Annotated in this window: 89 protein-coding genes and 1 pseudogene; 61 read left to right on the top strand and 29 right to left on the bottom strand. The window is 67.9% G+C overall.

Features of this window, described 5'->3' with window-relative positions:
• Positions 1–251 precede the first annotated feature (251 nt).
• Positions 252–554 (top strand): annotated as a pseudogene (locus WS45_RS36490) (FRG domain-containing protein); the annotation flags it as partial.
• Between the two features lie 51 nt (positions 555–605).
• Here WS45_RS36490 and WS45_RS35930 read toward each other — a convergent pair.
• A complete protein-coding gene (locus tag WS45_RS35930) occupies positions 606–776 on the bottom strand; it encodes a hypothetical protein (RefSeq protein WP_257140237.1) in 171 nt (56 codons plus the stop codon).
• Positions 777–1552: 776 nt separating this feature from the next.
• On the opposite strand from WS45_RS35930, the gene WS45_RS32820 reads away from it, so the two are divergent.
• The 3 genes from WS45_RS32820 (at position 1553) to WS45_RS01290 (ending at position 4466) form a co-directional block, all read left to right on the top strand.
• Positions 1553–2608, top strand: a complete 1056-nt coding sequence (locus WS45_RS32820; RefSeq protein ID WP_441294162.1) for a protein kinase domain-containing protein — start codon at positions 1553–1555, stop codon at positions 2606–2608.
• On the top strand, positions 2601–3065 hold the full coding sequence (locus WS45_RS34620; protein ID WP_156436986.1) for a hypothetical protein: 465 nt from the start codon (positions 2601–2603) through the stop codon (positions 3063–3065). Before WS45_RS32820 ends, WS45_RS34620 begins: the two co-directional genes overlap by 8 nt.
• Before the next feature lie 189 nt (positions 3066–3254).
• On the top strand, positions 3255–4466 hold the full coding sequence (locus tag WS45_RS01290) for an MFS transporter (RefSeq protein WP_059697740.1): 1212 nt from the start codon (positions 3255–3257) through the stop codon (positions 4464–4466).
• Positions 4467–4589: 123 nt separating this feature from the next.
• Here the strand turns inward: WS45_RS01290 and WS45_RS01285 are convergent, their stop codons facing one another.
• From WS45_RS01285 to cobA, 7 genes are all read right to left on the bottom strand, one after another.
• On the bottom strand, positions 4590–5288 hold the full coding sequence (locus WS45_RS01285) for a fumarylacetoacetate hydrolase family protein (RefSeq protein WP_059697738.1): 699 nt from the start codon (positions 5286–5288) through the stop codon (positions 4590–4592).
• A gap of 129 nt (positions 5289–5417) precedes the next feature.
• Entirely contained in the window at positions 5418–6359 is a 942-nt protein-coding gene (locus tag WS45_RS01280) for a helix-turn-helix transcriptional regulator (RefSeq protein ID WP_059537533.1), read from the bottom strand.
• A gap of 126 nt (positions 6360–6485) precedes the next feature.
• Complete coding sequence (locus tag WS45_RS01275; RefSeq protein WP_059697737.1) at positions 6486–7271, bottom strand: YkgJ family cysteine cluster protein; 786 nt, start codon at positions 7269–7271, stop codon at positions 6486–6488.
• A 32-nt stretch (positions 7272–7303) separates the two neighbouring features.
• On the bottom strand, positions 7304–7903 hold the full coding sequence (locus WS45_RS01270) for a uracil-DNA glycosylase family protein (RefSeq protein ID WP_059697735.1): 600 nt from the start codon (positions 7901–7903) through the stop codon (positions 7304–7306).
• Between the two features lie 145 nt (positions 7904–8048).
• Positions 8049–9092 (bottom strand): CmpA/NrtA family ABC transporter substrate-binding protein, encoded by a 1044-nt coding sequence (locus WS45_RS01265; protein WP_059697748.1) that lies wholly within the window; start codon positions 9090–9092, stop codon positions 8049–8051.
• A 5-nt stretch (positions 9093–9097) separates the two neighbouring features.
• Positions 9098–9694, bottom strand: a complete 597-nt coding sequence (locus WS45_RS01260; RefSeq protein WP_059537542.1) for an ANTAR domain-containing response regulator — start codon at positions 9692–9694, stop codon at positions 9098–9100.
• 156 nt (positions 9695–9850) lie between these two features.
• Positions 9851–10612 (bottom strand): uroporphyrinogen-III C-methyltransferase, encoded by a 762-nt coding sequence (gene cobA, locus WS45_RS01255; protein ID WP_059697746.1) that lies wholly within the window; start codon positions 10610–10612, stop codon positions 9851–9853.
• Between cobA and WS45_RS34615 the strand changes: the two genes are divergently transcribed.
• The 8 genes from WS45_RS34615 (at position 10611) to WS45_RS01215 (ending at position 24714) form a co-directional block, all read left to right on the top strand.
• Positions 10611–11285: a hypothetical protein gene (locus WS45_RS34615; protein WP_156436984.1), complete on the top strand. Its 675-nt coding sequence runs from the start codon at positions 10611–10613 to the stop codon at positions 11283–11285. The genes cobA and WS45_RS34615 overlap by 2 nt on opposite strands.
• Position 11286: 1 nt before the next feature.
• Entirely contained in the window at positions 11287–12612 is a 1326-nt protein-coding gene (locus tag WS45_RS01245) for an MFS transporter (protein WP_059691257.1), read from the top strand.
• A gap of 21 nt (positions 12613–12633) precedes the next feature.
• Positions 12634–15207 (top strand): nitrite reductase large subunit NirB, encoded by a 2574-nt coding sequence (gene nirB / locus WS45_RS01240; RefSeq protein ID WP_059697733.1) that lies wholly within the window; start codon positions 12634–12636, stop codon positions 15205–15207.
• A 38-nt stretch (positions 15208–15245) separates the two neighbouring features.
• Positions 15246–15593, top strand: a complete 348-nt coding sequence (nirD, locus tag WS45_RS01235; RefSeq protein ID WP_059697731.1) for a nitrite reductase small subunit NirD — start codon at positions 15246–15248, stop codon at positions 15591–15593.
• A gap of 17 nt (positions 15594–15610) precedes the next feature.
• Positions 15611–19801 (top strand): bifunctional nitrate reductase/sulfite reductase flavoprotein subunit alpha, encoded by a 4191-nt coding sequence (locus WS45_RS01230; RefSeq protein ID WP_059697729.1) that lies wholly within the window; start codon positions 15611–15613, stop codon positions 19799–19801.
• A gap of 228 nt (positions 19802–20029) precedes the next feature.
• A complete protein-coding gene (locus WS45_RS01225) occupies positions 20030–20464 on the top strand; it encodes a hypothetical protein (RefSeq protein ID WP_059697727.1) in 435 nt (144 codons plus the stop codon).
• A gap of 393 nt (positions 20465–20857) precedes the next feature.
• On the top strand, positions 20858–23452 hold the full coding sequence (gene mprF, locus WS45_RS01220) for a bifunctional lysylphosphatidylglycerol flippase/synthetase MprF (RefSeq protein WP_059537564.1): 2595 nt from the start codon (positions 20858–20860) through the stop codon (positions 23450–23452).
• A complete protein-coding gene (locus WS45_RS01215; protein WP_059697726.1) occupies positions 23449–24714 on the top strand; it encodes a virulence factor family protein in 1266 nt (421 codons plus the stop codon). The genes mprF and WS45_RS01215 overlap by 4 nt, the downstream gene beginning before the upstream one ends.
• A gap of 70 nt (positions 24715–24784) precedes the next feature.
• Here the strand turns inward: WS45_RS01215 and WS45_RS01210 are convergent, their stop codons facing one another.
• The 3 genes from WS45_RS01210 to WS45_RS01200 all read right to left on the bottom strand — a co-directional run bounded on the left by WS45_RS01210 (position 24785) and on the right by WS45_RS01200 (position 28625).
• Entirely contained in the window at positions 24785–25231 is a 447-nt protein-coding gene (locus WS45_RS01210) for a DUF934 domain-containing protein (protein ID WP_059691251.1), read from the bottom strand.
• Positions 25228–27012 carry a nitrite/sulfite reductase gene (locus WS45_RS01205; protein WP_059697724.1) on the bottom strand — a complete coding sequence of 595 codons (1785 nt, stop codon included), beginning with the start codon at positions 27010–27012 and terminating at the stop codon, positions 25228–25230. Before WS45_RS01205 ends, WS45_RS01210 begins: the two co-directional genes overlap by 4 nt.
• A gap of 179 nt (positions 27013–27191) precedes the next feature.
• Positions 27192–28625, bottom strand: coding sequence for an aminotransferase-like domain-containing protein (locus WS45_RS01200; protein ID WP_059537792.1), 1434 nt, complete (start codon positions 28623–28625; stop codon positions 27192–27194).
• 348 nt (positions 28626–28973) lie between these two features.
• Here WS45_RS01200 and WS45_RS01195 point away from each other — a divergent pair, with 348 nt between their 5' ends.
• Positions 28974–30098 (top strand): extracellular solute-binding protein, encoded by a 1125-nt coding sequence (locus WS45_RS01195; protein ID WP_059697722.1) that lies wholly within the window; start codon positions 28974–28976, stop codon positions 30096–30098.
• Positions 30095–31870, top strand: a complete 1776-nt coding sequence (locus WS45_RS01190) for a GGDEF domain-containing protein (RefSeq protein ID WP_059697719.1) — start codon at positions 30095–30097, stop codon at positions 31868–31870. The genes WS45_RS01195 and WS45_RS01190 overlap by 4 nt, the downstream gene beginning before the upstream one ends.
• 91 nt (positions 31871–31961) lie before the next feature.
• On the opposite strand, the gene WS45_RS01185 is transcribed toward WS45_RS01190, so the two are convergent.
• The 3 genes from WS45_RS01185 to WS45_RS01175 form a co-directional block, all read right to left on the bottom strand.
• Complete coding sequence (locus tag WS45_RS01185; RefSeq protein WP_059537592.1) at positions 31962–32261, bottom strand: DUF4148 domain-containing protein; 300 nt, start codon at positions 32259–32261, stop codon at positions 31962–31964.
• 247 nt (positions 32262–32508) lie between these two features.
• Complete coding sequence (locus tag WS45_RS01180) at positions 32509–32769, bottom strand: hypothetical protein (protein ID WP_006760082.1); 261 nt, start codon at positions 32767–32769, stop codon at positions 32509–32511.
• Positions 32770–32846: 77 nt separating this feature from the next.
• The gene (locus tag WS45_RS01175) at positions 32847–33695 is read right to left on the bottom strand and encodes a sulfite exporter TauE/SafE family protein (RefSeq protein WP_059697717.1); all 849 of its coding nucleotides are present in this window, start codon (positions 33693–33695) and stop codon (positions 32847–32849) included.
• A 190-nt stretch (positions 33696–33885) separates the two neighbouring features.
• Between WS45_RS01175 and WS45_RS01170 the strand changes: the two genes are divergently transcribed.
• Positions 33886–34782: a LysR family transcriptional regulator gene (locus WS45_RS01170; RefSeq protein ID WP_059537600.1), complete on the top strand. Its 897-nt coding sequence runs from the start codon at positions 33886–33888 to the stop codon at positions 34780–34782.
• A 131-nt stretch (positions 34783–34913) separates the two neighbouring features.
• Positions 34914–35546 carry a LysE family translocator gene (locus WS45_RS01165; protein ID WP_059697716.1) on the top strand — a complete coding sequence of 211 codons (633 nt, stop codon included), beginning with the start codon at positions 34914–34916 and terminating at the stop codon, positions 35544–35546.
• Positions 35547–35756: 210 nt separating this feature from the next.
• Here the strand turns inward: WS45_RS01165 and WS45_RS01160 are convergent, their stop codons facing one another.
• Complete coding sequence (locus WS45_RS01160; RefSeq protein WP_059697714.1) at positions 35757–37442, bottom strand: purple acid phosphatase family protein; 1686 nt, start codon at positions 37440–37442, stop codon at positions 35757–35759.
• A 296-nt stretch (positions 37443–37738) separates the two neighbouring features.
• On the opposite strand from WS45_RS01160, the gene WS45_RS01155 reads away from it, so the two are divergent.
• The 6 genes from WS45_RS01155 (at position 37739) to WS45_RS01130 (ending at position 42347) form a co-directional block, all read left to right on the top strand.
• Positions 37739–38038: a YXWGXW repeat-containing protein gene (locus WS45_RS01155; RefSeq protein WP_059537612.1), complete on the top strand. Its 300-nt coding sequence runs from the start codon at positions 37739–37741 to the stop codon at positions 38036–38038.
• A gap of 221 nt (positions 38039–38259) precedes the next feature.
• Positions 38260–39003 carry an RNA polymerase sigma factor gene (locus tag WS45_RS01150; RefSeq protein ID WP_082721801.1) on the top strand — a complete coding sequence of 248 codons (744 nt, stop codon included), beginning with the start codon at positions 38260–38262 and terminating at the stop codon, positions 39001–39003.
• Positions 39000–39419 carry a hypothetical protein gene (locus tag WS45_RS01145; RefSeq protein WP_059697711.1) on the top strand — a complete coding sequence of 140 codons (420 nt, stop codon included), beginning with the start codon at positions 39000–39002 and terminating at the stop codon, positions 39417–39419. The genes WS45_RS01150 and WS45_RS01145 overlap by 4 nt, the downstream gene beginning before the upstream one ends.
• On the top strand, positions 39416–39919 hold the full coding sequence (locus tag WS45_RS01140) for a periplasmic heavy metal sensor (protein WP_059691241.1): 504 nt from the start codon (positions 39416–39418) through the stop codon (positions 39917–39919). Before WS45_RS01145 ends, WS45_RS01140 begins: the two co-directional genes overlap by 4 nt.
• A 144-nt stretch (positions 39920–40063) precedes the next feature.
• Positions 40064–40909, top strand: a complete 846-nt coding sequence (locus WS45_RS01135; RefSeq protein WP_059697709.1) for a GNAT family N-acetyltransferase — start codon at positions 40064–40066, stop codon at positions 40907–40909.
• A gap of 442 nt (positions 40910–41351) precedes the next feature.
• Positions 41352–42347 carry a hypothetical protein gene (locus tag WS45_RS01130; protein WP_059697707.1) on the top strand — a complete coding sequence of 332 codons (996 nt, stop codon included), beginning with the start codon at positions 41352–41354 and terminating at the stop codon, positions 42345–42347.
• Between the two features lie 225 nt (positions 42348–42572).
• On the opposite strand, the gene WS45_RS01125 is transcribed toward WS45_RS01130, so the two are convergent.
• From WS45_RS01125 to WS45_RS01115, 3 genes are all read right to left on the bottom strand, one after another.
• Positions 42573–43625: an alpha/beta fold hydrolase gene (locus WS45_RS01125; RefSeq protein WP_059697705.1), complete on the bottom strand. Its 1053-nt coding sequence runs from the start codon at positions 43623–43625 to the stop codon at positions 42573–42575.
• Between the two features lie 371 nt (positions 43626–43996).
• Positions 43997–44968, bottom strand: a complete 972-nt coding sequence (locus WS45_RS01120) for an aldo/keto reductase (protein ID WP_257140238.1) — start codon at positions 44966–44968, stop codon at positions 43997–43999.
• A gap of 107 nt (positions 44969–45075) precedes the next feature.
• Complete coding sequence (locus WS45_RS01115; RefSeq protein ID WP_059697701.1) at positions 45076–46053, bottom strand: oxidoreductase; 978 nt, start codon at positions 46051–46053, stop codon at positions 45076–45078.
• Positions 46054–46205: 152 nt separating this feature from the next.
• Here WS45_RS01115 and WS45_RS01110 point away from each other — a divergent pair, with 152 nt between their 5' ends.
• The 4 genes from WS45_RS01110 (at position 46206) to WS45_RS01095 (ending at position 50194) form a co-directional block, all read left to right on the top strand.
• Positions 46206–47087 (top strand): AraC family transcriptional regulator, encoded by an 882-nt coding sequence (locus WS45_RS01110; RefSeq protein WP_059697744.1) that lies wholly within the window; start codon positions 46206–46208, stop codon positions 47085–47087.
• A gap of 262 nt (positions 47088–47349) precedes the next feature.
• Complete coding sequence (locus WS45_RS01105; RefSeq protein ID WP_059697700.1) at positions 47350–48744, top strand: DUF1800 domain-containing protein; 1395 nt, start codon at positions 47350–47352, stop codon at positions 48742–48744.
• Between the two features lie 2 nt (positions 48745–48746).
• Entirely contained in the window at positions 48747–49910 is a 1164-nt protein-coding gene (locus WS45_RS01100; RefSeq protein WP_059691360.1) for a DUF1501 domain-containing protein, read from the top strand.
• Positions 49911–49975: 65 nt separating this feature from the next.
• Entirely contained in the window at positions 49976–50194 is a 219-nt protein-coding gene (locus WS45_RS01095) for a YXWGXW repeat-containing protein (protein ID WP_059537645.1), read from the top strand.
• A 21-nt stretch (positions 50195–50215) separates the two neighbouring features.
• Here WS45_RS01095 and WS45_RS01090 read toward each other — a convergent pair whose 3' ends face one another.
• Positions 50216–51409 carry a tyrosine-type recombinase/integrase gene (locus WS45_RS01090; protein WP_059697698.1) on the bottom strand — a complete coding sequence of 398 codons (1194 nt, stop codon included), beginning with the start codon at positions 51407–51409 and terminating at the stop codon, positions 50216–50218.
• A gap of 307 nt (positions 51410–51716) precedes the next feature.
• Complete coding sequence (locus WS45_RS01085) at positions 51717–52892, bottom strand: helix-turn-helix transcriptional regulator (RefSeq protein ID WP_059697696.1); 1176 nt, start codon at positions 52890–52892, stop codon at positions 51717–51719.
• Positions 52893–53133: 241 nt separating this feature from the next.
• On the opposite strand from WS45_RS01085, the gene WS45_RS01080 reads away from it, so the two are divergent.
• On the top strand, positions 53134–53514 hold the full coding sequence (locus WS45_RS01080; RefSeq protein ID WP_059691357.1) for a DUF4377 domain-containing protein: 381 nt from the start codon (positions 53134–53136) through the stop codon (positions 53512–53514).
• A gap of 29 nt (positions 53515–53543) precedes the next feature.
• On the opposite strand, the gene WS45_RS01075 is transcribed toward WS45_RS01080, so the two are convergent.
• The gene (locus tag WS45_RS01075) at positions 53544–54932 is read right to left on the bottom strand and encodes a DHA2 family efflux MFS transporter permease subunit (RefSeq protein ID WP_059697694.1); all 1389 of its coding nucleotides are present in this window, start codon (positions 54930–54932) and stop codon (positions 53544–53546) included.
• 282 nt (positions 54933–55214) lie between these two features.
• Positions 55215–55565, bottom strand: a complete 351-nt coding sequence (locus tag WS45_RS01070) for a VOC family protein (protein WP_057925050.1) — start codon at positions 55563–55565, stop codon at positions 55215–55217.
• 258 nt (positions 55566–55823) lie between these two features.
• On the opposite strand from WS45_RS01070, the gene WS45_RS01065 reads away from it, so the two are divergent.
• From WS45_RS01065 to WS45_RS01020, 9 genes are all read left to right on the top strand, one after another.
• On the top strand, positions 55824–56963 hold the full coding sequence (locus tag WS45_RS01065; RefSeq protein WP_059537661.1) for an LLM class flavin-dependent oxidoreductase: 1140 nt from the start codon (positions 55824–55826) through the stop codon (positions 56961–56963).
• A 171-nt stretch (positions 56964–57134) separates the two neighbouring features.
• Positions 57135–58328 carry an acyl-CoA dehydrogenase family protein gene (locus tag WS45_RS01060; protein ID WP_059697692.1) on the top strand — a complete coding sequence of 398 codons (1194 nt, stop codon included), beginning with the start codon at positions 57135–57137 and terminating at the stop codon, positions 58326–58328.
• A gap of 10 nt (positions 58329–58338) precedes the next feature.
• Positions 58339–60096: an FAD-dependent oxidoreductase gene (locus WS45_RS01055; RefSeq protein WP_059697690.1), complete on the top strand. Its 1758-nt coding sequence runs from the start codon at positions 58339–58341 to the stop codon at positions 60094–60096.
• On the top strand, positions 60096–60614 hold the full coding sequence (locus WS45_RS01050) for a flavin reductase family protein (RefSeq protein ID WP_059951051.1): 519 nt from the start codon (positions 60096–60098) through the stop codon (positions 60612–60614). The genes WS45_RS01055 and WS45_RS01050 overlap by 1 nt, the downstream gene beginning before the upstream one ends.
• 37 nt (positions 60615–60651) lie before the next feature.
• Complete coding sequence (locus WS45_RS01045) at positions 60652–60843, top strand: hypothetical protein (protein ID WP_059697688.1); 192 nt, start codon at positions 60652–60654, stop codon at positions 60841–60843.
• Positions 60844–60853: 10 nt separating this feature from the next.
• Positions 60854–61903 (top strand): ferredoxin--NADP reductase, encoded by a 1050-nt coding sequence (locus WS45_RS01040; protein WP_059697742.1) that lies wholly within the window; start codon positions 60854–60856, stop codon positions 61901–61903.
• Between the two features lie 46 nt (positions 61904–61949).
• Complete coding sequence (locus WS45_RS01035) at positions 61950–63536, top strand: FadD3 family acyl-CoA ligase (RefSeq protein ID WP_059697686.1); 1587 nt, start codon at positions 61950–61952, stop codon at positions 63534–63536.
• Between the two features lie 37 nt (positions 63537–63573).
• On the top strand, positions 63574–64347 hold the full coding sequence (locus WS45_RS01030; RefSeq protein WP_059691351.1) for an SDR family NAD(P)-dependent oxidoreductase: 774 nt from the start codon (positions 63574–63576) through the stop codon (positions 64345–64347).
• 832 nt (positions 64348–65179) lie between these two features.
• Positions 65180–65803, top strand: coding sequence for a hypothetical protein (locus tag WS45_RS01020; protein ID WP_373557217.1), 624 nt, complete (start codon positions 65180–65182; stop codon positions 65801–65803).
• A gap of 10 nt (positions 65804–65813) precedes the next feature.
• Here WS45_RS01020 and WS45_RS01015 read toward each other — a convergent pair whose 3' ends face one another.
• Complete coding sequence (locus WS45_RS01015) at positions 65814–67400, bottom strand: hypothetical protein (protein ID WP_059697682.1); 1587 nt, start codon at positions 67398–67400, stop codon at positions 65814–65816.
• Positions 67401–67954: 554 nt separating this feature from the next.
• On the opposite strand from WS45_RS01015, the gene WS45_RS01010 reads away from it, so the two are divergent.
• From WS45_RS01010 to WS45_RS00905, 22 genes are all read left to right on the top strand, one after another.
• Positions 67955–68851 carry a VOC family protein gene (locus WS45_RS01010; protein WP_059697680.1) on the top strand — a complete coding sequence of 299 codons (897 nt, stop codon included), beginning with the start codon at positions 67955–67957 and terminating at the stop codon, positions 68849–68851.
• A 9-nt stretch (positions 68852–68860) separates the two neighbouring features.
• Positions 68861–69754, top strand: a complete 894-nt coding sequence (locus WS45_RS01005) for a CoA transferase subunit A (RefSeq protein WP_059537693.1) — start codon at positions 68861–68863, stop codon at positions 69752–69754.
• Positions 69755–69764: 10 nt separating this feature from the next.
• The gene (locus tag WS45_RS01000; protein ID WP_059691346.1) at positions 69765–70562 is read left to right on the top strand and encodes a CoA-transferase subunit beta; all 798 of its coding nucleotides are present in this window, start codon (positions 69765–69767) and stop codon (positions 70560–70562) included.
• Between the two features lie 8 nt (positions 70563–70570).
• A complete protein-coding gene (locus WS45_RS00995; protein WP_059691345.1) occupies positions 70571–71497 on the top strand; it encodes an enoyl-CoA hydratase in 927 nt (308 codons plus the stop codon).
• Positions 71494–72582 carry an NAD(P)H-dependent flavin oxidoreductase gene (locus WS45_RS00990; RefSeq protein ID WP_059697678.1) on the top strand — a complete coding sequence of 363 codons (1089 nt, stop codon included), beginning with the start codon at positions 71494–71496 and terminating at the stop codon, positions 72580–72582. Before WS45_RS00995 ends, WS45_RS00990 begins: the two co-directional genes overlap by 4 nt.
• A 25-nt stretch (positions 72583–72607) precedes the next feature.
• A complete protein-coding gene (locus tag WS45_RS00985; protein WP_059537705.1) occupies positions 72608–73417 on the top strand; it encodes an enoyl-CoA hydratase family protein in 810 nt (269 codons plus the stop codon).
• Positions 73414–74583 (top strand): acyl-CoA dehydrogenase family protein, encoded by a 1170-nt coding sequence (locus WS45_RS00980; protein ID WP_059691343.1) that lies wholly within the window; start codon positions 73414–73416, stop codon positions 74581–74583. The genes WS45_RS00985 and WS45_RS00980 overlap by 4 nt, the downstream gene beginning before the upstream one ends.
• Before the next feature lie 35 nt (positions 74584–74618).
• Complete coding sequence (locus WS45_RS00975; protein ID WP_059697676.1) at positions 74619–75689, top strand: acyl-CoA dehydrogenase family protein; 1071 nt, start codon at positions 74619–74621, stop codon at positions 75687–75689.
• The gene (locus WS45_RS00970; protein WP_059697674.1) at positions 75686–76837 is read left to right on the top strand and encodes an acetyl-CoA C-acetyltransferase; all 1152 of its coding nucleotides are present in this window, start codon (positions 75686–75688) and stop codon (positions 76835–76837) included. Before WS45_RS00975 ends, WS45_RS00970 begins: the two co-directional genes overlap by 4 nt.
• Positions 76838–76878: 41 nt before the next feature.
• A complete protein-coding gene (locus tag WS45_RS00965; protein WP_059697673.1) occupies positions 76879–77757 on the top strand; it encodes an SDR family oxidoreductase in 879 nt (292 codons plus the stop codon).
• Positions 77758–77760: 3 nt separating this feature from the next.
• Positions 77761–79002: an acyl-CoA dehydrogenase family protein gene (locus tag WS45_RS00960; protein ID WP_059697670.1), complete on the top strand. Its 1242-nt coding sequence runs from the start codon at positions 77761–77763 to the stop codon at positions 79000–79002.
• A complete protein-coding gene (locus WS45_RS00955; protein ID WP_059697668.1) occupies positions 78999–80198 on the top strand; it encodes an acyl-CoA dehydrogenase family protein in 1200 nt (399 codons plus the stop codon). The genes WS45_RS00960 and WS45_RS00955 overlap by 4 nt, the downstream gene beginning before the upstream one ends.
• Positions 80195–80995 (top strand): SDR family oxidoreductase, encoded by an 801-nt coding sequence (locus WS45_RS00950; RefSeq protein ID WP_059697666.1) that lies wholly within the window; start codon positions 80195–80197, stop codon positions 80993–80995. Before WS45_RS00955 ends, WS45_RS00950 begins: the two co-directional genes overlap by 4 nt.
• On the top strand, positions 80995–81480 hold the full coding sequence (locus WS45_RS00945; RefSeq protein WP_059537737.1) for a MaoC family dehydratase: 486 nt from the start codon (positions 80995–80997) through the stop codon (positions 81478–81480). The genes WS45_RS00950 and WS45_RS00945 overlap by 1 nt, the downstream gene beginning before the upstream one ends.
• Positions 81481–81497: 17 nt before the next feature.
• A complete protein-coding gene (locus tag WS45_RS00940) occupies positions 81498–82703 on the top strand; it encodes an acetyl-CoA C-acyltransferase (RefSeq protein ID WP_059697664.1) in 1206 nt (401 codons plus the stop codon).
• Between the two features lie 178 nt (positions 82704–82881).
• On the top strand, positions 82882–83841 hold the full coding sequence (locus WS45_RS00935; protein WP_059697662.1) for a WD40/YVTN/BNR-like repeat-containing protein: 960 nt from the start codon (positions 82882–82884) through the stop codon (positions 83839–83841).
• A 106-nt stretch (positions 83842–83947) separates the two neighbouring features.
• Entirely contained in the window at positions 83948–86419 is a 2472-nt protein-coding gene (locus tag WS45_RS00930; RefSeq protein ID WP_059697660.1) for an efflux RND transporter permease subunit, read from the top strand.
• Between the two features lie 69 nt (positions 86420–86488).
• Entirely contained in the window at positions 86489–87568 is a 1080-nt protein-coding gene (locus WS45_RS00925) for a Rieske 2Fe-2S domain-containing protein (RefSeq protein ID WP_059697658.1), read from the top strand.
• Between the two features lie 290 nt (positions 87569–87858).
• On the top strand, positions 87859–88062 hold the full coding sequence (locus WS45_RS00920; RefSeq protein WP_006751843.1) for a cold-shock protein: 204 nt from the start codon (positions 87859–87861) through the stop codon (positions 88060–88062).
• Positions 88063–88524: 462 nt separating this feature from the next.
• On the top strand, positions 88525–88788 hold the full coding sequence (infA, locus tag WS45_RS00915; RefSeq protein WP_011355053.1) for a translation initiation factor IF-1: 264 nt from the start codon (positions 88525–88527) through the stop codon (positions 88786–88788).
• Between the two features lie 413 nt (positions 88789–89201).
• Positions 89202–90467 (top strand): alkaline phosphatase family protein, encoded by a 1266-nt coding sequence (locus WS45_RS00910; RefSeq protein ID WP_059697656.1) that lies wholly within the window; start codon positions 89202–89204, stop codon positions 90465–90467.
• Positions 90464–90712: a hypothetical protein gene (locus WS45_RS00905; protein WP_059691331.1), complete on the top strand. Its 249-nt coding sequence runs from the start codon at positions 90464–90466 to the stop codon at positions 90710–90712. The genes WS45_RS00910 and WS45_RS00905 overlap by 4 nt, the downstream gene beginning before the upstream one ends.
• 99 nt (positions 90713–90811) lie before the next feature.
• Here the strand turns inward: WS45_RS00905 and dmpG are convergent, their stop codons facing one another.
• The 6 genes from dmpG to WS45_RS00875 all read right to left on the bottom strand — a co-directional run bounded on the left by dmpG (position 90812) and on the right by WS45_RS00875 (position 97572).
• Positions 90812–91843: a 4-hydroxy-2-oxovalerate aldolase gene (dmpG, locus tag WS45_RS00900; RefSeq protein ID WP_059697654.1), complete on the bottom strand. Its 1032-nt coding sequence runs from the start codon at positions 91841–91843 to the stop codon at positions 90812–90814.
• Between the two features lie 16 nt (positions 91844–91859).
• On the bottom strand, positions 91860–92759 hold the full coding sequence (locus WS45_RS00895) for an acetaldehyde dehydrogenase (acetylating) (RefSeq protein ID WP_059697652.1): 900 nt from the start codon (positions 92757–92759) through the stop codon (positions 91860–91862).
• Between the two features lie 13 nt (positions 92760–92772).
• Positions 92773–93555, bottom strand: a complete 783-nt coding sequence (gene dmpE / locus WS45_RS00890) for a 2-oxopent-4-enoate hydratase (RefSeq protein ID WP_059697650.1) — start codon at positions 93553–93555, stop codon at positions 92773–92775.
• 98 nt (positions 93556–93653) lie between these two features.
• Positions 93654–95036 carry a DUF1329 domain-containing protein gene (locus WS45_RS00885; RefSeq protein ID WP_059537769.1) on the bottom strand — a complete coding sequence of 461 codons (1383 nt, stop codon included), beginning with the start codon at positions 95034–95036 and terminating at the stop codon, positions 93654–93656.
• Positions 95037–95077: 41 nt separating this feature from the next.
• Positions 95078–96643, bottom strand: a complete 1566-nt coding sequence (locus tag WS45_RS00880; protein ID WP_059697648.1) for a DUF1302 domain-containing protein — start codon at positions 96641–96643, stop codon at positions 95078–95080.
• A 149-nt stretch (positions 96644–96792) separates the two neighbouring features.
• A complete protein-coding gene (locus tag WS45_RS00875) occupies positions 96793–97572 on the bottom strand; it encodes an SDR family oxidoreductase (protein ID WP_059537777.1) in 780 nt (259 codons plus the stop codon).
• Between the two features lie 138 nt (positions 97573–97710).
• Between WS45_RS00875 and WS45_RS00870 the strand changes: the two genes are divergently transcribed.
• The 3 genes from WS45_RS00870 to WS45_RS00860 form a co-directional block, all read left to right on the top strand.
• Positions 97711–98556: an alpha/beta fold hydrolase gene (locus WS45_RS00870; RefSeq protein WP_059697645.1), complete on the top strand. Its 846-nt coding sequence runs from the start codon at positions 97711–97713 to the stop codon at positions 98554–98556.
• A gap of 62 nt (positions 98557–98618) precedes the next feature.
• Positions 98619–99407, top strand: coding sequence for an SDR family NAD(P)-dependent oxidoreductase (locus WS45_RS00865; RefSeq protein ID WP_059537782.1), 789 nt, complete (start codon positions 98619–98621; stop codon positions 99405–99407).
• Between the two features lie 38 nt (positions 99408–99445).
• Positions 99446–99762: electron transfer flavoprotein subunit beta/FixA family protein (locus WS45_RS00860; protein ID WP_441294161.1), on the top strand; the 317-nt coding region annotated here is incomplete at its 3' end.

Genomic DNA, 99762 nt, shown 5'->3' with positions numbered 1-99762 from the left:
TGCGACTGGGGGCGGGAATCATGCCGGGCCTGGCTGGCCAAAGCCCCAATTATCGGGGCGTAAAGATAGTAACGGGGGTTAGTAGTCGATAACCCCGTTGTTTTTTTACACGACGCAACGAGATCGCGCGCGATGTATTCCTCTGCATGGCAAGCCACATCCCATGCAATCCGCCGGTGTCCGGAAAGTGATTGCCGCAGGGCGATTCGTTCAGGGCTATTATCTTGCTGTTTTCATCTGAAAGGGCGGCCATGGAGAATGATCCACCTGAAGAGATTTCATCGATGACTATCAAGTCGATACACGATCTCATTTCCTATACGGACACCATAGGCGCCGCGTACGGGCCGGTCGTATACCGAGGGCAATCTGTACGAGGCAACTTGCTGCCAACCATTGCGCGAGCCAATCCCCACGAGAATACAACCGACGAGGAACGAGCGCTTATCGAACAGATGCAACGTGTCGGAGTAACGCGCATTCCCGCCCACGTCACCCGTACTATCGATCTGCTTGTACTCGCGCAACACTTCGGGATGAAGACGCGACTACTTGATTGGACAACAAATCCTCTCGCAGCGCTTTGGTTCGCGTGCGCAGGGAATTCAAAGGGCAAGCGTCGCGGGGACCGTTACGTGTATCTTCTCGACGCCAAAGACCGCTTTGTGCCCGAGACGCCTGACTTTGATCCATTCGATATAGACGCGACTAAATTGATTGAACCTCGGCTGAGTAACGATCGAATCGTTGCGCAGCACGGGTGCTTCACCGTCCATCGATACTCGAAGCGATCTCAATGCTTCGTTCCGCTTGAACGGCAAAGCTTGGCGATCAAGCAACTCAGTGAATTTGTAATTCCATCAAGGTACATCGATTCCATTCTGGCTTCGTTGGATCGGGTCGGTATAAATCAGAGCACACTGTTCCCAGACCTTGAGGGGTTGTGTCGGTACTTAACGTGGCGGCACGAGTCCCGCGAATTCTTGTGATCTGCACGCCGCGTTCGGGGGAGGTTTCCGCATGGATTATGATGCGTCATCAAACATCAAAGCGCTCCGGGCGGGAGACTCGATATACAACGTATACTCGGATGATTGCGATAATCGCGAGAACGTAAGTGAATAGTCTGCAATACGGTGGACGTCCGATAACGTGCTGCACGTATCGCTGTCATTGGATAACGATCACACATCCTACCGGATACGACACATGCAGGTGCTGCCGTGGGTTGCGTGCTCATGTGACCGGGAAAAAGTTGCTTTGGCTGCCCGAGTTTTCCAGTGGGCCGGACGGGACCGCTCGAAGTTTGCCATCCGGCCAGTTGTCGCCGGCGATGGCGAGAGACGGCTACCGGCCATAACGTGACGCTCGCGGGCTTGCGGATTGAACCGCTGGAACGACCGGTCTACACTGCGGATTCAACCCGTCGATGCAACGAATTGATGAAAGCGCTCAGCCGGTGTATCAAAGTCTAGTGTCTTTCGAGCCCACCATAATTCGCCGATGTGCGTCGTTCTTAAAAAGCGCAGAAATCGCGTTACTCTTTTTGGATATGAATTCAGAATTACTAAAACTATTTGGCCTTGAAACGCTACAGGATCGATACATTTGCACAGAAAAAGCGCTTGGCGGGCAGAGTTCGCGAGCGTATTTTGGCAGAGATCTAAATACCAATAGCGATATTTTTGTAAAGTTTCTCCTTTTTCCGAGATCAACATCGGAAATTGCGCGATTTAAACACGAGATTTTTGTGCTTGAAATGTTTCGGGAAAACAGGATTGCCAAAGTTCCTCGACTCATAGGTCATGGCACTCTGTATGATGGCGAGATTTTTTACTTGATCACAGAGAAGATTGATGGAATAACACTGGAAGACTGGCTTGCGGGAAATATCTCAACCGCCAATTTCGATGAGAGATTGGAAGTATTTCATCGCGTAACGTCGTCGCTATCGACAACCGGCAATTTGTTTTCACATCGAGATTTTCATCCCGGGAATATAATTCTTTTGCCGGAGAAGCCCGACTGGCACTCCACTGCTCCCGAATCCAACGCAGTTATTTTGGACTGGGGGCATGCATACAATCAGATGATGGCCCAGTACGATGATAGTCCTGATTTCGTTATTGATCTGTACAATCGAGTCCCCAAAGAGATAATTGGATCATTTTATAGTTTGCCTCCCGATGTCTTTTCCCCATGGAACGAGGAAGTCTATCATCCAGGAAAACATGACGCCTGGTCATTGGGCCTAATGCTCTACAAGATATTAACTGGGGGCGATGCCTTAAATTTTATTGGAATAGGCGACTACGTTCATAGTTTGCATGAGGGGAAACTCGAGAAAACCCTTCGAGAACGTGTGAATGTTATCGCAAACTTAAGCGACCCACGACATAAACTGCTGGCCGCTGTATTTGAAAGGCTGACGCGTATTACCCCCACACATCGCATGGATGCCGCTACCGCAGGGAGAATTTTATGGGATATTAGAATTGAGAATTTTTTACCAGAAAATGAAAGCGAGTTGAACGTCTATATTGACGATCCCCATAATTACACCCCCACCGGCGGGTGGAAATTCTCGAATTTTCCAGACTATGACTAATGGCTCGGCAATACTGTACAGGGGATTTGACTGTCGTTTTGATGATGGAGAATTTGAGAATATATTCATCAAAACACCTCGCACGCCCAAGGCAACTAACGCGAAAATCCATCAGTTGGCGGACGAATGGTTTTTCCGTTCGTTCGGAGTACGGGGGCGAAGTGCTGCAATACTTTGCAGCACGGACGCCAAGCAGGCATTGCGCTACAGAGGTGATGGTGGAACGCTAGCAACCATCACTCCTATAGGAAATTATAGGGTCATATATAGTTTGGGCGTTCATGATTTTCTTGACTATTTTGTAGACGGAGTCGTCGCTAGCGAAACGACGGTGAAAAATTGGCTCGAATCAAAAAATTACGCGTGCCTAGATAATCTGAATTACATTCCGCCAGGCCATGCGGGAGAGGTGATGCTTCATTGTGAGAAATATATATTGAAAAATATCGAAATTTAAATAAGAGACACAAGGTCGCGCGAATTGTCGTCAGAAACACTAGATCAGGGGGCCGTTCCCCCTTAGGAGCGGCCGTTGAGTTCGAGCGGCCTCGAACGACCGTAATGGGTAGACAAGCGACATCCACGGAAATCCACAAGCTCCTTTTCCATCGCACACGACCACGCGCCACGCGCCCGCAGGCCCCACTTGCAACCGAACCTCCCGATCGCGTCCGACCGGACTACTCCTCGACCCGCGACGCTGATCCTGCTATGCGCGTTCTCGGTGCTGCCGTTGAGCCTGTTCCTGCCGTCACTGCCCGCGATCGCGCTTGACCTGCGCGCCGACTACGCACTCGTCGCACTGTCTCTCGGCGGCTACGCAGCAGTCGCCGCGTCGCTCGAGTTCGTGATGGGACCGCTGTCGGACCGATTCGGGCGGCGGCCGATCATCCTGACGAACCTCGGCATTTTCACGCTCGGGTCGCTGGGCTGCGCAATGGCGTCCGACATCCGCGCGTTCCTCGCGTGTCGGCTGATGCAGGCGGCGATCACGTCGGTCTATCCGGTGTCGATGGCGACGCTGCGCGACACCGCCGGCGGGGCGCGCGCGGCGAGCCGGATCGGCTATGCCGCGATGGCGGCCGCGTTCGCGCCGATGATCGGGCCGACGCTCGGCGGCGTGCTCGATCAGACGGTCGGCTGGCGCGCGAGCTTCTGGCTGCTCGGTGCGGGCGGTATCGTGCTGCTCGGCTGGTGCGCGTTCGATCTCGCGGAGACGCATACGAAGCGCGCCGCGACGCTCGCCCAGCAGCTTCGCGCATATCCTGCGCTGTTCCGGGCGCGCCGCTTCTGGGCCTATGCGCTTTGCATGGCGTTTTCGACCGGCGCGTTCTACGCGTTCCTGGCCGGCGCGCCGCTCGCCGCGCAGGCCGTGTTCCGCATCCCGCCGGCGGAAATCGGCTTCTACATGGGGGCGATCACGGCCGGCTTCGTGTGTGGCAGCTTTCTGGCCGCGCGTCACGCGCATCGCTATCCGCTCGCCACGGCGATTCTGTGCGGCCGCGTGGTCGCGTGCATGGGGCCGGCGATTGCGCTCGCGCTGTTTTTCGGAGGGGCGACGCATGCGATCGCATGGTTCGGGCCGTGCGTGCGGATCGGCATTGGCAACGGGCTGTCGAATCCGGGCGCGCATGCGGGTGCGATGTCGGTGCGGCCGGAACTGGCCGGTAGCGCATCGGGGTTGGCCGGGGCGATGACGATCACGGGCGGGGCGGCGCTATCGTCGCTGACGGGCGCTGTGCTTACCGTCGGCAACGCCGGTTATGCGCCGCTGGTCATGATGCTGCTGTCCGCGGCGATCGCGCTGGCGGCCGCGGTGTGCATACGAATTTTCGACGCACGCGAACGGGGTGCGTAATCGATGTGACACGAACGGGGCATGTCGATCCGGCGCGATGCGATCGCCGCCCGGATCGGCAGGGAGCGACACGACGCGACGTCCGTCGGACGAACGCCACGTCACATGCCCCCGCACGCTGCGTTACGGCTTCGCCCCCATCACGAACTCGAACGTCGCGACGCCGTCGACGCCGCCCGTCACGCGGTCGCCCGGCTGCAGCGCGCCGACGCCGGCCGGCGTGCCGGTGAAGATCAGGTCGCCGGCCTTCAGCTCGACCGAGCGCGACACGTACGCGATCACGTCCGGCACGGCCCAGATCATGTCGCCGAGATCGCCTTGCTGGCGCGTTTCGCCGTTGACCGCGAGCCAGATCCGGCCGCTGGCCGGATGGCCGGTCGCGGTCGCCGCGCGCAGCGCGGTCACGGGACCGGACGCATCGAAGCCCTTCGCCCAGTCCCACGGGCGGCTCAGCTTTTTCGCCTCGGCTTGCAGGTCGCGGCGCGTGAGGTCGACGCCGACGCCGTAACCCCACACATGCGACAGCGCCTCGGCCGGGTCGATCGACCGGCCGTCCTTGCCGATCGCGACGACCAGCTCGATTTCGTGATGGAGGTCGCCGGTCAGCGGCGGATACGGGACGGTGCCGGCGGCCGGGACGATCGCGTCGGCCGGTTTCATGAAGAAGAACGGCGGTTCGCGGTCGGGATCGGCGCCCATTTCGCGCGCGTGGTCGGCGTAGTTGCGGCCGACACAGAACACGCGGCGCACCGGAAAGCGCGCGGACGACTGTTCGACTTCGACGGAAGGACGCTCGGAAGCGTCGATGACGTATGCGGACATCGGATGGCCTCGTTCGATGGAAAGACGGATGCCGTCGCCCGCGCAATCCACCACGGGCCGGCATGCATGGAACGATACCCGACGCATGCGCGCCCGGATGCGACGCAACTGCGCTTTAACCGGACAAATCTACGCGTCGCCGGCCACCGGCGCGTCGTCGGCGGCCGGCAGCGCGGCGTTCGCGTCGCGGTACGCCTTCGGCGACACGCCGACCCGCGCGCGGAAGCGCCGCGCGAAATACCCTTCGTCACGGAAACCGACGGAACGCGCGATGTCCGCGATGCGCCGGCTCGTATGCGCGAGCAGCGATTGCGCGAGCGCGATCCGGCGCTCGGTCACGAGATCGGTGAAGGTGCTGCCGGTTTCCTTGCGCACCAGATGCGCGAGGTAGTTCGGCGACAGGAAGGCGGCCTCGGCGGTGGCCGCGAGCGTCAGGTCCTCGCGGGTCAGGTTCGCGCGCACGTGGCGCAGCACGCGCGCGAGCGCGTCGCGCCGGCCCGCGCGCTGGGCGCCGCGCTGCGCGAGCTTGTCGAGCGCGCCCGCGTACTGCGTGCAGACGAGCCCGATCAGTTGCAGCAGGTAGCCGCGCAGCAACGTGGTCGAGCCGAAGGTGCGCACGCGGTCGGCATCGAGCATGCACAGCGCGAGGCGGCGCGCCTCGTCGAAGGCGTCGCCGGTCAGGATGAAGTCGAGATGTTCCTGGAAGCGGAACGGCGTCAGCTCGGGAAAGCGGTGCGCGGGCACGTCCTCGAGATCGAGCGGATCGACGTCGAGATCGGCGCGCAGGAACGCCTGGCTGAAGTTGATCACGATGAAGTGCGCGCCTTCCGGATGCGGAATCAGGTGCTCGCGGTGCGGCAGCACGAACGCGAGCGCGCCGCGCGGAAACGGCCGCGTGACGCCGCCGATCCGCTGTTCGGTGTCGCCGCCGAGGTTGAACTGGATCTGGAAATACGCGTGCCGGTGCGGCTCGGTGATCGCCTGGCGCGACGCCTGGTCGCGGATGTAGAAATCGAGCCGGTCGCTGCGTTCGGGCATCCCGTACAGGCGCGGCGGGGCGGTGGAGGGCATGAAGGATTCTGCTGTTCGTGACGCGGTTGAGCCGCGATGGTACAGCGAACCGGGCGCGGCCGGAATCCGCGGGCGCGATCCGCATCGGCCGGCGGGGCGGCGCGCACCCGCCCGGCGACGAGTCAATCAGGCGGCCGGATGAAAGCCCAGGTAGCGGCAGCGCGCGCCGGCCTCGTCGGACGCGGCAAGCCGGCTGGATGCGCCGACCGAGCGGAGCGTGTCGGCCGTCGCGCTGCGATTCGTGAGCAGCGTCCATGCCGTCTGGGCGGCCTCGGCGGCGGCCGTCGCGCGCGCATCGTCGAGCAGGCTCAGCGCGGCCAGCAGCAGGTCGGCGGGCGGCGCATGAATCGCGAAGCCTTCGTTCGCGACGGCTGCCGTATCGATGCCGAGCGCCGCGCACAGGCGCGCGCGCAGCGGCGCCTCGGCCGCGCTTGCTTCCCGCGCGCGCACGATGTTCTCGCGCGTGAGCGCGTCGACGATCGTGCCGCCGCGGGTGAGCGGCGCGTGCTGCCACGCGTCGGACGGGCACTGCTTGCCGTCCGGCACCAGCGGCACGAACGGATTGACCTCGGCCGGGTAGATCCGGCACACCAGCGGCCGTTCTTCATAGATGCCGCAGCGCAAATCGTCGAGCAGGTTCGGGCATGGCCCGGCATGGGACGCGGTGAGCAGGGTGGTGACGCGCACCGGCAGCGTGCCGCTGAGCGCGGGCGACGAACGGGCGCGCTTGTACGCGGCGAACGCGTCGTCGGCGGCCGGTTCGACGGGCCATGGCATGGCGTCGCACAACAGTTCCACGTGGCCGCCGCGCCGCAGCCAGGCAGTGGCCTCGGCGACGGTCAGCGGAATGCGCAGGTTGTGGCAGCAACGGCCGCAGCCGGTGCATGAAAAGTCGATGTCGTTCTGATTCATTTCGGTAGGGAACGGGGCACGGCCGGCATGCGTCAGCCGGCGATCAGCGGCGCGATGCGCCGGCGCAGTTCGGGCACGATCTCGGCGTCGAACCACGGATGATGTTTGAACCACGCCTGGTTGCGCGGCGACGGATGCGGCAGCGGCAGCACGCCGGGGCCGTAGTCGCGCCACGCGTGCACGGTGTCGGTCAGCGTCGCCTTGCGTGTGTCGCGCAGGAAATGCCGCTGCGCGTACTGGCCGACCAGCAGCGTCAGCCGGATCGACGGCAATCCGGCGAGCAGCCGGTCGAGCCACAGTCGCGCGCATTCGGGGCGCGGCGGGTTGTCGCCGCTCGCACCGCGGCCCGGGTAGCAGAAGCCCATCGGCACGATCGCGAAGCGTGTCTCGTCGTAGAACGTGTCGGGATCGACGCCGAGCCAGTCACGCAGCCGCTTGCCGCTCGCATCGTCCCACGGGATGCCGCTCGCGTGGACGCGGGCGCCGGGCGCCTGCCCGACGATCAGGATGCGGGCGTCGCGATGGGCGCGCACGACGGGGCGCGGGCCGAGCGGGAGGTCGGCTTCGCAAGCGCGGCACGCGCGGATTTCGGTGAGCAGCACGTCGAGCGGCGTGCGCGTTCGTTTCGGCATCGATTCTGAACGGGGACGGAGTGGCGGCACGCACGCAGATGCGTCCATGCGGCGCGGCGGGCCGGCGCGGACCGGCGCATCGCGTCAGGCGTTCCGCGGGGAACGGCATGGCGCTGCGCGGCGGCTCCGGCGGCCCGTGTCGGGATCACCTGTCCGCCGCATCGCCCTCGGCGATCGCAGCATCATACAACGCCGTCTGCGCGATTGCCGCGGCGATCGCCGCGTCGTCGTGCGTGCCGTCGAGCATGCCCCAGCGCCGGTATTGCAGCAGGAACCAGCGGCCTTCCTGCGGATCCGGCCGGTTCACGGCGCCGCCGTCGTGGAAGCGGATCGGCAGCGGCGGCTGCGCGAACGGCCCCGCGCCGTAGTCGCCGAGCAGGCGCGGCGCGATCAGCCGGGCCGGCACGCCGAGCGCGTCGGGCGACGCGAGCCAGTCGGCCGCGTCGCGACGGTGCGCGGGGTTGTCGAGCCACGCGCACGCATCGACGAGCGTGCGGATCAGCGCACGCGCGGTGGCCGGATACAGCGCGACGAAATCGCGCCGGGCCGCGAGCACTTTCTCCGGATGATCGGGCCAGATCTCGCTGGTGACGGCGACGGTCCGGCCCGCGCCGCAGGCTTCGGCCACGGCGTGCCACGGCTCGCCCGCGCAGAAGCCGTCGAGCTCGCCGCTCGCGAGCGCCGCGACCATCTCGGGCGGCGGGATCACGACGCTGCGCACGTCGCGCGGCGGATCGACGCCGTGCGACGCGAGCCAGTGGTTCAGCCACATCGCATGGGTGCCGGTCGGGAAGGTCTGCGCGAGCAGCGGCTTGCGGCCGAGCGTCGCGAGCGCCGCGCGGACGTCGCCGCTTGCGCGGTACGCATCGGCGAGGCCGCGGGCGAACGTGATCGCCTGGCCGTTGCGGTTCAGCACCATCAGCGCGGCCATGTCGGCCTGCGGGCCGCCGATGCCGACCTGCAGCCCGCACACGAGCCCGTACAGCGCGTGCGCGGCGTCGAGTTCGCCGGTCAGCAGCTTGTCGCGCACGGCGGCCCAGGATGGCTGGCGGCACAGCTCCAGCGTCAGGCCGTGGCGCTCGCCGAGATTCAGGTGTTGCGCGACGATCAGCGGGGCGGCGTCGCTGAGCGCGACGAACCCGAGACGAAGATGCGCGCGTTCCGGCGCGGCGGGAGGCGAAGGTTTCATGGCATTCATGACGGGTGGGTCGCATCGAGCAGTTGGCGCGCGACGTCGACGATGCGCTGGCCCTGATCCATCGCGCGCTTGCGCAGCAACGCATACGCATCATGCTCGGACAGCCTGCGCTGATCCATCAGCAGGCGCTTCGCGCGATCGATCAGCTTGCGTTCGGCGAGTTCGCGCTCGACGTCGGCGAGCCGGCGGCGCAATGCATCGTCGTGCGAGAAGCGCGCGAGCGCGACTTCGAGGATCGGCGCGAGGCGCTCGGCCGACAAGCCTTCGACGAGATACGCGCTGACGCCGGCGCCGACCGCCGCGTGAATCAGCGCCTGGTCGGCATCGTGGCTGAACATCAGCACGGGGCGCGGCGCGGTCGCGTGCATCACGGCGAGTTGCTCGAGCGTGTCGCGCGACGGCGAATCGGTATCGATGATCACGACGTCGGGGCGCTGCTCCTCGACGGCGGCGGGCAGGCGCGCGGGCGTCGCGACGTCGTTGAGCATCTCGTAGCCGAGGCGCGCGAGCGCGTCGCCGAGTTCGCCGATCGGCTTGTCGGTGTCGGTGACGAGCAGCACGCGCAGGCGTGCGGGCGGGACGGACGAACTCATGACGCGAACGGGGACGAACGAGCGTCGATGCAACGGTTGAACGGCGGTTGCGGGGTGCTGACGGATGTCGACGGATTCAGGGCCTCACGACCGCATCCCCGACAGCCGGCGCGAACGCCGCTGCGGTGACCGGAATGCCGATGCGGACCGCGCATGCTATGCCGCCCGGAACAGCATCGCTTCGCCGACGGCATCGGTGCCGTGCACGGCGGCTTCGCCGATCGCCGCGCCGACGAGCATCACGGCCGGGCTGCCGAGCCCGGCTGCCGCGACGCCGCGCGCGAGGCCGCCGAGCGTGCCGGTCCAGCGGCGCTCGTGCGACGTGCCGGCCCATTGCACGGCGGCGGCCGGCGTCGACGCGGGCAAGGCGGCGAGCAGGCCCGCCGCGATGCTGTCGACGCGGCTCATGCCCATGTAGATCGCGAGCGTGGTGCCGGTCGCCGCGAGCGTCGCCCAGTCGGGTTCGCCGTGGTCCTGGCGGTGTGCGGTGACGAACGTGACGCCCTGGCAGTGCTCGCGGTGCGTGAGCGAGACGCCGAGGCTCGCGGCGGCCGCGAAGCCCGACGAGATGCCGTTGACGATGTCCACCGGAATCCCGGCGGCGCGCAGCGTCGCGAGTTCCTCGCCGGCGCGGCCGAACAGCAGCGCGTCGCCGCCCTTGACGCGCACGACGTGCGCGCCGCGCAGCGCGTGGCGGCGCATCAGTTTCTCGATGAATGCCTGCGGCGTGGAGCGGCAGCCGCCGCGCTTGCCGACGCGGATCACGCGCGCGTGCGGCGCGAGTTCGACGATGTCGGGCGCGACGAGATCGTCGAGCAGCAGCACGTCGGCGGCCGCCAGCGCTTTCACGGCCTTCAGCGTGAGGAGATCGGGATCGCCGGGGCCGGCGCCCAGCAGCGTGACTTTTCCAGTCGTCATGTCGTGTTCCATTGCCGCGCGCGTGCGAGCGGCTGTCGATAGCGCGTTGTTGCTTGCGGCGGCGGCGGGCGGTCGAAGCGACCATGGCATCCGGCCGTGCCGCGCACGGGGGGACGTCGTTGTCCTGATCTGCTGCGCCCGCCTGCGATGGCGGGCCGACTTGCGGGGACTGCCCACCGGCGCCGTTGCCGGTGTGTGGACGGAATTCAGCAATATCCGGGCCAACCTGAGCGAGCGCGGCGGCGAGCGCGGCAACATGCGCGGCGCGACGCCCCGCGCGACGGAGGCGGGCAAGCATGCGGCCGCGCTGACGCGGCGCACGCGATGCCGCATCGACATGCATCGCGCCCCGTCATCGCGCACCGCGATGTCGCACGGCGACAGTGCTGCAGCGCACCACATTTGTGCCTGGCTGCATCGCGACGCATCGCGCGCCGCGCACCGCAGCCACGCGTCCGGCGGCCCGCGCGCCTTGTGCGACGGGGCCGCCCGTGCGATTCGGGCCGACATGGCATGGCGTTTGCGTAAGCTCGTCCGGGCGGATCAACGGCGATTCGTCCGCAGTACCGATTACCGACGCGCCCGGAAACGGGCTTCATGGGCAACGGCGTCCTACACATCGGGTCTCGACGAGACCGGGTGTGCAGGACGCCGTTTTTCGTTTGGCGGATGACATGACCGACAAAGCTACCCGTATCGATCTCTTCAGCTTCCGCACCGCGCCGATGCGCGCGTTCCACATGACGTGGATGGCGTTCTTCGTATGCTTCTTCGCGTGGTTCGCGTGTGCGCCGCTGATGCCGCTGATTGCGCGCGAATTTCACCTCACCGCGGCCCAGGTCGCGAACATCAACATCGCCGCGGTGGCCGCGACGATCGCCGTGCGGCTGCTGGTCGGCCCGCTGTGCGACCGCTTCGGCCCGCGCCGCGTGTATGTCGGGCTGCTCGTGCTCGGCGCGATTCCCGTGTTCGCGGTGTCGTTCTCGCACGACTACCTGACGTTCCTGATCTGCCGGCTCGGCATCGGCGCGATCGGCGCGGGCTTCGTGATCACGCAGTACCACACGTCGGTGATGTTCGCGCCGAACGTGGTCGGCACCGCGAACGCGACGACGGCCGGTTGGGGCAACGCGGGCGCGGGCGCGACGCAGGCGATGATGCCGCTGCTCGTCGCCGCCGGCCTGATGCTCGGCTTCGGCGACGACGCGTCGTGGCGCATCGCGCTCGTCGTGCCGGGCGTCGCGATGCTCGCGATGGCCTGGGCGTACTGGCGCTTCACGCAGGACTGCCCGCAAGGCGATTTCGTCGCGCTGCGCAAGCAGGGCGTAACGGTCGACAGCGGCAAGAAGGGCGGGTGGGCGAGCTTCTTCGCCGCATGCGGCAACTATCGCGTGTGGATGCTGTTCGTCACGTACGGCGCGTGCTTCGGCGTCGAGGTGTTCATCCACAACATCGCGGCGCTGTACTACGTCGATCACTTCAAGCTGTCGCTGAAGGACGCCGGCTTCGCGGTCGGGATGTTCGGGCTGCTCGCGCTGTTCGCCCGCGCGCTCGGCGGCTGGCTGTCGGACAAGATCGCCGCACGCCGCAGCCTCGACGTGCGCGCCACGCTGCTGTGCGCGCTGATCGTCGGCGAAGGGCTCGGGCTGATCTGGTTCTCGCATGCGCAAGGCATCGGCATGGCGCTCGTCGCGATGCTGACCTTCGGCCTCTTCACGCACATGGCCTGCGGCGCGACCTATGCGCTCGTGCCGTTCATCGACCGCAAGGCGCTCGGCGGCGTCGCGGGGATCGTCGGCGCGGGCGGCAACGTCGGCGCGGTGGCCGCGGCGTTCCTGCTGAAGGGCGTCGGCGACGTGCAGCACACGCTGAGCCTGCTCGGGCTCGCCGTCACCGCGACCGCATTGTGCGCGATGGCCGTGCGCTTCAGCGAAGAACACAAGGCACGCGAGGCCGAGCTGCGCGATCGCGCGCTGGCCGCCGCCAGCGTCGCGAACTGATCGACCGAAGGACACGTCATCATGAAACTCATCGTCATCGGCCACGGGATGGTCGGCCACAAGCTCCTCGAATGCGTCGCCGCGCAAGCCGGCGCGGCGGGCACGCTGCAGGTCACGGTGCTCGGCGAGGAACCGCGCCCGGCGTACGACCGCGTGCACCTGTCGGAATTCTTCGCGGGCAAGTCGGCGGACGATCTGTCGCTCGTCGAACCCGGCTTCTTCGAGCGTCATCCGCAGTTCGATCTGCGCCTGAACGCCCGGGTCGCGTCGATCGACCGTGCCGCGCACACGGTCACGCTCGCGTCCGGCGAAACGCTCGCGTACGACAAGCTGGTGCTCGCGACGGGCTCGCGTCCGTTCGTGCCGCCGGTGCCGGGCCGCGATCGCGCCGGTTGCTTCGTGTACCGAACGATCGAGGATCTCGAAGCGATGCAGGCGTGCGGCACGCACGCGAAGCGTGGCGTGGTGATCGGCGGCGGGCTGCTCGGCCTCGAATGCGCGAAGGCGTTGCGCGACATGGGGCTCGACACGCACGTCGTCGAATTCGCGCCGCGGCTGATGGCGGTGCAGGTCGACGACGGCGGCGGCCGGATGCTGCGCGCGAAGATCGAGGCGCTTGGCGTGACCGTGCATACGGGCAAGAACACGCTCGAGATCGTCGACGGCGACGAAGGCACGCACCGGATGGCGTTCGCCGACGGCTCGCATCTCGACGCCGACATGATCGTGTTCTCGGCCGGCATCCGCGCCCGCGACGAACTGGCGCGTGCGTGCGGTCTGGAAATCGGCCCGCGCGGCGGCGTCGCGATCGACGACGCGTGCCGCACGAGCGACGCCGACATCTACGCGATCGGCGAATGCGCGGCCTGGAACGGGATGGTGTACGGCCTCGTCGCACCGGGCTACGACATGGCGCGCGTGGTCGCGAAGCAGCTCGGCGGCAACCGGGAAGAAGCGGCCGACGCCGCATTCGCCGGTGCCGACATGAGCACCAAGCTGAAGCTGATGGGCGTCGACGTCGCGAGCATCGGCGACGCGCACGGCGCGACGGCCGGCAGCCGCACCTACCAGTACGCGGACGAACGCCGCCAGGTCTACAAGAAACTGGTGGTGTCGGACTGCGGCAAGTTCCTGCACGGCGCGGTGATGGTCGGCGACGCGGCCGAATACGGCACGCTGCTGCAGATGATGCTGAATCGCATCGAGCTGCCCGAGTCGCCGGAATTCCTGATCCTGCCGTCGTCGGACGGCGCGGCGAAGCCGGCGATCGGCGTCGACGCGCTCCCGGACGGCGCGCAGATCTGCTCGTGCAACAACGTGTCGAAGTCGCAGATCTGCGCGGCGGTGGCGGATGGTGCGACGAGCCTCGGCGCACTGAAGTCGTGCACGGGCGCGGGCACGTCGTGCGGCGGCTGCGTGCCGCTCGTCACGCAGATCATGAAGGCCGAGATGAAGAAGCAGGGTCTCGCGGTCAACAACCATCTGTGCGAGCACTTCCCGCATTCGCGCCAGGAATTGTTCCATCTGATCCGCGTCGAGCGCATCACGACGTTCGACGAATTGCTCGCCAAGCACGGCCACGGGCTCGGCTGCGACGTGTGCAAGCCGGCGGTGGCGGGCATCCTCGCATCGTGCTTCAACGAGTTCGTGCTGAAGAAGGAGCATGCGGGGCTGCAGGATTCGAACGACTACTACCTCGCGAACATCCAGCGCGACGGCACGTACTCGGTCGTGCCGCGCATGCCGGGCGGCGAGGTGACGCCGGAAGGGCTGATCGCGGTCGGCCAGGTCGCGAAGAAGTACGGGCTCTACACGAAGATCACGGGCGGCCAGCGCGTCGACCTGTTCGGTGCGCGCGTCGAGCAGCTGCCGTCGATATGGGAAGCGCTGATCGCGGCCGGCTTCGAATCGGGGCATGCGTACGGCAAGTCGGTGCGCACCGTGAAGTCGTGCGTCGGTTCGACGTGGTGCCGCTACGGCGTCGACGATTCGGTCGGCCTCGCGATCGACATCGAGAACCGCTACAAGGGCTTGCGCGCGCCGCACAAGATCAAGTTCGGTGTGTCGGGCTGCACGCGCGAGTGCGCGGAAGCGCAGGGCAAGGACATCGGCATCATCGCGACCGAGAAGGGCTGGAACCTGTACGTGTGCGGCAACGGCGGGATGAAGCCGCGCCATGCGGAACTGCTCGCGTCCGATCTCGACCGCGCCACGCTGATCCGCTACATCGACCGCTTCCTGATGTTCTACGTGCGCACCGCCGACCGGCTGCAGCGCACCAGCGTGTGGCGCGACAACCTCGAAGGCGGGCTCGACTACCTGACCGCCGTCGTCGTGCACGACAAGCTCGGGATCGCGGCCGAACTGGAAGCCGACATGCAGCACGTGGTCGACACCTACGAATGCGAGTGGAAGAAGGCCGTCACCGATCCGGAAACGCGCAAGCGCTTCCGCCACTTCGTGAACAGCGACGCGCCGGATGCGACCATCGCGTTCGTCGAGACGCGCGGCCAGATCCGTCCCGCCACGCCCGACGAGCGCGCGGGCGGCAGGCCCGTTGCGATTCCCGTCGTCGTTGAACCCGCAACCGTCTGACGCTGACCGACAGCCGCGTCTTTTTCAAGGAGCTCATCATGAACGATCGTCTTCCCCTGTCCTGGACCCGCGTGTGCCCGCTCGACGACATCGTGCCGAACACCGGCGTGTGTGCGCTCGTCAACGGCGAGCAGGTCGCGGTGTTTCATGTCGCGCATGCCGAGGAAGGCGGCGTGTTCGCGATCGACAACGTCGATCCGGTGTCGCAGGCAGCGGTGATGTCGCGCGGGCTGATCGGCAGCCTCGGCGAGCGCGTGGTGGTCGCGTCGCCGCTGTACAAGCAGCATTTCGACCTGCGGACCGGCGAATGCCTCGAATCCCCCGAGAAATCGGTGAACGCGTATCCGTCGCGGGTCGAGGACGGTTTCGTGTGGATTGCCGCCTGAGCGCTAACGGAGCACGCATGACCGCCACCCCCGTCAAGAGCGTGTGCCCATACTGCGGCGTCGGCTGCGGAATGGTGCTGCACGTCGAGGATGACGAAGTCGTCAAGGTGTCCGGCGACTCCGATCATCCGACCAACTTCGGGCGGCTGTGCACGAAGGGTTCGTCGGCGCACGTCGCGTTGCGCCGTTCCGGGCGGCTCGACCGCGCGTTCGTGCGGCGCGCGCGCGAGGACGACCTCGTGCCGCTGCCGGCCCGCGACGCGATCGTCGAGACCGCGCGGCGGCTGCGCGCGGTGCTCGACACGCACGGGCCCGATGCGTTGTCGTTCTACGTGTCGGGGCAGATGTCGATCGAGGCGCAATACCTCGTGAACAAGCTCGCGAAGGGCTTCGTCGGCACCCACAACATCGAGTCGAACTCGCGCCTGTGCATGGCGAGCGCGAGCACGGGCTACAAGCAGTCGCTCGGTGCGGACGGCCCGCCCGGGTCGTACCAGGATTTCGATCGCGCGAACCTGTTCTTCGTGATCGGCGCGAACATGGCCGACTGCCACCCGATCCTGTTCCTGCGCATGATGGATCGCGTGAAGGCCGGCGCGAAGCTGATCGTCGTCGATCCGCGCCGCACCGGCACCGCCGACAAGGCCGATCTGTTCCTGCAGATCCGGCCCGGCACCGATCTGGCGCTGACCAACGGGTTGCTGCATCTGCTGCACGCGAACGGCCGCACCGATGCCGCGTTCATCGATACGTACACCGAAGGTTGGGACGCGATGCCCGCGTTTCTCGCCGACTACACGCCCGAGCGCGTCGCGGCAATCACCGGTCTCGCGGAAGCCGACATTCGCACGGCCGCGCAATGGATCGGCGACGCGCAGGAATGGATGAGCTGCTGGACGATGGGGCTCAACCAGAGCACGCACGGCGTGTGGAACACCAACGCGATCTGCAACTTGCATCTCGCGACCGGCGCGATCTGCCGCCCGGGCAGCGGGCCGTTCTCGCTGACCGGCCAGCCGAACGCGATGGGCGGGCGCGAGATGGGCTACATGGGCCCCGGCCTGCCGGGCCAGCGCTCGGTGCTGTCCGACGACGACCGGCGCTTCGTCGAAAACCTGTGGCGCGTGCCGGCCGGCACGCTGCGCAAGGACGCCGGCCGCGGCACGGTCGACCTGTTCGAACGGATGGCGGCCGGCGACATCAAGGCGTGCTGGATCGTCTGCACGAATCCGGTCGCGACCGTGCCGAACCGGCAGAACGTGATTGCGGGGCTGCAGGCCGCGGAACTCGTGATCGCGCAGGACGCGTTCCTCGACACCGAGACCAACCGCTACGCGGACATCCTGCTGCCTGGCGCGCTGTGGGCCGAGGGCGACGGCGTGATGGTCAATTCCGAGCGCAACATGACGCTGATGCGTGCCGCGGTCGCGCCGCCCGGCGACGCGCTGCCGGACTGGCGCATCGTCGCGGAAGTGGCGCGCGCGATGGGCTTCGGCGATGCGTTCGACTATGCGTCGGCGGCCGACGTGTTCGACGAGATCGTGCGGTTTTCGAATCCGGCGACCGGCTACGACCTGCGCGGCGCGAGCCACGCGGCGCTGCGCGACGGCCCCGTGCAATGGCCGGTCGCGCCGGGCACCGCGCGCGAGCGGCACCCGATCCGCTACCTGAACGACGGCGTGAGCCAGACGCCGCGCTCGGCGGCCGACGGGCACCATGCGCCGCGCATTGCGTTTCCGACGGCGTCGGGCAAGGCGCGCTTCCTCGCGCGGCCGCACGTCGCGCCGGCCGAGCTGCCCGACGACACGTTCCCGATCGTGCTGAACACCGGCCGGCTGCAGCATCAGTGGCACACGATGACGAAGACGGGCAAGGTCGCGATGCTGAACAAGCTCAATCCGCGCCCGTTCGTCGAGCTGCATCCGGACGACGCGAACGCGCTCGGCATTGCGACGAAGGACAGCGTCGAGATTCGCTCGGCGCGCGGCCGCGCGGTGCTGCCGGCCGTCGTGACCGAGCGCGTGCGGCGCGGCAACTGCTTCGCGCCGATGCATTGGAACGACGTGTACGGCGACGACCTGTGCATCAATGCGGTGACGAACGACGCGATCGATCCGGAATCTCAGCAGCCCGAACTGAAATATTGCGCGGTCGCGCTGACGCGCGTCGACACGGACGCGTTCGCGTCCGCTGCCGACGACGACACGGCGCGACCCGATGCCTCGGCTACCAACGCGCGGCCCGCGCCCGCGTCGGCGCAGATCACGGCTTCACAGGAATCCGACATGGCAGACCTCGACACTTTCGCGGCCGCGCTCGGCGTGGCCGATCTCGCGCCGCCGCCGCTCTCCGACACGGAGCGCCTGTATGTGGCCGGCCTCGTCAGCGGACTGAAGGCGAGCGCCGGGCGGCGCGACGGCGGTGTGCCGGTGCTGCCGGCCGGCGCGCCGCTCGCGCCGCCGGTGCGGTTCTGGGTCGAGGGGATGCTCGCGGGGCTGTTCAGCCGTTCGGTGCCTGCCCACGCATCGGACGGTGCCGCGCCCGCGCTGCCGTCCGAGGCCGCCGCGCCCGGCGGTGTGCGGATCGTGCGCACGCGGCCGAAGGTCGTGCTGCTGTGGGCGTCGCAGACGGGCAACATCGAGTCGCTGACCGAGGACTACGCGACGCAGCTGATGAACGCCGGCTTCGAGATCCGCACTGCGTGCATGTCCGACTATCCGGTCGCGTCGCTGGCCGGCGCGCAATACGTGCTGCTGATGACGAGCACGTTCGGCGACGGCGACGCGCCCGACAACGGCAGCGAGTTCTGGGATGCGCTGCAGGCCGGCAGCGTCGCGCGTCTCGACGGCGTGCACTTCGCGGTGCTCGCGTTCGGCGATCGCAACTACGACCAGTTCTGCGGGCACGGCCGCCGGCTCGACGCGCGGCTCGCGGAACTCGGCGCGGCGCGCCTGTGCGCGCGCGTCGATTGCGACGTCGAGTTCCAGCGCGATGCGGACCAGTGGCTCGAACGCGTGGTTGCCCGGATCAAGGAAGCGGATGCAGCGCTGCACGCGGTGCCGTCCGCCGGGGTGAGCGCGTCGGGGTTGCTGCCGACCAAGGCGCATCCGGCGCCGTCGAAGCTCGTCGCGAACCTGCGGCTCAACCGGCCGGGCGCCGCGAAGGACACGCGCTACGTGTCGCTGTCGACCGAAGGCGCGAACCTCGAATACGAAACCGGCGACGCGCTCGGCGTGTGGCCGACCAACTGCCCGGAGCTGGTCGACGAGCTGCTGTCCGTCACCGCGCTGAAGGCCGATGCGCCCGTGTCGGTCGCGGGCATCGGCGACGTGCGGCTCGGCGATGCGCTCGCGCGCCACTTCGACATCACGCGCCCGCATCCCGACACGCTCGCATTCATCGCGTCGCGCAGCGCGAACGGCGCGCTGAAGGCGCTGCTCGGCGACGATCGCAAGGCCGACCTGAAGCAATGGTTGTGGGGGCAACAACTCGCGGACGTGCTGCACGAGTTCCCGGTCGATCTGTCGGGCACGGAGCTGGTCGGGATGCTGAAGCGGCTGCAGCCGCGCCTGTATTCGATCGCGTCGAGCCCGAGCGCGCACCAGGGCGAGATTCACCTGACGGTATCGGCCGTGCGCTTTCACAACGGCCGGCGCGCGCGTAAAGGCGTCGCGTCGACGTTCCTCGCCGATCGCGCGGACGACGGCCACGTGCCGGTGTTCGTGCAGAAGTCCGCGCATTTCCGACCGCCGGTGAACGGCGACGTGCCCGTCGTGATGGTGGGGCCCGGCACCGGCGTCGCCCCGTTCCGCGGCTTCCTGCACGAGCGGCAGGCGCGCGGCGCGCGCGGACGCAACTGGCTGTTCTTCGGCGAGCAGCATGCGCAGACCGACTTCTACTACGGCGACGAACTGAGCGCGATGCGCGACAGCGGTTTCCTCACGCGGCTCGATCTCGCGTTCTCGCGCGACCAGGCCGACAAGATCTACGTGCAGGACCGGATGCGCGAGCAGGGCGCCGAGCTGTACAAGTGGCTGGAGGAGGGCGCGCACTTCTACGTGTGCGGCGACGCCGCACGCATGGCCAAGGACGTTGATACCGCGCTGAAGGCGGTCGTCGCCGAGCACGGCGGGATGTCGGACGAAGCCGCGAACGACTACGTCGCGCGGCTTTCGAAGGCGCGGCGCTACATGCGGGACGTATATTGAGCGCAGGCGGCGCGAGTTGACGCGGCCGTGCGGGCTTGCCGGCCCGACACGGCGGCCGGCAAGCAAGCCGAAGCCGCCGGCGGTTCGGGCTGCCGGCGTGGCATCTTCGCGATCATTTCCTCCGGGCGTGCTGCGCGAACGGGCCGGCACCGACGAGCGCGCACGCTGCAGCGATGCGCGGGACGGCGCATGATGACGGCTTCATCCATGCAGCCACGGAGTCGCGTCATGACGGCACGCCGGAATCACCCGCTTCGAACCCTTGCGATCGTCGCATCGCTGGCCGCGGCCGCATTCTGCGACGCGCCGGCCGTCGGGCAGACGTCGACGGTACCGGCCGGCACGGCCGCCGCGACGCCCGACAACGCGGTGCTCTTGACGGTCTTCCTGAAGCACGACCAGTCGCGCCCGCTCGCCGAGCTGAACGCGCAGCTCGCGAAACAGGGGTTCTACAAGGCGTTTCCGCCGCCGGGCGTCGAGGTGGTGAGCTGGACGGTGGCGATGGGAATCGGGCAGATCGTCGTGCTGCGGTTGCCGGCGTCGCGGGTGCGGGAGGTCAATCGCGTGCTCGAGGACACGGCCTGGGGCGCGTACCGGACGGAGTTCTATCCGACCTACGACTACAAGGCGATCGGGCTTGCGGCGCACGAGCGGGCGAAGTGACGAAGGGCGCGGCGCGACGATCCGTCCCTATTCGCTGAAACCCGCGCCCGGTCGCGGTTTTGCCCTTGCTCGCCCGGCCGGGCCGGAGAATTTCTCCCAAATGCATCACAAGTCATTCATCTGATGAGAAAACCCGGTCGGTTCCCGGTATCATGCGCACCTTGCGTGTGTCGAACCCACGATTTTGATGCGGTATTGATGCGCCTCGCGTGCCACAAAACCGCACAATCCGAACTTGAAAGATTCTGTAATATAAATTCCGTATACTCGTAAGTTCTGATCCAGGCGCCGCCTGCCTCCGTCTTCGGCCGACCGCCCACGCAGAACAACCAGATATGTCGCCGCCGGGCCAACCCGCGCCGCGACTCGCTATGCACCACCACTGAACAACCTATGTCTTCCCGCCACCCTGGTCCGCCCGGCCGCGCCGCGGCGGTGATCGCCCGTGTCCGGGCGCTGATCCGCAACGAACGCGTGCTGTCGCCGCTGCTCGCGCTCGGCATCGGGCTGCTGCTGATCGTGGTTTTCCAGCACCTGTCGGAATCCGTCGACTACCGGTCGGTGATCCGCGAGTTGCGTCACATGTCCGCCGAAGAGTGGGGCGCGTCGCTGGCCGCGACGGCCCTCAGCTATCTCGCGCTCGTCGCCCGCGACGCGGTCGGCCTGCGCTATGTCGCCGCGAAGGTGCCGCGCGTCGCGTTGTGGATCGGCGCGATCGCCGGGTCCGCGCTCGGTAACGCGACCGGCTTCGGCGCACTGACGGGCGGCGCCGTGCGCGCGCGCGTGTATGGCGTGTCGGGCGTCACGCCCGCGCAGATCGGCCGCATGACGGTATTCACGAGCGGCACGCTCGCGCTCGCGCTGGTGCTGATGACGGCGGTCGGCATGGTCTGCGTGCCGCAGACGCTCGCCGCGATGCTGCATGTCGCGCCCGGCGTCCTCACGTGGAGCGGCGCCGCGCTGCTCGTCGTGCTGGCCGTGATGACGATGATGTGCGGCAACACCGCGCGCCCGGTCGTCACGCGCTTCAAATGGCTCTCGTTCGACGTGCCGGCGCGGCGCGACCTCGTCGCACAGGTCGTCTATGCGGTGCTCGACGTCGTGGCCGCCGGCCTGACGCTGTGGGTGCTGCTGCCGGCCGCGCCGGTCGGTCTCCCGACCTTCATCACCGTGTACGCGGCCGCGCTGCTGCTCGGGATGATCGGCCATACGCCGGGCGGGATCGGCGTGTTCGAAGCGGCGATGGTCTTCACGCTGGGCCGTGAAGTGCCCGCGCATGCGATGGTCGCCGCGCTGATCGCCTATCGCGCGATCTACTTCGGTGTGCCGCTCGTGTTGTCGGCCGGCCTGCTGGCCGGTTTCGAGGGCCGCGCGCTGCGCCGCCGGCTGGTGTCGCGGCAGGCCGCGCGCGTGTCGCAGCTGGCGCCGCTGTTCCTGAGCCTGGTGACCTTCGCGGTCGGCAGCATGCTGGTGATTTCGAGCGCGACGCCTGCGTTCTGGTACCGGATCGCGATCCTGCGCAACATCGTCCCGCTGTGGGTGCTCGAAGGCTCGCAGGTGATCTGCAGCGTGCTGGGCGTCGCGTTGCTGTTCGTCGCGCGCGGGCTGCTGCGCCGGCTCGACGGCGCATGGTGGATGACCTTCGCACTGACGCTCGCGAGCCTCGCGCTGTCGCTGGCGAAGGGCCTCGCGTTCGTCGAGGCCGGCGTGCTCGGCACGCTGCTGGTGCTGCTGCTCGTCAGCCGCCGCCGCTTCAACCGGCATTCGTCGCTGCTCGCCGAGCGCTTCACTGTGAGCTGGTTCGTGTCGGTGACGATGGTGCTGATCCTCGCGGTGTGGGTGCTGTGCTTCGCGTTCCGCGACGTGCCTTACACGCGCGATCTGTGGTCGCATTTCTCGTTCGACGCCCGCGCGCCGCGCGCGCTGCGCGCGACGCTCGCGGCCGGCGTCTTCGTCGCGATGTTCGCGTTGTGGCAACTGCTGCGGCCGGCGCCCGGACGTTTCGTGAAGCCCGCCGAGCAGGACCTGGTCGACGCGGAGCAGATCATCCGCGCACAGGAATGCAGCGATGCGGGCCTCGCGCTGATGGGCGACAAGTCGTTCCTGTTTTCCGAATCGCGCCGCGCGTTCCTCATGTATGCGAAAAACGGCCGCACGTGGGCCGCGCTGCACGACCCGGTCGGACCGCGCGAGGAATGGCCGGCGCTGATCAGCAAGTTCATCGCGCTGGCGCACGCGCACAGCGGCCGCGCGGCGTTCTACCAGGTGCGCGCGAACGCGCTGCCGCTGTATCTCGACGCCGGGCTCACGCTGATGAAGCTCGGCGAGGAAGCCCACATCGCGCTCGACCGGTTCGACCTGAAGGGTTCGAACCGGTCGCACCTGCGCTATGCGCTGCGCCGCGGCGACAAGGACGCGCTGACGGTCGAGGTGATCGCGCCGTGCGACGTGCCGGCCGCGCTGCCGTCGCTGCGCGACATCTCCGACGGCTGGCTCGACAGCCGCGACGCGCGCGAGAAGAGTTTCTCGGTGGCCGCATTCCACGACGGCTATCTCGCGACGCAATCGGTGATGCTCGTGCGCCAGGCCGACAAGCCGATCGCCTTCGTCACGTTCATGACGACCGACCTCAACACCGAGGCGACGGTCGGCGTGATGCGTCATCTGCCGGACGCGTCGCCGTATGCGATGGAATATCTGTTTACGCAGCTCGCGCTGCATCTGAAGGAAGCGGGGTTCCGCAAGCTGAGCTTGGGCATCGCGCCGTTCTCGGGGATGGGGGCGGCGAAGATGCCGTCGCCGTGGCACCGGTTCGGGCTGATGGTCTGGCGCTTCGGCGGCCGCTTCTACAACTTCCGTGGCTTGCGTGCATTCAAGAGCAAGTTCGAGCCGCACTGGGAGCCGCGCTATCTCGCGGCCTCGGGCTCGGTCGGCGTGTTCGTCACGCTCGCGGATCTGTCCCTGCTGGCTGGAGGTCGGCGTTCATGATGTTGAAGAAGGGTATCGCGCAGGCGGCGCTCGCCTGTGCGGGAATGATGTTGGCCGGCGCCGCGCTCGCGGCGCAGCCGGAAACCGTATCGGGCGGCCGCTACGGCCCAGTGACCGTGACGAAGCCGGGCGGCCCGCTGCGCGGCTTCGTCGTGCTGTTCTCGCGTGGGCGGGGCTGGGGCGCCGCCGACCAGCAGGCGGCCGACGCACTCGCGAAAGCGGGCGCGATGACCGTCGGCGTGGATTCGGAACGCTATGCGGCGAACCTCGCCGCGAAGCAGGAAACCTGTCACCACCTCGACGGCGACGCCGAGGCCGTCAGCCACCAGCTCGAACGCCTCGCGCAATCGGCGCGCTATTACACGCCGATCGTCGCGGGCGTGGGCCAGGGCGGTGCGATCGCGAAGCAGATCCTGTCGATGGCGCCGGAAAACACCATCGCCGGCGTCGTGTCGGTCGCGTCGGCGGCGAAGCTCGATGCGCGCTTCAAGCCGTGCCCGCCCGATCCGACGATCGTGCGCCGCGCGATGCCGGGCTTCGTCGAAACGGCCGCGGCCGGCGACACCGCGAAGCTCGTATCGCTCGTCACGTCGCACCTGCACGACACCAGCAGCGGCGACGAGCTCGACGTGTCGGACCTGCCGCTCGTCGAGCTGCCGGCCAAGGGCGGCAGCGACCGCCTCGCGATCGTGATTTCGGGCGACGGCGGCTGGCGCGATCTCGACAAGACGATCGCCGAGGCGCTGCAGCGCGACGGCGTGTCGGTCGTCGGCATCGACAGCCTGCGCTATTTCTGGAGCGAGAAGCCGCCCGCGCAGGTGAGCCGCGACCTGGCGCGTGTGATGCGCACGTACATGGCGCGCTGGCATGCGAACCGCGTGGCGCTGGTCGGCTACTCGTTCGGCGCGGACGTGATGCCGTTCGCATACAACCGGCTGCCGGCCGACCTGCGCGACAAGGTCGCGGTGATGTCGCTGCTCGGCTTCGCGCCGGCGGCGGACTTCCAGATCCGCGTGACGGGCTGGCTCGGCATGCCGGCGAGCGACAAGGCGATGAAGGTCGCGCCGGAAATCGCGAAGGTGCCGCCGCAGCTCGTGCAGTGCTTCTACGGCGCGGAAGAGAAGGACACGATGTGTCCGGCGCTCGCGAATACCGGCGCCGACGTGATCAAGACGGGCGGCGACCACCACTTCGGCCACGACTACATCGCGCTCGAAAAGAAGATCCTCGGCGCGTTCGGCAAGCCGGTGGCGGCGCGCTGAACGCCGGCGCCCGCTTCGCGGCGGGCGCGGTTGTCGTTCATCGGACGGGCGGCCTGCGGGCCGCCCGTTTTCATTGCGCCGTCTGCGTCGCCGCGTCCTGCCGCGGCGCTACCGTTCTCGCGTCGCGCTGATAGAAGCCGGGAAACCGGTCGAGCTGCCGGCGCGCGGCCGCGAGATCGGCATCGGCGCCGAGCACCGCGCTCGAAAACCCGGTGCGTTCCATCAGCAGCAACTGGTCGATCAGCACGTCGCCCGTCGCGCGCAGGTCGCCGGCGAAGCCGAAGCGCTTGCGCAGCAGATACGCCTGGCTGTATGCGCGGCCGTCGGTGAAGGACGGGAAGTGCAGGTCGATGCGCGCGGCCTGCGCGATCCGCTCGGCGAGCGGCGCCAGTTCCTCGTCGTTGCCGATCGTCAGGGTCGTGAGCGTCGCCGTGTCGGGCGAGTGCGTGTCGTCGGCGTGTTCGGCCGGTGTCAGCAGCCGGATGCGTGCGTGGGTGTTTGGGTCGGTCGCGTTCATGCGTGCTCCGCCTGGTGACGTGCGTCGTTTGCCGCAACCTTGAAGGGCTCGACGCCGATGCGGCGCACCGTGTCGATGAATCGTTCGCCGCGGCCGTCGGCGTCGAGCCGCGCGTCGAGATAGACGTTGACGAGCGCGTCCACGACATCGACGATCTCGTCCGCCGAGAACGACGGGCCGATCACCTTGCCCGGCCGCGCGGGGCCGCTCGCGCTCGAACCGTCCGAGCCGCCGAGCGTCACCTGATACCACTCGGCGCCGTCCTTGTCGACGCCGAGGATGCCGATGTGCCCGCTGTGATGGTGGCCGCACGAGTTGATGCAGCCGCTGATGTGCAGGTCGATGTCGCCGACGTCGTGCAGCATGTCGAGATCCTGGAACCGTTCGGCGATCGCGTCGGCGATCGGAATCGAGCGCGCGTTCGCGAGCGCGCAGAAATCGCCGCCTGGGCACGCGATCATGTCGGTCAGGAGTCCGACGTTCGCGCTGGCGAGACCGATCGCGCGCGCGTGTTCCCACAGCAGGAACAGGTCGTCGACGTGCACCCACGGCAGCACCACGTTCTGCGCATGCGTGACGCGCGCTTCGCCGGCCGAGAAGCGGTCGGCGAGTTCGGCGAGCGCGTCGAGCTGCTCGGGCGACGCGTCGCCGGGCGCCTGCAGGCGGCGCTTGAACGACAGCGTGACGATCCTCAGCGCCGGGTCGCGGTGCGCGGCGACGTTGCGCGCCAGCCACCGCGCGAAGGCCGGATGGCGACCGGCGTGCGCGGCCATGCGCGCTTCGGCATCCTGCACGTCGAGCGCACGCGGCGCGATGCGCGGCGGCTCGAACGATGCCGCGATGCGGTCGAATTCGGCCTGCGGGATCGTGTGCGGGCCACCGTCATGCTCGACGATCTGGCGAAACTCTTCCTCGACGTCGTCGATGTAGCGCTGGCCCTCGCTCTTCACGAGGATCTTGATGCGTGCCTTGTACTTGTTGTCGCGCCGTCCGTAGCGGTTGTAGACGCGGACGATCGCCTCGATGTAGTTCATCACGTGCCGCCACGGCAGGAACGCGCGCAGCAGCGTCGCGATCAGCGGCGTGCGGCCCATGCCGCCGCCGGCGCTCACGCGAAAGCCGAGCTCGCCCGCGTCGTTGCGCACGAGCTTCAGCCCGACGTCGTGCCAGTCGGTTGCCGCACGGTCCTCGGTCGCGCCGGTGATCGCGATCTTGAACTTGCGCGGCAGGAACGCGAATTCCGGATGCAGCGTCGTCCACTGGCGCATCACTTCGGCGAACGGACGCGGATCGGCGATCTCGTCCGGCGCGACGCCCGCGCGCTCGTCGCACGAAATGTTGCGGATGCAATTACCGCTTGTCTGGATCCCGTGCATGTCGACGGTCGCGAGCAGGTCCATCACGTCGGCCGCCTTCGCGAGCGGAATCCAGTTGAACTGCACGTTGGTGCGGGTCGTGAAGTGCGCGTTGCGGGTCGGAAGGCGCAGCGTGCCGAGCAGCGCCTGCGCGTCGCGGGCGGCGCGATAGGTGGCGTCGTCGGGCACGTCGTAGTCGCGTGCGATCCGGGCGAGCACGCGAAGCTGCGCGCTCGACAGTTCGCCGTACGGCACGGCCACGCGCAGCATCGGCGCGTGGCGCTGCACGTACCAGCCGTTCTGCAGGCGCAACGGCCGGAACGCGTCCTCGCTCAGCGTGCCGTGCTGCCAGCGTTCGAGCTGGTCGCGGAACTGGGCGGCGCGGCTGTGCACGAGCGCCCGGTCGAAATCGGTATATCGGTACATGACGTGATACGCGAGAGGAGCGGCGGTGCAGGGCGCGCGCCGCTCGGAAGGGGACGTTGCGACGGGTGTCGGGCAACCGGAGACAGCGTAGGGAAGGCGGGGCGGCGGGACAAGCAGCAGATCGGGACGAAAAGGGCGCAGCAGATCGGCGATGCGCCGGCGGCGGCCTGCGTGCGGGCTCAACCGGCCTTGCGTACCGCGGGCTCGGCGACCAGTTCGCCAAGCACGCGGATCGCGCGTTCGATGTCGCGGCTCCACGGATGGCCGAAGTTCACGCGCACGCAGCGCTCGAAGCCGTGCGCGGCCGAGAACAGCGGCCCCGGCGCGAAGCTGATGCCGCGCGCGATCGCCTGGCGATGCAGTTCCATCGCGTCGATCGCATCGGGAAACGACAGCCACAGGAAATATCCGCCGTCCGGCCGCACCCACTCGACGCCGTCCGGCAGCCAGCGCCGCAGCGCGTCGTCCATGCGGGCGAGCTGCGTCTGCAGTGCGCCGCGCAGCTTGCGCAGATGACGATCGTAGCCGCCGTGCTCCAGATAGTTCGCGATGCCGGCTTGTGCGGGGATGCTCGCCGACAGCGTGGTCATCAGCTTGAGCCGCTGCACTTTTTCCGCGAACCGGCCGGCGGCGGCCCAGCCGATCCGGTAGCCCGGCGCGAGCGTCTTCGAGAACGAACTGCAGTGCATCACGAGACCGTGCCGGTCGAAGGCGCGCGCGGGCAGCGGATAGTCGGGGCCGAAATGCAGCTCGCCGTACACGTCGTCCTCGATCAGCGGCACCTCGCGCGCGGCAAGCATCTCCACGAGCGCGCGCTTCTTGTCGAGCGACAGCGTGACACCGGTCGGATTCTGGAAATTGGTCATGAACCAGCACGCGCGGATGTCGTGCCGGTCGAGCGCGTTCGCGAGCGCATCGAGATCGAGGCCCGTGCGCGGATCGACGGGAATCTCGACCGCGCGCAGGTCGAGCCGCTCGATCGCCTGCAGCGCCGCATAGAAGCCGGGCGATTCGACCGCGACGACGTCGCCGGGCCGCGTGACGGCCATCAGGCACAGGTTCAGCGCCTCCAGCGCGCCATTCGTGACGACGATCTCGTCGACGGGTTGCGCGACGCCGGTTGCCAGATAGCGCCGCGCGATCTGCTGGCGTAGCGCCTCGTTGCCCGGCGGCAGGTCGACGACCGTGCTCCACGGGCTGACGAGCCGCGTTGCCTGCGCGAGCGATTTCGCGAGGCGCGGCAGCGGAAACAGCTGCGGCGCGGGGAACGCGGAGCCGAGCGGCACGATGCCGGGTTGCGTCGCGGCGTCGAGCACCGAGAACACGAGATCGCTGATGTCGACCTTGCGCGTGGCGCCGGCGCGGCTTGCGCGGTGTTTCGCGGGCGGGTGCGCCGCCGGGCCCGCGCCCGGCGCGACGTAATAGCCGGAGCGTTCGCGTGCGCGGATCAACCCCCACTGTTCGAGCAGGTAGTACGCGCGAAACACCGTCGACTGGCTCACGCCATGCTGCGCGATGATCTGGCGCAGCGACGGCAGGCGCGTGCCGACCGCGAGGTTGCCGTTGCGGATTTCGTCGGCGATCGTATGGGCGAGGGTTTCGTAGCGTTTCATCGGCGCCGGTGGAGCATGCGTGCGCCGCGCGCGGGCCGGTGCGGCGCCGCGCGCGGCGGAGGCGGGACATTGTCCGACGAGCGGCCCGAAAAGAAAAGTGCGACGGGTGGGCGCGGTCGCGCCGTCGTGGCGATGCCGATGCGTGCGCATCCGTCGCGCGTGATCGCGGCGTTCACTCGTGTGCCGCGTGGCTGCAACCGCACGCGGCACGCGTCGAGTCATGCCTATCACCTGATGATTCTTCGCGCGCGCGGACGCGGTGTGCGTGCGGCTTGTTCCAATTGCGCGGCGATATTTTTTATGGTCTTGTTGCAAGCTCAAGCATCGACTCGAAAAAAGGATAGTCGAATGCATACGGGGAATGCGGGCGAGGACCGATTGATCAGGGGAATCGGCGCGTGTCGGCGTGCGCGCCGGGCCGTATGCCGATGGTTTGTCATCCTGACGCTGGGCTTGCAGGGCCTGCCTGCGTGCGCGGCTTCTCCCGAGACCGTCAACGACAACGTCCTGCGCGTCCTTGCATGGCCCGGCTACGCGGACAACGATGTCGTCAATGCGTTTGAGACGCAATTCCACGTACGCGTCGAAGTGACGTTCGTCGATTCCGACGAAGCGTTGTGGACGCGAATGCACAGCGCGTCGCCGCCGCCGTACGACCTGCTCGCGGCCAACACGGCAGAGATCCAGCGCTACGCGCGCGACGGCCTGCTCATACCGATCGACCTGTCACAGATCCCCAACCGTCGGCGGCAACAACCGAATTTCCAGCAGCTCGCGACGATCGGCGGACTCGTGCACAACGGCTCGACCTATGCGATTCCGTTCACGTATTCGTCGATGGGACTGATCTACGATCGCAAGCAGGTGCCCGCTGCGCCGCGCTCGATGCTGGAACTGTGGAATCCGCGCTACCGCGGCAAGGTGCTCGACTTCAACAGCGCGCAGCATAATTTTTCGTTCACCGCACTCGCACTCCGCTACCCCGACCCCTTTCACCTGTCGCCCGCGCAAACGCTTGCCGTCGCGCACAAGCTGGTCGACCTGCGACGCAACCTGCTCACGTATTACACGCTTCCGGAAGAGGCGACCGCGCTGTTCGTCCAGCATCACGCGGCGCTGATGTTCGGCAACTACGGCACGCAGCAGGTCGAACAACTGCGTCGCGCCGGTGCGGACGTCGGCTACGTGATTCCGGACGAAGGCGCGCTCGCGTGGCTCGACTGCTGGGGCGTCACGAGCGGCGCGGAGCATCGCGAGCTCGCGTTCGCATGGATCAACTACATGCTCGAACCGGCGATCGGCGCACTGCTGACCGAACGCCAGGGGCTCGCGAATACCCTCGAGCCGCCACCCGGTCTCGAGTCCGGCAACCAGCACCTCGTGTGGATCCAGCCGGTCGAGGACATCGCGCGGCGCGAGTCGCTGTGGAGCCGCATCGTGTCGGGCGACCGGCCGGAGCGGTTCGACAAATGATCAGGCTCGGGCTCACGTCGAAGCTGTCGGTGCTGTTCGCGTGCATCGGCGTGATCGCGTCCGGCACGACCGGCTACTCCACCTACCGCGCGAACCGGACGATGCTCGTGCAGGAAGCACAGCACAACCTGCTGATGTCGACGCAATTGCTCGGACAGCGCTTCACGACCGCGCTGTCCGACGTGGCCGACGATGCGCTCGTGCTCGCGCAATTGCCGTCGGCGGCGAGCGTTGCGAGCGGAGAGGGCACCGATCCTGCGCCGCGCTCGCGGCTCGAGCAGGTGTATGTCAGCTTCATGAAGAACCATCCCGAGTACCTGCAGATCCGGCTGATCGCGCGCGGCGATTTCGGGCTCGAGCGGATTCGCGTCGATCGCGACGCGCGCGGCATCGTCGTGCTGCCGGAGAGTGCATTCCAGGAGAAAGGACAGTTTTCCTATGTATTCGATACGCTCGCGACGGCGCCCGGTCATATCTACCTGTCGCCGATCGTGATCAATCACGAGACCGGCGCGCATGCGGCCGAAGGGCTGCCGATCCTGCGCGTGGGCACGCCGGTCGTCGACCAGGCCGACGTGGTGGTCGGCGCGCTGGTCGTCGACGTCGAGCTGTCGCGCATGTTCGATCGGCTCGAGCGCGACCTGCCGCAGGACTACGCGGTGTTCCTCGCGAACGAGTGGGGCGACTTCCTCGTGCATCCCGATCCGTCGCAGACCTTCGGCTTTGATCGCGGCCGGCGCGTGCTGATGCAGGACCGCTTTCCCGGCACGCGGCTGCTGTTCGCCGGGACGCGCACGAACGTGACGCTCAACGGTCTCGCGCAGCCCGACGACGTACCGGGCGAGATGCTCGCGTTCGTGCGCACGCCGTTCGGCAACAACGAGGGCAACCGCTTCGTTGTCCTCGGCATGGCGCGTCCGCTCACGGACGTGCTGGCGCCGGCCGGGATGCTTGGCGAACGGATCATCCGGATGGTATTCCTGATGAGCCTGGCGGCGGTGATTCTCGCGATCCTGTTCGCGCGCGCGATCACGCGTCCGTTGCAGATGCTCGCGCACGCGGCGACCCACGTGTTCGACGATCCGGCCGCCGAGCGATTGCCCGTTGCGCGGGCCGACGAGATCGGCGTGCTGGCGCGCTGTTTCGACAGCATGCGCGTCGAGATCCGCACGCAGGTCGCGATGCTGCGCGCGAAGCAACTGGAGCTCACGCACCTGGCCGGCCACGATCCGTTGACCGGGCTGCCGAACCGCCTGTTGTTCATGGAGCATCTCGAGGCCGCGATCCGGCATGCGGCCGCGGTGCGCGAGGGGCTGGCGGTGATGTTCGTCGATCTCGACCGCTTCAAGCAGATCAACGACCAGCACGGGCACGCGGCCGGCGATCGCACGCTCGTCGCGGTCGCGAAACGGCTGAGCCTCGTGCTGCGTAGCGGCGACATGGCCGCGCGGCTCGGCGGCGACGAATTCATCGTGCTGATTTCGGACGTGCGATCGCCCGAGGTGATCGGCGATATCGCGTTGCGTATCCAGATCGTGATGGCCGAGGAGCTGGAGTTCGGCGAACGTCACCTGGCCGTGGGCGCGAGCATCGGCGTCAGCGAATATCCGGCCGATGGCGCGTCGGCCGAGGAGCTGCTGGTCAAGGCCGATGCGGCGATGTATGCGGCGAAGGCGTCCGCGCAATGCGCGTACGTGCGTTACCAGGAATTGCTGGGCGGCGGCATCGGCGCGGATGCGGGCGCCCGCGTGGCGGCGGGCGGCAGCGGCTGACGGGCCCTGCGTGCCGCGCAAATGCGACGAGCCCGTCACGGGACGGGCTCGTCGGAACCGGGCGGACTGCGCGATGCGCGCAGCGGCGGGCTTAGTGGCCGAAGTAGACCGAGTCGCGCGCGTTCTGCACCTTGACTGCCGGTGCGCCGCCCTGGACGACCGGGGCCGGTTGCGCGCCGTAGCCGCTGGCGTCGGCGGCGTGCACGCGCGCTTGCGCGGCCTGGATGTCGGCCGGATAGTACGGGCTCGACTGGCTCGGCTTGTAGCCGGCGCTTTCGAGCTGGACGAGTTCGTTGCGCACTTGTGCGCGGGTCACGGTGCTTTGGGCGAATGCGCCGAACGAAGCGGACAGGGCAACAGCGGCAACGACTGCGGAAACGAGCGATTTCATGATGACCTCCGATGTTCTATTGAGTTCGCCGGCGACACCATGTCGTAAGCGATTGATTACATCGTAGGCGTCAGTCGATTCAGGGTAAACGTGGATTCCGACGAAAGATCGTTGCGGCCGAGGTAATAATCGCCGCGGAAATTCGATCCGTCCCCGTCCGGCATTGCGGGAATGGCAAACCGACGGCGGGCGGATGACACGATGCGCGGCGCACGGCCGGCGGAGCGGGATCGGGGATCTTGCGCGATCAGACGCCGTCGGCGTCGTCGATTTCCTTGCGCTCGCGGCGTTCCTCGTTGCCGCGGCGGGCCCGCAGGCGCTGACGCGACAGGACGGCGATCACCTGCTGGGTCGGCGCGCCGGACGGCAGCTCGTTGCGGATGCGATCGGGCACCATCGGCAGGCCCGCGCGCTGCCGGCGCAGGGCCTTCGCGATTGCCCGGCGGCATTCGTCCCCGTGGCAATCCCATTCATCGCGGATTCTCTGGCAATAACGGCATTGTTCCATCGGGACAGTCTAACGCGTCTTGGGGATCGGGGCCGAAGGGGGGCGCGGACCGTGACCGGGCCGGCGGGCGGCCGACCTCATTTCGCGTTCGCGTGCGGGCTGTCGACCGGTGCGACGGGCGAGGCCGCGTGCCGGAAGACGCCCGACTTCCAGATCATCTGGGACGCGGCCACGAGCACGAACAGCAGGACGACCATCCGGAATACGCGCGGCGACATCTTGTCCCGCAGCGGGCGAACGAGCCACATGCCGGCAATGGCGGGCAGGCTCGCCGCGGCGGAAATCGCGAGGTCGGCGGCGCTCGCGTGCGCGGCGCCGCTGAACGTCGTGATCAGCGTGACGATCGACACCACGAGGATGATCGCGATCTGCTTCGTGAACGCGCGGCCGGTCGCGCCGGATGAAATCAGGTAGGTGGCGAGCAGCGGCCCCGGCACCGACGCGATGCTCTCCATCAGCGCCGCGCCGAACCCGAGCGCGAAGCCGACCGGCTTTTGCCATGCCTCGGGCAGGTTCAGTTTCGGCGCGCTCAGCATCAGCGCCGCGGCCACGATCAGCAGCGCGCCCGACGCGGCCTGTGCGTGGCCCGCGTTCAGCGACAGGAGAATCGCGACGCCGACGACGTTGCCGAGCACGGTGCCCGCGATCGGCGCGGCGATCTTGCGCGCGGTCGCCAGTACCTCGCCGCCTTCCAGCGCCTGCGGGATGTTGCCGAGGATGATCGGCATCGACAGCAGCAGCACCGCGTGACGGATCGGCAGGAACTGGCTCAGGATCGGCATCGCCACCAGCGGAACGCCGATGCCCGTGATTCCCTTGACCATCCCGCCGAGCAGCAGCGCGACGGCGATGCCGATCAGGTCGAGCAGCGCGAGCCCGTGCAGGCTGGACACCAATACACCTTCAGTCAGATCGAGATGAGTCATCGGGAGCAGGTCGGGACATGAGCGGCGGCGGGGCGGTCGGCGCGAGGCTGAATCTTACCCGAGCGCGGCGCGGGGCATCGGGCGTGGTCGAGGGCGCGCGCTCGTCGAAGGTCGTTGAGCCGATTCGATGCAATTCATGATGCACGGCCCTATCATGTGAAAAATACATGGACCGAAACAAGGAGGCGAGATGACGCTTGCGCAGTTGCAGGCCCTGGCGGCCGTGGTCGAACTCGGTTCGCTGACGGCCGCGGCCGAGCGGCTCAGTCGCAGTCAATCCGCGATTAGTCATGCGTTGACCGAACTGGAGGACATCACCGAGGTCAAGCTGCTGTTGCGCGACCGGCAGCCGGTCGTCCTGACTGCCGCCGGCGAACGCCTGTGGCCGTACGTGCAGAACGTGGTTCGCGAGGCACAGACGCTGCGCCAGCAGTTCGGCCTGTCGCGCGGCAAGCTCGAAGGGCGGCTGGTGGTCGCGTCGCTGCCGAGTGTTTCGCTCGCATTCGTCGTGCCCGCGCTCGAGGCGTTGAAGGCGGCGCATGAGGGCGTGACGGCGGTACTGCTCGAAGGCACGGACGCGGAGGTCGAAGGATGGCTCGACGACGGCACCGCCGACGTCGGCGTGGTCGCGGGCACGAAGACCTTCGCGAACAATCTGCCGCTGCTCGACGAGGATTTCGTCGCGGTGGCGGCGGACGGCATGTTCGACGGCCGCAAGAGCATATCCGCGAAACGGTTGTCAGCGATGCCGTTCATTTTCTCGAAGGCGGGGTGCGGGCCGCTCATCGCGGACTACTTCGCGCGCAACGGTGCGTCGCTTCGCGCCGCGTTCAACGTGGTCGAGATGCGGACCATCCTGTCGATGGCGGAGGCGGGAATGGGCGTGTCGATCGTCCCGCGCATCACGCTCACCTACACCCGGTTCGGCGGCCAGGTGCTGGCGCTGTCGCCCAGGCTGCACCGTTCCGTGCGGCTGTCGTGGAACGCGACCGGCAACGCGGTCGCAGACGCCTTCGTGAAGCTGGTCGACGCCCAGCGCGCGAAGGCGGGAAAGGCGATTCAGGCGCGCACGAAAAAGGGAAGGTAGCGCATCGGCGGCGCGATGAGGCGATGAAGCGCGCTCATGGGCGACTTGCAGTTTATTCATGCCGGCAGCTGTCGACATGCAATACATTGTGGGTCACTCACCCTGACTTCACTGCCTCGAAGGAGACCGCCGTGCCGGCCTTGCCCACCCTGATCGCTTTCGGACTCGTGTCGCTCGGCATGGTCCTGACGCCCGGCCCGAACATGATCTACCTGATCTCGCGCTCGATCTGCCAGGGCCGCCGCGCGGGGCTGGTGTCGCTCGGCGGCGTCGCGCTGGGGTTCGTGTTCTACATGTTCTGCGCGGCATTCGGCATCACCGCGCTGGTGCTGACCGTGCCGTACGCGTATGACGCGCTGCGTTTCTCCGGTGCGCTGTACCTGTCGTATCTCGCGTGGCAGGCGCTCAAGCCGGGCGGGCGCTCGGCGTTTCAGGTCCGGCAATTGCCGCACGACAGCGGCGCGCGGCTCTTCACGATGGGTTTCGTCACCAACCTCGCGAACCCGAAGATCGCCGTGATGTATCTGTCGCTGCTGCCGCAGTTCATTTCACCGGGGCACGGCAGCGTGCTCGCGCAATCGCTGGCACTGGGCTGCGTGCAGATCGCGGTCAGCGTCAGCGTCAACGCGCTGATCGCGAGCATGGCCGGTGCCATCGCGGCGTTTCTTGCCGGTCGGCCGGTCTGGGCGCGCGTGCAGCGCTGGTTGATGGGGACCGTGCTGGCCGGACTGGCCGTGCGTATCGCGCTGGAATCGCGCCGCTAGCCGGTTGAACGGCTTGCGGACGCGATGGACGTACCGATGTGCATGCAACGTTCGGATGACGAATGGATGCAGCCGATCCGCGTGAGGCAGGCCACCGCCCATTCGCCATACCGGTAAGCGGACGGCGCGCGTTGCGCGCGATGTCCCGCACGAGCCGACCCCAACCTCGACCGCCCGCCGCGCGATCGCGCGCCGCGGGCGGCCGTCACTTCAGCGCTCGCGGCGCTTCTTGCTCAGCTCGATCGTCTCGAAAAGCTCGTACTGCGCGGTCGGATGCTGATCCGCGCCCGGCGCGTGGTAATAGCGCATCGTGATCGTCGTGTGGCCGCCCGCCTGGCCCGGATCGTGGTCGAACACGGCGATCCCGTAGCCTGTGCCCGTATCGCGGCGTGCGGACCAGATCGCATCCTCGAGCGCGTCGGCCGGCTTGCGCACGAACGTGTTCGGTGCGGTGCCCGGCACCGGCCGGTTCGGCTTCGTGAAGACCTTGGCCTGTGCAAAGCCGGTCGCCGGGTTTTCTCCGTACACGTCGAGCGGCGCACTGGTGCCGCCGCCGCCGAGAATCAGGTGGATCGTGCCGTGGCTCGTGTCGAACGTCGTGCTGTTCGGATCGGTCGACCCGACTGGACGCGGCTGCAGCGTCTCGACGACTTCGCCGGTCGAGGCATCGACGCCCGCGCGGTGATTGCAGCCGCGCACCGGGTAGCTGCGCTCGTAGTCGTGATCGTGACCGCACAGCACGAGGTCGACGCCATAGCGGTCGAACAGCGGCAGCCATGCCTCGCGAATGCCCTTGTCCGAGCCGTTGCCCGTCTTCGACGAACTCAGCGCGTCCTGGTGCATCTGCACGACGATCCAGTCGATGTCGTCGTCGTGCGACGCGTGACGCAGCGTGTGCTCGAGCCAGCGCGTCTGCTCGCCGTTGCTGTAGCCGCGTACATAGAACGACGTGCCCGGTTCGATCGGCGCGCGGCCGGTGCTCGCGGCCGGCACGAGCGGATTCGGGCCGCCGACGAATGCGGCCGCATCCTGGTACACGACGTCGTCGGCGTCGAGCGAGATGAACAGCACCGAGCTCACGCGGAAGCTGTACCAGCGGCCCGGAAAGCGCGTGCCGTTCTCCGGGAGCGTGTAGCGCGCGAGATACGAGTCGAGCCCCTGCGGCCCGTTGTTGAATTCGATCTCGTGATTGCCGGGGCATGGCATCCACGGGCGGTTCGCGGCCGACGTCTGATTGTTGTTGCCGAAATCGCGCCACACCTCCGGCTGATGCGCGGGGTTCAGGTTCGCGTAGCAGAGGTCGCCGTTCAGCAGGTGGAACAGCGGCTGGAACTGCTCGACGGCCTGCACCGCGAAGCGGCTTTGCGGCGACGACAGCACCCACGCGCCGTTCGGCGTCGCGAGGTCGCCGTAGCTCGTGAAGCGGAACGGCGCACGCCCGCGCGGCGCGGTCGTGAAGGTCGCGGCAAACGGCTGCGCGGCGTTGCTGTCGTTGTCGGCCGTCAGTTCATAGCGGTAGCGCGTGTTCGGCTTCAGGCCGTGCACGCGGGCGTGGTACGTGAACACGGTTTCGCCGTTCAGGCCGTCGGTGTAAAGGCGCTGCACGCCGTGCACGGTGCGTGCCGGTTCGCCGTCGGCGACGATCCGCGCGCGCGGATTGACGGCCGGTGCGAGCGACGCCCACGAGATCGCGACTTCCGATGTCGGGTCGCTGCCCCACGTCAGGTGCACCTGCTCGGGCGTGCCGTCCGGATTCGATGCGGCGGCGCGGGCGGCCGCGAGCCCGCACGCGGCGGTGGCGAGGCCGGAAACGCCGGCCAGTTTCAGGAAGCCGCGACGCGATACGGAAGCGGCCGGCTCGTTCGACTCGGCGGGGAGGTTTTCCTGGTTCGACATGATCGTATTTTCGTTGAATGACACGCGAGATGAGGAACCGCCCGGCCGTGCGCGAGCGCGTCGGGGGCGTGGGCCGGAAACGAGCGGGATCCCGGTGACACGCATTGTCGAAGGGCAGTTTTGCCGGGTTGTGACAGACGGTAATCGATGCGCGAGCCCGATGCGTCGATGGCGCGCGCGGCGTCGCCGGCGCGGCAGAAATTTATTTGCGTGTGTCGCGACGGATTTTTTCCGCATGCGTCGTTTAACGAACGAACGGCCACCTCCGGCCGGGAAACGATGCTTCGGAGTCTTTCATGAAACTTTCCATTTCATTACGGTTTGCCGCGGGATGCGTGGCCGCGCTGGCGACGTCCGCCGCATTCGCGCAGGCCGTCATCGTCGCACCGGTCGCACCGCCGCCGCCGCGCGTCGAAGTGATGCCGGCGCCGCGCGCGGGCTACGTCTGGGATCAGGGCCACTGGCACTGGCGGCAGGGCCGCTACGTGTGGATTCCGGGGCACTGGCAAGTGGTACGTGCCGGCTATCACTGGGTGCCCGGACAATGGGCCGCGCGCGGCCCCAACTGGCGCTGGGTACCGGGCCACTGGGCGTGACGCGCAGGGCACCGCGCGGTGCGCAGTGCCTGCCCGTGCGGCGGAATTTCCACACAACCTCATCGGCTGAGTCATGCCTTTTCGAACCATACTTGTCCTGACAGCCGCGGCCGTCGTGCTGGCCGGCTGCGTCGTGGTGCCGGCGCGTCCGGTGTATTACCGGCCTGCGCCGGTCGTCGTATATTGATCGCGCCGGTCGGTGGGCGATCGACAGGATCGATATGCCGTTCGAACCGGATCTCGGTGAAATCGACCGGGCCGATCCCCGGCGTGGCGCATCACGTGTCGCCGATGTGCCGGTCCGATGCCTGCAAGGAGAGCACGACGATGAGCTTCAGCCGGACAACGGGCGCAACCGCCGGCAGCATGCGGCGTTCGCACCGCGCATCGCGGAGCGGCCTGCGTTGAGCGATGCCGATCCGGACGCGGAACTCGTCGCGCGGGTGGGCGCGCGCGACGCGTCGGCCGTGCGTGCGCTCGTCGCACGCAAGCTGCCGCGCTTGCTCGCGCTCGCGACGCGCATGCTCGGCGACCGGACCGAAGCCGAAGACGTTGCGCAGGAAACCTTCCTGCGGATCTGGAATCATGCGCCGCGCTGGCGGGATGGCGAAGCGCGCTTCGACACCTGGCTGCATCGCGTCGTGCTGAACCTGTGCTACGACCGTTTGCGCGGACGGCGCGAGGAGCCGGTCGACACGGTGCCCGACGTGCCCGACCCGCAACCCGAGCCGGCCGCGCACGCGGAGTTGCGCTCGCGCGACGCGCGCGTGCGCGAGGCGCTCGCCGCATTGCCGCCGAGGCAGCGGGAAGCGCTCGTGCTCCAGTACTATCAGGACATGTCGAACGTTGAAGCGGCCAACCTGATGGGCATCACCGTCGATGCGCTGGAAAGCCTGCTCGCGCGCGCAAGGCGCAACCTGCGCGCGCAACTGGCCGGCGACCCACCTAGCGAGGACAAGCGATGACACCCGAACGATTCCGTACCATCGTCGCCGCGTACGGCTCGGATGCGCGGCGCTGGCCGCAAGACGAACGCGCGGCGGCCGAAGCGTGGGCGCAGGCGCATCCGCGTGACGCGCTGGAGGCGCTCGACGATGCCGCCGAGCTCGATGCCTGGCTCATGCAGGACACGGTCGCGCCGCCGACGCCGGCACTCGTCGAACGCATCGTCGCGTCGGCGCCGGCGCCTCGACGTGAGCGGCGTCGGGGCCGGGTATGGTGGTCGGGCGCGGCGTTCGCGGGTGTCGGGCTGGCCGGCGCGCTGGCGGGCGCGGTGGCCGTGTCGATGCTGATGCTCGGCAGCGCGCCGATCGCGCAACACGAACCGGGCTACCTGACGACGACGTTCGGCGGCCCGAGCATCGACGGAGGCGACGAATGAGCGAACGCGGCTGGAAATTCGTGCTCGTCGGGTCGGTCGTGCTGAACGTGTTCATGCTCGGCGCGATTGGCGGCGGCGCGTATCAGTGGTTCTCGACGCATCCTGACCTGCATGGAACGGGAATGCCCGGACAGCGCACGGCGTTGCGGTTCGCCGCGGACGGATTGTCCGATGCGCGTCAGCGGGCGTTCGCGGCGGCGCTGAAGGCGGCACGCAAGGACGCTCGGGATTTCGCGCGGGAAGGGCGTGACGGGCGGATCACGGTGCTCGATCTGCTGGCCGCGCCGCAGCTTGATCGGCCAGCGATCGATGCGGCGCTCGAACGGACGCGTGCGGCCGATAGCGCGTTGCGAGGGCAAGTCGAGCGCAGTGTCGTGGATTTCGCGGCGACGCTGACGCCGGACGAGCGCGCGAAGTTCGTCGACGGGTTGCGGCGTAGCGGGAACTGGCGCTTGCCGGCGAGATTGCAGAAGCAGCAGGGGGCGGCGGGAAGCGAATAAGCCGCTCGTCGTCCTGTGACGGCAGGAATGACCGTTCACGCCGATAGCCGTCCCGGGATTATGATGGCGCGATCGACAGCATCTTCCCGATGATTTCACCGCAACGCGAGGCGGCAATCTCGAGCGCCGCGGCAAGGACGAATCATGGATCGAAGCGAAGACTTTATCGTGCGCACCATGTCGGCCGGTGACGTGGCCATGTCGGTCGAATGGGCGGCCGCGGAAGGGTGGAATCCCGGTCTGCACGACGCGCATTGTTTCAGGGAAACGGACCCGGCCGGTTTCTTCGTCGGCATCTGGCGCGGCGAGCCGGTCGCTTGCCTTTCGGCGGTTGCTTATGACGAACACTTCGGCTTCATCGGTCTCTACATCGTGAAACCGGCGTTTCGCGGCAAAGGCTTCGGCATGCGCATCTGGCAGCACGGCATGCATTACCTTGGAGAACGAAACATCGGCCTGGACGGTGTCGTTGCCCAGCAGGTGAATTACAGGAAGTCGGGGTTCCGGCTCGCGTATCGCAACATCCGCTATCAGGGGCGCGTGGGCGGCATCGGGTGCGCACATGTGGCGGCAGCGGCCGATGTGCCGTTCGAGCAGTTGCTCTCCTACGATCGTCAGTGTTTTCCGGCGGCGCGCGAGCGATTCGTCTCCGTCTGGATCGCGCAGCCGGATGCCGTTGCGCTCGCAACGATCGACGCGGGCCGAGTTGTCGGTTACGGGGTCGTGCGCCGCTGCCATGCGGGCTGCAAGATCGGCCCGCTCTTTGCCGATGACGCCGACGTCGCGACGGGGCTGTTTCGTGCGCTGGCGTCGCGTATGCCAGGCGAGGTGATCGTGCTCGACGTGCCGGAAACGAACCCCGCAGCCGTCGTGCTGGCGGAACGTCACGGCATGTCGAGCGTGTTCGAGACCGCGCGGATGTATACGAAGGAAGCGCCCGCGATTGCGATCGACCGCGTGTTCGGGGTGACGTCTTTCGAGTTGGGGTGATCGTCGGGGGCATGGCTGGCCCCTGACCGGAACCCGGATGCGCTCATGCGTTCGCCGACGTGACGCCAGTTCTGGAAGGTTCTTGAGCCGGCTGCCGTTCGGCCATTCTCGGTCATGCCTCCATAATTCCCAGTGCAATGTATGGCCCTGCGGGCGCGGACCCGCCTCAATCGGCACTGATATCTGACAGTCTTTGACCACGAAGCATGGTCGTTCGCTGTAGCCTTAGAGATGGATTCGCAAAGGTCGTTCGACGCCGTAACCGCGATCGGCGTGGCGCAATACCCGGTCTCGGTTGTTCCAATCCCTTGGGTTATGCGAGCAACGAAAGTTGCAGCCCCACGACGCCCTTGTGAAGCCGTCTCTTTTACATGCGCTGCGAGTGCAAGCATCCCCGTGCCGTACGCACCGGTGCCGTCCTGTTCATAAAAAGGTGATCCCCGTGAGGACCATTGCATTGATCGTGTTGACCTGTCTGGCACTGACCGCCTGCGGGGGCGACGATAGTTCCTCTTCCCCGGCACAGGCCGGGAACGGAGCAGAGTCCACCAACAACGGTCGCATCGGGGGTAGCGACGGCTCTGGCAACAGTACGCAGACGCTGCGCTACGATGCACTGCCGACTGCGGCGGATCAGGCGAGCTTCCTGACGCTGATCAACAACGAAGGCGCAAAGGGCTATCGCTACCTCGGCGACTACTTCTACGACGCCAGCAATGGCGGTTCGCAATCGATCTTCGTGAACGACGGCGCCGCGCAGATATACACCTACCAGTTGCAGGCGACACCGACCAGCATGACGGGCTTTGTCAGCCAGGCCAACGCGCAAGGCACGAGCGGCTACCGGTTCGAGGGGCCGCTCACGTACGGTTATCTCTATCGCAAGGACGGCGGCTCGTCGGCTACCTACACATACACGACAACGGACCTGTCGACGAACCCGGACGCGTTCGTCGCGCAGGCGAACGGCGAGGGGCAGTCGGGCTACTGGTTCCTGGGCCCGATGGTCGTGGGATCGGAACAGGCGAACGTGTACATGAAGAACAACGCGTCGAACGCGACCTATACATATGATGTAGTGATGCCGACGTCGACCGTCGGCGACTTCATCACGCAGGCCAACAGCGAGGGTGCGAAGGGCTATCGATCGAAGGGCAAGATGCAGTTCGGCCCGTTGCAACCGACTGGCGCGATCAATCTCTCGTGGATCTACATGAAGGACCAAACTCAGTCGGCGACTTTCACGTACCAGTCGGCCGCGGTCCAGGCGACCGGCGCGAGCTTCGTCCAGCAGTTGAATACGTTCGGCGCGCAGGGCAATGCGTATTTCGGCGATCTCCCTCTCGGCATGCCGTCGCCGACGGCATCTTTCTACTTCGAGGCCAGCAACTGCACGGGTTTCCTGTGCACAACGCTGAATCCGCTCACGCAGAACTAAGCAATCGCGGCGGCTGCATTGAGCGGCTGCTTGTTTTTTCGCAGCCGGGCGAGTATTGGCGATTCGGTATCCACCTCGAGTTGGAGATATCCGAATCTAGTGCGACCGGCTAAAAGCGGGCCGCCAGTTCGGCCACAAAGGGACAGTCGCCGGGTCTGCGCGTACAGTCGACGCCGCATGCCCGCAAATCCGTACCGCGCGCCTTCAGGGCCGGGGGCTGCCGGATCAAAACCTGTCGACATCGATCACCGCCTGCGCAAATGCTCGCGGTGCCTCCTGCGGCAGATTGTGGCCAATGCCGCCGGTGAGCGTGCGATGTTCGTATTTGCCAGTGAACTTCGACGCGTACACGCCCGGCGGCACGTGAAAGGCGCCGTTGGCATCGCCCTCCATTGTGATGCTGGGAACGGTGATGGGCGGCGCCGACGCAAGCCGCTGCTCGTATTCGTCGTATTTCGGCTCGCCCGTGGCGAGACCTTGTCGCCAGCGATAGTTGTGGATCGTGATGGCGACATGGTCGGGGTTCTTGAATGCCGGTGCGCTTCGCTCGAAGGTGGCGTCGTCGAAGTTCCATTTCGGAGAGGCTTGTCTCCAGATGAGTTTGATGAAGTCGTGTGTGTATTTCTCGTAGCCCGCGCGCCCGCGATCCGTTGCGAAATAGAACTGATACCACCACTGCAACTCGCCCTCCGGTGGCAGCGGCTTCTTTCCCGCCTCCTGATTGCCGATCAGGTAGCCGCTCACCGATACCAGGCCTTTGCATCGCTGCGGCCATAGCACGGCGATGATGTCGGCGGTACGCGCGCCCCAGTCGAACGCGCCGAAGACGGCCTTCTGGATGTTGAGTGCATCCATCAGCGCGATGATGTCGAGCGCGACGGCCGTTGGCTGACCGTTGCGCATGGTCTGGTCCGACAGGAAGGACGTCGTGCCGTAACCGCGCAGATAAGGGACGATCACCCGGTATCCCTTCGCGCCGAGCGCCGGTGCAACGTCGACGAAGCTGTGTATGTCATACGGCCAGCCATGCAGCAGGATGACGGGTGGTCCGTCGGCCGGACCGACCTCGGCGTAGCCGATATTTAGGAGCCCCGCATTCACCTGCTTGATCGACGTGAACGACGTACGAGCGCCCGGGTGGATTCGCGGAATCGATGGGGTTTTCGAAGATGGATTCTGGGCCTGCGCGGATCGCAGCACTTCGAATTGCGCCGCAACGAGCGCACCGGCCGCCATGCGCGCGAAGCCACGCCGACGTGAGTCAAACTCTTGTGGCATTTTCTTCTCCCTGGTCGATTCGGCTAACGGACGAACGGCTGGACGAGTGTGCCTTCGCAAAATCTTAGTCGATTGGAAAAAGGTTGCAAGCTCAATCGAAACGAACACAAACCCTTCACGATTGCAGGACGCAAGATGGCAACGCGGGTGTCTCATACAAGCGATGCAAGGTGAATTGCGCCATCACCGTCGCTGTGCCTGTTCGAATGCTCTTAAATCATCTCAACAATCCGGTACGAGCCGTTACACGTACGACAAACACTCGATAATAGGCAGCTACGCCAAGGCGGCCCCGAACGCCAGAGCGCTAAGGGGCGGTGCGACGAACTGAACTCTTTCGACACGGCTTTGCCCCTGATTGACAGGGTGTCCTAGTGACCGAGTGTAGCCATCATTCCGGACGAATAGCGCTCGCCAGCTGCAGCGCCGAACGGAGCGGCTGCATCCAGGGCGTTCATCTCGTCCTGGGTCAGCGTGATAGCGACTGCGGCGACGTTCTCTTCGAGATACCTGATGCGTCGCGTTCCCGGAATGGGCACCGTTCCGGTACTCGTCACCCATGCAAGGGCGAGCTGAGACGGCATGACGCCCTTTGCTTCAGCGATCTCGGCGATGCGGTCGACCAACAGTAGATTGGACTGGAGGTTATCTCCGAGGAAGCGTGGATCGAACCGGCGGAAGTCGGTCGGATGCAGGTTGTCCAGATGCTTCAACGCACCGGTCAAGAAGCCCCGGCCGAGCGGCGAGTAGGAGACAAAACCGATTCCCAGCTCTCGGACGGTCGCCAGCACATCGTTGTGCTCGACGCTACGCTCGAACAGGGAATATTCCATTTGGACGGCCGTGAGCGGATGAACCGCGTGGGCTTTCCGGATCGTCTTTGCCGATGCCTCGGAAAGGCCGAGGTAGCGTATCTTGCCTTCGTGCACGAGGTCGGCCAGCGCGCCGATCGTCACTTCGATCGGCGTTGCTGGATCGATGCGATGCAGGTAGACGAGGTCGATGACGTCGGTCCTCAGGCGTCGCAGCGATCCTTCGACCGACTTTCGGATATCCGACGGATCGCCCGTGACCAAGGGCTTTTCACCTTCCATGGCGAGCTTGCCGTGCTCGGTGAAGCGAAATCCTGCCTTGGTCGACAGGATGACCTTGTCGCGCTTGCCCATAAAGGCCTTGCCGAGAAGCTCCTCGTTCATGAATGGGCCGTAGACCTCCGCCGTATCGAAGAACGTCACACCGAGGTCGAGGGCTCGCATGAGGGTTGCAAGGCCTTCCTGCTCGTCGCTGGGCCCGTAGGTCGTGCTCATTCCCATGCACCCAAGGCCTTGCGCGCTGACCGCCATGCCTTGGCTCCCGAGTGATACCGTTCGCATGTTTTTTCTCCTGGCTATGTTGCCTCAGTGGTTAGTGACAAGGCGCGACTGGTTGTCCCGAGTCGCATCGAATTTGCTCAATCCAGCGTCGCGCCCGTCAGTTGTTCGCTGAGCTGCCACAAACGGCCGGCGGAGATGGGGTCGATGGCACGGGGCCTGACGCCGTGCATTTCAGCGCTCCCGTCGCTGGGAAGCGCGATGGCGATGTCGCAATCGGCGCAGTAGACGCCGCCCATGCCGGCCAGTTGAGGGCTCGTCGCGCACCACACGGAGGTGGCCGCCCCCTGCTCGGGCGTCTTCTTGTTGTTTTCCGGATCAATGACCGGCTTGCCCTCGGCATCGAAGATCTGGCTCGCCTCGATCTCGGCGGGCAGCATGTGGCGCGCTAGCGGGGTGGCAATGCCACCGGGATGGACGGCGAATGCGCGCACGTTCCGGTGGCGGCCAATTGAATCCAGCGCGACAGCGAACAAGGCGTTCGCGGTTTTGGCCTGTCCGTAGGCTATCCATCGGTCGTATTCACGCCGCTCGAAGTGAGGGTCGTGAAAATCGATACCGGCGCGGCGATGTCCGTAGGAGCTGAGCGCTACGACGCGAGCCCCCTCCGCGCGCACGAGTGCGGGCCATAGCCGGCAGGTGAGTTGGAAATGGCCGAGGTGGTTGGCCGCGAACTGCATTTCGTAGCCACGCGCATCGCGTGTCAGCGGTGCGGCCATGACTCCAGCGTTGTTGACAAGAATGTGCAGCTTGTCCGTCAGCGACAGTACGCGACTGGCGAATCGGTCTATCGCTGCAGGCTCCAGCAGGTCCATCGCTTCCACGATGACGTCAGGCATGGTCGCGAGGGCTGCTTTAGCCTTGTCTGTATCGCGGGCCGGCACGATGACCCTGGCGCCTGCGGAACGGAATGCGCGGACGGTCTCGATTCCGATACCTGAAGCGCCGCCGGTTACCACGACGGTCTTGCCCGTAAGGTTGATGCCACGGATCACCTCGTCGGCGGTCGAGGCGGGGCCGAAGCCTGAACCGATCGGTTTTTGAGGCGTGTGCGTCATACGGTTTCCTCGTTCAATTCTGCGTTTGGGACGCTCCATTGAATCGCAGGGACCGTTCGCGGTGGTAGCGCAATGCCGCCAATTTCTTGCACAATCCTGTCAATTGGTGTTTCCGGAACGGGGGCAATGCCCTGAGGCGTTTGGAGGCAGGCTTGGACCACTTGTACGAACTTCGCGCGCTGGTCGAGCGCCATGGCCAGGAAAGCCCGACTGAAACCGCCGTTGGCGGGCTGACGCTTTATGTCGAGACGGATCCCTCCGTGGTCACCTACGTGGTCCACCGGCCGGTTTTGGCCCTAATCCTGGGCGGCGCGAAACGGACGGTGCTGGGAGGCCGGATATTCGACATCGTGCCGGGCGACTACGTAGCCGTGTCCGTGGACCTGCCAGCGACAGGGCAGGTCACCCGGGCGCCATACTCCGCCGTCACGCTGGACCTGGACTTAGGCATGCTCGCGAGCTTGATCGCCGAGCCCACGGCGCCTCAGGGGGGCGCCGCCGGCGTGGAGGTCAACCACGCTGGGCCCGATTTGCTTGATGCGATGTGGAGATTGGTCAGGTTGCTCGACCGGCCGGAGGACATTGCAGTCCTTGCGCCCATGATCCGGCGCGAGGTGTTCTGGCGGATTCTGCAAAGCCCGTGTGGCCCCATGGTCCGTCAGATTGCCATGGCGGACAGTCGCCTCTCGCAGGTGAGCCGTGCCATCACATGGCTGCGCACCAATTTTTCGGAGTCGGTGCGAGTCGAACGCTTGGCCGCGTTGGCAGGGATGAGCGCGGTTTCTTTCCACCGCCATTTCAAGGCCGCAACCGCCATGAGCCCGCTTCAATATCAAAAGCAAATCCGCCTCCAGACCGCTCGCGCCCGACTTTTGGCGCAACAAGGAGATGTCGCAGGCGTCGGCTTTAGCGTGGGATATGAAAGCCCGAGTCAATTCAGCCGTGAATACGCACGCCAATTTGGAGTGTCTCCCGCGCGTGACATGGCCCGTTTCCACGGGGAAGGAGCGCGCGCCCAATGCGTTGCAGACTAGCGATGCCGTTTCTCTCGTTCGACGCTCCCCCAGGGGGCGTCTGGCCCGCAACGAACACCCATCGATAATCAAATTTGCAACGCGTGGAATGACGGTGACGATCTGATATCCGCCATTGGAACGCCAAGCGGTCGACCGGCAGCATGGGGTCGACAACCGACCACCACGCAAATCCACGAAGAACCAAATATTTCGCTCATCCCGCGACGGATTTCCCGCCAGCCACCGTTAAACACGGGTACGCATCGCGAGAACCCCCGTCATGGACCATCCGAACGACATCTCACCGGCCGCCATCGCGCTGAACCGTTTCGGTCTCGGCGCGCGGCCTGACGAAGCGCCGCCTGCCGATCCGAAGGCCGCGCTGGTCGCCCAGTTCGACCGCTACGACCCGAGGCCGGCCGCATGGGCCGGTGAACCCGACGCGGTCACGCTCGCCACGCGCTTTGCGACGACCCGCAACGCGATGACGAGCGACGACGCGGCGGCCAAGCGTGCGACCGAGCAGTCGATCCGCCGCGACGGCTACGACGCATATCGCAGCGCGGTCGCCGCACGACTGAACGGCGCGCTCGTCACGCCCGCGCCGTTCGTCGAGCGTCTGGTGCATTTCTGGGCGAACCATTTCGCGGTGTCGGTCGACAAGGGGCAGGTGGCCGCGTATGCGGGCGCATTCGAGCGCGATGCGATCCGCCCGCACGTGCTCGGCCGCTTCGAGGACATGCTCGTCGCCGTCGAGCAGCATCCCGCGATGCAGCTGTTCCTCGACCAGGCGCGCTCGGTCGGCCCCGACAGCCCGGCCGCGCTGCGCGCCGAAGCCCGCAATCCGGCGGCGCGACGCGGCCTCAACGAGAACCTCGCGCGCGAAATCATGGAACTGCATACGCTCGGCGTACGGACCGGCTACACCCAAGCGGACGTGACGGAATTCGCGCGCGCGCTGACCGGCTGGAGCATCGCGGGCGGACGCGGGCCGCAGCCCGGCGATGCGGCGCCGGGCGCTTTCGTGTTCCGTCCGAAGCTGCACGAACCGGGCGCACGCACGGTGATGGGACGCACGTACGACCAGCAGGGCGAAGCGCAGGCACGCGCGATCCTGGCCGATCTGGCACGTTCGCCGGCGACGGGCCGGCATATCGCGTTCCAGCTCGCCCGTCATTTCGTCGCCGACAATCCGCCGCCCGCGCTCACCGACCGGCTCGCCCGCGCATTCGAGACGAGCGGCGGCGATTTGCCGACCGTCTATCGTGCGCTGGTCGATGCGCCCGATGCGTGGTCGCCGGTCAATCGCAAGTTCAAGACGCCGTGGGAGTGGGCCGTGTCGTCGCTGCGCGGGCTCGGTTGGCGCGACACGGGCGACCTGAAGGCCGCGCCGCTGCTCGCGCAGCTCGGCCAGCCGGTATGGCGGCCCGGGTCGCCGGCAGGTTACGACGACGTTGCCGCGAGCTGGGCCGCGCCCGACGCGCTGGTGCGCCGCGTCGAGATCGCGCAGCGGCTGGCTGCACGCACGGGCGACCGGCTCGACCCGCGCACGCTCGGCAATACGCTGCTGGCCGGCTCGCTGAGCGCGCCGACGGCGACCGCGCTGTCGCGTGCCGAAAGCGCGACCACATCGCTCGCGCTGCTGCTCGTGTCGCCCGATTTCCAACGGAGATGAACATGGCCCGATCCTTGACCCGTCGACATTTCCTGAGTGTCGCCGCGGCCGGTGCGGGCGCGATCCTCGTCGCGCCGCGCATCGTGTTCGCGAACGTCGAAACCGACCGGCGCTTCGTATTCGTGATCCAGCGTGGCGCCGCCGACGGGCTGAACATCGTCGTCCCGTATGCGGAGCCGGCGTATGCGTCGCTGCGCGGCCCGCTGGCGATCGACGCCGCAGCGGCGACACGCATCGACGGCACGTTCGCGCTCCATCCGTCGCTCGTGCAGACGGCGCAGATGTTTCGCGACAAGCAGGCGCTGTTCGTCCACGCGATCGCGTCGCCGTATCGCGACCGCTCGCATTTCGACGGCCAGAACGTGCTGGAGACGGGCGGGCGCGCGCCGTACCAGGTGAGGGACGGCTGGCTGAACCGGCTCGCCGCGATGTTGCCGGCGACGCGCGACCGCGCGATCGCGTTCGCGCCGACGGTGCCGCTCGCGTTGCGCGGCAGCGTGCAGGCCGCGTCGTATGCGGCGTCCGGTCTGCCGGCCGCGCCGGACGACCTGCTCGCGCGCGTGTCGGCGCTTTACGAGGCCGACGCGCAGCTCGGGCCGCTGTGGCAGTCGGCGATGGCCGCGCGGGGCCTCGCCGGCGATGCGCATGCGCGCCAGGATCCGGCGGGCGTCGGCAAGCTTGCGGCGACGTTTCTCGCGCGCGACGACGGCCCGCGGATCGCGATGATCGAGACGGGCGGCTGGGACACGCACAGCGCGCAGAACGCGCGGCTCGCGAATCAGTTGAAGGCACTCGACACGATGCTCGCCGCGTTGCGCGACGGACTCGGGCCCGTGTGGCAGCAGACCACGGTGCTCGTCGCGACCGAGTTCGGCCGCACCGCCGCCGCGAACGGCACGGGCGGCACCGATCACGGGCAGGCGTCGGTCGCGATGCTGGCGGGCGGGGCGGTCGCGGGCGGGCGCGTGATCGCCGACTGGCCCGGCTTGCGGCCGGGCGACCTGTATGAAGGGCGCGACCTGAAGCCGACCGCGTCGCTCGATGCGCTGATCGCGGGCGCGGCCGCCGAAAGCCTGCGGCTCGATCCCGGCCATACCGCGGCCACGCTGTTCGCGCAAAGCGGCGCGACGCGGCCGATGACGGGCCTCGTTCGCGGAACCGCGTGACGCGCGGCAGGCGCGCGCCCGCATCCGCCAGCCGATGACATATGACACAACAGGGAGAATCGATGATGAAGATCCGATCCGTATCGCTTGCCGTGGTGGCGACGATGAGTGCCGTGCTGATGTCCGCCTGCGTGGTGGAACCGGCTCGGCCGCCGCAGCCCGCGCCGGTCGTCGAGGTGGCGCCGCCGCCGCCCGCGCCCGGTTATCGCTGGGCGAAGGGCCATTACCGCTGGGCCGGCAACCACTGGGCGTGGGTGCCCGGACATTGGGTGGCCGTGTATTGAAGCGCGCGCACGGCGCGTCGCTCACCAACCGATCCGATGCTTCTCCTCGGTTTCGCTGTGCCGCCAGTCGTCGTCCGCGTGCAGATACTGGCTCGTCGTCGTCAGCGACACGTGCCCGAGGTTGTCGCGCACGAGCCGCAGGTCGACGCGGCCATCGGCCATGTGCGAACCCGCACTGTGGCGCAGCCAGTGCGCGGATGCCTGTTCGAGCACGCGCGCCTGTTCCTCGCCTCCATTCCCTTGCGCACGCAACCGATCGGCCGCGAACCGGAACACCTGCTTCACGATCCGGTGCAGCGCCGCGCGCGTGAGCGGCTTGCGCGTGCGATTGGCCGGCAGCACGAGCGGCGTGGATTCGCCGTCGGCCGGCTGCGCGGGCAGGCCATGCGCGCGCCGGTAGCGCGCGAGCTCGGCCATCATCTCGGCGGTGGCCGGCACGAGCCGCTGCCGGCCGCCTTTGCCGGTCACGTCGAGCCACCAGCGGTCGCGCCCGTTCGCATCGCGCCGTGCAAAGAAGTGTCCCATCGTGGTGTCGGCTGCTTCGGTGATGCGCAGCCCGCCGAGATACAGCAGCGTGAACACCCAGCGCGCGCGATCCGCATGGAGGGCGGCGCGCGCGTCGTCGCGCGGCATCGCGGCGATCGCGTCCTTGACCGCCTGCCACAGCGGCGGCCCGAGATGGCGCGTGACGCGCGGCGCGGGCCGTCGTTGCCGCTGCCGGGACAGCGCGAGCGGATTGCCGGCGAGATAGCCGGCCTGCACGAGCCACGAGAACATCACGTTCAGGATCACCATCGCCTGCCGCTGGCTGGCCGCCGACAGCGGGCCGTAGAACGGCCGCCAGCGCGGGTCGCCGCGCGGATGCTTGCGGCCGCCGTTCGCGCACCAGAGTTCGGCCGGCGTGGGCGCGAGCAGGAACTGCCGGTAGCCGACGAGATCCTCGTGCGTGAGCGACGACAGCGGTTTGCCGCACGCGATCACGGCCCACAGCAGCAGGCGTTCGGCTTCCTTGCGGTAATTCTGGAACGTGGTGGGCGTATCGACGAAGCGTGCGAGCCACGCGCGCACGGCGTCGAGATCATGCGTCGCGGCGATCTGCGGATGCGCGCTGGTCGAGCGGTTGGTGCCCGCGCGTCCGTCGAGCGCGGCCGGCACGGTCAGCGTATCGATCGGCTGCGGCCGCAGCGCGATGCCGGACGGAACGGGTGAGGTCATGCGAAGAGGGGGCGCGGCTCGCCGATGACCGGGCGGGCGCACGCGGCGCGACGAAGTGTACGAGGAAGCGTCGATGGTAATACACGATCGTCATTTGGCGAAACGCAACGAGTTTCCAGTTGGCGCTTATACCGTCTACATCGGTCGTTCAGGCGCGAACCATTTCCTGCTTTCCGGTGTCAGCAGCAGTACTGCGGCGATGAGAAGCAGCGCATGGTTCAATCCGAATCGATAGTGCTGATAGCCGTAGAAGAGCGATGACACGTTCAGCGTCAAAGTGACGATAAGCCGCCATGTTTCGCGCACCTCACCCCAGCGACAACACGCTGTTCAGCAACGTCCGCACGAGCGTCGCCTGCCGCGTGACGCCCGTCTTCGAAAAGATCGCGCGCAGATGCGAGCGCGCGGTGTTCTTGCTGATGTCGAGCTCGTCGGCGGCTTCCTCGAGCGTCGATCCGTTGACGAGCGCGAGCGCCAGGGCGGTCTCGGCCGGCGTGAGGTCGAACAGCTTGCGCACGATGTCGTGCGACGCCTGCGACTTGCGTTCGCCATCGCGGATGAAGATCGCGCACGCGGGCCGGCGCGGATTGTCCTCCGACCATTCGCTGAGCGGGACCGTGCGAATCAGCACGCCGAGCGGCGGCTTGCCGGACGGGCGCGGCACGGCGATCGCCTGCGCGACCGTCGGCGCGCCGCCCGCGCGCTCCGCGAGCACCTGCCGGATCAGCTTCTGCAGCTTGCGGTTCTCCAGCGGATACGCGGCCTCGAGCGCGCCGCCGCGCACGCGCAGGCCGTCGCATTCGGCGAAGATCTCGTCCGCGACCGAGTTGGTCTTCATGATCGTGCCGCGCTCGTCGAGGATCGCGGTCGCGACGAGCATGCGGTCGATCGTGCTCGCGTACAGCATGCGCTCCGATTCGACCATCCCGAACTTCGCATGCAGGCGCACCGCGCGCTTCAGGTGCGGCAGCAGCGCGTTGCAGACGGCCTTGTCGGTCACCGAGAACGCGCGGCCGTGATGCGAGCGGCACACGCGGAACCGGCATTCGATCCCGTCGGGCGTGCGCAGGTCCGCGCCCATCAGGTAGCCGACGTCGAACGGCTCGAGAAACTCGCGATACATCGCGCTGCCGCGCCACACGCCGACGCCGAGCAGCTCGTCGACGGTGACGACGCGATCGCTCGGCAGGTTCACGAACGGATCGAGCGCGTAATAGTAGTTGTTGTACGAGGCGACGCCCGGCAGCGGCGCGCCGTGCCCGGACGCATTGATCATCAGCCCCGTGTGACCGCTGGCGGGCCAGCGCAGGATCATCGTCACGTAGTTCGCGTCCAGGTGCGCGCGGATCCGTTCGAGGGCACCGCCCCATGGCACGTCCTCCAGCGGGCCTTCGTAGATGGTCGCGAGCAGCGCGTCGAACTGCTCGAGCGTCAGGCTCGATCGGGCAAGGCTCGGGGGAAGGGCCGGGGGCGCCGTGGTCATCGGGGGTGTCTCCTGTTGCCGCCGCCGGGTCGCGGTGCGCCGGGCGTGCGGGTGCGTGCACGGGCGTATCCGGACCGCCGGCGGCGGCGCGCAGCGGCCTGCACCGGAATACGGTAGCGCGCCGGCGCACGCGCGACATCGCACGAATGAGGGTGGCGGCACGCCGTTGTAAGCAATTCGTGAACTTTCCCGAAACGCCGTTCGTCTAATCGGCCCGCCAACGCTTCCCGAGGAACACCCGATGATTCGCAAGACCAGAACGCTGCTCGGCGCGGCCATGATCGCAGGCAGCACGCTGCTTGCCGGATGCCAGACCGACGCGGCCGCGACGGACGCGCGCGCGGCCCGCCCGGCCGACGGCCGGCCCGTGACCCGGACCGTGTATGTCGCGCCGCAGGCGGCGCGCTGCACGGGCGTCGCGCCGATGGACTGCCTGCAGGTGCGCAGCAGTCCGGCGGAGCCGTGGAGCCTGTGGTACGCCGGTATCGAGGGCTTTGCGTACCAGCCCGGCTATCAATATGTGCTGGAAGTCGACGAATATCGCGTCGCGCAGCCGCCGGCCGACGGTTCGTCGATCCGCTGGGTGCTCAAGCGGGTCGTCGAGCGCCGTCAGGTGAACTGACGGCCGGCCGTGCCCGCCCGTGGCGCCGCTTACGCGGACGGGCGCGGCGCGACCGGCCTCGGCGGCGCGGCGGCATCGATCCGCCGGAACACGACGGACGACAGCAGCGTGACCGAGCCCATGCAGACGAACGACAGCACGAAGCCGTTCGCCATCGAGCCCCAATGCGCGGCGAACAGGTTCACGAGCCCGCCGCCGATCGACACGCCGAGCCCCATCGCCAGCATCTGCATCATCGTGAACAGGCTGTTGCCGCTGCCGGCGTCGGCGTGCGACAGGCCCTTCAGCGTCACGGCGTTCATCGCGGCGAACTGCATCGAGTTCGCGGCGCCGAACATGATCAGCAACGCAATCTCCAGCGCCGGCGCGGGCCGTGCCGAGACCAGCGCGAACCCCGCGATCGTGCAGCCGACGATCCCCGTGTTCACGACCAGGAACGTCGCATAGCCGAAGCGTTTCGCGAGCGGCGCGATCCAGCGCTTCGCGATCACGCCGGCGATCGCGGCCGGCAGCATCATCATCCCCGACCGCAGCGGCGTATAGCCGAGCTGCACCTGCATCAGCAGCGGCAGCATGAACGGCACGGCGCTCGTGCCGATCCGGCACAGCAGGTTGCCGAGCAGCCCCCCACCGAAGTTCGGCTCGCGGAACAATCCGAGCCGGAACAGCGGCTGCGCACGGCGCCGCGCATGGGGCAGGTACGCGAGCGCGCTCGCCACGCCCAGCACGGCGAGCCCGATCGTCCAGCCGCTGCGGTGCGCGGGCATCGGCGGATCGATCGCGAGCGACAGCGCGATCATCGCGACCGACAGCAGCGCGCAGCCGACGAAATCGAACGGCGGCGGCTGCGTCGCCTGATCGTGCGGCAGGAAGCGCTGCACCGCGAGGAAGCCGACCATGCCAACCGGCACGTTGACGATGAACACCCAGTGCCAGGAAATCGCCTGCGTGAGCCAGCCGCCGAGTGTCGGCCCGACGATCGGGCCGAGCTGCGCGGCGATCGACACGAACGCGATCGCCGCGACGTACCGTTCGCCCGGCACGCGGCGCAACACCGCGAGCCGCCCGATCGGCAGCAGCATCGAGCCGCCGATGCCCTGCACGGCGCGCGCGACGACGAGCTGGCCGAGCGTGTGCGACGCCGCGCAGCCGATCGACGCGAGCGAGAACACCAGGATGGCGAGCGAGAACACGCGGCGCGTGCCGAACCGGTCGGCGAGCCAGCCGGACGCCGGCGTGAGCATCGCCATCGTCAGCGTGTAGACGACCACGACCGGCTGCATCGCGAGCGGCGACGCATGCAGGCTTTGCGCGATCGACGGCAGCGCGGTGTTGACGATCGTCGTGTCGAGCGACTGCATGAAGAACGCGGCGGCGACGATCCACAGCAGCGCGGAGTGTGAGGGTTCGCGGGACATGACGAAACGGCAAGTGCGGCGACCGGCGCGGCGGCGACGTGACGGGCGACGCGGCCCGGCAGGCTCGCGCCGGCGCACGGCCGGTCTTCAAGCGTTCGATGGTACCGATTCCGGTGGCCATCGGGAAGCTGCCCGAGCGCATTGACCGTCATCGAACGTGCCGATGAAGCGGCGGGGCGCTCGATCCCGTCTAGCTCATGACCCGACACCGACCGTTCCCGCGGCATCCGGCCGGGTTCCCGCCGGCCGGATCGCGTGGCACGCGCGCCACACGTGGCCGCGTCACGCGGCGCGTTTCTGCGAAATCACCAGCAGCGCGCCGTTGCGGTCCTCCAGCACCGCGCGGTATTCGTGCGGCCCCGCCTGCACCGGCACGCGCACCGACGCGCCGGCCTTCACGACCCGCGCCATCGCCGCGTACAGGTCGTCGTCCTCGTCCACGCGCAGCGTGAGCGCCGCGCGTTCGACGATCTGCTCGTCGCCGGCCACCAGCGCGATCGTCAGCGGGCCGCCGTCGAGCGCGCAATAGCGGTCGCCGTCGCGGAACTTCACGTTCAGGCCGAGCCCGTCGACGAACAGCGGCAAGGCCGTGTCGATGTCGTCGACCGGGTACAGCAGCATCGATACCTTCATTCCCTCTCTCCCTCGTCGTGATGTGTACGGCCGCACCGGGCCGTCGTTCGATGCTAGCGCGCGGTGCCGGCCGCGACGCAGTCTGTTCGGATGACGGTGAAACCCCTCTGTCCCCGCATGCATGCCGTTACTCCAAACAGACGATGCCCGTGCGGGCCCGCGCGCCGACACTCCCATCCGTGGACCGTCGCTATTCGTCCGTATCGTGCGGGCGGCTGCACGACCCCGACTCGTCCAACATACATGGAGACGCACGCAATGAAGTTTTCCCTCATCTACGAAGCCCAGACCACCGACGCATCGCGCGAGGGCGACCACCGGGTGTTCAAGGAGACGGTCGAGCAGGCGCTGCTGGCCGAGCAGGTCGGTTTCGACACGATCTGGTGCGTGGAGCACACGTCGCTGACCAACTATGCGCACATGAGCGCGCCGGAAACCTTCCTTGCGTACCTGGCCGGGCGCACGACGCGCATCGGCCTCGGTCACGGCGTCGTGTGCCTGCCGCCGGCGATGAACCATCCGATCAAGGTGGCCGAGCGCGTCGCGCTGCTCGACATCCTGTCGGGCGGCCGCGTGCATTTCGGCGTCGGCAAGGGCGGCAGCCAGCAGGAAGCGGGCGCGTTCGGCTACGACCTCAACGAACTGCAGCCGATGATCGACGAGTCGATGTACCTGGTGCCGAAGATGTTCGTGCAGGACGAGATCGAGCACGACGGCACGTACATCAAGATTCCGAAGCGTCCGATCCACCCGAAGCCGTTCCAGGATCCGCATCCGCCGATGTACCTCGCCTGCACGAACACCGACGCGCTGCTGCGTGCCGGCCAGCGCGGGATGGGCGCGCTGGTGCTCGGCTTCGGCGGCCCCGACGAAGTCGCGAAGAAGAACGCGATCTATCGCGAGGCATGGGCGAACCGCAAGCCGGAAGACCAGGTCGGCTTCCGCCCGACCCAGCACCTCGCGGCGCTGTGCCCGACGGTCGTGATGGCCGACGGCCAGAAGGCCCGCAAGATCGGCATCCGCGGCCAGCGCTACTTCATGGAATCGCTCGCGTACTGGTACACGGGCGGCGAGCGTCCGGACCCGGCGAAGTGGGGCGACGACCTCGTGCAGGCCGACACCGGCGAGATGGTGATCCGTTCGCGCTTCGCGTCGGAGGAAGTCGTCGTGAACTTCGCCGATCCGGCGCTCGCGATGATGAACCCGAACCATGCGTACGGCACGGTGGACGACTGCATCGGCTACGTGGGCCGCCTGCAGGAAGCGGGCGTCGACGAAGTGCTGTTCCTCTGCCAGATGGGCACGGTGCCGCACGACGCGCAGATGGAGACGATCCGCAACATCGGCGAGCACGTGATCCCGTTCTTCAACAAGGAGAAGGAGCGCGCCTGCGCGTAAGGCGGGCCGGGCCGCGCCGCGCCCGTCGTCCCTTCGGACGATGCGGCGCGGCCGCGCGAGCCCGAGCATCGTCGGCAGGAGCCCCCGCTCGCGGCGCCGGCCGCGACGAACCACTTAGAGAGAGACCGGGATGAGCGCCGCCGCGCGCGCCCCGTATCACAGGAGACATTCGTGCACCGCGACAACGATTCGAACGCACTGGCCGCCACCCTGATCGCCCGGGCCGAGGCGCTGGCGCCGACGCTTGCCGGCCGCGCCACGCAGGCGGAAGCGCTGGGCCGCATCCCGGCCGAGACGATCGCCGACATGCAGGCCGCCGGCTTCTTCAAGGTGCTGCAGCCGAAGCGCTACGGCGGCTACGAGCTCGATCCGCAGACCTTCTTCGACATCCAGATGGCGCTCGCGCGCGGCTGCATGTCGACGGCATGGGTGTACGGCGTCGTCGGCGTGCACAACTGGCAGCTCGCGCTGTTCGACGAACGCGCGCAGCAGGACGTGTGGGGCAAGGATCCCGCGACGCTGATCGCGTCGACCTACATGCCGGTCGGCCGCGTGACGCCGGTCGAAGGCGGCTTCCGCCTGTCCGGCCACTGGAAGTTCTCGAGCGGCAGCGAACTGTGCGAATGGGTGTTCCTCGGTGCGCTGGTGCCGGCAGCCGAGGCCGGCCAGCCGCCGGAATACCGCACGTTCCTGCTGCCGAAATCCGACTACCGGATCCAGCAGGACTGGGACGTGCTCGGCCTGCGCGCGACGGGCAGCCACGACATCGTCGTCGACGACGCGTTCGTGCCCGCGTATCGCACGCACAAGGCGCTCGACGGGATGATGGGCACGAGCCCGGGCCTGACCGTCAACGACGCGCCGCTGTTCAAGCTGCCGTTCGCGCAGATCTTCGTGCGCGCGGTGTGCACGTCGTGCATCGGCGCGCTGCAGGGCGCGCTCGACGATTTCACCGGCTATGCGGCCACGCGCGTGTCGGCCAACAGCGGCGCGAAGACGACCGACGATCCGGGTGCACAGAACGCGTGCGCCAACGCGGCCGTCGCGATCGACGAGATGAAGGTGCTGCTCAAGCGCAATTTCGCAGAACTGATGGAGTCGGTGACGGGCGGGCCGGCCGTGTCGATCGAGCGCCGCGTGCATTTCCGCTACCAGTCCGCGCAGGTCGCCGAGCGCTGCGCGCAGGCCGCGAACGCGCTGCTGCGCTATGCGGGCGGAAACGGCATCTATCACCGCAATCCGCTGGTGCGCCGCTTCCTCGACCTGCACGCGGCCCGCGCGCACTACGCGAACAACGTGGACCGCTTCGGCCAGAACCTCGGCGCCGTGATGCTCGGCCGCGAGAACACGGACTACTTCATCTGACGAGGCCGCGATGAACGACACGCAAGCGCAGCAATACGTGTTCGACGTCGTCGTCGTCGGCTCGGGCGCGGGCGCGCTGCTCGCGGCATGCCGCGCGGCCGACCGCGGGCTGTCCGTCGTCGTGATCGAGAAGACGGCGCTGTACGGCGGCACGTCGGCGATCTCCGGTGGCGGCATCTGGATACCGTGCAACCACCATATCGCGGAACTCGGCGCGACCGATACGCGCGAGGCCGCGCGCCGCTATCTCGACGCGTGCACGGCCGGCGCATCGTCGCGCGAGCGGCTCGACGCGTATCTCGATCAGGCGCCCGAGATGTTGCGTTACCTCGAAACGAAGACGCCGGTGCGCTACCAGGCGCTACCGAAGTACGCGGACTATTTCCAGAAGCTGCCGGGCGCGATGCCGGGCTATCGTGCGCTCGATCCGCTGCCGTTCGACGGTGCGCTGCTCGGCGACGAGCTCGACCGGCTGCGTCCGCCGTCGCCCGGCACGCTGATCGGCGGCCGCGTGGCCGTGACGTCCAAGGAAGCGCACACGCTGTTCTCGCGCGGGCCGGGCTTCATGAAGCTCGCGATCGCGCAATTCGGCCGCTACTGGCTCGATGTCGGCGTGCGTCGCCGCACGCGGCGCGACCGGCGCCTGACGCTCGGCAATGCGTTGATCGGCGGGCTGCGCCACGCGCTGCTCGAACGCAACGTGCCCGTCTGGCTCGACACGCCGATGCGCGACCTGCTCGACGTCGACGGCCGCGTGACGGGCGTGCGCGCGCAGCGCTTCGGGCAGCCGGTGACGATCGTCGCGCGGCGCGGCGTGATCCTCGGCGCGGGCGGTTTCGAGCGCAACCAGCCGATGCGCGAACGCTACCTGCCGCAACCGACGCAGATGCGATGGAGCGCGACGCCGCCGGCCAACACCGGCGACGCGATCGCCGAAGGCCACCGGCTCGGCGGCGCGCTCGCGCTGATGGAACACGTCTGGGGCGCGCCGACGGTCGGCGTCGCGGGCGAGGAGAAGCAGCGCGCGCTGTTCGTCGAACGCAACCTGCCGGGCTGCGTGATCGTCAACGGCCTCGGCAAGCGCTTCGTCAACGAAGCCGCGCCGTATTCCGAATTCGTGCCGGCGATGTATCGCGACCATGCGCGCACCGGCGCGTGCGTGCCGGCGTGGATGGTGTTCGACGCGCGCTTTCGCCGCAAGTATCCGTGCGGTCCGATCATGCCGGCGCCGATGATGCCCGATTCGCGGATTCCGGACGCGTTTCGCGACGTGCTCGTGAAGGCCGACACGATCGATGCGCTCGCCGCGCGGATCGGCGTCGACGCGGCGGGGCTGCACGACACGCTGCGCGACATGGCGCGTTATGCGGCAACCGGTATCGACGAAGCGTTCGGCAAGGGCGACAACCTGTTCGACACGTATTACGGCGATCCGAGGAACCAGCCGAATCCGTGTCTCGGGCCGGTCGACGAGGCGCCGTTCTATGCGGTGCGGATCGACGCGGGCGACATCGGCACGAAGGGCGGGCTCGTCACCGACGCGCACGCGCGCGTGCTGCGCGCCGACGGCGCGCCGGTCGACGGCCTGTACGCGATCGGCAACACCAGTGCATCGGTGATGGGCGCGAGCTACCCCGGCGCGGGCTCGACGCTCGGTCCGGCGATGACCTTCGGGTTCATCGCCGCCGACCACCTGGCCGCGCAAGCGGCCGACGCCGGCGGCCGGTCGGACCGGCCGTCCACGACTGAACTTGACGGAGTCCAATGATGAGCGATCTCACTACCCATCCGCTGCGCACCGACATGCTGCTGGCGATGCGCCGCCTCGCGCGCTCCGTCACGGTCATCAGCAGCGCGCACGACGGCCGGCGCTACTCGATGTCCGCGACGGCGGTCGATTCGCTGTCGACCGAGCCGCCGTCGCTGCTGATCTGCATCAACCGCAATGCGTCGCTGTATCCGCCGCTCGACGCGGGCGCGCCGTTCTGCGTGAACGTGCTGTCGGCACGCCACGAAGGCATCGCGATCGACTGCAGCGGCCGCCTGAAGGGCGAGGCGCGCTTCACGACGGGCGAGTGGCGCACGTCGCCGCTCGGCGTCCCGTATCTGCACGATTCGCAGGCGAGCCTCGTGTGCGAGCAGGACGGCCGTTTCGAATACGGCACGCATACGGTGTTCATCGGACGAATCCGCGAAGTGCTGATGAGCGGCGACGTCGATCCGCTCGTCTATCTCGACGGCGCATATACGACGCCGGGCGCGCCCGCGAACCGCGCGGCCGCGTGACGGCCGCGCGCTTTACCGCATCGGAAAGAGACGACTCATGACACGCAGACTGAACCGCAATATCGCGAACGATGCGGACACAACGATCATGCAAGCGCTTGTGCAGTTGATCGGCGCTGCGGCAACGCAAGTGCTGAACGCGTTCGCATGCATCGCGCCGGCGCTCGCGTCGAACTCGGCACGGATCCGCGCGGGCGAAACCGGCCGGGATGCGGCCGGTGCGGCATGAGGGGACGGCGATGAGCGATTCCCGTTTTCACCGGCTGACCGTTGCCGACGTCATCGCCGAAAGCGACGACGCATGCTCGATCGTGTTCGACGTGCCCGCCGCGTTGCGCGATGCGTTCGCGTACCGGCCCGGCCAGTTCCTGACGCTGAACGTGCCGTGCGCCGATGCGGCCGTCGCGCGCTGTTACTCGCTGTCGAGCGCGCCGGGCATCGACGCGGCACCGAAGATCACCGTCAAGCGCGTGCGCGACGGCCGTGCGTCGAACTGGCTGTGCGACCGCATCCGTGCGGGCGATGCGCTCGACGTGCTGCCGCCGGCCGGCGTGTTCACGCCGCGCACGCTCGACGGCGACCTGCTGCTGTTCGCGGGCGGCAGCGGCATCACGCCGGTGCTGTCGATCCTGAAATCCGCGCTCGTGCACGGCCGCGGGATGCTGACGCTGATCTATGCGAACCGCGACGAGCGCTCGGTGATTTTCCGCGACGAACTGCAGCAGCTCGCGCACCGCCATCCGGGTCGCCTGCGCGTGATCCACTGGCTCGACAGCGTGCAGGGCGTGCCGCAGCAGCGGCATCTCGAGGAACTCGCGCGGCCGTTCAGCCAGCAGGAAACGTTCATCTGCGGGCCGGCGATGTTCATGGAGAACGCGCTGGCCGCGATGCTCGGCCTCGGGCTGCCGCGCGCGCGCGTGCATGTCGAGCGCTTCGCGTCGCTGCCCGATGCGCCGGCGCAGGGCGACGCGGCGGCATCGTCCGCGGCGACTTCCGCGGCCGACTCCGGCGACGGCGCGGCGATCGAGACGGTGCTCGACGGCGAGGCGTTCGCCTTCGACAGCGCGCCCGGCGAAACGCTGCTCGACGCGATGCTGCGCGCCGGCCTGCCCGCGCCGAATTCCTGCCGGATGGGGCAGTGCGGCGCGTGCATGTGCCGCGTCGAACGCGGGGAGGTGGCGCTCGACGATAACCACGTGCTCGACGACGACGAGATCGCGGCCGGCTGGACGCTCGCCTGCCGCGCGCGGCCCGCGAGCGACGCGCTGCGCGTGGTGTTCCCCGATTGAGCCGTGGCGCGCCGGCGGCGCGCGCGGCAACCCTGTTGCGATGCCTATGACGATGGACAACGAAATCCTCACCACGCCCGCGCTGATCGCGCGGGCTGCCGCGCGCCACGGCGCGCATCCGGCGATCGAGTCGGAGCACGGCCGGCTGACCTATGCGGAACTCGACGCGGCGCGTCTCGAGGCGGCGCGCGCGCTGCTCGCGAGCGGCATCGACGCGGGCGACCGGATCGCCGTATGGGCGCCGAACCTGCCGCAATGGATCGTCGCGGCGCTGGCGATCCATACCGTCGGCGCGATTCTCGTGCCGGTCAACACACGGATGAAGGGCATGGAGGTGGGCGGCATCCTGCATGACGGCGGCGCGCGGCTGCTGTTCTGCTGCGGCACCTTCCTCGGCGAATCCTATCCGGCGATGCTCGCGCCGCATCGGCCCGCGACGCTCGAACGTGTCGTCGTGTTCGACGGCGAACCGCCGTCCGGCGCGCGCGACGAAACCTGGAACGCGTTCCTCGCGCGCGGCGCGGCGGTGTCGCTCGCCGCCGTGCGCAAGCGGGAGGCGCAGGTGACACCGGATACGGTGATGGACCTGATGTTCACGTCCGGCACGACGGGCCGCCCGAAGGGCGTGATGACCGCGCACGGCCAGAACCTGCGGGCCGCACAGGCGTGGGCCGCGATCGCCGGCGTGCGCCAGGACGACCGCTATCTGATCGTCAATCCGTTTTTCCATACGTTCGGTTACAAGGCGGGCTGGCTCGCCGCACTGTCGAGCGGTGCGACCGTGCTGCCGCATCTCGTGTTCCAGCCGGCCGACGTCTTGCGGCGCATCGCCGACGAACGCGTGTCGGTGCTGCCCGGCCCGCCGACGCTGTATTACGCGCTGCTCGACGCGCCCGATCGCGCGACGCGCGACCTGTCGTCGCTGCGGATCGCGGTGACGGGCGCGGCCGCGATCGCGCCGAGCCTGATCGAGCGGATGCGCGCGGAGCTCGGCTTCGAGACCGTGCTGACCGGCTACGGGCTGACCGAATCGTGCGGGTTCGCGACGCTGTGCCGGCATGGCGACGACGCGGAGACGGTCGCCTCCACCTCGGGCCGACCGATGCCGGGCGTCGAGTTGCGCATCGCGGGGCAGGACGGCGCGGCGCTCGGGCCGGACGAGACCGGCGAGATCTGGGTGCGCGGCTACAACGTGATGCGCGGCTATTTCAACCAGCCGGACGCGACGCGCGAAACCGTCGACGCGGACGGCTGGCTGCATACCGGCGATCTCGGCTGCGTCGACGCGAACGGCAACCTGAAGATCACCGACCGGATCAAGGACATGTTCATCGTCGGCGGCTTCAACTGCTATCCGGCCGAGATCGAGCGGCTGCTGGCCGCGCACCCGGCGATCGCGCAGGTTGCGCTGGTCGGCGTGCCCGATACGCGGCTCGGCGAAGTCGGGCATGCATACGTCGTGCTGCGTCCCGGCGCGCACACCGACGCCACCGCGCTGAACGACTGGGCGCGCAGCAACATGGCGAACTACAAGGTGCCGCGGCATTTCACGTTCGTCGAGCAACTGCCGACGAGCGCGGCCGGCAAGGTGCTGAAGTACCGGCTGCGCGCGGGCACCGAAGCGGCGGCCTGACCGCCGGCGCGCGATACGTCACCAACGGGATGAACGCATGAACGACAACGGATTTCCGCAAGGCGCAGTGCTCGTGTTCGGCGGCAGCGGCGGGATCGGGCAGGGCGTCGCGCGCGAATTCGCGTGTGCCGGCGTGCCGGTCGCGCTCGGCTATCGCAGCAAGGCCGACGTGGCCGAGCGTGTCGCGCGCGACCTGCGCGGCACGGGTGTCGCGGCCACCACGCATCGCGTGGACGTGACCGATCCCGCGCAGATCGATGCGGCGCTCGCGGCCGCGATCGACGCGCACGGTCGCGTGCATACGATCGTGTGGGCGGCCGGCCCGTTCGTGAACCAGCGCCATATCGGCGACATGACGCACGACGACTGGCGGCGCGCGATCGAGGTCGAGACGGTCGGCTTCTTCAATGCGGCGAAGGCCGCGTTGCCGCATTTGCGCGCGTCGGGCGGCGGGTCGTTCGTGACGCTCGGCTCGGCCGGGCATCTGCGCTGGCCGGATCGCGATGGATTGTCGGTCGCGCCGAAGGCGGCGAACGAGGCGCTCGTGAGGGGGCTCGCGCGCGAGGAGGGCCGTCACGAGATTCGCGCGAATTCGATTCTGGTCGGCGTGATCGAGGCCGGGATGTTTCCGGTGCTGCTCGAACAAGGGCAGTTCGACCAGGCGTGGATCGACGAGACGCAGAACATGCTCGCGCTCAAGCGCTGGGGGAAGGCGCACGATATCGGCCGCGCGGCGGTGTTTCTCGCGTCGGATCGCGCGAATTACATCACGGGGCAGCAGTTGAATGTGTCCGGTGGGTACGGGTTGTAGCGGATGCATGGGGCCCGCTCGGGCGAGCGGGCTTGGCAGACGAACGCGTCAGTTGTTCTCGGCACCGAATTCGGCGAATCTGCACACCGCCGGCGAACGGGATCGTCGGCCCACATTGCATGCATCGACGCGCATGACCGACCATCTCACCAGAGACTGGTTGCGCACGCACCGTCCTCGGTATTCACCCTGACCCGCACCGCACGATCTCGCATCCCAGACCACGCACGGCTGGTGCGAAGTCACGTCGATGAAACATTTTCTTCCGGGCGTGGCGACACACGCGCTTGCCGGCCGTCGCGACTTCGCGTCTGCCGACGGCCGCGCACGCTTGCACGATGCGCGTCGCTCTGCCCGATGCGCTGTTTTTCGGCATCGGGCACGACGCTGACGCCCCGAAAACAGATGCGTTCCTGAAACATTTCCGTCGATTCCCTCCCGCGTAACCCCGCACGTCAGGCCGCGACGCTTGCCCCGCGCCGATCCGCGCCGCATGGCACACCCCTTGCGGTTAGGCCGGGGCTGCTCGACATAACCGCGATCGATGGCAACCACGAATCGCGGGAGCGGCACGCAACGACATCGAAATATCGGGGATCGGATCGCGCCGCGGGATGGCGGCCGGTCGTGTCGGACGCGCGATGCGTCATATCGGCGACACGAACGGACACCGCACGTGCGATCCGTCAAACAGCAAGCTTGCTTGCAAGATGTCGTGCCGGGGGACCCGCTGCGCGTGGCGGCATGCGCTGCACGCGGCGGGTCGGCTCGCCCGGCACATGTCGGGGAGACGCCCGTGAAAACGACAGTGAACCAATGGGCAGCGCTGGCGATGGTGTTCGCGGCTGGCGCGCACGCGCAGGAAATCTACCTGCAGGGCGGCACGCAAGGCGTCGGCATCGGCGCGGCCGTGAGCTTCAACTCGGTGCTGGGCGCACACGCGGATTTCAATGCGATCAATCTGACGCATGACTTCACCGTGGCCGGCAATCGCTATCAGGACGACATCAAGCTGCGGCAAGGCGGCCTGTATGCGGACATCTTTCCATGGCGCGGCAGCGGCTTTCGCGCGACGATCGGACTGCGCTTCAACGACGACGAAATCCGCGGCGTGTCGGTGCCGACCAACGGCACCTACGTGTTCGCCGGCAAGCGCTACCCGGCGCTGCCCGGCATGTACGCGGTCGCGGAGGCGCGCTATCCGACCGTGATGCCGTATGTCGGGATCGGTTATGGGCATCGGCCGGCGTCGAAAGGGCTCGGCTTCGTCGCCGACATCGGCGTCGCATACGGAATCCCGCGCTGCTCGTACACGCTGTCGCCGGAACTCGCCGCCGCGGCCGGACCGCAGAAGAGCCAGGTCCTGGCCTCCAGCGGCCTCGACGAACTGAACCGGATGATGTCGCGGTATCGGTGGTATCCGGTGCTGCAGATCGGGATCTCGTACCGGTTCTGAGCCGGACGTGCTACTGGATGCGAATCAGCGCGGCGCTCACCGGTGCCACCTTCACGGTCACCTGCCGATTCGCCACGGCAAGCGTCTGCTGCGGCGTGCCGTTCCATGCGCCATTCAGCGCGACCGCCTGCCCGCCGAACGTGATCGGTGTCCCGCCGTTGTAAATGCCCGGATTGGCGAGCTGGGCGCCCGTTGCGTCACCTGACGAAGCGAGCGTCATCACCGTCGCGCGCGACGCCTGCGAACCGAGCGTGACGGTAACGTTTGCGGTGCTGACCGTATCCTTGTTGTTGATGATGACGTAGGTCGCGCCCTGACTGGTCGCGACCGCGAATGCGCTCACGGCCGCCGTGCTCGCGCTCAGCGTCGTATTCAGGAATTCACCTGCGCCGCCGCCCGCGAAGATTTGCGAAAAGAACAGCAGCGCGTAATAGAGCGGCTGCACGGCCGTGACTTCGCCTTGCGAATCGGCGATCGCGGTATAGCTCGCGACCGATCCGTTGTTGTGGAAATTCAGGCCGCTCGCGCCGTACTGCGCATGCGTGAAGATGAAATCGATCGCCCACAGCGCGCTCGCGAACACGTTGCTGACGCCGGCCGGCTTCGTGCTGTTGAAATACGAATTGGTCTCGTCCATCCTGAACGGCACGCCGGCCTTCTGCGCGGCGGACCGCATGTTTTGCAGGGCCGTCACGAGATTCGCATCGGGGTAGGCGAGCATCCCGGCGATCGAGGGCGCGTTTTCGTTGTAGTTGCTGATGTAGTAGTGCTCGGTCAGCAGTGCGATGTTCCTGCCCTGGCTCGCCGCGAACGACTCCGCCCAGCCCGGCGTGTCGCTGGCGGCGGCCGGCCCGCTGAACACGGCGCCGCTGACGGCGCCCGCGATCGCCTGCGCGAACTGGTTCCATCCCGCGATCGCGCCCTGGGCGACCGTGCCGCCGTTCAGGAAGATGCCGTAGGTGATCCCGGCCAGGTTCGGCGTCCTGCTGTCGCCGTATTGATCGGGTTCGTTGCCGATCTCGAACGCGAGCAACTGCCCGCCGAGCTGCTGCGACACATACAGCGCTTCGTCGGCCGCTTGCGCCGGCGATGCCACCGAGCCGCGCGCGCCGGCGAAATTGATCCCGTAGATCACTTTCCATGCGGGACATTGCTTGAGGCACGCGACGAATCGCGCCACGTCGACACGCGACACCTGCCCGCGGATCTGCCCCGGCCCGTTGGGCGCCCACGTCATGCGGTCGACGCTGTTCCCGCCGATGCGCAGCACGCCGCCGCCGAGCGCGTTGAGCAGCCCGATCAGGTTCGTGTTGTCGGCGCGGAAGTAGTTGTTGTTGATGTCGGCTTTTTCGAAGCTGAGGCTCGCGAAGTGGGCATCGAGCGCGGCGGTGCCGGAGGCGGGCTGCTGCACGGCGAGCGTCAGCGAGACGCCGTCAGGGTGCGGGTCCGGCGGCGGTGCGTCGGATCCGCCGCCGCCGCATGCGGCCAGCATCGATACGGCTGCATACGCGCCGAGGCGAATGAAGTCGCGCCGGTTCATCGCCGCCGACGCCTCGTACAGGTCGGACAGCGAAAGCGGGTTTTTTGTGGTTTTCAATTTGTCATCCTCGTAGGCCGTTATTGATATTTATGAAAGACATTAAACGCCGCCTGCGTAACATACCCGTTACAAGGATCGAAGTCCATGATGCGCGTGTCGAAGTTTGTCTCGACGCTTCGCAGTGCGTTTCCAGAAAACCGGCGGAAGGCCGTGCAGCTTGTACTGACAGGGCAGACGCCATGACGCCGGGTTATCGACGACGATTCCCGGTGAGCGGGTAAATGGTTGATTTCTACGCAGAAGAAATAAGCATTCCGGCCGATTTTTTCAGGCATTCCTGATGTTTCGACCGTAAGAAAGATAATCCGCCGAACCGGTTATTCCGGCTGAGCCGCACGCATGTTGTCGCCGATGCCCGCGCGTCGCTGCGGCCACGCTTTACCGACGTCGTTTGCGGCGCCGCAGCAACGCGGCATCGTTTCGCTGCGCGCACCCGCCGCGCCACGCTCCCGCCCCCCGCCGGCTCTCGTCCCAACAGACGATGTGACGCCATCCCCGACCGGCCAGAATCCTTTCACGAACAACGGAATCTGAACCTGGAGGAGGCCGACATGATCGATGTCCGTGCGCTCGGCTACGTCGTCGTCGAGGCGACCCGCGTCGATGCGTGGCGCCGCTACGCGGAAGACGTGCTGGGCATGCAGGCGCTCGACGCACCCGACGGCGCGCTGTACCTGAAGATGGACGAGCGCGATTTCCGCTACGTGATCGTCCCCGGCGCGTCCGACCGCTATTTCGCGTCGGGCTGGGAACTGCCCGACGGCGCCGCGTTCGACGCCGCGCTCGCGGCGTTGCAACGGGCGGGCGTCGAAGCCGTGCGCGCCACGCGCGACGAAGCTGCGCTGCGCCGCGTGCAGGCCATGGCGTGGTGCACCGACCCGTCCGGCAATCGTCACGAGCTGTACTGGGGCGCGCGCTGCGACTTCCGCCGCTTCGTGTCGCCGCTCGGCGTCGCGCGCTTCGTCACCGGCGACATGGGGCTCGGCCACGCGGTACTGCCCGCGCCGCAGTTCGACGCGACCGACGCATTCGTGCGCGGCGTGCTCGGCTTCGAACTGTCCGACATCTACCGCGTGAAGTTCACGCCGGACCCCGCCGAACCCGAGAAGCGCATTCACTTCATGCACTGCCGCAACGCGCGCCATCACAGTCTCGCGCTGTTCGAGATGGCCGTGCCGTCGGGTTGCGTGCACGTGATGGCCGAAGTCGACTCGATGGACGAGGTCGGCCGCGCGCTCGATCGGGTCGCCGCGCACGACGTGAAGATGTCGGCGACACTCGGCCGGCACTGCAACGACCAGATGATCTCGTTCTACATGAAGACCCCCGGCGGCTTCGATCTCGAATACGGCTTCGGCGGCCTCACGGTCGACTGGTCGAAGCATGCGGTGTTCGAGGCCACCAAGGTGAGCCAGTGGGGCCACGATTTCAGCATCGGATACCGGTAAGCCAGCACGATGACGATGAAACCTCTCGACAAGACGATGTCCGCGCGCGACGTGGTCGCGCAACTCGCCGACGGCATGACGATCGGCATCGGCGGATGGGGGCCGCGGCGCAAGCCGATGGCGCTGGTGCGCGAGATCGCGCGCTCGAACCTGAAGGACCTGACGGTCGTCGCGTACGGCGGCGCCGACGTCGGCCTGCTGTGCGCGGCGGGCAAGGTGCGCAAGGTGGTGTTCGGCTTCGTATCGCTGGACGTGATCCCGCTCGAACCGCATTTCCGCCGCGCCCGCGAACAGGGCCGTGTCGACGTGCTCGAACTCGACGAAGGGATGCTGCAGCTCGGCCTGCGCGCGGCCGCCGCGCGCCTGCCGTTCCTGCCGACGCGCGCCGGACTCGGCACCGCGCTGCTCGATCACGCGCCGGAGCTGCGCACGGTCAGGTCGCCGTACGACGACGGCGAGACGCTGCTCGCGATGCCGGCGCTCGAGCTCGACGTCGCGCTGCTGCACGTGAACGCGGCCGACCGGATGGGCAACACGCGCATCGACGGCCCCGATCCGTTTTTCGACGCATGGATGGCGCGCGCCGCGCGGCGCTGCTACGTGTCGGCGGAAACGGTCGACGCGTCGCTCGCGACCGAAGACCTCGATGCCGCGAAACGCAACCCGTTCGAGCGTTCGCTCGTCACCGGCGTCGTGCCTGCGCCGGGCGGCGCGCACCCGACGTCGTGCGGGCCGGCCTACGGCTGGGACCTGCCGCACCTGCGCGCGTACTGCGCGAGCGCGGAAGACGATGCGAAGACGGCGGCGTACCTGCGCGACGTGGTCGGCCAGGACGAACGCCAGTATCTCGAAGGCGTCGGCGGCCTGCCGCATGTGACGACGCTGCCGTTGCCGATTCTGTAAAGGAGCGCCTGTGAGCGAATCTCTCGACCATTCCCTCGCGGAACTGATGATCGTAGCGTCCGCGCGACTCTGGCGCGACGACGGCGAAGTGCTGGCGACCGGCATCGGCACGGGCCCGCGGCTCGCGGCCGGCCTCGCGCGGCTCGCCTACAACAACGGGCTGATGCTGACCGACGGCGAGGCGTATCTCGTCGAGGAGCCGGTCCCGCTCGGCCCCCGTCCCGACGGCTATCGCGTGAAGGCGAGCGGCTGGATGACCTACGAACGCGTGTTCGACTGCCTGTGGCACGGCCGTCGCCACGCGCTGGTGATGCCGACACAGATCGACCGCTTCGGCCAGGCGAACATCTCGTGGCTCGGCGACGACTACGCGCGTCCGAAGACGCAGCTGCTCGGTGCGCGCGGTTTCCCCGGCAACTCGACGAATCACGCGAATTCGTTCTTCGTCAGCGGCCACGGCAAGCGCACGTTCGTCGAAGGCGAAGTCGACATGGTCTGCACGGTCGGCTACAACCCGGCGCGCCGGCTGCCCGGCATGAAGACCTTCGTCGACCTGCGCAGCATCGTCACCGACCTGTGCGTGATGGATTTCGGCGGCCCCGATCACGCGATTCGCGTGCGTTCGCTGCATCCGGGCGTGAGCTTCGACGAGGTGCAGGATGCGACCGGCTTCCCGCTGGTAGCCGCACCGGAACTCGGCACGACCGCCGCGCCGAGCGCGGAAGACCTGCGCATCGTGCGTGCGCTCGACCCTCACAACCTGCGCGCGACGATCGTGCGCAACAATCCGGCGCCGCGCCGCGGATGAGGTCCGACATGGAAGCGACCCAGATGACGTTCGGCGACGGTGTCGTCGACTACGCGGTCGAGGACGGCATCGCGACGATCACGATGAACCGTCCCGAGTATCACAACGCGCAGAACTCGAAGATGACGTACGCGCTCGACGCGGCGTTCCGGCGCGCATCGCACGACGACGCGGTGAAGGCGATCGTGCTCGCGGGCGCCGGCAAGCATTTCTCGGCGGGCCACGACATCGGCACGCCGGGCCGCGACATTCACGAGTCGTTCGATCGCGCGTCGCTGTGGTACGACCACGTCGACAAGGAAGGCGGCGAATTCCTCTACGCGCGCGAACAGGAGGTGTACCTCGGGATGTGCCGACGCTGGCGCGACCTGCCGAAGCCGACCATCGCAATGGTGCACGGCGCGTGCATCGCGGGCGGGCTGATGCTCGCGTGGGTATGCGACCTGATCGTCGCGTCGGAGGACGCGTTCTTCGCGGATCCGGTCGTGCGGATGGGCATTCCGGGCGTCGAGTATTTCGCGCACGCGTACGAGCTGAACCCACGCATCGCGAAGGAGTTCCTGTTTCTCGGCGAGCGGATGCCGGCCGAGCGCGCGTATCAGATGGGCATGGTCAACCGCGTCGTGCCGCGCGAGCGGCTGCGCGACGCGACCTACGCGATCGCCGCGAAGATCGCGACGATGCCGCGGCTCGGCCTCGCGCTGACCAAGCAGGCGCTGAACCACGTCGAGGAACTGCAGGGCAAGCGCGCGGCGATGGACGCGGCCTTCGCATGGCATCACTTCGCGCATGCGCACAACGAGCTCGTCAGCGGCGACCGCCTCGGCGGCTACGACGCGCGCAAGATGGCCAGCTCGCAGCGCCGGCCGGAGCAGGCGGAAGGCGAAGGGCGGACCGATGCGGCAGCGGCCGCCGTCAACGGAGCCGCCGCATGAGCACGACGCTGCATACCCCGTTGTGCGACCTGCTCGGCTGCCGCTACCCGATCGTGCAGACCGCGATGGGCTGGGTGGCGGATGCACGGCTCGTCGCGGCTACCGCCAACGCCGGCGGCTTCGGCTTCCTGGCCGGCGCGACGCTCGAACCGGAGCAGGTCGAGGCCGAGATCCTGAAGGTGAAGGCGCTGACCGACAAGCCGTTCGGCATCAACTTCCACATGTTCCAGAAGAACGCCGCGCAGGTGGTCGATCTCGCGATCGAGCATCGGCTGCGCGCGGTCAGCTACGGGCGCGGGCCGGACGCGAAGACGATCCGCCGCTTCAAGGACGCCGGCATCGTCTGCATGCCGACCGTCGGCGCGCCGAAGCACGCGGCGAAGGCGGTCGAGCTCGGCGCGGACATCGTGACGGTGCAGGGCGCGGAAGGCGGCGGCCATACGGGCTCGGTGCCGACCACGCTGCTGTTGCCGAAGGTGCTCGACGCGGTGCGGGTGCCGGTCGTCGCGGCCGGCGGGTTCTTCGACGGGCGCGGGCTGGCTGCCGCGCTCGCGTACGGCGCGGCCGGCATCGCGATGGGCACGCGCTTCCTGATGAGCGCCGAGTCGCCGGTGCCGCGCGCGACGCTCGAGCGCTACGTGGCGGTGGGTGATCCGGCGCGGATCCGCGTGTCGGACGCGCTCGACGGATTGCCGCAACGCATGATCGACAACCCATATCTGCTGAAGCTCGAACGCTTCGGCCCGCTGCGCCGCACGCTGTTTGCACTGAAGACGGCCGAAGCGTGGCGCCGTCAGAACGGATTGCGCACGACCGACATGCTGGGCCTCGCGATCAAGGCGCTGCGCTCGCACGACTACACGGCCAGCCAGACGCTGATGGCCGCGAACGCACCGTTCCTGATCCAGCGCGCGATCGTCGAGGGGCGGCCGGACGAGGGCGTGCTGCCCAGCGGCCAGGCGGCCGCGATGATCGGCGCGATCGAATCGTGCGATGCGCTGATCGCGCGGATCGTCGCGGAGGCCGGCGCGCGGCTCGACGCGCTGGCCGCGTTGCGCGGCGTGGCGGCGGCCCACGCGGCTTGAAAGACATCACAGGGAGGCAGTGGAGATGACTACATCCAAACAACCGGGCGGCGCGATGCCGTTCCGGATCGAGCGCGCCGACGGTATCGCCGAACTGGTGATCGCCCATCCGCCCGTGAACGCACTCGATGCGCAGGGCTGGCACGCGCTCGCGCGGGCGCTCGATGCGCTCGGCGAGGACGACGACGTGCGCGTGATCGTCGTGCGCGGCGAAGGCCGCGGCTTCTGCGCGGGCGTCGACATCAAGGAGCTGGCCGCGCATCCGGAACGGATCGTGTCGGTCAACGCAGGCAACTACGAGACGTTCCGCGCGGTGCACCGCAACCCGAAGCCGGTGATCGCGGCCGTGCACGGCTTCGTGCTCGGCGGCGGGATCGGCATCTGCGGCGCGGCGGATATCGTCGTCGCGGCCGACTGCGCGCGCTTCGGCGTGCCGGAGATCGACCGTGGCGCAATGGGCGGCGGCGCGCATCTGCAACGACTGTTCGGTGTTCAGAAGGTCCGCGCGATGTACTTCACGGGCGAGATGATCGACGCGGCCGAGGCGTACCGGCTCGGTGCGGTCGAGCAGGTCGTCGCGCGCGATGCGCTGCGCGACGCGGCGCTCGCGATCGCCCGCAAGATCGCGGAAAAGAGCCCGGCGATGGTGCGGCTCGCGAAGGAGGCGCTGAACGGCGTCGAGGACGGCGACCTCGAGGACAAGTACCGCTGGGAGCAGGGCTTCACGCTGCAGGCGTACATGACCAACGACTCGACGGAGGCGCGCGCCGCGTTCGTCGAGAAGCGCGACGCGCATTTCGACGCACGGACCAGCGTCGAGGAGGCACGCGCATGAACCTGACCTATACGCCGCAACAGCAGGCGTTCCGCGCGGAAATCCGCGAATGGCTTGCCGCGCACGTGCCGCGCGAGCGGCTGCCGAGTTTCGACACCGAGGAAGGCTTCATCGCGCACCGCGAATGGGAGCGCACGCTGCATTCGGGCCGCTGGAGCATGGTCACGTGGCCGCGCGAGCTGGGCGGGCGCGGCTGCGACCTGATCGAGTGGCTGATCTTCGAGGAAGAGTACTGGCGCGCCGACGCACCGATGCGCGTGAACCAGAACGGCATCTTCCTGCTCGGCCCGACGCTGATGGATTTCGGCACGGCGGAGCAGAAGGCGCGCTTCCTGCCGGCGATGGCGGCGGGCGAGCACGTGTGGGCGCAGGGCTGGTCGGAGCCGAACGCGGGCTCGGACATGGCCGCGATCCGCACGACGGCGATCCGCATCGGCGACGAATACGTGCTCAACGGCCAGAAGATCTGGTCGACCCGCGCGGTGTGGGCCGACTGGCTGTTCGGGCTGTTCCGCAGCGATCCCGAATCGTCGCGTCACCACGGGCTCACGTTCCTGATGGTGCCGCTGTCGACGCCGGGCATCACCGTGCGCCCGATCCGCCAGCTGAACGGGCAGACGGGCTTCGCGGAAATCTTCTTCGACGACGTGCGCGTGCCGGTCGAGAACCGCCTCGCGGCCGAAGGCGCGGGCTGGCAGGTCGCGATGGCGACGGCCGGCTTCGAGCGCGGGTTGATGCTGCGTTCGCCCGCCCGTTTCCAGCGCACCGCGCAGGCGCTGCGCGACCTGTATCTCGCGCACCGCGACAGCGCGGATCGCGACCCGACGCTGCGCGAACGCGTGGTCGCCGCATGGATGGATGCGCAGGCGTACGCGCTGTCGACCTACGCGACCGCGAGCCGGCTGCTGAAGGGCGGCCACATCGGCGCGGAGTCGAGCACCAACAAGGTGTTCTGGTCGGAACTCGACCTGCGGATGCACCAGACCGCGCTCGACATTCTCGGCGCGCACGGCGAGGTCGTCCCGCAGACGGCCGCGCAGCACGCGACGCTCGGCCACTGGCTCGACGGCTTCCTGTTCGCGCAGGCCGGCCCGATCTACGCGGGCACCAACGAGATCCAGCGCAACATCGTCGCCGAACGGATGCTCGGCATGCCGCGCGCATAAGCGCGCCGGCGCCAACCTCACTGAACGGACATCGTATGGATTTCGTATTCGATGAAGACCAGGAGGCGCTCGCGGACAGCGTGAAGCGCCTGCTGATGACCGAGATGACCCCGGAGCTGATCCGCGAGCTGTGGGCCACGCCGACCGGCCGCTCCGACACGCTGTGGTCGCTGTTCGCGTCGCAGGGGCTGACCGCCGTGTCGGTGCCCGAGGCGCACGGCGGTCTCGGCCTGACCGAAGTGGAATGGGCGCTGCTCGCGCAGACTTACGGCTACTTCGGCAGCCCCGAGCCGTTGCTCGACACAGCGCTCGTGTCGGCCGGCGTGCTCGCGCGGCTGCCCGCCGCCGACTGGCGCGACGCGCTGCTGCGCGACATCGCCGAAGGGCGCGCGCGTGTCGCGCTCGTGCATCCGGTGAACCCGTATGCGGCCGACGTGCACGTCGCGCAAGCGCTGCTGTGCGAGCACCGCGGCGAGCTGCACCGCGTGAATCCCGCGCAGTGCGCGTGGCGCGCGGTCGACAGTGTCGACCCGTCGCGGCGCCTGTTCACGCTCGACTGGGAGCCGTCGACGGCCACGCGCATCGCGAGCGCCGACGAAGCCGCGCCGCTGCTCGATCGCGCGCTCGACCACGGCGCGTTCGCGGTCGCTGCGCAACTGCTCGGGCTCACGCAGCGCGTGCTCGACGTCGCGATCGACTACAGCGCGCAGCGCAAGCAGTTCGGCAAGGCGATCGGCTCATACCAGGCGCTCAAGCATCTGCTCGCCGACGTGGCGATTCGCTACGAGTTCGCGCGGCCGGTGGTGGCGCGCGCGGCCCGGGCGATCGCCGACGATCACCCGCAGCGCGCGGTGCTGGTGTCGCACGCGAAGCTCGCGGCGACCGCCGCCGCGCAACTGGCCGCGCGCCACACGATGCAGGTGCACGGCGCGATCGGCTACACGTGGGAGCTCGACCTGCAGATCTTCATGAAGCGGATCTGGGCGCTCTCCGGCAGCTGGGGCGACAACGCATTCCACAAGGCCCGCGTGGCCGACGCGATCCTCGGCGACGCATTGCCGATCGGCCCCGCGCAGACCTTCGACTTCGAGGAAACCCACCGATGAAACAAGCCTATATCGTCGACGCGCTGCGCACGCCGACCGGCCGCCGCAAGGGCGGGCTCGCGCACGTGCATGCGGCGGACCTCGGCGGCTTCGTGCTCAAGACGCTCGTCGAGCGCAACGCGATCCCGGCCGACGAATACGACGACGTGGTATTCGGCTGCGTCGACACGATCGGCCCGCTCGCCGGCAACATCGCGCGCACCTGCTGGCTCGCGGCCGGGCTGCCGCTCCAGGTGCCGGGCGTGACGGTCGACCGCCAGTGCGGCTCGTCGCAGCAGGCCGTGCACTTCGCCGCGCAGGCCGTGATGAGCGGCGTGCAGGACGTGGTGGTCGCGGGCGGCGTGCAGACGATGACGCAGATCCCGATCTCGTCCGCGATGACGAGCGCGGCGCCACTCGGCTTCAAGGACCCGTTCTCGGGCAGCGCCGGCTGGCGCGCGCGCTTCGGCGACGCGCCGGTGTCGCAGTTCGTCGCCGCGCAGCGGATCGCCGATCACTGGAACCTGTCGCGCGACGCGATGGAGCGCTATGCGCTCGAAAGCCACCGCCGCGCGGTCGCGGCGATCGAGGCAGGCCATTTCAAGCGGGAAATCGTGCCGCTCGAAGGCGTGATGCATGACGAGACGCCGCGCCCCGACACGTCGCTCGAAAAGATGGCGACGCTCGAACCGCTGATGCCGGGCGGCTCGCTGACGGCCGCCGTCGCGAGCCAGACCTGCGATGCGGCCGCCGCGTTGCTGATCGTGTCGGAGGATGCGCTGAAACGCTACGGGCTCACGCCGCGCGCACGCATTCACCACCTGAGCGTGCTCGGCGACGATCCGCTGTGGATGCTCACCGCGCCGATCCCGGCGACCCGGGCCGCGTTGAAGAAGAGCGGGCTCGACTGGTCGCGGATCGACGTCGTCGAGATGAACGAGGCGTTCGCGTCGGTCGCGCAGGCGTGGCTCGCGGACACGCGCTTCCCGCACGAGAAGACCAACCCGAACGGCGGCGGCATCGCGCTCGGCCACCCGCTCGGCGCGACCGGCGCACGGCTGATGACGACGCTGCTGCACGAACTGGAACGCACCGGCGGTCGTTACGGATTGCAGACGATGTGCGAAGGCGGCGGCCTCGCGAACGTCACGATCATCGAGCGCCTGTGAGCGCGGCACTTTCACGATCCCTCGATCCAGGAGGCACAAGCATGGGAATCTGTAACGGACGCACCGCCATCATCACCGGCGCGGGCGGCGGCCTCGGGCGCGAATACGCGCTCGCGTTCGCGGCCGAAGGCGCGGCGGTCGTCGTCAACGACATCCGTCACGAGGCCGCGCAGGCCGTGTGCGACGAGATCGCACGACGCGGCGGCCGCGCGCTCGCGAATGCCGACGACATCACGCGGATCGACACCGCGCAGCGGATCGTCGATGCCGCGCGCGACGCGTTCGGCGACGTGCACGTGCTGGTCAACAACGCGGGCATCTGCCGCGACAAGATGTTCACCAGCATGACCGAAACCGACTGGGACGACGTGATGCGCGTGCATCTGCGCGGCCACTTCTGCCTGTCGAGCGTGCTGGCGCGCGTGTGGCGCGACGCCGCGAAGGCCGGCCACGCGGTCGACGCGCGGATCGTCAACACGAGTTCCGGCGCCGGGCTGCAAGGGTCGATCGGTCAGTCGAACTATGGCGCGGCGAAGGCCGGCATCGCGGCGCTCACGCTGATGCAGGCGGCCGAGCTGCAGCGCTACGGCGTGCGCGTGAACGCGCTCGCGCCGGCCGCGCGCACGTCGATGACCGAAGGCGTATTCGCCGACATGATGAAGAAGCCCGAGGACGGCGGCTTCGACTATTTCGATCCGGTCAACGTCGCGCCGCTCGTCGTGTGGCTGGGCAGTGCGCTGTCGGCCGACGTGACGGGCCAGGTGTTCGAGGTCGCGGGCGGGATGATCGCGGTTGCCGAAGGCTGGCGCACCGGCCCGAGCGTCGACCGCGGCGCGCGCTGGGCGCCGGCCGAGGTCGGCCCGGCGGTCGCGCGGCTGATCGCCGACGCGCGTCCCGCGCAGCGCGTGTACGGGAGCTGACGCATGGATCTGGCGCTCACCGACGAACAGGCGATGATCCGCGACGCGGCGGCCGACGTGCTCGCCGAACGCAGCGCGTCCGCCGACGTGCGACGCGCGCTCGAGCAATCGGCCGGCCGCGACGACACGCTGTGGGCCGCGCTCGCGGGCGAGCTCGGCTGGAACGCGCTGTCGCTGCCGGAGGCGGCAGGCGGGATGGGGCTCGGCGCGGTCGAGCAGACGTTGTTGATGGAGCAGCTCGGCCGGCGCGTCGCGTGCGTGCCGTATTTCTCGACCGCGTGCCTGGCCGCGACCGCGCTGGCGAGCTGCTCCGACGTGCCGCTCGCGACGGGCTGGCTCGCGAAGATCGCCGAAGGTGCGTGCAGCGCGACGCTGGCCTTGCCGTTCGAGCTGCCCGCAGGTTCATGGCAGTTGCCGGTCGTCGCGGAAGAAGCAGCGGGCGGCTATGCGTTGTCCGGCACGATCGAACAGGTGATCGACGGCGCGCGCGCCGACCTGCTGTTGATCCCCGCGCGGATCGCGAACGAGGGGCAGTCGATCGGCCTGTTCGCGATCGACGTCGCGACGGCGCCCGGGCTGAGCATCGCGCCGCTCGACACGCTCGACGCGACGCGGCCGATCGCGCGCATCGTCCTCGACGACATCCGCGTGAACCGCGACGCGCTGTTCGCCGGCGGCACCGTTGCCGCGCAGGTGCTCGAGCGCGCCGCATGGTTCGCGGCGCTCGCGCTGGCCGCCGAACAGCTCGGCGGCGCACAGCACTGCCTCGACCTGACGCTCGACTACACGGGCCAGCGCGTGCAGTTCGGCCGCGCGATCGCGTCGTTCCAGGCCGTCAAGCATCGCTGCGCGCAGATGATGGTGCTGATCGAATCCGCACGCTCGGCGGTGCTCGGCGCGGCGCACGCATGGGATGCGGACGCGGGCGGGGCGGCGCCGGGCGCGGCGTTGCGCGCCGACGTCGCGGCCGCGAAAGCCGCCGCGAACGACGCATATGCGTTCTGCGCGCAGGAAGCGATCCAGCTGCACGGCGGTGTCGGCTTCACGTGGGAATACGACCCGCATCTCTACTTCAAGCGTGCGCAGGCGTCGGGCACGCAGTTCGGCAGCACGCCGCAACTGCTCGAATGGATCGCCCGCCATGCGATCGACGGCGACACGTCGCGGCGCGAGGCGGCACTGGCGTCGCCACAGGCGTCGATCGCCACGCGTCCGTCCGCCGCGCGCACCGGAGCACGCCAATGAACAGCGAAACGCGCGAACAGCAATTGCGGCACGAAGTCGCCGACTGGGTGCGGTCGCACCTGACCGGCGAATTCGCGTGCCTGAAATACCGCGGCGGCCCCGGCGACGAGGAAGCGTTTCCGGAACTGCGCAAGGCGTGGGAACGGGAACTGGCGCACGGCGGCTGGACCGGCCTCGGCTGGCCGACCGACGCGGGCGGCCGCGGCTTCACGGTCGCCGAGCAGGTGATCTTCCACGAGGAATATGCGCGTGCCGGCGGCCCCGGCCGGATGGGCCATATCGGCGAGGGGCTGCTCGGGCCGACGCTCGTCGCGTGCGGCACCGACGACCAGCGCGCGCGCTTCCTGCCCGGGATTCTCGCCGGCACGCAGTTCTGGTGCCAGGGCTACTCGGAGCCGGGCGCGGGCTCCGATCTCGCGAACGTGCGCACGCGTGCCGAGCAGGACGCCGACGGCACCTGGCGCGTGTTCGGCCAGAAGGTGTGGACGTCGCTCGCGCACGATTCCGACTGGATCTTCGTGCTCGCGCGTACCGATCCGGCATCGAAGGGCAACAAGGGGCTGTCGTTCCTGCTGCTCCCGCTCGACCAGCCGGGCATCGAGATCCGCCCGATCAGGCAGCTCAACGGCGGCGCCGAATTCAACGAAGTGTTCTTCGACGGCGCGCGCGCGGCAGCACGCGACCTGGTCGGCGCGCCGGGCGACGGCTGGCGCATCGCGATGACGCTGCTCGGCTTCGAGCGCGGGATGTCGACGCTCGGCCAGCAGATGCAGTTCGTCCGCGAGCTCGAATGGGTGATCGACGCCGCGCGCGAGTCGGGCGCCGATCGCGACCCGGTGCTGCGCCAGCGGATCGGCCGCGCGTGGGCCGGGCTGCGCGTGATGCGCTACAACGCGCTGCGGATGCTGTCGGGCGCGGACGACGCGAACGGCGCCACCGCGCCGCTGCGCCGCGAGGCGCTGATCTACAAGTATTTCTGGTCGAACTGGCACCGCGACCTCGGCCAGCTCGCGATGGACGCGCTCGGGCCCCGCGCGAACGTGATCGATCCGGCCGACGAGAAGCTCACCCATCTGCAGCGCGTATTCCTGTTCTCCCGTGCGGACACGATCTACGCCGGCACCAACGAAATCCAGCTCAACATCATGGCCGAGCGCGGGCTCGGCATGCCCAGGGAACCACGAGGCACAGCATGACCGAACCCCAGATCCAGAAAGCGCCGGCTTACGTGCCGGGCCACCAGCTGCTCGTCGGCAAATCGGTGCTGATCACGGCCGCCGCCGGCGCAGGCATCGGCTTCGCGGCCGCGCGTCGCTGCGCGGAGGAAGGCTGCCGCGCGCTGTTCATCTCCGACATCCACGAGAAGCGCCTCGAACAGGCCGTGGAGACGCTGCGCGCCGAAACGGGGCTGCGGCAGATTTACGGCCGCCTGTGCAACGTCGCGGTCGAGGACGACGTGCAGGCGCTCGTGGCCGATGCGCAGGACAGGCTCGACGGCGTCGACGTGCTGATCAACAACGCCGGGCTCGGCGGCGCCAAACGCATCGTCGAAATGGACGATGCCGAATGGTCGCGGGTGATCGACATTAGCCTCACCGGGACGTTCCGGATGACGCGCGCGATGCTGCCGCACATGCAGGCCCGCGGCCGCGGCGCGATCGTCAACAACGCATCGGTGCTCGGCTGGCGTGCGCAGGCGGAACAGGCGCATTACGCGGCGGCGAAGGCGGGCGTGATGGCGCTCACGCGCTGCGCGGCGCTCGAGGCGTCGCCTTACGGCGTGCGCATCAACGCGGTCGCGCCGAGCATCGCGATGCACGATTTTCTGAAGAAGTCGGCTCCGGCCGACTTGCTGAATCAACTGGCGTCGCGCGAAGCCTTCGGGCGCGCCGCCGAAGTCTGGGAGGTCGCGAACGTGATGGTGTTCCTTGCAAGCGATTACGCGTCGTACATGACGGGCGAAGTGCTGTCGGTCAGCAGCCAGCACGCATGATGGAGACGACCCTCGACCCCGTGCGCGCGACGCCCCGCGTGTTCGCGCATCCCGCTGAACTCGCGGCGGCCGTCGGCGACACGCTCGGCGCGAGCGCGTGGCTCGCGATCGACCAGATCCGCATCGACGGCTTCGCCGACGCGACGGGCGACCACCAGTGGGTGCACGTCGATCCGGTGCGCGCGAAGGACGGCCCGTTCGGCGCGTGCATCGCGCACGGCTACCTCACGCTGTCGCTCGTCAACCATTTCCTGCCGCAGATCGTGCGCATCGACGGCGCGCGGCTCGGCGTCAACTACGGCTGCGACCGGATCCGCTTCCCGGCGCCGGTGAAGGTCGGCGCGCGCGTGCGCGGCGTCGGCGAGCTGCTGCGCGTCGAGCCGCTCGACGGCGGCGTGCAAGCGTGGATCCGCGTGACCGTTGAGATCGAAGGCGACGCGAAACCCGGCTGCGTGGCCGACACGATCAGCCGTTACTACTTCTAGATTCAGAGAGCCAGCTCATGGAAGACGCAGTCATCGTTTCCGTCGCACGCACGCCGATCGGCAAGGCGTTTCGCGGCATGTTCAACGACACCGAGGCGCCCGCGCTGGGCGGCCACGTCGTGCGCGCCGCGCTCGAACGCGCGGGCGTCGCGCCGGTCGACGTCGACGACGTGCTGATCGGCTGCGCCGCGCAGCAGGGCACGCAGGGCTACAACATCGGTCGCCTGTCGGCGGCGGCGGCGGGGCTGCCGGCGTCGGTGCCAGGCATGTCGATCGACCGCATGTGTTCGTCGGGCCTGATGTCGATCGCGAGCGCCGCGCGCAGCATCGGCGCGGGCGATGCGCGGATCGTCGTCGCGGGCGGCGTCGAATCGATCTCGCTCACGCAGAACAAGCACAAGAACGTCTACCGCGCGCGTTCGCAGGCCGTGCTCGACCACCAGCCGGTCGCGTACATGGCGATGATGGAAACCGCCGAGATCGTGTCGCGCCGCTACGGGATCTCGCGGGCGGCGCAGGACGAATTCGCGTTGCAGAGCCACCGGCGCACGGCCGACGCACAAGCGGCCGGCCGCTTCGACGCCGAAATCGCGCCGCTCGACGTGACGCGCGCGCTGTTCGACAAGGAAGGCAACCCGATCGGTCACGAGGCCGTGCGCGCGGCGCGCGACGAAGGCGTGCGCGCCGATACGACGGCCGAGCGGCTCGCGGGGCTCAAGCCGTCGTGGAGCGGCGGCAAGGTCGTCGAGCAGGGCGAGTTCGTGACGGCCGGCAACGCGTCGCAGCTGTCGGACGGCGCGGCGGCGGTGGTCGTGATGTCGCGCGCCGAGGCCGCGCGTCGCGGGCTCGCGCCGCTCGGCACGTTCCGCGGGCTGGCCGTGGCCGGCTGCGAGCCGGACGAGATGGGCATCGGCCCGGTGTTCGCGATTCCGAAGCTGCTGGCGCGCTTCGGGATGACCGTGCGCGACATCGGGCTGTGGGAACTGAACGAGGCGTTCGCGTGCCAGGCGCTGTATTGCCGCGACACGCTCGGCATTCCCGACGAGCGGCTGAACGTCGACGGCGGCGCGATCGCGCTGGGCCACCCGTTCGGGATGTCGGGCACGCGGATGACGATGCATGCGCTGCTCGAAGGCGCGCGCCGCGGCGTACGGCATGCGGTCGTGACGATGTGCATCGGCGGCGGGATGGGTGCCGCCGCGCTGTTCGAAGTCGGCGCGTAACGGCATGTAACCGCGTTCGACGCAGCCGCACCGGCGGCCGGACCGACAGCCCGGTTCGGCCGCCATCCATTCGGAACCATGCGAGGCCGCGGCGACGACCGACGGCCCGGAGACTTGCAGCGGCAGGGCGAGCGCGTCGGCGCGGGCCCGGGCCGCTTGCCAGGACAGGAGACAACCGATGAAACGTACCTTGCCAGGACTCGCGATGTCGGCGCTCGTGCTCGGCGCCGCGCTGTTCGCGTTCTCGCCGCGCCCGCTGCCGGCGTTCCCGGTCACCGCGATCCATGCGGACCGCCTGCAGATCAACGGGCTCGCCCGCGCCGGCGCGCGCATCGTCGCGGTCGGCGAGCGCGGCGTGATTCTGCTCAGCGACGATGCGGGCCGCCGCTGGCGGCCGGCATCGGTCACGCCCGACCAGGGCTCGACGCTCACGCAGGTGAGCTTCGTCACGCCGACGCTCGGCATCGCGGTCGGCCACGACGGCCGGATCGTGCGCAGCGACGATGCGGGCGTGCACTGGCGCGCGGTCCACAGCGACAACGCGCATTCCGATCCGCTGCTGTCCGTCTGGGGCAGCGCGAACGGCCCGCTGTTCGCGGCCGGCAGTTTCGGCCAGCTGCTGCGCTCGGACGACGCCGGGCTCACGTGGCAGCCGCTGAAGACGCCGGCGGGCGACCGCCACCTGAACGCGATCGTCGGCGACGGCCACGGCAATTTGCTGATTGCAGGCGAGAGCGGCACGCTGCTGCGCTCGACCGATAACGGCGTGACCTGGGACAAGCGCCCGTCGCCGTACGCAGGCTCGCTGTTCGGCGCGCTGATGCTCGCGAACGGCGACTGGATCGCGTACGGCATGCGCGGCAACGTGCTGCGCAGCACCGATCGCGGCATGACCTGGACGCACGTCGACAGCCACGTGCCGGTGTCGTACTTCGGCGCGACCCAGCTTGCCGACGGCGAACTCGTGCTGGTCGGTCAGGGCGGCGCGATCGTCGCGTCGCGCGACGGCGGCCTGACCTTCGACGTGCGCAAGCTCGGCGGCGTGCAGAGCCTCGCGGCCGTGTTCGACATGGGCCGCGGCGCGCTGCTGCTCGGCGGCGAGGCCGGCGTCGCGCCGCTCGCCGCGTCGCCGTCCTGATGCGCGGCGGCGGCGCTTGCCGCCGCCCGCATCCGTCCGCGTCGCTGCGCCGACCCACCCGTATCGCCCGCATCGTCCGTCCCGTCCGTTCCGACCCGAGAAATCCATGAACGACCTGTCACGCCCCACCGAAGCCGTTCCCGCATCGCGCCTCGCCGCGTTCGTCGAGCGCTGCGCCGACACGATCATCCGGCAGCGCCGGCTGCTGATGCTGCTGTGCATCGCGGCGACGCTCGCGCTCGGCCTGTCCGCGACGCGCCTGAAGCTCGATCCGGGCTTCAACAAGATGATTCCGATGCAGCACCCGTACATGCAGGTGTTCGAGCGCTACGCCGGCGCGTTCCCCGGCGCGAACACGATTCTCGTCAGCCTGCGCTGGAAGGGCGACGGCGACATCTACAACCAGACGTTCATGGACGCGCTGCGCCACGCGACCGACGACGTGTTCTTCATCCCCGGCGTGAACCGTTCGCGCGTGTTCTCGCTGTTCACGCCGAACGTCCATTACACCGAAGTGACCGAGGCTGGCTTTCGCGGCGACGTGGTCGTGCCCGGCCAGTTCTCGAGCGCGAACCCGGACGATCTCGCGAAGGTGCGCCGCAACGTCGCGCGCTCCGGGCAGATCGGCCGGCTGGTCGGCAACGACCTGAAGTCGGCGCTGATCCGCGCGGAACTGCGCGAGACCGATCCCGCCACCGGCAAGCGGCTCGACTACAGCGCGGTCGCGCGCCAGCTCGAGGAAATCCGCGCGCGCTACGCAAGGCAGGGCATCGACGTCAACATCATCGGCTTCGCGAAGCTGGTCGGCGACGTCGAGGCCGGAATCGCCGGCGTGATGGCGTTCTTCGCGCTGGCGTTCCTCGTGACGGCCGCGCTGCTGTTCGCCTATACGCGCTCGCTGAAGACCACCGTGCTCGCGCTCGTCGTCGCGCTGCTGCCCGTCGTCTGGCTGCTCGGCGCGCTGCCGCTGCTCGGGCTCGGCATCGACCCGATGTCGATCCTCGTGCCGTTCCTGATCTTCTCGATCGGCGTGTCGCACGCGGTGCAGATGACCAACGCGTGGAAGCAGGCGCTGGTGCGCGGCGCGTCGTCGGTCGAGGCCGCGCGCGACGCGTTCCGCAAGCTGTTCGTGCCGGGCACGGTCGCGCTGCTGACCAACGCGCTCGGCTTCATGGTGATCATGCGGATCAAGATCGACATCGTGCGCGAACTCGGCATCACCGCGTGCCTCGGCGTGCTGCTGATGATCGTCACCAACAAGGTGTTCCTGCCGATCCTGCTGTCGTACACGCGCCTCGAGCGCGGCACGCTCGCGCGTGCGCAGCGCACGGCGGCGGCCGGCGGCAGCGGGAAGTGGTCGCGCTTCGCGGTGTTCGCGCGGCCGGCGCCGGCGCTCGGCGTGTTCGCGGTGGCGCTCGCGCTGCTCGCGTACGGCACGCTCGAGTCGCGCAAGCTGGAGATCGGCGACATCGGCACCGGCGCGCCGGAACTGCGCGCGAACTCGCGCTACAACATCGACAACGCGGCCATCACGCACCAGTACAACATCGGCGTCGACGTGCTGTCGGTGATCGTCGAGACGACCGGTTTCGACGATGCGTGCCTGCATTACCCGGTGATGAGCGCGATCGAGAAGTTCGAGATGAACATGCGCGGCGTGGCCGGCGTGCAGTCGGTGACGAGCGTGTCGTCGCAGGGCAAGGTGTTCATCGCCGCGTTCAACGAAGGCAACCCGCGCTGGGCCGCGCTGCCGCGCTCCAGCGACGGGCTCACGCAGGGCTCCAATGCGTTCGATCCCGACAACGGGATGAACACCGCGAACTGCAAGGCGATCCAGGTGCTGATCTACACGCAGAACCACGAAGGCACGACCATCGCGCACATCGTCGACGAGATCAAGCGCTTCGCGGCTGACAACCCGACGCCGAACGTCGCGTTCCGGCTTGCGGGCGGCAACGTCGGCGTGATGGCCGCGACCAACGAGGCGGTGGGCGACGCGGAGATCGCGATGCTGCTGTCGATCTTCGGCGCGATCGCGCTGCTCTGCGCGGTCACGTTCCGCTCGTGGCGCGCGGTTCTGTGCATCATCGTGCCGCTCACGCTGGTGTCGATCCTGTGCAACGCGGTGATGGCGCGGCTCGGCATCGGGCTGAAGGTCGCGACGCTGCCGGTGATCACGCTCGGCGTCGGGGTCGGCGTCGACTACGGGATCTACCTGTACGAGCGCCTGCAGCACGACATCCGCCACGGCGCGACGCTGCCGGACGCATTCGCCGACGCGATGCGCCAGCGCGGCACCGCGGCGCTGTTCACGGCCGTCACGATGTTCATCGGCGTCGGCACCTGGGCGTTTTCCGCGCTGAAGTTCCAGGTCGACATGGGCGTGCTGCTCGCGTTCATGTTCCTCGTGAACCTGTTCGGCGCGGTGTTCCTGCTGCCCGCGCTGGCCGCATGGCTCGGCGTCGAGCGGGCGGAGCGCCGCGTGTCGCGCGAGCCGCAGCCGGCATCGCCGCAGGCCGCGCCGGCCCCCGCGCTCAAGCCGACGCGCACGCTCGAACCCGGCAATCCGGTGCGCTGAGCGACGCAACCCCCGTTACCCCGGTGCGCGGCGGGCCGCCGCGCGTCCCCCAAAGAGGAGTCAACCCACATGTCCGCACGCCCTTACAAGATCGAAGCCCAGCCGCTCGCGCAGCGCTATGCGCGCGGCTGGCACTGCCTCGGGCTCGCCCGCGACTACAAGGACGGCAAGCCGCACACGCTGAACGTCTTCGGCCGCAAGCTCGCCGCGTTCGCGGATTCGACCGGCAAGATCAACGTCGTCGACGCGTATTGCCCGCACATGGGCGCCGACCTGAGCCTCGGCACGGTCGAAGGCGACAATCTCGTCTGCCCGTTCCACGGCTGGGCGTGGAACGGCGACGGGCAGTGCGCGTCGATCCCGTACTGCAAGCGGATTCCGCCGAAGGCGCGCATCGGCGCGTGGCCGACCTGCGAGGAAAACAACCTGCTGTTCGTGTGGAACGACCCGGAAGGCAATGCGCCGCCGCCGGAAGTCGCGATTCCGCGCCTCGACGTGTGCTTCTCCGGCGAATGGTCGGACTGGGTCGTCGACAAGATGGTGATCCAGGCGAACTGCCGCGAGCTGGTCGACAACATCTCGGACGTCGCGCACTTCGCGACCGTGCACCACGCGCCGATCGACTATTTCGCGAACCTGTTCGAGGATCACAAGGCGACGCAGCTGATGGTCGGCCGCAGCGAGAAGCTCGGCGGCGACAGCCTGACCGCGTTGTCGACGTATTTCGGGCCGGCCGTGCACATCACGCAGATGACGGGGCAGAGCGGCGGGCAGCCGATCCATTCGGTGCTGCTGAACTGCCACGTGCCGATCGACATGAACAGCTTCGAGCTGCGCTACGGCGTGATCGTGAAGAAGGTGGCCGGCCTGAGCGACGCGCAGAACATGGAGATCGCGAACGCATATGTGAAGGAAGCGCAGCGCGCGTTCTACGAGGACGTCGACATCTGGCACAGCAAGACGCGCATCGACAACCCGCTGCTGTGCGAAGGCGACGGCCCGCTGTACCAGATGCGCGACTGGTATTCGCAGTTCTACCTGGACGCGGCCGACGTGCGGCCGTCGAGCGTCGCGCGCAAGACGTTCGAGATGAAGATCCGCGACGGTGCGGCGCCGCCGCCGCTGCATCACGTGTTCGAGCCGCGGTGACGGGCAGGAGCGGCGAAGCGCGGCGAAAATAGGGGGCGCATCGTTTCGTGTCCCGATCGCCGCCGACGCCCGCCAGGCAAGGCGCGCGCGCCGCCGCGCGCCTGCAACGCATCGAAAGAGCTTGACGGATCGGCCTGCACCGCGTAGTGTCCGAGACCGAAGTCTTCAAGAAGTTCGATTGCTCATCATTGGCCGCACGGCGTGCGGCAGTCGTTGGTCTCTCCCTCTTTTGATTCTTTCTGTGCCCGTCACGGGGCGCATGTTCAATTATTCGTATTAAGGAAGTATTTGTGGATACCGGTACCGTCAAGTGGTTCAACGAAACCAAGGGCTTTGGTTTCATTTCCCCGGACAACGGCGGCGACGATCTGTTCGCCCATTTCTCGGAAATTCGCGGCACGGGCTTCAAGACCCTGGCCGAAGGCCAGAAGGTCAGCTACGAAGTGAAGCGTGGCCCGAAGGGTCTGCAAGCGTCGAACATCACGCCGCAGTAAGCCGCTTCGGCACCGGCCGTCGAATGGCGGCCGCTGCCGGTCGGATATCGCGCGGAGGCCGGCCCGAGCCGGCGTCCTGCGCGTTTCGACGCACACGACCGATGCATCGCGGAATTCACGATGCATCGGTCGTGTGCTTCCCTCATCCATCGCAGGTCCGTACGACGTGCGATCCAACGCCCTCGCGACGCGCTCGCCGCGTCGCCAGCGGCCCATGCTTGAACCCGAGTAGACCGTCGCCATGCCGCACGCGGCGCGGTCCCGACTTTGCGCGGTGCCGATCGCATCGCCGCCACCGACCGCCCGACCGCCGCATTGCGCCGGGCTCCGATTGCAAGACGGGCGCGTCGCCCGTCTGAACGAATTGATCCCCGGCATCCCGCCGGCCGCCGTCCCGTTGCGGGGCACGGCGCCGGTGAGTTCGCCGCGGCCGCGGTCATCACCTTGTCTGGAGGAATTGGTTTGGCAAAAGAAGAACTGCTGGAACTGGACGGAATCGTCGACGAAGTGCTGCCGGACAGCAAATACCGTGTCACGCTGGAAAACGGCGTCGTGGTCGGCGCGTATGCGTCGGGCCGCATGCGCAAGAACCACATCCGCATTCTCGCGGGCGACCGTGTGACGCTGGAACTGTCGGTCTATGACCTCACCAAGGGCCGCATCAACTTCCGCCACAAGGACGCGAATTCGCCGCGTCCGCCGCGCACCGGGCAACCGCGTCGCTGAAGCAGTAGCGATCGGGCAGCCTAACGCCGCACCGATCGAAATCCGTCCGGCCCGTTCATGCGGCCGGGCACACCGGATGGACGGCGCGGTTCGCGCCGTTCGACGGTCGCCGGCGGCGGGGCAGTGCCGCGGCGGCCGAGGCCGCATTCTCTCCGGTCGAATCGTCCGATTCGCCTCGTTTTCCCCGCACTCGCCGATTCGCCGCGCATCGCTTTTCTCTCCCACGTTGGTCGTCGGCTGAATGCACGCGTCTTGCTGCGCGCCGTAACCGGCTTTACGCGCGGGCCGGCGTAGCCGTACACTCGTCGGCAATTCGCGGCCCGCGCACGTTGCAGCGCCTTTCCTTTCGGTTTCTTTCCGTGCCGCCGCGATCGTGCCAGCCGGATATTCGTCGCGCGACGCCAGGAGGCGCCATGAGTGCAGACGCAACCCCCGCAGCTCCTTCCGTTCCCGCAGCGCCGTCGGTTCAGGACCGCATCCGGCACGTGTTCGTGCTGATGCTCGAGAACCGCTCGTTCGACCATCTGTTCGCGCTCTCGGGCATCGCCGGCATCACGGCCGCGACGCCGGGCGACAGCAACGCATACGGCGGCACCGTCCATCCGTTCGGCGGCGGCGCGCCGGACCGGATGCCGACCGATCCGTGCCACGAATTCTCCGACGTGCTCGAACAGTTGTGCGGCGCGGGCGTGCCGTTCGTCAAAGGGCGGCCTTATCCGAGCGTCGACAATTCGGGATTCGTGTCGAATTACGCGACGTCGCATTCCGAAGGCACGCCGCCGCAACCGGGCAGCATTGGCGCGATCATGCAGGGTGTGGATGTGCGCACGCAGGCGCCGTCGCTGTATGCGCTCGCGAACGCGTTCGTGCTGTGCGACCGCTGGCACGCGTCGATGCCGGGGCCGACCTGGCCGAACCGCTTCTTTCTGCACGGCGCGTCGTCCGCCGGCCTCGACCATTCGCCGACCCGCGAAGAAATGGCCGGATGGGATACGTTCGACGGCTTCCCCTATCCGAAAGGCTCGATCTTCGCCGCACTCGGCGACGACAACTGGCGCATCTACCAGGACCAGTCGGGCGATCCGCTCGGCCACGTGCCGCAGGTGACCTCGCTGAAGGGCGTGAGCTTCTTCGACGTCGACGATCTGGCGCACTTCGAAGCCGATCTCGCGGCCGGCTATACCGCGCGCTACACGTTCATCGAGTCCGGTTACGGCGACATCGTGCACGGCACCTACCAGAACGGCAGCTCGCAACATCCGATGGACGGCCTTGCCGGCGGCGACCAGCTCGCCGCGCGCGTGTACGACGCGATCCGCAATTCGCCGGTGTGGGAGCGCAGCCTGCTCGTGATCGTCTACGACGAGCACGGCGGCTTCTACGATTCGGTCCGGCCGGGCGCGGCGCCGCCGCCGAACGACGGCGCGGCCGCGACGCTGAACGCGAGCGGTTTCGGCTTCGACGTGTATGGCGTGCGGGTGCCCGCGATCGTCGTGTCGCCGTGGGTTGCGGCAGGGCACGTCGATCACACGCCGTACGATCACAGCTCGGTGGTCGCGACGCTCGGGCGCCTGTTCGGCCTCGCGCCGCTGACCGACCGCGATCGCGCCGCGAACGACCTGCTGTCGCTTGTGACCACGACCTGCCGCACCGACTGCCCGACGAGGATCGGCTCATGAACACGACTTCGGCGACGGACCCGCGCGATGCGCTGCCCGTGCGTGACGGCACCAGCCTGATCGCGTATCTGCACATCCTGAAGAAGGCGCATGCGGCGCTGGTCGGGCACGACCACGCGCATCGGCGGTTCAGCGAGATCGTCACGCGCGGACAGGCGCGGCAGTACATCGAGGAGCTGATGCCGACGCTGCTGCAGGCGCGCGCGGCACATCGACGACGCAGGCATGGCGGAAAGCACCGCTGATGCGGTGCGTGGTTGACGGCAACGGGGCGCATCGCGCCCCGTTCCGCAGATTCGCCGGCGTATCGGGCGATGGCGGCCCGATATCGTCGATCACGCCGGTTACGCCGCCACCTCCCGCGCCCGCACCATCGTCAGCGCCGCATCCTCGATCATGTCCTCCTGACCGCCGACGAGCCGCTGGCGACCCAGTTCGACGAGGATGTCGCGCGCCGGAATCCCGTATTTCGCTTCCGCACGCTTCGCGAACAGCAGGAACGACGAGTAGACGCCCGCATAGCCGAGCGTCAGCGCATCGCGGTCGAGGCGGATCGGCGCGTCCATGATCGGCACGACGAGATCCTCGGCCACGTCGGAAATCGCGAACACGTCGACGCCCGTCTCGATCCCCATCCGGTCGCACACGGCGACGAACACTTCCATCGGCGTATTGCCCGCGCCCGCGCCGAGGCCAGCCGCGGCCGCGTCGATCCGGTTCGCGCCGGCGGCGACCGCCGCGACCGAGTTCGCGACGCCCATCGCGAGGTTGTGATGCCCGTGGAAGCCGAGTTCCGTCTCCGGCTTCAGCGCGGCGCGCACCTGGCCGATCCGCGCGGTCACGTCGTCGGGCAGCATGTGGCCGGCCGAATCGGTGATGTAGATGCAGTTCGCGCCGTACGACTCCATCAGCTTCGCCTGCACGACGAGCTGCTCGGGCGACGACATGTGCGCCATCATCAGGAATCCGACCGTATCGAGTCCGAGCGTGCGCGCCAGGCCGATGTGCTGTTCCGACACGTCCGCTTCGGTGCAGTGCGTGGCGACGCGGATCGTGCCGACGCCGAGTTCGTGCGCCATGCGCAAGTGCTCGACGGTGCCGATGCCCGGCAGCAGCAGCGCCGACACCTTCGCCTGCTTCAGCTCCGGGATCACGGCGCTCAGGTACGCCTCGTCGGTATGCGCGGGAAAACCGTAGTTGACCGATGCGCCGCCGAGCCCGTCGCCGTGCGTGACCTCGATCAGCGGCACGCCGGCCACATCGAGCCCGCGCGCGATGTTGCGCATCTGGTCGAGCGTGATCTGATGACGTTTCGGGTGCATCCCGTCGCGCAACGACATGTCGTGGACGGTGATCTTCTTGCCTGCAAGTGACATCGTGTGACTCCTCGACTCAAGCGGTGGCGGCCGTCGCGGCCAGCATCTGTTCGGCGAAACGCTCGGCCGTGGCGGCCGCGGCGGCGGTCATGATGTCGAGGTTGCCCGCGTACTTCGGCAGGTAGTCGCCGAGCCCCTCGACTTCCATGAAGACCGACACGCGGTTGCCGTCGAACACCGGGCCGTTCTTCAGCGTGTAGCCGGGCACGTAGCGCTGCACTTCCTTGACCATCGCGTGCACCGACGCGGTGATCGCATCGACGTCGGGCGGCCCGTCGGTCAGGCAGTGGATCGTGTCGCGCATGATCAGCGGCGGTTCGGCCGGATTGATCACGATGATCGCCTTGCCCTTGCGGGCGCCGCCGACCTGTTCGATCGCGCCGGACGTCGTGCGCGTGAATTCGTCGATGTTCTTGCGCGTGCCGGGGCCGACCGAGCGCGACGATACCGTTGCGACGATCTCGCCGTACGCGACCGGCTGCACGCGAGACACCGCGTACACCATCGGGATGGTCGCCTGGCCGCCGCAGGTCACCATGTTCACGTTCATCTGCGCGCTGTCGAGGTGCGCGTCGAGGTTCACCGGCGGCACGCAATACGGCCCGATCGCGGCGGGCGTCAGGTCGATCATCTTCACGCCGAGCGCGGTGAGCTTGTCGGAGTTGTCGCGGTGCACGTAGGCGGAGGTCGCGTCGAACGCGATGCGGATGTCGTCGCCGACGACGTGCGGCAGCAGCCCGTCGACGCCCCGGTCGGTGGTCTTCAGGCCGAATTCGCGGGCACGCGCGAGGCCGTCGGATGCCGGATCGACGCCGACCATCCACACGGGTTCGAGCACGGTCGAGCGGCGCAGCTTGTACAGCAGGTCGGTGCCGATGTTGCCGGGCCCGATCAGTGCGCATTTGATTTTCTTCATCAGGTTCGTTCCTTTAGATAAAGCGGACGTCGCAACTGCCGATGCCGGAAATGTGCATCGACAGCGCGTCGCCGGCCGTGACCGGAATCAGTTTCGCGAGCGAGCCGGACAGCACGATCTCGCCGGCAAGCAGCGGCACGTCGTATTCGGCGAGGGTGTTCGCGAGCCACGCGACGGCGTCGGCGGGATGGCCGAGCGCCGCGTCGCCGCGGCCTTGCGCGACGCGCTCGCCGTTCTTCTCGATCGTCATCTCGCACGCGGCGAGGTCGAGCGTGCGCGGGTCGACGCGCGCATCGCCGAGCACGTACACGCCGCACGACGCGTTGTCGGCGACGGTGTCCTCGATACGGATCGCCCAGTCGCGGATGCGCGAATCGACGATCTCGAAGCAGGGCGCGACGGCGGCCGTCGCGGCGATCACGTCGGTGCGGTCGATGCCGGGGCCGCGCAGGTCGCGCGCGAGGATGAACGCGATTTCGCCTTCGGCGCGCGGCGCGATCAGCGATTCGGTGGCGATCGCCTCGCCGGCCGCGTAGTGCATGCCCGACAGCAGGATGCCGAAATCGGGCTGGCGCACGTTCAGCATGTCCTGCACGGCCTGGCTCGTCACGCCGATCTTCTTGCCGACCACCGATTCGCCGCGCTCGACGCGGCGTTCGATGAAGCGTTGCTGGATGCGGTACGCATCGTCGAGGGACAGCCGGCGCGGGCGGCTCGACAGCGGCGCGACCGGTGCGCGTGCGTGCCACGCGGCGTACAGCTCGTCGCCGAGCGTCGTATGCAAGCGGGAAGACATGAAAGGGCCCTCGAATGGAAAAGGCCGCCGTCCCGGGCGGCGTCGGGCGCCGGAGCGCGGCTCCGGCGCGTGGGGCGCGGGCGTGCCGCGCCGGATGCTTAGTTACCCGAACTGCGGATCGCGTCCGGCGAGAAGTACGCCTCGCTGAACTGCGGGCTGCTGTCGAGTTTCGGCATCGGCCCTTCGTTGGTCAGGCGGTCGGCCATGTATGCGCCGGAGATCAGGTCGTGGAAGAACACGACGCCGGGGTAGAACGTCTTCGCGTCGTACGCGTACAGCGTCGTCGCGACGTTGGTGCGCCACAGCTGGCCGCGTGCGTCGTAGTTGTCGGCGAGCAGCGTCATCCACGAATCCTCGTCGATGTACAGCACGCGCTTCGCGTACTGATGGCGATAGCCGCTCTTCAGCGTCGCCTGCAGCACCCATACGCGATGCAGCTCGTAGCGGATGTACGACGGGTTCTCGTGGCCCTTGGTCAGCAGGTCCGCATACTTGACCGAGCTGTCCATCGCCTTGTAGTTGTCGTACGGCACGTAGATTTCGCGCTTGCCGACGATCTTCCAGTCGTAGCGGTCGCCGGGGCCGTTGTACAGGCGGTCGTCGTCGACGGTGCGGAAACCGCCGGGGCCTTGCGGCTGGTCATAGCCGTATTCGGGCGCCTGGCGCACGCGCCGCGTGCCGGGGTTGTACATCCACGTGCGCGACGAGTTGTCGGCGCCGGCCTTGTCCCAGTTCGTGAAGCCGACGATCAACGAGCCGCGGTCCGACAGCGGCAGCTCCGTCGCGTTGCGGTAGAACGTGCGGTTGTTCAGGTCGCTCTTCACGTCGTACTTGCCGACGTTGCGCGGCGAGTAGATGTCGTAGCGCACCTTGCCCCACGCGATATTGCCGTCGGAGTACACGACCGCCTGATCGTAGGTCGCCTGCTCGGTGCCGATCGCCGACGAGAAGCGCTGGTTCCACAGCAGCTCGGCGGCCGTCTTCGGAATCGGGTAGGGCACTTGCGGCGGCGCGTTGGTCAGCCCGTTCGCGTCGGGCGTCATCGTCGAGTCGGGCGCGTACGTGCGGATGTCCTTGTAGACGGAATCCGCGTAGCGGAAGTCGCGATGGCTCGGGTAGACGTTGATCTTGAACGTGGCCGGGTAGCGCTTGAACATCGCCTTCTGGCCGTCGGTCAGGTGCTCCGCGTACTGCGCCATGTTCTCCGCGGTGATCGTCGCGACCGGCTTCTCGCTCGCGAACGGATCGGGGTAGCGGCCGCCGCGCTTGTACTGCACGTCGGGCGGCGTGCCGAGCCACTTGCCCGACCACTCCGGCACGCCGCTGTCCTTGCTCGCGGCGCGCACCGCGCCCATCGGCGTGAGCGGGCCGTCGAGCGCCTTCAGGTCGTCCGGCGTGACCTTCGGGAACGACGCCGTCGCGACGAGTGCGCACGCGGCCATCACCGACGCGCGCAGGAGGGGGAGACGAGTTCGTTTCATGACAAATCCTCTTCTTGCTGAGTGACGAGCGGCCGGGCCGCTCAGAAGTGGTAGGTCGCCGTGGCCAGCACGTAGTCCCGATCGGCGAGCGGACGCGTGACGGGATTCGGCGAACCGAGGAACTTCGCGTAGACGAGCGACAGCGACAGGTTGCTCAGGCGCGTGAACGTGACGCCGGCGGTCACGCGGTGGTCGCCCTGGCCCGTGAGCGAGCCGAGCGCGCCGGCCAGCGGCGACGTACCCGCCAGGTCGTGCGTGTACGTGAGCGGCACGTCGAGATCCCAGCCGTTGAACACGTTCTTGTAGCTGAGCGTCCAGGCCAGCTCGAGGGCGAGCGCGTTGCGCGAGTTCGTGAGGGTGGTCGAGCCGTCGACGGCCGAGATGCCGCCCGCGTGCACGTACGTGATTTCGCCGACCAGCGACTGCGAATTCGCGAGGAAGCTCGGCCCGATCGAGTAGATGCCGGACAGGTTGAGCTGCGTGACGTTCGCGCGCGTCGCCTGCGCGCCGGTCGGCGTGTTGACGAGCACGGCCGCGCCCTGGCGGTATGACGCTTCGCCCGCGACGTTGACCGGACCGACTTGCGTCGAGAAACTCGCGCCGGTCAGCTTGATGTTGTTGAAATAGGTCTGCCGGTACTGGAGCACGGGATAGAACGACGTGACGACGCTCGGGTTCATGTCGTTGTAATGCAGGTGATACACGCCGAGCTCGGTATCGCCGAACACGCGCAGGCGTGCGCCGATACCCCACTGGTTGTGCGCGCTCGGCTTTTCGTCTGCGCCGCGCGGAATGATCATCCCGCCCGGGCCGATGATGAACTGCGCGCCCGGGCCGACCACGTCCGAATAGCTCCAGTACGTGCCGGGCGCGGTCAGGCGGTTCTGCTGGAACGAGAACTGGTAGTAGCCGAGCAGGCTGAAGTTCGGCGTGATCTGCCACTGCGTCGAGATCTGCGGCACGGGCAGCAGGATGTCCTTCACCTGAGCGCCCGCGACGTAGGACTTGGTGGCGTCGGCCGGGCCTTGCGCGCCCGCGATGTTCGGGAAGAACAGGCTTTCGCCCCACGCGACCACCTGGTCGCCGACCTTCACGTTCAAGCTCGTCGCGCCGATCTTGAAGGTGTTGTACGCGTAGGCGGCGAGCAGCGTCGTGTGGCCGCCCGACCAGTAGCGGGCATCGCTCGAGAAGTTGTTGTACTGGCCCGAATGGTTCACTGTGCCCGGCGCGTCGTTGTAGTTCGGGCGGTGATAGGCCTGATCGTAGAACGTGCTCGCGCGGACGAACACACCCCAGTCGTCGTGCTTCAGGTTCACTTCGCCGAGCAGGCTCACCTGATTCTCGATCAGCTTGTTCTTCGCGAAGTTGCGATCGCCGTCGTCGCCATTGATGTTCGCGGGCGTCAGCAGATTGCCGCTCGGCGCACGCGTGCGCATGCCGAGGCCGTAACTCAGCGTGAACGTGTAGTCCAGCGTCGTGTCGGCGCCAAGCTCGATCGTGCTGCCTGCGTGCGCGTTGGGAACGGCGCACGTCAGCAGCGCGGCGGCCAGCGTCGACAGCGTGGCGGTGGCCCGCTTGTCGGTACGGCGCGAAATCCGTTGATGCATGGTGTCTCCTCTGGGGTATCGACGACGGTCGACTGTGGTTGTCGTGAGAGGCAGAGTAGGGAGATCGCGGTAGCAGGGAATCGTCGAAATGAACTAGATGACTTCCCTAGGACTGGAAACGATCGGGGCGCGCCGGTCGCGTTCGCGCGTCAGCGTGGTTCCGTTCGTGCCGCCGCGAGGAACGCCGGCCGTTCACCGCCCCCGTCGAGCCGCAGGTTCGCGCCCGACGTGTACGACGCATCGGGCGACGCGAGGAACAGGCACGCCGACGCGACGTCGTCGGGCGTCGCGAGCCGTCCGGCGGGAATCGTCGCGCGGATCGCGTCGAGCGCGGCGTCGTCGCCGTAGTGGCCTTCGGTCGCGGATTCGGTCTGCACGAGGCTCGGGCTGATCGCGCACACGCGCACGCGCGGCGCCCATTCGACCGCGAGCGACGTGACCGCGTTGACGAGGCCCGCCTTCGCGGCGCCATAAGCGGCGGTGCCGGGCGAGGGACGCGATGCGCTGACGCTCGCGATGAACAGCATCACGCCGCCGTGCGGTTGCGGTTGCATGATCGCGTTCACGCGCTGCGCGAGCTGCAGCGGCGCGATCAGGTTCAGTCGCACGATCGATTCGGTGAAGCGCGGCGACGCGTCGGCCGCGAGCACGAACGGCGAGCCGCCCGCGTTGTTGACCAGCACGTCGAGGCAGCCGGTGGCGTCGCGGATCGTCGCGAGCATCGCGTCCACCTGCTCGATGTCGCGCAGGTCGGCAGCAATGAAGGTGGCCGTGCGGCCGCCGCCCGAAGGCGGCGTGTCGGGCGCGCTGCGTCCGCACACGAACACGCGCGCGCCCGCCGCGAGAAACCGCTCGGCGATGCGCCGTCCGATGCCCTTGGTGCCGCCCGTCACGAGCACCGTCCTGCCGCTGTAGTCGAATCCGTTCATCGTCTGCCTCCGTTTCGGTGGCCCGATGATAGGAACAAGCGCGCGCGGTTTCGTAGTCTGAAAGGATGATGCCGGCCGGCGCCGGCGGCGCAATCATCGTGGCAGGCATCCATCGACCGACGAAGGAGACAACCCGCGATGACGACCCCCACGACGCCGCCGGCCGGCATCTTCACCGACGTACCGGGCGGCCTGCGCCTGCATCACTTCGAGGCGGGCGACGGCCGCCCGGTGGTGTTCATCCACGGCAGCGGCCCGGGCGCCAGCGGCTTCAGCAACTTCAAGCACAACTACCCGGCATTCGCGGCTGCCGGCCATCGCGCGATCGTCGTCGACCTGCCGGGTTACGGGCAGTCGTCGAAGCCGTCCGATGTCGCCTACACACTGGATTTCTTCGTCGATGCGCTGCACGCGCAGCTGTCCGCGCTCGGCATCGGGCCGGCCGTGCTGCTCGGCAATTCGCTGGGCGGCGCGATCGCGCTGAAATACGCGCTCGATTATCCCGACGAAGTCGACGGGCTGATCATGATGGCGCCGGGCGGCGTCGAGGATCGCGACACCTATTTCCGGATGGAAGGGATCCAGCGAATGGTGAAGCTGTTCACCAATCGCCAGATGAATGACGACACCATGCGCGAGCTGCTGACGCTGCTGGTGCACGATCCGGCGATCGTCACCGACGCGCTTGTCGCCGAGCGGATGAAAGTGTGCGTCGAGCAGCCGACCGAAGTGCTGTCGACGATGAGCGTGCCGAACCTGACGGGGGCGCTCGGCGACCTGCGCTGCCCGGTGCTTGGCTTCTGGGGCACGGACGATCGCTTCAATCCGGTCGGCGGCGCGCTGACGTTTCTCGAACGCTGCCGCGACGCGCGTTTCGTGCTGCTGAACCGTTGCGGCCACTGGGTCATGGTGGAACACTCGGCGTATTTCAATCGCGAATGCCTCGATTTCCTGGCGGCGCCTGCCGCGACCGCGTCACGATAACGCCCGATGCCCCTGATGACCGGCCCGTTCGAGGCCGGTTCGCCTGACTACACGGAGACACAATGAAACTCATCGAAGACCTGTTCGACCTGCGCGGCAAGGTGGCCGCGATCACCGGCGGCGCGCGCGGCATCGGCGCGGAAACGGCACGCACGCTGGCCGCGGCCGGCGCGAGCGTCGCGATCCTCGACGTGCTGTCGCAACCGGCGGAAGCGCTCGTCGAGGAGATCCGCGCGCAGGGCGGCCAGGCCGCGTTCTGGTCGCTCGACGTGACGCGCGAGGCCGACGTGGCGCGCGTGTTCGACGAGATCGTCGCGCGCTTCGGGCGCCTCGACGTGCTCGTGAACAACGCGGGCATCGAAGGGCACAACGTGCCGACGCACGAACTCACGCTCGCGCAATGGCAGCGCGTGCAGGACGTGAACGTCAACGGCGTGTTCCTGTGCACGCGCGCCGCGATTCCGCACCTCGAGGCGGCCGGCGGCGGCTCGATCGTGAACCTGTCGTCGATGTACGGGATCGTCGGCGGTCCCGACGTGCCCGCGTATCACGCGTCGAAGGCGGCGGTGCGGATGATGGCGAAGGTCGACGCGATGCTGTATGCAGCGAAGAACATCCGCGCGAACTCGGTGCATCCGGGCTATATCCGCACGCCGATGCTCGAGGACGCGTTCCGCCAGATGGGCCAGGATCCGGACCGCGCGTTCGAATACATGCAGACGCACGTGCCGATGGCGAAGATCGGCAGCCCGCGCGACATCGCGGCCGGCATCCTGTATCTCGTGTCGCCGGCGGGGCGCTACGTGACGGGTGCGGAGCTGGTGATCGACGGTGGATACACCGCGCGCTGACGCGCCGCGGCGGTCGAAACGAAACAGGAGACAGGCAGTTGAAAGCGCTCGTGGCAGTGAAGCGCGTGGTCGACGCGAACGTGAAGGTCGGCGTGAAGTCCGACCGCACCGGCGTCGACATCGCGAACGTGAAGATGTCGATGAATCCGTTCGACGAGATCGCGGTGGAAGAGGCCGTGCGATTGAAGGAGGCCGGGGTCGTGGCGGAGGTGATCGCGGTGTCGGTCGGTGTGACGCAAGCGCAGGAAACGCTGCGCACGGCGCTGGCGATCGGTGCCGATCGCGCGATCCTCGTCGAGTCGAACGACAGCGTCGAGCCGCTGGCCGTCGCGAAGATCCTGAAGGCGCTGGTCGA

Source organism: Burkholderia sp. RF2-non_BP3 (assembly GCF_001522185.1).
Classification (GTDB): Bacteria; Pseudomonadota; Gammaproteobacteria; order Burkholderiales; family Burkholderiaceae; genus Burkholderia; species Burkholderia diffusa.
This window is presented reverse-complemented; position numbering and strand designations above follow the sequence as displayed.

What these genes read in the sequence shown, in the direction of transcription:
- WS45_RS35930 (WP_257140237.1), bottom strand. Translation starts at nt 776, where the DNA reads ATGGACGGTGAAGCACCCGTGCTGCGCAACGATTCGATCGTTACTCAG.
- WS45_RS32820 (WP_441294162.1), top strand. Translation starts at nt 1,553, where the DNA reads ATGAATTCAGAATTACTAAAACTATTTGGCCTTGAAACGCTACAGGAT.
- WS45_RS34620 (WP_156436986.1), top strand. Translation starts at nt 2,601, where the DNA reads ATGACTAATGGCTCGGCAATACTGTACAGGGGATTTGACTGTCGTTTT.
- WS45_RS01285 (WP_059697738.1), bottom strand. Translation starts at nt 5,288, where the DNA reads ATGTCCGCATACGTCATCGACGCTTCCGAGCGTCCTTCCGTCGAAGTC.
- WS45_RS01280 (WP_059537533.1), bottom strand. Translation starts at nt 6,359, where the DNA reads ATGCCCTCCACCGCCCCGCCGCGCCTGTACGGGATGCCCGAACGCAGC.
- WS45_RS01275 (WP_059697737.1), bottom strand. Translation starts at nt 7,271, where the DNA reads ATGAATCAGAACGACATCGACTTTTCATGCACCGGCTGCGGCCGTTGC.
- WS45_RS01270 (WP_059697735.1), bottom strand. Translation starts at nt 7,903, where the DNA reads ATGCCGAAACGAACGCGCACGCCGCTCGACGTGCTGCTCACCGAAATC.
- WS45_RS01265 (WP_059697748.1), bottom strand. Translation starts at nt 9,092, where the DNA reads ATGAAACCTTCGCCTCCCGCCGCGCCGGAACGCGCGCATCTTCGTCTC.
- WS45_RS01260 (WP_059537542.1), bottom strand. Translation starts at nt 9,694, where the DNA reads ATGAGTTCGTCCGTCCCGCCCGCACGCCTGCGCGTGCTGCTCGTCACC.
- WS45_RS34615 (WP_156436984.1), top strand. Translation starts at nt 10,611, where the DNA reads ATGTCGTGTTCCATTGCCGCGCGCGTGCGAGCGGCTGTCGATAGCGCG.
- cobA (WP_059697746.1), bottom strand. Translation starts at nt 10,612, where the DNA reads ATGACGACTGGAAAAGTCACGCTGCTGGGCGCCGGCCCCGGCGATCCC.
- WS45_RS01245 (WP_059691257.1), top strand. Translation starts at nt 11,287, where the DNA reads ATGACCGACAAAGCTACCCGTATCGATCTCTTCAGCTTCCGCACCGCG.
- nirB (WP_059697733.1), top strand. Translation starts at nt 12,634, where the DNA reads ATGAAACTCATCGTCATCGGCCACGGGATGGTCGGCCACAAGCTCCTC.
- nirD (WP_059697731.1), top strand. Translation starts at nt 15,246, where the DNA reads ATGAACGATCGTCTTCCCCTGTCCTGGACCCGCGTGTGCCCGCTCGAC.
- WS45_RS01230 (WP_059697729.1), top strand. Translation starts at nt 15,611, where the DNA reads ATGACCGCCACCCCCGTCAAGAGCGTGTGCCCATACTGCGGCGTCGGC.
- WS45_RS01225 (WP_059697727.1), top strand. Translation starts at nt 20,030, where the DNA reads ATGACGGCACGCCGGAATCACCCGCTTCGAACCCTTGCGATCGTCGCA.
- mprF (WP_059537564.1), top strand. Translation starts at nt 20,858, where the DNA reads ATGTCTTCCCGCCACCCTGGTCCGCCCGGCCGCGCCGCGGCGGTGATC.
- WS45_RS01215 (WP_059697726.1), top strand. Translation starts at nt 23,449, where the DNA reads ATGATGTTGAAGAAGGGTATCGCGCAGGCGGCGCTCGCCTGTGCGGGA.
- WS45_RS01210 (WP_059691251.1), bottom strand. Translation starts at nt 25,231, where the DNA reads ATGAACGCGACCGACCCAAACACCCACGCACGCATCCGGCTGCTGACA.
- WS45_RS01205 (WP_059697724.1), bottom strand. Translation starts at nt 27,012, where the DNA reads ATGTACCGATATACCGATTTCGACCGGGCGCTCGTGCACAGCCGCGCC.
- WS45_RS01200 (WP_059537792.1), bottom strand. Translation starts at nt 28,625, where the DNA reads ATGAAACGCTACGAAACCCTCGCCCATACGATCGCCGACGAAATCCGC.
- WS45_RS01195 (WP_059697722.1), top strand. Translation starts at nt 28,974, where the DNA reads ATGCATACGGGGAATGCGGGCGAGGACCGATTGATCAGGGGAATCGGC.
- WS45_RS01190 (WP_059697719.1), top strand. Translation starts at nt 30,095, where the DNA reads ATGATCAGGCTCGGGCTCACGTCGAAGCTGTCGGTGCTGTTCGCGTGC.
- WS45_RS01185 (WP_059537592.1), bottom strand. Translation starts at nt 32,261, where the DNA reads ATGAAATCGCTCGTTTCCGCAGTCGTTGCCGCTGTTGCCCTGTCCGCT.
- WS45_RS01180 (WP_006760082.1), bottom strand. Translation starts at nt 32,769, where the DNA reads ATGGAACAATGCCGTTATTGCCAGAGAATCCGCGATGAATGGGATTGC.
- WS45_RS01175 (WP_059697717.1), bottom strand. Translation starts at nt 33,695, where the DNA reads ATGACTCATCTCGATCTGACTGAAGGTGTATTGGTGTCCAGCCTGCAC.
- WS45_RS01170 (WP_059537600.1), top strand. Translation starts at nt 33,886, where the DNA reads ATGACGCTTGCGCAGTTGCAGGCCCTGGCGGCCGTGGTCGAACTCGGT.
- WS45_RS01160 (WP_059697714.1), bottom strand. Translation starts at nt 37,442, where the DNA reads ATGTCGAACCAGGAAAACCTCCCCGCCGAGTCGAACGAGCCGGCCGCT.
- WS45_RS01155 (WP_059537612.1), top strand. Translation starts at nt 37,739, where the DNA reads ATGAAACTTTCCATTTCATTACGGTTTGCCGCGGGATGCGTGGCCGCG.
- WS45_RS01150 (WP_082721801.1), top strand. Translation starts at nt 38,260, where the DNA reads ATGCCGTTCGAACCGGATCTCGGTGAAATCGACCGGGCCGATCCCCGG.
- WS45_RS01145 (WP_059697711.1), top strand. Translation starts at nt 39,000, where the DNA reads ATGACACCCGAACGATTCCGTACCATCGTCGCCGCGTACGGCTCGGAT.
- WS45_RS01140 (WP_059691241.1), top strand. Translation starts at nt 39,416, where the DNA reads ATGAGCGAACGCGGCTGGAAATTCGTGCTCGTCGGGTCGGTCGTGCTG.
- WS45_RS01135 (WP_059697709.1), top strand. Translation starts at nt 40,064, where the DNA reads ATGGATCGAAGCGAAGACTTTATCGTGCGCACCATGTCGGCCGGTGAC.
- WS45_RS01125 (WP_059697705.1), bottom strand. Translation starts at nt 43,625, where the DNA reads ATGCCACAAGAGTTTGACTCACGTCGGCGTGGCTTCGCGCGCATGGCG.
- WS45_RS01120 (WP_257140238.1), bottom strand. Translation starts at nt 44,968, where the DNA reads ATGGCGGTCAGCGCGCAAGGCCTTGGGTGCATGGGAATGAGCACGACC.
- WS45_RS01115 (WP_059697701.1), bottom strand. Translation starts at nt 46,053, where the DNA reads ATGACGCACACGCCTCAAAAACCGATCGGTTCAGGCTTCGGCCCCGCC.
- WS45_RS01105 (WP_059697700.1), top strand. Translation starts at nt 47,350, where the DNA reads ATGGACCATCCGAACGACATCTCACCGGCCGCCATCGCGCTGAACCGT.
- WS45_RS01100 (WP_059691360.1), top strand. Translation starts at nt 48,747, where the DNA reads ATGGCCCGATCCTTGACCCGTCGACATTTCCTGAGTGTCGCCGCGGCC.
- WS45_RS01095 (WP_059537645.1), top strand. Translation starts at nt 49,976, where the DNA reads ATGAAGATCCGATCCGTATCGCTTGCCGTGGTGGCGACGATGAGTGCC.
- WS45_RS01090 (WP_059697698.1), bottom strand. Translation starts at nt 51,409, where the DNA reads ATGACCTCACCCGTTCCGTCCGGCATCGCGCTGCGGCCGCAGCCGATC.
- WS45_RS01085 (WP_059697696.1), bottom strand. Translation starts at nt 52,892, where the DNA reads ATGACCACGGCGCCCCCGGCCCTTCCCCCGAGCCTTGCCCGATCGAGC.
- WS45_RS01080 (WP_059691357.1), top strand. Translation starts at nt 53,134, where the DNA reads ATGATTCGCAAGACCAGAACGCTGCTCGGCGCGGCCATGATCGCAGGC.
- WS45_RS01075 (WP_059697694.1), bottom strand. Translation starts at nt 54,932, where the DNA reads ATGTCCCGCGAACCCTCACACTCCGCGCTGCTGTGGATCGTCGCCGCC.
- WS45_RS01070 (WP_057925050.1), bottom strand. Translation starts at nt 55,565, where the DNA reads ATGAAGGTATCGATGCTGCTGTACCCGGTCGACGACATCGACACGGCC.
- WS45_RS01065 (WP_059537661.1), top strand. Translation starts at nt 55,824, where the DNA reads ATGAAGTTTTCCCTCATCTACGAAGCCCAGACCACCGACGCATCGCGC.
- WS45_RS01055 (WP_059697690.1), top strand. Translation starts at nt 58,339, where the DNA reads ATGAACGACACGCAAGCGCAGCAATACGTGTTCGACGTCGTCGTCGTC.
- WS45_RS01050 (WP_059951051.1), top strand. Translation starts at nt 60,096, where the DNA reads ATGAGCGATCTCACTACCCATCCGCTGCGCACCGACATGCTGCTGGCG.
- WS45_RS01045 (WP_059697688.1), top strand. Translation starts at nt 60,652, where the DNA reads ATGACACGCAGACTGAACCGCAATATCGCGAACGATGCGGACACAACG.
- WS45_RS01040 (WP_059697742.1), top strand. Translation starts at nt 60,854, where the DNA reads ATGAGCGATTCCCGTTTTCACCGGCTGACCGTTGCCGACGTCATCGCC.
- WS45_RS01035 (WP_059697686.1), top strand. Translation starts at nt 61,950, where the DNA reads ATGACGATGGACAACGAAATCCTCACCACGCCCGCGCTGATCGCGCGG.
- WS45_RS01030 (WP_059691351.1), top strand. Translation starts at nt 63,574, where the DNA reads ATGAACGACAACGGATTTCCGCAAGGCGCAGTGCTCGTGTTCGGCGGC.
- WS45_RS01020 (WP_373557217.1), top strand. Translation starts at nt 65,180, where the DNA reads ATGGTGTTCGCGGCTGGCGCGCACGCGCAGGAAATCTACCTGCAGGGC.
- WS45_RS01010 (WP_059697680.1), top strand. Translation starts at nt 67,955, where the DNA reads ATGATCGATGTCCGTGCGCTCGGCTACGTCGTCGTCGAGGCGACCCGC.
- WS45_RS01005 (WP_059537693.1), top strand. Translation starts at nt 68,861, where the DNA reads ATGACGATGAAACCTCTCGACAAGACGATGTCCGCGCGCGACGTGGTC.
- WS45_RS00995 (WP_059691345.1), top strand. Translation starts at nt 70,571, where the DNA reads ATGGAAGCGACCCAGATGACGTTCGGCGACGGTGTCGTCGACTACGCG.
- WS45_RS00990 (WP_059697678.1), top strand. Translation starts at nt 71,494, where the DNA reads ATGAGCACGACGCTGCATACCCCGTTGTGCGACCTGCTCGGCTGCCGC.
- WS45_RS00985 (WP_059537705.1), top strand. Translation starts at nt 72,608, where the DNA reads ATGACTACATCCAAACAACCGGGCGGCGCGATGCCGTTCCGGATCGAG.
- WS45_RS00980 (WP_059691343.1), top strand. Translation starts at nt 73,414, where the DNA reads ATGAACCTGACCTATACGCCGCAACAGCAGGCGTTCCGCGCGGAAATC.
- WS45_RS00975 (WP_059697676.1), top strand. Translation starts at nt 74,619, where the DNA reads ATGGATTTCGTATTCGATGAAGACCAGGAGGCGCTCGCGGACAGCGTG.
- WS45_RS00970 (WP_059697674.1), top strand. Translation starts at nt 75,686, where the DNA reads ATGAAACAAGCCTATATCGTCGACGCGCTGCGCACGCCGACCGGCCGC.
- WS45_RS00965 (WP_059697673.1), top strand. Translation starts at nt 76,879, where the DNA reads ATGGGAATCTGTAACGGACGCACCGCCATCATCACCGGCGCGGGCGGC.
- WS45_RS00960 (WP_059697670.1), top strand. Translation starts at nt 77,761, where the DNA reads ATGGATCTGGCGCTCACCGACGAACAGGCGATGATCCGCGACGCGGCG.
- WS45_RS00955 (WP_059697668.1), top strand. Translation starts at nt 78,999, where the DNA reads ATGAACAGCGAAACGCGCGAACAGCAATTGCGGCACGAAGTCGCCGAC.
- WS45_RS00950 (WP_059697666.1), top strand. Translation starts at nt 80,195, where the DNA reads ATGACCGAACCCCAGATCCAGAAAGCGCCGGCTTACGTGCCGGGCCAC.
- WS45_RS00945 (WP_059537737.1), top strand. Translation starts at nt 80,995, where the DNA reads ATGGAGACGACCCTCGACCCCGTGCGCGCGACGCCCCGCGTGTTCGCG.
- WS45_RS00940 (WP_059697664.1), top strand. Translation starts at nt 81,498, where the DNA reads ATGGAAGACGCAGTCATCGTTTCCGTCGCACGCACGCCGATCGGCAAG.
- WS45_RS00935 (WP_059697662.1), top strand. Translation starts at nt 82,882, where the DNA reads ATGAAACGTACCTTGCCAGGACTCGCGATGTCGGCGCTCGTGCTCGGC.
- WS45_RS00930 (WP_059697660.1), top strand. Translation starts at nt 83,948, where the DNA reads ATGAACGACCTGTCACGCCCCACCGAAGCCGTTCCCGCATCGCGCCTC.
- WS45_RS00925 (WP_059697658.1), top strand. Translation starts at nt 86,489, where the DNA reads ATGTCCGCACGCCCTTACAAGATCGAAGCCCAGCCGCTCGCGCAGCGC.
- WS45_RS00910 (WP_059697656.1), top strand. Translation starts at nt 89,202, where the DNA reads ATGAGTGCAGACGCAACCCCCGCAGCTCCTTCCGTTCCCGCAGCGCCG.
- WS45_RS00905 (WP_059691331.1), top strand. Translation starts at nt 90,464, where the DNA reads ATGAACACGACTTCGGCGACGGACCCGCGCGATGCGCTGCCCGTGCGT.
- dmpG (WP_059697654.1), bottom strand. Translation starts at nt 91,843, where the DNA reads ATGTCACTTGCAGGCAAGAAGATCACCGTCCACGACATGTCGTTGCGC.
- WS45_RS00895 (WP_059697652.1), bottom strand. Translation starts at nt 92,759, where the DNA reads ATGAAGAAAATCAAATGCGCACTGATCGGGCCCGGCAACATCGGCACC.
- dmpE (WP_059697650.1), bottom strand. Translation starts at nt 93,555, where the DNA reads ATGTCTTCCCGCTTGCATACGACGCTCGGCGACGAGCTGTACGCCGCG.
- WS45_RS00885 (WP_059537769.1), bottom strand. Translation starts at nt 95,036, where the DNA reads ATGAAACGAACTCGTCTCCCCCTCCTGCGCGCGTCGGTGATGGCCGCG.
- WS45_RS00880 (WP_059697648.1), bottom strand. Translation starts at nt 96,643, where the DNA reads ATGCATCAACGGATTTCGCGCCGTACCGACAAGCGGGCCACCGCCACG.
- WS45_RS00875 (WP_059537777.1), bottom strand. Translation starts at nt 97,572, where the DNA reads ATGAACGGATTCGACTACAGCGGCAGGACGGTGCTCGTGACGGGCGGC.
- WS45_RS00870 (WP_059697645.1), top strand. Translation starts at nt 97,711, where the DNA reads ATGACGACCCCCACGACGCCGCCGGCCGGCATCTTCACCGACGTACCG.
- WS45_RS00865 (WP_059537782.1), top strand. Translation starts at nt 98,619, where the DNA reads ATGAAACTCATCGAAGACCTGTTCGACCTGCGCGGCAAGGTGGCCGCG.